The sequence below is a fragment of the Brumicola blandensis genome (genome assembly GCF_031846165.1).
In the GTDB taxonomy this organism is placed as follows: Bacteria; Pseudomonadota; Gammaproteobacteria; order Enterobacterales; family Alteromonadaceae; genus Glaciecola; species Glaciecola blandensis.
Window position 1 is genome coordinate 692,058 of record NZ_JAVRIE010000001.1, and the last position, 115,343, is coordinate 807,400.

A 115,343-nucleotide genomic window follows, 5' to 3' on the forward strand; every position below is an offset into this window, starting at 1 on the left:
TGCGTTTGGCTCAGTGAAAGATGCATTGATAATCTTTACAGGTGTGCCTTTAGCATTAACAGGTGGCGTTTTTGCGCTATGGGTGAGAGAAATGCCCTTGTCTATATCAGCAGGCGTTGGCTTTATAGCGCTATCTGGCATTGCTGTGCTTAACGGTTTGGTTATGTTGTCGTTTATTCGTCAAAGGCTGGAAGAGACAGGAGAGTTAATTAATTCTATTGTTGATGGTGCATTAACGCGTTTACGACCAGTACTGATGACGGCGTTAGTGGCAAGCCTTGGTTTTGTGCCGATGGCGCTGAATGTAGGGACGGGAGCAGAAGTACAGCGTCCATTGGCGACGGTTGTAATAGGCGGGATAATATCTTCTACCTTGCTAACATTGATAGTATTGCCTGTGTTATATCGACTTGTGCACAGCAGGAGGAATTAGCCACATTTGGGGCATTAGCAGTTGTTAGTTAATGCCCCAATTTCACTTATTACACTTAAAGGTTATCGATATGTGTTGACCCTATATTAAGTATAGACTTTACAATCAGATCTCTAGGATTGAGAAGAAGGATAGACATGATTTCGCTGGTTGTGATAAGTGCTTTTATACTACTTGCAGTAATCGTTAGAAGTTTTGTGCAATATAAAAGAAATGGTGATTTTGGCATTAGAGCAGCCTCGCTGAGCGCTCCGATGATAGAGATTTTGCCCGGCACTTTGTTTGTGATTACATTTTGCCTAGCGTTTGGTGTAATCGTCATGGGTTATTTAGGCAAAGTACCCCTTTTGTTTATTGCTTCACTGCCATTTCAGGTTTTAGGTCTTGCGGTTGGGACTTGTGGAATACTCGTCACGATCTTATCTCAAATTCAAATGGGCGATTCATGGCGAATTGGTGTCGACCAGAAAGAAACGACGACGCTCATTACGCATGGTATTTATGCAAGGTCTCGAAATCCGATTTACTTCGGCATTCTTTTATTTTGGGTGGGGTTATGTCTCACATTCCCACATCTACTTCTATGGGCTTGCGCCTTAATATGCTGGATTTGCATTGAACTTATTGTTAGAAAAATTGAAGAACCATATCTAATAAAAGTGCATGGCGACACTTTTGATAAATATGTATCTGAAACTAACAGATATATACCCAAAATTTAAAATTCGGCAAAGGGCATTAACTTGCCTGATATGAAAATCAATTATAGAAGCAAAGTTTGCTTAAGACTACTTATAAGCTATATCTGGTTTCTGCCACATAACAGACAGTGAGGGCCTCAATGGTTTTATTAAATGCGATAGGGAAATTTACTCAACTTTAGAGTTCGCCACCGAGAATAGGGTTTATTTAAGCTCGATGGACAAGATGGACGCTTTGACTAACAAGACATAAAAAAAGCCAGCATATGCTGGCTTTTATATGGTTCTGCAATTCCGATAATTAGCGCTTATCTGGCTTAAGATGCGATATCATCGTCTATATAATTTATTTTATTAGGCATAAAAACTCCGAAATCTAGTTTTCTTGCGATAAGTATGGCATCTCCAACAAATTTAAGCAACGTTACGTAAATCCGTTATTCTGAGGACCACAAAGACCATATTCTAAGACATTTTCACATTAGATAATGAACCATTTCAGGTCAAACCTTGTTTTAAGTCACTATTTAGACTAGAAAACGAACCGTTTCAAGCTGAAATGGTTCATTATTTATTTCGAGAGTGATGTAGATTGCTTTTAAAAAGCGATCCTTTCCGCTTCTCAACGACATAATTTCATGCATCTTCAGCCTTTTAAGGTAGATAACCATTTTTTATTGATATTTTATGGTCACTTTTCACTTTTTGGAAACCAAAGACTCGCACTCGCGGTGCTTTGGTTTCCAAAAGGGCACCAAATAGTGCGGTGTTTCCGTTTTATATCATTGAAAGCAGACTGCGTTGTTTTCGACAACCATCAGGCTGCATACTATAATACTGTGAAGGTATCTTTAACTAAGGCACGCGATGGGAATGACAATTCACAATCAGACACAGGCTTTAATTTCTGAATTGGGGATCAGTGAATCGCATTTTCGAGCGGCAACAGGCTTGTCACCTCAACCTATAAATGGCGATGAAAAAGGTTTCGAAAAAGAACGTTTTGACGCCATTCTCTCATTATTCGCGATGTTAGAAACTTGGTTTGACTCCCCCAAAGATGCATGGGAGTGGTATACTGAACAGCCACTTATTGGCTTCGGAAATCTAACCTCATCTGAGGTAGTCATCCAAAACCAAGACAAAGGAGCTTTCGCTGTCATCGAATATATCAAGTCTAAAAACATAGGCAGCTTTGAATAATACTAGGGCGCAAACTCATCACTGTAGTACTGATTTCAGTTTAATGCTGCTTATCTCCGAATCCGTTATTCGAATAACAGACAATGCTAGATAGCTTCCAGAGAACAAATATAGTCCAACTAAAATCTCATCATCAGCATGTTCGGGACTGCAAACAACATTGCTATTCCATTTTAACGGCGGTAAACACAATTGGCTTACTCTTGGTAATCGTTAGCTGTTGCGTATCAAATGTTTACTGCTAGTAATCAAAATCTGTTTACCGCTGTGTCGAATTATTCTAGTAACTCCGTTCAGTCCTGCTTGTATTCTTTCCTTTCGATTTCCCACAAATAAGACATTGATATGCATGGTCTTAATAGGTCATTTTCACCAATATCTAATTTAGAGCATATGACTCATTATTATTAATCAGCCCCTACGCAAAAGAAGTAAATGAAGTGTACCAGCATGCGCAGAAAGAACTCAGACGCGCTAAAGACGGCGGTAATGAAAAAGCGATAAACGTTGCCGACAATAGCGTTGTTGAAACAAAAAAAGAAAGAGACCGTTTAGAGGTTTTTAGAAAAGACTTAATGGGATTCTGCCGTTTTTATGAGTTCAGCTCTCAAATTGTTAATTTTGAAGATGAGGAGCTTGAAAAACTAACCTTATATGCAAAAGAGCTTTACCCATTACTGCGTATTGAGGTTATAAATGAAGAAATCCCTCTAGAAGATGTGGTAATGACTCATTACAAATTGCATCAACTCCGCGAACAAGACCTACGATTAGTCGCTGAGAAAGAAAAATCATACGTAAGCCCGGTTAAAGAAGGGGCAGGGGCGACACCTCGCGAAAAGAAAAGCGAGTTTTTACGGGAGATCATAGAGCGCTTTAATGATTTATTTGCAGGCGATGATTTTACCGACGGTGACATACTTAGCTACGCGAATACTATTCGGTCCAAGGTTGAAGAAAATGAAGATGCCATGGAACAGGTAAACAACAATACAAAACAGCAAGCATTACTCGGAGCATTTCCTGAAGCTATTAACAAAGCTGTTATCGATAGTATGGGTATCCATAGCGATATGGCAATGAAAGTACTGGCCAGTAAAGATGCATCTAAGCGTTTTGCTGAGTTGATGTTTGATATTTTGGTTAGACAAACGGATTAATATAAAAAATTAAGGATAGATAGTATGAAAAAAATTACTTTTAAACTTACATATCATCATGGAGATGCAAATGATGGGCGTCTAGATTTATATGATGCATCTCAATCATTTCAAGGATTTGCAAAAGCATTAACTATTGGCTGAACTACCGTTTAGGTCACTAATTTATGATGTTTCCGCATAACTTTATGAAATTTATGGATTAATTATTCGATTTTATTACAAAACTACATTCCTCATTTGTTTGAGTGTCGATTTAAATTGGCTGCTAGCAACAGGGTTAAACTCATAAATCCCCATAAAATTTATATGCGCCCATGAAATGACTGAACCTGTCGAGATTGACTTTACAACGCTATCTCTTTCTTCGAAAGTGTCGAGTGATAAACAGTAGTCAGACAAAAACAGGTAGTTCCAAAGGATAATCATATTTCTAATTAACGTGTTACTTGCCATCACAAGCTGTATTTCATCATGCAGACCAACTTGTAGTTTTCCATTTCTTCCGAATAGCACTTTGTCAGCTAGTTTTTGACCTAGTTCTACTCTGTTGAGTTGTTTTTGAATTTTCTGTCTTAATTCTTCATCATCGATGTAGTTCAGTATGAAGTGCGTTTTTAGGAGTCTGCCGAACTCTTTGAAGGCTCGGTATACTGTATTGTCGCGTTCGCTGCTTGAGAGCATCTTCAGCATCTGGGAAGCGCTGCAACGTTTTAATTTCATTGAAGCCATTAGGCGCAAGATATCATCCCAATTGTCTAATATTAATTTTTTATTGATTTGTGTTTTTGGGGCTATGGGTGAATCAAAATGCTTACTTGTAGATTGCGATCCATAGGCATAAAGTGTTTGTTCGTGAACATTTTTTATCCGAGGCGCGAAAGAAACGTCCATTAAGTGGAGGCCGGCAAATACTGCTTCTGTGTATCCGTGAGTATCTGTGCTGTGATAGTGCTCAATAATTTCATCCTCTGTAATTGTTGCTTTAGAGCTTACAAGTCCTTCAAGAACATAGGGGGCCTCCCTATCTGAAGAGGTTAAAACGTTAACATGAAAAAAGGATTGTTTTTCGTCAAGAAAACTATTAACGCTTATACCTTGTTCTTTTCCATAGTATTTGTATGAGTAATTGGCCAACAGAGAATTGACGTTTACCACCACTTTTTTGCCGTCACTGCTCGAGTGAAGTCTCCCATCGCTTTCGTTGTATATTGTCGGTAATGCTAATGATTGGATTGTTTTCACGAGACAATCATTGGCTCTTTGTAAATTGGCAATCGATACCCAACTATTTTCAGTATCCTTAAGTGCTTTTTCTGAAAACAACTTGCTTGCTCGGGCTAACTCAGTATGCCCAAGGTTTGTGCCCAGACTTAAAATAGTTGCAAATAGCAACCGTATATCAACTTCAGTATTGCCAGAACGAGGGAGTCGATTTCGAAAGCAATTCGAAAACTCGGTATGTCGCTCAATTTCAAACATGACATCCTGAATGGTGACTGAGCGCGAAGCACCCAATATTGTCGGAATGAATTTAGCGATGGAGAATTCTGGATCTGGATAACGTATACGCCAACTGCCATCTTCTTTAACGGTAAAATGATGATTATCGTCTTTCTTTATGCGCGCTGAAACGTTATTAAAACGGTGAGTGACGCTTTCACCGATACGTTTTAAAACAGCGTAGCCGTCTGCAAATTTTTCTAGAGAAGCGGCTGCAAGTAGACGTTGACGATGATTAGCCCATTCTTTGGTGCTTATCATGTAGCTTGGTGTTTGCAGGTAACGATAGGAATGTAAAAGCGTTAATGATTTATCTTTTAATCCTTTTGCGATAGACATAAAGAGGAAAGCCCGATATTTATTTAACGGGTTGATGTCGTCTTCTGCATCAAGATGTAATAATTCTGCTTTGCTTAAAAAAGCGCGAGGCGCATCATCGTCAATAGTCTTAGGTTTAGACAAGTAATAATTAAGGGCGTCAATCAACGGTTGATTTTTACTTTTTTTGTCAAAGCTCATTGATGTAACCAACGCACCTAGCATCCTTTGAAGCTTGATACTATTTTCAAACAATGCGCGATAGTAATCAGCATGTGTTGTTTGTTTGACAATACTGTTGCCGACACGTTCTAAATGCTTATCAAAGTCTGGATTTTCCGCACTAAAGAATGCAGTTATTAACTGATGTGCTCTCTCATTGCGCTCCTCAAAAGACAAGGCTTTATCTTTAGTAATAGATAACACAAGTTCAAGTACTCGTTTTGCATCTTTTGCACTGTTGAGAATTGTTTTATTTGCTTCTAGAGTAGTGACTCTCTGCTCATCTCGCTTTGCTCGCTCATTACCAGAGGCTCTATTAGTAAACTGCTTCACAACTTTTATTATGGCATCTGCTGCAAAGTCTTGCCGTTTGTAAAACTGATCGTAAATAAACGATAGATAGAACAATGATTGTTTATTGTCATTTTTCAGGCGTCTAATTTCGTCATTATTTCCTAAATATATAGCATCGGCGAAATGATGAATGGCCGCATCTGTCAATTCAATTTTTTTGTAAGTAGGCAGTAGAGCGTAAAATTGTTCACCAAATAGCTGTAAAATTTGTGCGTTTTGATTAAGGCTACGCTGTCCTAAGCCTTGGTCAATTCTTTTTAGCTCTCTGACACTATATAGGTGTGAGTGCAAATTAAAAAAAGATAGCAACGCCTTTTTCTTTTTACTCGGCAGTGACTCGTTTACTCTGCCAAGCATGCGTACCTCATATGCTTGAAATGCAGTTGAAATGATGTCGACCAGTTGATTGTAGGAGGGGATCTCAATACGACGTATCCAGCAAGAAGAAACCAGAGTAAACAAAATATCTTCTTTGTTCATTCTTATGTCAACGAGACTATTTGCATGCAGAGCGAGAATTGACAGTGTATCAGATGTTAACGCTTGCCAGTTATGTTGCGCTAGTATTTGTTTTTTATGTCTCGACGCTTTATCCGGTGTGTATAAAGTGAAATCAATGGCTTGCTTGCGTCCTAGCGCTTTCGTCGCTCTTTTGATATCCGCTTCAAGAAAACGACTGGATTCAAAAAACCGACCCTTAGCTTGAAAATATGCTTTTGACACTAAATACCCGACCTTCGCTACGTCGGATTGCATTTTATTCAATATTCTCTTAGTCTCAATATCTAGGGTAAAATAACCAATAGTTGCTTCTTTTGTTAACTTTGGTACGCTATCAAACGCTCTCTTTCTAGCCGAAGAGAGCACTTTCATTTTGGCCATTATTCATTCCTTTTCGTTATTAAAACCTCACTATTAATTACGTTATCGCGAAAAATATGCATTGTACACTACATAAAATGAGTGTTTTTGTAATAAAAACTCTTTTTGGTATAACTCTATCGCCTAACAAGTCCCCTTTAAATGGTGTAGTGTACACTGTATATTTGTAATTTGAGTGAACACTTTTTGGTATCAATGTCTCCTACAAACGAGCTTTACGCACCGCTTATTGACGCTTACAATCATTTCAATCAATCATTATTTGATGATCAATTGCCGCAGGTCGTATTTACATTGCAACGAAAGAAAAATGTGATGGGCTTTTTTGCGGCAAAACGCTGGGGCAATATAAACGGTGAATTGCGTAGCGAGATAAGTATTAACCCAACTTATTTTGCGTCTTCCAGAATAATAGAAGTATTGCAAACACTGGTGCACGAAATGGTACATGCATGGCAGTTCCATTTTGGTCATCCCAGTGATGGTCATTACCACAATAAAGAGTGGGCGCAAAAAATGATGGAAGTGGGGTTGATGCCATCTACAACCGGCGAGCCTGGCGGCGCAGTGGTGGGCAGGCAGATGAGTGACTTTATTATGAAACAAGGACGTTTTATGCAGGCAGCAGAAGTGCTGCTAAAAGATGAATCGTTCAGGCTGAATTGGGTTGACCGACTGGCGCTTCCGAAGCTTTATGAGCCTGTAATTATTGATGGTCCTATGCCGAAGTCATCTGATAGAGTAGAGCAGTTCGCTAGTGCCGATGAAGTATTAAATGCAAGCATATTGTCGATAGAGCAAGGATTAAATAGCAGTTCTACGGCGTATAATGAAGATAACTATACATCAATGCCATCGACATTTTTTATTCAAGAAGTCGCCAGGAAGCAAACTCGATCAAAATATGTATGCCCCAAATGCGATACCAAAATATATGGTAAAGCATCCTTAAATGTCATTTGTGGGGACTGTGATAGCCCTTTTATCAAAGGCTAGCCCAGTGTCAGAATTAAAAGGATCTAAAGGGTCTACAAATTGATGATTATAGATCCTGACATAGTATTAAAGCTTGGTAATATCAAAAAAAACAAGAGAAGAATCGAATATGACATTACCAACAACCTCACCAACTGCATTTTGTAAAGCGTACATTCAGCGAGAACTTGAATCATATCAACAAGACAAAATCTGGATGTCTTCGTGGCCGACAATGCAACTTATTATTGAGCGTGCAGAAGAACTCAAAAAACCATTCGAAGAACTTATTAATAAATACGGCTATTTAGATAAAAAGCACCATAGTCAGAACAGACATCATGTATTTCTCATACTTGAACACATTTGGTCTAGCCACGAATTCGCAATGGATACCATCCAAGAATTGAAAGACCAATCGGCGAAGTTAGATGCGGTAACTAAAAAAATTGTCACGCTATGTGGCGAACTTGCGAAATGTTACGAGATACAGACCTCGTTATTGAATGAAGCTGGATACCAAAGAGGAAGTTATCAAGACGCCTTAAGCGCGCTGCAAGATGCTGGTGAGAATATCCCCTTGTTTGGGAAATATATCGCGCCTGAACTATCAAAATTAGCAGGGCGATTTGATGGTAAATATTGGCCTTCTAAAATTCACCTTCTTAAGGCGTTTGAAGCGTATGAAGAAGATGATGGTGAATTTTCACATTATTATTTTCCCAGTAAAGTGCTTTCGTCTAGGACAAGTGTCGTGAAAAATTTTGTCGCGTGTTTTGATGCTCGTTTTGAAGACCACAGCAGACAGTTACCCAATGATTTCAGATTCAGTAATGCTGCGCTTGCCGATATACTGAATGTAGTGTTGGACATTGAAGTAGATAATCTTTATTCGGATGAGGCGATTAAAAATGCTAGGCGTAAAATAAAGAACGAAACTAGGATGTAAAATATAGAATTCTCAGAGTGCTAACATTTTAAGACAAAGTCATCCAAACTTCTGTTTAGGTTCGCGCACGATATTTGGATTGCCATTAGCCATCAGCTTTTTTAAAGTGATGTTAACAGTCTAAAAATAATCAATTAATTAGTAAGCTTTTCTCATAATAACAAGCGCTATTGATGCGGTCTTTTGTCAAAGAGCATGGGAGCAAATATATTGCCCCCACTTAAGAATACACCTCATCAATGAATTTTGAATACTATCCTAATGCATCAATCCTAGCTTGAATTGGAGGATGACTAGAAAAAAGTTTGCTTACTTTTCCTGCATTAATCGCAAAGGCCGCCATATCATCTGGGATCTTGGGCGAAGATGACATTTGCAAACGCTCTAATGCGGCGCGCATGTTGCGTTTGCCAACAAGTTGCGCGGCTAGTTTGTCTGCACGAAACTCTCTATATCTTGAAAACCACATAGTGATCATCATCGCTAGTACACCAAGGATCAGTTCAGCAACAATCGATACTATCCAGAATGCTGGACCGTGTCCTCGCTCTACTTTAAATATGACCCGGTCAACTATAAAACCAATAACCCGAGATAAAAAGATAACAAAGGTGTTCACAACGCCTTGTACTAGAGTCATTGTTACCATATCTCCATTCGCGACATGCGCAACCTCATGCGCCAACACAGCCTCTACCTCGTTGTCGGTCATAACATCTAGCAGTCCGGTGCTTACAGCAATAAGAGAGCTGTTTTTACTCGCGCCTGTTGCAAACGCATTGGGCGAGGGGTTTTGAAATATACCTACCTCAGGCATAGGTATGTTGCTTTTTTCTGCAAGGTTTTTAACAGTATTTAACAACCATCTTTCGGTGTTTGTTCGTGGCTGCGTTATAACCATAACTCCCATCGCTCGCTTAGCCATCCACTTAGAGATGAAAAGTGAGATAAATGAACCAGCAAAGCCAATCACTGCCGCGTAAACCAGCAGTGCTTGAAGGTCGAGGTCAACACCGTTATTTTTTAATAAGCCTTCAAAACCAAGTAGACTAAATGTCACGCTTAACAATGCAATTATCGCTATGTTTGTACCTAAAAATAGCGCAATTCTTAGCATATCCAATTTCCTGTAAAAATATGTTTAATTATGTTGTCGTTTGTTTGTCAAAGCGGGTCGCGACTACGATATCGCTTGTTTCGACATAGTGGTAGACGATATGTTTACTGGCCAAGTCACAAGTGAATTAAAAAAGTGTGAGGCTTTGCAAAAGAACCACAATTATTACCACACAAATGATCATCGTAAGCAAAGTAAACCCTAAACCAACTAAAACCCATAGTCCGTCCTTTTCTAATAATCCTATTGATAGTATGGTGATGCAAACAATAGGTAGGAAGTTAGTAAAGGGAATAGGCAGGGTAATGAATATCGCTAATGCGGCTATTGCTATGCCAAGGACACTTAATAAAAACGGCTTGAAGATATAGGTTAATCTAGGTTTTGCGTGCCGTTCAGTTTTTTCTAATACACGGGATATAACCTTAAACGCTTGTTCTAGGGTTTCTTTTTGCACCGTGCGTTTACGCAAAGAGCTGAAAATGTATGGTGCAGGATATTGAAGCGCCATCTGTATTCCCACTACCACTATCATCAAACCGGTTATCGTGTTGATTGCAGGGATGATACTGACGACCGCCAATAATAAAAATACGCCACCAAAAGAACGTTTTTGTAATTCGAGCAACAAGCTATTGATAGTAATATCGTCCCCTTCAATCGAGTGGATAATACGTGTAAACTTTTGCGAGATGGTTTCTACAGGTGTGATAATAGGTTGCATCTATCTTTGAGCCCGACGATTGTTTTGTATGAGTTTAATAAAAAACCGACCATTTCAGCTACACCTATTTTGACTGTGAACGAGTCCTTGATGTGAGCATTTTGATGAAATGGTCGGCAAACTCGGCAGTGTCTTTGCACTGCCTTCTCCCTAACTAAAAGCTCTTTCATCAATAATAGACGCTGTTAATTCTGCTCAAGTCACACTTTATTTAGATTTTGTGTTCAAAATTAAAAGCGATAATCCATCCAAAATCGAACAGTGTCGTTAGTTGTTGCACTCGTGATGCCCTTTAAATACCCAATTTGCAGGTTAACTGCATTGACCCTCATGGAGTACATAAAGCCAGCCGAGTGGCGCTGCTGATTGAAACTTCCCATATTGGTCAATTTCCCCATGTCACTGAAAGTTTGTAGGGCAATCGCACCGCCATTGGCGAGTTTCGCTTGAAGAGCCAATCGAACTTCTACTAATGTACCTGTTTTGGCGGTATCTCCTATTTGCCAGTTGCCAATCATTGCACCGGTAAATGAATAATTTTCTGCAAATCGCCATCTATTCGTCCAGACTAAGGCGAGTTGTTCAGGTCTGCTGCCGCGCCTTGTTCTTGCATCAATACGAAATGCACTTTCTCTTGTTTGCCCTTGTGATTTATCAATCAACCAAAGGTATTGCACTCTTAGCTCATCATATTGCGTTGTGTTGTTTATATCTCTCACCTGAGCAATGAGTCGCCATCGACTCTTTTCGTCAAAGGATTGCTGATACTGAAAACGATGCAGACCTACTTGAGAAAAGTCTTCATTATTCGGCGAAAAAGCAAAACGATAACCTATTCCTTTTTCAAAAGGTGTCATTGACGGAGCTGGCACGCCTCCGGTATTTGATGCGTTTGCGCCAAATGACGTTATTACTAATATTAAACATATGCGCATACTTAGGCTTATGAAGTCCACGGATATTAACCTTTATAGAAAATTGTAAGAAAGTTCAGTGCCCCAGGAGGGCACGTTCACTAGTGAGTAAAACGGCGGCCAAAAAACCGATGCAGTGGATGTGTTAGTAAAATACCGGCTGCTGCACCGGCTGCAAACACTAAACAGATTAAGGCGCCTAGTGGCAAGTGTAATGTCCAGTCAAGGAAAGCAACTGTCGCAGAATCACCGTTCTTAAGCGCACTGTATAAAAAAATACCAATCAATAACATTGATATTAAGAAAGATAGTCTTCTCATTTTTTGGTCTCTTAAATGATTGCAAATCACAAATCATGCATTGGTTGTGCGTAAAGACGACAGGTTTGCTATATAAGTCACAAACTAAAATTGTTTATTGTGAATTTGTGTTCGCATTTTTCGTCAGTCATTGAAATTGAGCACATGCAAATCATGTCGGTAACCAAAAAAATGGAATAATCTTGAAGCTTAAAATCATCAGCATGCTTGTTTATAAACTAAATGGCTTGCATATTGGTTGTGACTTATAGGTTATAGCATGCGTCTATCTTTATTATTACACGCAACAACTCAACCTATAGAAGGCTTAACATGAAAATCGCCATTTTATCACGCAACAAAAAACTATATTCTACTCGTAGACTTCAAGAAGCAGGCCAAGCCCGCGGGCATGAAGTAGATATTATAAACACCATGCATTGCTATATGGATATTACCAGTAGTCGTCCTGTTGTCCGTTTCAAAGGTAAAGAATTACCGCAGTATGATGCTGTGATCCCCCGCATTGGTGCTTCTGTGTCTTTTTACGGTACCGCTGTTGTCAGACAATTTGAAATGACAGGGAGTTTTTGTGTGAATGAATCGGTCGCGATAAGCCGCTCACGAGATAAATTGCGTTCTATGCAACTGTTGTCAAGAAAGGGCGTAGGCTTACCAAGGACTGGTTTTGCGCATAGCCCTGATAACATAAAAGACCTTATTAAAAACGTGGGTGGGGCACCTGTTGTCATTAAATTGCTAGAGGGTACACAAGGGATTGGCGTTGTACTAGCAGAAACCTCAAAGGCCGCAGAATCTGTTGTAGAGGCATTTATGGGGTTAAAGGCAAACATCCTTGTTCAAGAGTTTATAAAAGAAGCAGGGGGAGCAGACATAAGGTGTTTTGTGGTAGGTGGCAAAGTGGTTGCAGCCATGAAACGCCAAGGAGCAGAAGGTGAGTTTCGTTCTAACTTGCATCGTGGTGGAAGTGCTGTATTGGTGAAACTAACACCTGAAGAGAGGGCGACCGCGGTACAAGCAGCAGGAATAATGGGCTTGAATGTGTGTGGTGTAGATTTGCTAAGATCATCTCGAGGACCTGTTGTAATGGAAGTCAATTCATCTCCTGGTCTGGAGGGCATTGAGACTGCGACTAAAAAAGATGTTGCAGGTTTAATCTATAGCTTTATTGAAAAGCGAGCAAAACCCAACAGTAATAAAACGGTGGGTAAAGGTTAGGAAACACTCATTACCATTAAGTGATAAGGCTAAACCGGCTACTTAGAAGAGGGTAAGCGTATGTATGTTGAAATAATTGCTGTGTTGCTGGGACTTGTTTTATTAGTTTATAGTGCAGAGAGATTTGTCGAAGGCGCTGCGGTAAGTGCAAAATATGCAGGCGCTTCTCCGCTACTCATCGGTATGCTCGTTGTAGGCTTTGGTACCTCTGCGCCAGAGATGATGGTATCGGTATTTGCTGCTTATGAGGGAAATCCAAATATCGCTTTGGGCAATGCATATGGCTCCAACATAATTAACATTGCATTCGTGCTAGGACTAACGGCAATTCTTTATCCAATTACTGTCAGTTCAAAAATTGTGAGAAAAGAGCTCCCATTATTGTTGGCGATAGTACTTTTTTCGGGGTGGCTGATCTTCGACAATATATTATCGCTTATTGACATTATTTTACTGTTGGCAGGGTTTGTAGCATTAATCGTATGGTCGGTGTTAACCGCCAAACAACACCGTAGCGACGAGTTAGCTAGCGATGTATCTACTGAGTTGGCATCGACATTGATGAGTAGAGGTCGCGCAACGTTTTGGTTAATCATTGGTTTATTACTCTTATTGTTAAGCGCCAAAATACTCGTTTGGGGCGCTCAATCTATTGCCGTTAAAATGGGGATTAGCGATCTAATTATTGGGCTGACGATTATTGCGTTGGGTACTTCTTTACCTGAATTAGCGGCGACAATAGCAGCCGCTAAAAAAGGTGAGCATGATATTGCCATAGGTAACATTATTGGCTCAAACATGTTCAATATGCTGGCAGTGGTTGGGTTTTCTGGTATTTTTGGCGCAATCCCCGTGGATGATGCGCTAGTTTACCGTGATTGGCCTGTTATGCTGGCAACGAGCTTGATGCTATTGGTTATGGCATATGGATACAAAAAACTGGGTGCAATCAGTCGAAAAGAGGGCGGAATCCTAGTACTTAGCTTTATTGTTTACAACACTTTCTTGCTTTACTCGATAAATAATTAGACCTCATAAAAGCGCTAAAACCCTCAACATCAAGTTTTCGCGCTTTTTGAAATCATGATGTTTTATTTTCACTTTGGATACTACTGACACTAATTTCTGGCTTTTTAGACGTGACACCTTTTAACAAACGCCCAAGAATATCGGCACCTGTAATGATGCGCGGATGTTCACCCCACACCAAAACCACATCAACATCAATCGTACCGTCATGATGTACATCTAACGATTCCTGCGATTTTAAATGCCAAATGACATCACTTAGCGTTAAGGTTTCGTCTTTAACAATAAGCGGCCTGTGGCAATAATCGTAAATATCGAAAGAGCCATCAGGGTTAAATAATGCAGCCCTTAACGCACCATCAGCATCTAAGATTAAGTAGGGTTCATTTTCCTCATCTGCTAACACTACCCATTTATGGCCACTGGCATTGATTTGTTGTAACAAGGGGTCAGAGCTTTCACGAACATAGCTGGGCAAAATAGGAAAATCCACTTTTGTGGGAAGCTTAATAATTGAACTTGGTTCAAGTAGTTCGCCTTCTTGCGATACTTTTACATCGTCAATTGCTAAAAAGTTAAGTGCTCCAATGCCTTCGATATGGTCAACTTCCGCTTCATCTGCATCGACATGTTGTTTAATAACGCGCCGCAGATCGCGATCTCGCATATATTCAACACCTTCTTTGCCTAACCAGCCGTCTAATATAAGCGCTGATGGTTTGGCAACGGGATACAATACAAATTGATAAAAACGCAGACCGGGTGACATCAAAGAGGCCATCCTCATTGCATTTCGAGAAAAATATGCCTGTGGCAATATCTCACCAAATATGGTGATAAAGCCTGTTGAAAATGCAAACGCACTCATGCCAACTAACACAGAGTCCGACAACAGAGTAAGTAATACATTTATACCCACGTTGCCCCACAAAATCGTGGTTAACAGAAAATTGGAATCTTCTCGTAATTTAAGTATTTTAGCGGCGGCTTTATTGCCATGACTCACTTCCATTTCTAACTGTAATCGGCTTAGCGAAAAGAACGCCAAGTTGAGCCCCGAAAACATAGCTGACTGACTTATACAAAACATGATGCCGATCCAAATGAGTACATCTTGCTCCAAACCAAATACATCCACGTTATTTATTCCTTCTGTTTTAAAGTAATAGCCACGTTCCGAGGCCTAAAAATGCAACAAACCCAACGATATCAGTCACAGTGGTTAAGATCACAGATCCTGATAGCGCAGGATCAATATTCAATTTATCCAATATAATGGGAATACATACACCCGCAAGCGCAGCGGCAATGATATTTAGCAGTATCGCACACGCAATGACAACGCCAATTAGGGGCATGTTAAACCAAAGGGCGGCTATCACTCCGATGACGAGCGCCCAGATAATGCCATTTAATCCACCCACTTTCAGTTCTTTTATCAGCAATGCCATCGCATTGCCTGAAGTGACTTGTTTTAAAGCCAAACCTCGAATAATCAAAGTGAGTGTTTGACTACCAGCGATACCCCCCATACTTGCCACAATTGGCATTAACACCGCCAGCGCGACAACTTGTTGAAGTGTAGCTTCAAACACTCCAATAAACGCACTGGCTAAAAAAGCTGTCAATAAGTTGATACCTAGCCATACTGCTCGCCCTTTCGCGCTTTTTCTAACAGGTGAAAATAAATCTTCATCTTCATCCATACCGGCACCTGCCATCAATTGTCTTTCATAATATTCGAACGCCAGTTCACTAGCGGTTTTTGAATCAATACGGCCAAGCAATTTGTTATCCGCACTGACAACCGGCAATGCGCTATAGTTAGATAGCAACACTTGTTTTGCAGCAACATGACAAGCTTCATTTGCATGTATTGTTGGATAGTCCTCAAGCGCTATATCGACTAAATGGATATGCTCTGGTGAACTAAATATCTTGGTGATAGGCACCGCATAAGAAAAACCGCCCGCACGATTAATCAGATAAATCGCATCTGTGTGCGCGGGTAAGTCTCGTCTTAATAATCGGACACCGTCTCTCACTTTTGCATTGAGCGGTAACACCAAGAAATTGTGATTGATCCAATGACCAACCTCCTGTGCAGCGTATTCTATGGCAGAAGAAAAATAGAGTTTCTGCAACCTATCCATCGCAGAGTAAGCGATGGACAGTACTTCTTTGGGCAACGAGTCGACTAGTTCAAGCACAACTTCTGCTTCAACATCTATAAATAATGCTTCCCATTCTTCTAGCTCAGTGGCTTCTATCAACGCTATACGAGCGTCGTCGCGCATCGCAACAAGTACATCGACCTTTTTGTGGTTGGCAAGCGCTTCCCATAGCAAAACACGCTCATCTATTGGCACTGATTCCAACAACAATGCCGTGTCATTTGTATCAGTTTGAGACAGTTTTACTTTCAGCTCGGAGGATGTCTCTTCATCCTTTGATAGATGTAGTGCATCATTAATTAATCCTGACAAATGTTCAGACATCACATTCTCTATTTATTTAGGCTCTGAGTCCCTAGACGATATACCTGCGCGCAAAGTCACAAAAAGTTTTTTAAATTGTTGTGACTTATTCAATTTTAGTCTCGTCTCTACTAGCAAACGTCAATATCGGCGAAGCTTTGTGAAGGAAATACACAAATGAAACGAACAATAATCAGTATCAGTCTTGCGGTAGCATTATTAGGAGGCTGCGCGTCTTCTCCCTCAATCAATGAAAAAGATATTTTTCAGCAAAACCCAATTATCAGTGAAGCCAATATGCTGTTGCAAAAAGCCACTGCCGATAATTTGGCATTTTTTGCGCCAGAGCAGATGAAAGAAGCGCAGCGAGTATATGAGTCTGCATTAAAAGATGCTAAAGCAGGTAAAACTAATGCCACTGGTCTTGCCAAAGAAGCTGTTGCACGAGCCAAAGCGGCCAGGGTTCAATCAGACAAGGCGAAGTACACTTTTGAAGAGGTATTACTCGCTCGCGAAAAAGCCTTAAGTGTAAATGCGGCCACAGCCTCACCAGAAGCGTTTAAAGAAGCTGAGCAAGCATTTGCCAAAGCCATCGCTCAACTTGAGTTAGGTCAAGACGCACGTGCGGTTCGCGATATTGAAGCGATTAAGAATCAATATTTAGCCATTGAGCTGTCAGCCTTGAAAAAAAATATGTTGAGCTTTGCACAAGATGCCGTTAAAAAAGCAGAAAAAAATGATTTAGATGATGTCGCGCCTCGCACAATTGCCAAAGCTAAAGATGAATTAAAATTAGCCATCGACACTTTGGAAGTAAATAGAACTGATACTGCCAAAGCAAACGTTCACTCCAACCGTGCTATTTGGTTAATAAAACAGGCTGAAGGGATTGCCGATATCAATTCAATTTTTGAAAACGCGGATTTTGACGAAGAGCAAAAAATTCTGTGGTATCAAGATCAACTTAGCACAATAATGTCGCCCATTAATTCGTCTGTGCAGTTCAACAATACGAATAAAGAGGTAGTGGCTAGTCTACGAGAGCAAGTTGCCTCGCTGGCAACTAAAAATGAGATGATCACGACGAAACTAAGTCAGACAGAAGCTAAACTTGCATCGCTCACCACTGAATCAAAAAACAGAGAGAGTCAATTAGCGAAAGATAAAGCCGAAGCGTTAATGCAAGCTCAACTGCTGCGTGAAAAAGAAATTGCGGCGAAAAAAGCAGACGATGCTCGATTTAGCGCAGTGCAATCAATGTTTACTGAGCAAGAAGCAACTGTTTATCGTCAGCGTGATAATGTGCTTATCCGAGCCCACGGTTTCTCCTTTAAATCAGGTGGTAGCGAAATTGAATCGTCTAATTTTGTGATGCTTAATAAAATTACAGACGCCATCAAACGTTTCCCCAATGCCGATGTTGTTGTGTCTGGGCACACTGATGCAACAGGTAGTGCTGAATTGAATTTGGCGTTATCTAAAGCGCGTGCAGAAGTCGTGGCTAACTTTATTACTCAAGTCAGTGAAATTGAAAACAGCCGCGTGACGTTTACTGGATTTGGGAAAGATAAACCAGTAGCATCTAATGAAACGCCTGAGGGGCGCGCTGAAAATAGACGTGTTGAAATATTGATAGTGAATAAATAATACGCAAGTGGGGCGGCTTATAATATAAGACCGCCTTATTTTTTGGAGTTGAGCATGAGTAGCGAAGAAGACAGGCTAAAAGCACTATGGGCAGATGATCCAGAGCCCAAGAACGAAGATATCGCGCTTGAAAAAGTCTTGAATAAAACGAAAAAAACGACTGCGGCCAAGGATGTCATGAGTATCTTTGTTGGGTGGGTGTGGGTCCTATTTTTAGGGTTTGGTGCCTCAGCATACTCAGCCAAAAGAAGATTGGCTTTGCATAAACAAAAAGCCAGCAAAAGTACTAGAACAGTAACAAAAAAAACCAATTCAAAGAAATCAACCAATAGGAACAATAATGAACATTGACGCGTGGACTCAATCTTTTAGTGATGCACTTTCTAAATTTTGGACAGAAATAGCTGGCTTTATGCCCAACCTAATTGCAACTATTATTGTTGTAGTCATTGGGCTATACCTTTCGAAATTGGTGACGAAGTGGGTAGCAAAGCTGGTCGAAAAAGTCGGCTTTAACAAATTGTGTAACAAGCTAGGCATTGAAAAAGGCCTCAAAACCCTCGGTTTTAAGTCTACACCCTCACAGTTAGTGGGTGGTATCTTACATATCTTTTTTGTGCTCGTTATTTTGGTGGCAGCGGCAGACACTCTAGGTTTAGATAGGTTCTCAGCGATATTAGACGACTTTGTGTTGTACTTGCCTAAAATATTCGGTGCCCTTGTCATCGCGTTAATCGGTCTATTCATTGCCTCTAAAGGAAAATCACAAGTGGAGACGTCCTTAAGCAACTTGGGCGTCGAATATGGCTCGTCGGTAGGCCGTGTTCTTCAGATCCTAGTGTTATTTATTACATTTTCATTAGTTGTCGGTCAGCTAGAGCTTGAGACAGAATTACTTAACACCATTTTTACTGTTCTTATCGCTAGTCTGGGGATTGCGCTTGCCCTTGCATTAGGTCTTGGCAGTAAAGAAGTTGCCAATAGTATTGTGTCTGGTATTTACGCAAGAGAGCAGTTATTACCAGGAGACGAAGTCAAGATAGATGGCTTTGTCGGCAATGTTGTCATGGTGAGTACTGTCAACACACTGATCGAAAACAAGGACGGTGAGCAGCTTAGTATCCCTAATCAAGAATTACTCAACAAGCAATTCACCATAATCAGGTTAAGTGATAAAAAATAAAGGGAAGACTAATGAAAGCTACAGAGCACGAGCACAATCGTGTCTCTGATCGGTTGTCACAAATGGACGATAGTGAGTTAGTGCGAATAGCTAAGCTTCAATTGCCCTATGTGACAGCAGCCTATGAGGTGCTTTTTCATCGATATCATAAGCCTTTGGTAAAAATATGTTATCGCTATTTACGCTCTATGGAAGAAGCAGAGGAAACGGTTAGTGACGCCATGTTCAATGTTTTTAATAACATTGCGCAATTTGAGCAGCGCGCCAGTTTTAAAACCTGGGTGTATAAAATTGCCCATAATTTAGCGCTATCTAAGCTTCGAAAGAAACAACTGGATTTAGTCGATATGGATGAGGCCGCTCACGTTGCTGCTGAGCAAGAGAATGATGACACTAACGATAATAAAAAACACATTGATAAATGGTTAGACACGCTCAGCATTGAAGACCGCTCAATTATAGTGTTTAGAGTGGTTGGTGGTCTCGAATTTGCTGACATTGCACACATTGTCGATCAAAAACTAAGTACAGTGAAAATGCGCTACAAACGAGCGCTAGACAAAGTAGAAGAAACAAATAATAAACGAGGCTCAGATTAATGATGCAGTTATGAAAATCTGAGCCCTCACATTTACAAAGGCAAACAACAATGAATGAGTGGCTAACTTTTCTCAATACTGAGCTTTTCACCGCCATGGGCTACAAGTTTACGCTCATGGTGGTGTTGATAATACCTCTAGTTGTCTTTGGCGGCATATGGCTGCTTAAACAACTTGCTAAATTTATCCCCTATATCTTAATTAAAAGAGGCATGGCGCCCGATGCTGTGCATCTTGTTAACAGGGTTGTTCAGGTCATATTTTTAGTGGTCTTGTTTGTCACAACACTTGATCTTATGAATATCCCATTGACGGCTTTTGCATTTGTTTCAGGCGCAATTGCCATAGGCGTTGGTTTTGGTGCGCAAAATATTATCAATAACTTTATTAGTGGCTGGATATTGATGTGGGAGCGGCCAATTCGCATTGGCGATACGCTGGAAGTTGACTCAGCCAGAGGTACTGTAGAGGCGATTAATACCCGCTCCACTAGGATTCGAAGGGTTGATGGCGTACATATGTTAGTCCCCAACAGTTTTTTACTCGAGAACACGGTGACTAATTGGACGCTCATAGACACCCTGACACGCACTTCTGTAAGGGTCGGTGTTGCGTATGGCTCGCCTGTCACCACAGTCAGAGATTTAATTTTGGAGGCAACAAATACTTTGAATTGCGTACTAAAAGTCCCCGCGCCCGCCGTATTTTTTGATGATTTCGGGGATAACGCTCTTATGTTTGAAGTGTATTTTTGGATGGACGCATCGGCTGAAAGCGAGCGGCGATATGCTAGAAGTGAAGTACGGTATGCCATATGTAAATTGTTTGAAACTCACCAAATTACCATCGCTTATCCGCAGCGAGATTTGCATCTTGACGGTAGTTTGTCGCTCAACATAAACAAGTGAACTAGATTATGAATATTGAAGCTTTACAAACCGAGTTTGATGCGCTTATACAAACGCTGATGTTGTCATTAAGTAGCGGGCTGACCTACGTTCAACTTTTGGTCATTTTTATCATTTATGCAACCGCATATGGTCTTTCTTTCAAGTTGAGGCACAGCATTGGTGTTACTCACAATATCCCGATAGAAACAGCACATCCAAGCCAAAAGTTACTTTATCGTTTAGGTGATATGATATTCCCAATATTAGCCATCACGCTGTTGAAAATCTCGACACACGTTGGTGAAAGTTTGCAATACTCACCGTGGCTTATACAAACCGCATTTACGGTTGCTATTTTAATTTTTGTCAATTCGCTCATCACTGCATTCGTGACAAAACGTCATCTTGGACTCGCGTTTCGCTGGGTTTTACTCCCCATTTTATTTTTACATTTAATCGATGTTTTGCCTTTTATTGTTGCGGTGCTCCGAAACATGTCCATTGAGCTTGGCAATTTAAGTATTTCAGCATACGGCGTGGCAAGAGTGCTCATTTTTGGCGGTTTTCTATTTTGGTTGGGTAGAGAATCTAGCACCTTTGGTAAAGCGGTCATTAAAAACCAAAAAAGCTTAGATGTACCCACTAAAGAAGTCTTCACTAAATTATTCGAAGTCAGTTTGTTTTGTATTGTTGTGTTATTACTGATGAACATTATGGGTATAAACCTGACAACGTTGGCTGTGTTTGGTGGTGCTTTAGGTGTGGGTATTGGTCTAGGCCTTCAATCTATCGCCTCAAACTTTATCTCGGGTATTATAATTCTACTCGATAAATCACTTACGGTGGGTGACTTTGTTGAGTTAGATGATGGACAGAAAGGCTTTGTACGTGAATTTAAAATGCGCTATGCCGTATTGGAAACGTATGATGGTAAGGACATTTTGGTACCGAACGAAAAATTCATATCTTCACTGTTGATCAACTGGACACATAAAGATCCAAAACAACGTTACCGAGTTGATTTTTCTGTGCCATATGCGACCGACATTCGCAAAATGGTAGAATTTATTAAAACAGCGGTAGCCGAGCATCCGCAAGTGATAAGTGGAGAGGATGTGCCATTTGAAGAGAGACCCGATTGTGAAATTGATAGTTTCGGCGATTCAGGTGTAAACATGTTTGTGGAGTTTTGGATGCTCGGCATTGATGACGGTAAAAATCGTGTGGGGGGAGATTTGATGCTGATCATCTTTGAAACACTCAGAGCAAACGGCATTGAAATTCCATTCCCGCAAAGGGAAGTAAGGATATTAAACGATGGAAGTCAGCCCAACCATGCTATTAAAGGTGCTGGCAAATGAAGCCTATAACTGTGTTTTGCGCTTATTTTTTACTGTTGTCTCCCATGAACGCTCTGGCACAGACTGAAATAAGTGTTGGGATTGACAGTAAATATGTGACAGAGGGACGAGACAACTTGCCTCAAGGTGGCATTATCTGGACAGGGTTCAATCATGCGATGAATGAGCATTGGTCGATTCATGCACTTTACGGCGTCGCCGCCAATGATAAGGTGAGCTACGACGAGCTAAACGTGACGATTGCCTATCAAAATACGATCAATCAGGTCGACTATGTGATTGGTATCACTCAGCTAGCCTTTTTCAAGGATAAAATCAGTGATACAGAGGTTTCTGTCGATATGGTCGCATTTCAAGAAGGTGTTATATCGCCATATGTAAACTTACTATATAGCATAGAACAAGCAGGACTATTTTCTGAAGTGGGTATTCAGAAAGGGGTTGCGCTTCACGAGCTATGGTTTGTGACACCTTACATTGGCGCAGCATTTGACAACGGGTATACCGGCTCACTGCAATCAGGCTTTAATAATTTTAGAGTGGGTACACAGCAAGCATTCAATGTGTCTGCTGATATAGCCGTTAACGCCATATTTGAACAATCATTTGGTGGCGCTGTTATTAAAAATGAAGCTGAAAATCGACAGAATATCTTCTGGTTCGGGATGCATGTTGTTATGACGTTTTAAAACTTAAGCCTTAGTAGCTTCATGCTGGTCGCTTATAGAGGAAGTCATTGGCTGTCTCTTCTTTTAGAGCGCAGAGTTCAGATAAAGCAAGAAAATGTCACCAAATCCCCATACCAGCGTACCGCCAATCAACAGGGAAGCTTCTAAAGCTCCCACAGATAGACGAAGATGCTCAAGTTGGGCGGCCAATTCTTTATCATGCAGCTCGTTTATTTCGGCCGCCTCGTCATGGCTCAACGCTTCGTGATGTTTGGCTTTCAAAAATTTATATTTAGATTTATTCAGTGCTTGATTGCGTTTCCAGTTCATGCGTTGAATGAGCAGTTTTTCTTTAAACACAACGCCAAAACTTGCCCACCCGCCTAATATGACAATCAAACAGCCTGAGCGAGAGAACCATTCGATATTCATGTAATTGATTTGTGAGAGAGTATAGCCGGTATATAAAAAGAGCAGGGCTATCAGCCAATACACGGTATTGCTTATTCTTGTTTTCATTAATTTATGCGTTCCTTTTTAACACTTCAGAGCGATTGTAGTGGATTTATTGTTTGAATGACGGCGATAAATTTTAAAATTTTGTATTTTTGTTGATAAATCAATAATTGTATAGGGCAGGGGTCACGGAACTAATCATATAGAGAGAAAAAACCAACTAGCCCAATTTATCGCTTGTGTGTCTGTTGTTGCACGCAAGCACATATTGTTAGTTCGAACTAGTTGGTAAAGAAAGCGGCGGTGTTTTAAAAAGTTGATAAAGGGAAGTTCATTTAAGGACGAATGAGCCAAACACATTTTTGCGTTTGTTTGTCACAAAGGGCGGATTCACCGTTATAGCGATGTTCAACTATCATTTCGTTGCCGGTGATTAAAACGGCAATGTCTTTGACGAAGTATGTACCTGTGCTAGTCACAATCCGTGTTTGTTTCGCACCCAATGGTTTTTTTACTACCTCTGCACTGATAGCAACACCCGCAGTTTCAAATGACTTAACAGAATTTCGCTTAATTGATTGATACACAAGTTGCCCAATTATCATCGCAAACATGAAAAAAAATACAGCCGAAATACCAATGATTTCTTTGGTTGAAAAATTACTTTTTATTTTGTCTTTAATTTCCGTTTTCATCTGATTTTTTTCCTTAAATCTAAAGCATTTCAAGGCTTCTAGATAAATGGCGGGCAAACTTAATTTGCCCGCACGTTCAGATAGTTTAGTTTACGAGACAACCTTGCGTATTCTTAGTACAGTGGCCAAGAAAGCTGCAAACCCGCCTAAGAACAAGATTGAGTACCAACTACTGGCCGTTTGAGGTAACACAGCAGGCAACACTTCCTCTACTGGCGCTTCTCTTCGTTCTGTTAGTGTCATTTCCGTTTCTGGTACACGTATCTTCGCGATAGTGATGCGCTCTGTTTTGGGTGACATAGTGATCAACATTACGTCGCCTTTGCGAATATCACGCAATCGCGCTTTTTTGCCTTTGATGGTGATTTCAGCACCCTCTGGTACAAAAAACTCACGAATATCACCTTTATTGGCACCACGGACAACTACTACTCTGTCGGCCCGTTTGACACGCATGACTTCTGCCTCAAAAAACTCTTGTGTGGTAATATAACTGTCTTCCAAGATTGAATCTTGTGCTTTCACGTCTGAAAATGGTGACATCAAACACACACCTAAAACACATATTGTTAATAATTTTTTCATTTTTCGTTTCCTTTTAAGTAAGTTAGTGCACGTTTGGTGCAATTTTTGTTGCAAATACAATGAATCGTTGTGGTGCGCTGCCCACATAATTAAATGGGAAGCACGTTATTAAAGTTAATGTCGTTTGCTCTGTGTCCATCAAGATTGATGTGTTTGTTGGCTCAACTACTTTGTAACCCGTCACTACATAATGGCTTACGGTGCTGCCGTGCTTGACTTCAATTTCATCGCCTACCTTTACGTGTTGCAGGTTGCGAAAAAAAGTGTCTCTGTGCCCCGCAAGGGCCACATTACCTGGCAAACCAAAATAAGAAGTGCCCCTTACGCGTCCTATGCCTTTATCAAGTGCCGCGTCCTGCGTCCCGTTTGTAATAGCGGCTTCTATGTCAAGTGACGCCATACTGAAAAATCCAATGGTCTCATCCTCGACTTCTGTCTTACTGTCTATAACTTCCTCATTTAGTGGACCTTTTATCTCGCTATAACTCTCTTTAACCGCTTGCGTTTGTGCGTGTGCGTAAAAGTGATTTCCAATGAAACTTCCCACACATAGCAGCGCAAATATCCATAACGAGAGTTCAATCACGCTGCTTATTTTCACTTTGTGTGAATTGGACGTTGAAAACATAGACATGGCTAATCTTTACCTAATATTTTCTTTAACGGGAATAATGCCCAGAACAGTACGCCCAGCAAAAACGACACAATCAATACCATCGCTCGTGGTAACTCTAACTCCCAAAAAAAGAACTTAATGCCAACCATGCTTGCGTTTTGAATAATAAAAATTGCGAATAAACACAATACGATGCTGTAAATAAATAATTTAATTCGCATAAGGCTTCCTTATAACCATGTAACAACAATATTTAATTGATAACTGAAGCGATAGACGATGCATAAATCCGTGGAGTCACAATTATTTTTAAAATGTGGCAAAAAAATAATTAAGGGCAAAAAAGAAATGGTTTCTCGAAAAAAACAAAAAAAAATGTGACTTGTTTGATAAAGTCGTCGTCTACCCGCCTACAACCTAATAAAGTTTCGAGCTTTTACTCGTGACGCACAAACGGAGAATGAACATGAAAACACTATTAATATTATTGACGACTTTGACAATCCTTTCAGGCTGCGCAAGCTCACCTAAAATGGAGGAATTTGCCAACGATCCAGAAGGTATGTGGGAACAAGGTAAAAAATACGCTGAAAAAGGTGAAAAATTAATCATTGACGGTGAAAAAGCATTAGAGGCATCGCGCAAGCAACTACGAGAAGGTGAAGCGATGATCCAATCTGGTAGCGACGCGATCATTAAGGCAAGGCAGGATTACCAATTAGAGGTAACACGTATTGGTGGCTCTTCGAGTCCGAAAGAAATCGAGTACGAAGCTGAACGTTTACAAGCGATTGGTGAACGCTGGGAAGATGCGATAGAAAGTGTGAAAAAAGGCAATGCACTGGTAGCAAAATCTAAAGCAAACCAAACGAAAGCGCAGCAAAAAATAAAAGAAGGCCGTGAAATCGCTGAAATTGGCGCGAATTTTATTCGTAATAGTCAGCGAATGAAACTTAATTTGCCTCTTTTAGATGCCCCTGAGAGTATGACTCGATAGCTAACGAAAAACGGTTGTGGACACAGTTAGTCTGCAACCGCCCAACTAACAATAGCCCTTGCACACCCTAAAGATTGTAGAGCGCCCTTTCCACTCTAAAGTCTCTATGCATGTAAATATTCATGTAGGAGTTTTTAGCACCGCCTAAAGTGGCAACCAGCGTCGGTCATGTCATGGCTTATTATCAACAATTGATATGGGTATGGGTTTGGTCGCTTCTCCAGAATATAAACTAACGTGTGGAAATGGTATTTCAACACCTTCTTGGTCAAATGCTTGCTTTATTTCTTGATAAAAGGAATTTTTGAGCGTCAAAAAGCTTTCTCGCTTAGCCCAGACTGAAAACTGGATGTCAATCGACGAGTTCCCAAAGCCAAGTATAATAAAAAGTGGGGCCGGCTCTTCTAGACACAAGGGGTTGGCATCAGCTAAGTTAGTGAGTATGTTTTTGACTTTTTCGATATCTTCCTTATAGGCAACGCCTACTTTAATATCAGCACGCCGTATAGGAAACTTAGTCAAAGTAGTGACTTCGGTTTTAATCATAGATTCGTTTGGGAGTCTCACAAACAGATTGTCGAAGGTTCTCACTTTGACGGATAACAAATCAATAGAAATAACTTCTCCGATGGTATCACCCACTTTGATATTGTCGCCCACCGAAAACGGTCGCTCCATCATTAAAAATAAACCGCTGATCAGGTTTGATGCTGAGGTTTGTGAAGCAAAACCAATTGCTACGGTGAGTATGCCTGCGGCACCAAGCACAACACTTAAGTCAAATCCCAACTCTCGCATAACTGACACGCCGGTCAATATAAGCACGCCATAAAAAACTAAGCGTTTAACTAAAATCAGTCCGTGCGGTGTCAAGTCTAATACATGTAATCTTCCAATTGCGTTTCTAGCTAAGCGAGCAAGTAAAAACCCAATAATGAGTATAAGTATCGCCTTGCCGATTGAGAACAATTGGACTTGGCTGAAAAGACCAAAGATAGCGTCATCGTTATTCATTTCAAATCTCGTGTTGTGTTATTTTTCATGCAATAAGACTTTTCAGTGAACTTATAAAAACGTTGTTTCCACCTGTCTCACGCGCCCGACTCAATATGGTATACTTATGGTCATCCACATCCATTTTTAATATCTTAAATGATGGTTTGTTGTCATCTTCATTGTGAGTCAAGCAAATACTGTCTGTCCAAAACTGACCATCATTATCGACGTATAAATTAAGTAAAGGCATAGGTATTTTGATGCGTTGAATAACTAAAGGCTCGTTGTGCTCATTGATAATTTGAATACTCGTAAATACTCGATGTTGTCTTTTTTTCAAGTCGGTCAATTCAATATTTGCCTCAGAGTATTTGGCATAGCACAATTCTCCGACCATGTTCGACACACCAAACCAGGAATCTGATGGTGCCCATAAAGGTATTTCATATAGCGGCGCTTGAGCGTCTTTTATTGAAAAGCTTACCCATAACTGGGTACTGACATATAAATTTATTTCTTCGTCTGGAAGTACGGTTATAGCGGTCCCAGGACGGATAACCATCGATCTATCAGCCAATCTTGGGAACACCTCAAGATGTGATGGTGTATCACGCATTAATAATCGCTGGCTAGGTTGTATAGAGGAGAGTTGTGATATAGTGAGGGATTCACGTACCAACACATCCGATGTTTCTTCTTTGGTCTCTATATTCCAGAACTTCCACTCTTTTTGTTTCCTCTGAACAGCTATAAACCTATCACCAATTGACCAACGCTGGCATTCGTCAACTGCAAATTCTGCCTTTCCCCACCATGTATTCATGTTGCGTTTACTGCCAAAAAAATTAGATTCCTTGTAGGTAATATACCATTGAAAGTGAGTATTGAACTAGTGCTGTATAAATCGCTAGTAAGCAAGTTGTCGGTTCTCTAGTATTACAACGCAATCAGCTTTCAAACAGAGTGAAAAACCAATAAGTCGAATTGTTTGTGACTTATCAAGTATTGCCGTTGTCTACACACCTGAGTTGATAAAAATAACGTTTGAATGTGCAGACAAACATAGTACTTAGGAGGTTTTATGGCGTTTCATTCTTTAGAAAACGATCCCGAATATGTTAATTTACAAACCGAAATGGTATGGATGCAACAACATCTGCACTCTCAGCGAGAGCGCCTAGCGATACTGTTTGAAGGGCGGGATACCGCAGGTAAAGGCGGTGCTATCATGCGTTTTGTCCGATTTATTAATCCTCGACATTATCGAGTCATTGCCTTATCAAAACCGTCTGAACTAGAGCTGGGACAATGGTATTTTCAGCGCTACATCAATCATTTGCCCGACCCTGGGCGCATCGCCTTTTTTGACCGTAGCTGGTATAACCGTGCGGTAGTAGAGCCTGTGATGGGGTTTTGTAGTGCTCAGCAATATGAGATGTTTTTACGACAAGTGGTTACATTCGAAAATATGTTGCTTGAAGATGGTGTCAACATTATAAAGTTTTGGTTCTCTATTAATTTGCAGGAGCAGAAAAAGCGCCTCGAAGAGCGTGTTACTAATCCGCTTAAACAATGGAAACTGAGCACGGTAGATGCCCAAGCGCAAGCTAAATGGGATGAGTTTACTCAGTATAAAAACGCAATGTTTGCAGCCACCGCAACGCCACAATGCCCATGGGTAGTGGTACAAGGAAATGATCGGGACCGCGGGCGAATGGAAGCTATGCGGTATGTGCTTAGCCAAATGGACTATGAGAAAAAAGGGGATACAGGTGAGCGTCTGATCCACGATCCTGAGGTGGTACAGGTTTCCAGCGGAAACTAATACTAAGAACGGGCGGCTATGCCTAGCTGAATGCTTGGCTAGTCCGCCCAAGATAAGGCCCCGTTATTGTTTATGGTTAGTTAACTTTTCTGCTCGTTCACGTATCAAACGCACCACCAGCGACGTCCATCCTGTTTGATGAGATGCTCCAAGCCCTTCACCCGTTTCGGCATGAAAATACTCATGAAAATGCAGTAGCCCCTGCCACGATTCTCTATCTGCATATCGATAACCGTGACCTTGGCCAAAACAGGGGCGATATCCCTTTTCATCTTTTTGGAAAAGGGATATTAAACGACCACTTATTAAGTCTGCTATTTGGTCTAAGGCGATTAAATTTCCCGAACCCTTGGGAGCCTCAATTTGTAAATCGTTTCCATAAAAGTGATGGTATCGCTCCAGCGCCTCAACAATTAGGTAGTTAACGGGAAACCATATTGGACCGCGCCAATTAGAGTTTCCTCCAAACATCCAGCTATCACTTTCCCCCGGCACGTAGTTAACTTCGTTATGTTCACCATCGTGCCAAAATTGAAAAGGTTGTTTTTCGTGAACTTTACTCAGTGACCTCACGCCAAAATTGCTTAAAAATTCTTCTTCACTTACCAAATATTGCAAACAACTTGTTAAACGTTCTTTAGATGGCACCGATAACAAACGAAGGCCTGAGTTTTTGCCTGTCCCCGCTTTATATTCAGTAACATATTTAGTTAATTCGGGGCGGTTTTCCAAAAACCAATTCATGCGTTTTTTAAAACCGGGTAATAAATCAATCTCACTTTGCTCCAGAACGGTCACTGCAATCATGGGCAATAAGCCCACTAAAGAACGCACTTTAAGCGGAATAGGGGCTTCATTTTTAAAATTCAGTTGGTCATAATAAAAACCATCTTCGCTATCCCATAAGCCACTGCCGCCTAGAGAATTTATAGCGTCGGTAATATTCACAAAATGCTCAAAAAATTTTGAGGCAATATCTTCATAAGCGGATCGATGCTTGGCCAGTTCTATCGCCATTGAGAGCATGAGCAGGCAATATGAGGCCATCCATGCTGTGCCATCGGCCTGATTTAAATAGCCACCGCCCGGTAGGGGTCGTGAGCGATCAAATACACCAATATTGTCAAGACCTAAAAAGCCACCACCAAAAACATGTTTACCATCTACGTCTTTGCGGTTTATCCACCACGTAAAGTTGATCAATAATTTTTGAAATGCTCTTTCCAAAAAATCCAGATCACGATTTCCTTTAGGATCAGCCATTTTATATACTCGCCAAACAGCCCATGCATGCACTGGTGGATTAACGTCTGAGAAGTTCCATTCGTAAGCTGGCATTTGGCCGTTGGGGTGCATGTACCATTCACGTAAAAGTAGCAAAAGCTGGCTTTTTGCAAAATCGGGGTCAATTTTTACAAAGGGCAGCATATGAAATGCAGTATCCCAAGCCGCAAACCATGGGTATTCCCATTTGTCGGGCATAGAGAGTACATCTCGAGCATGAAAGTGTGGCCAGTCATGATTACGTCCATTCTGACGAGCGAGTGATGGGTTAGGCGTTTCAGAATCGCCATGGATCCAGTCTTTTACGATAAATTCATAAAACTGTTTGGTCCACAACAATCCAGCGTAGCCTTGGCGGCTTATTAAGGTATCTTCTTGCGTTAATCCTTTAGGCAGCACATCCTGATAAAATTCCTCACATTCTTGTCTTCGCTGGCTGAAGAGTTTGTCAAATTCATCAAGTCCTGCTACCGAGTTATCTTCATTTACAAGATGAAGTCTACATTTCACCTCTATCGTTTGACCCGGTTCAATATTGAACTGATAGTGCGCGGCACTTTTGGTTCCTGACTGATTGGGGTTAACCGCCTCTTTTTGATTATTTATTATATAACGATGGAAAGCGTCTTTGGTGTAAGGCGTGTCATTTTTGAGATTGAACACTTTTTCTTTGTTGGTTTCGTTCTCGGTAAATAGCCATTGTGGTGAGGTAGCGCTAGACTCACAATAGAATAACAGGTCACCGAGCTCATCATGAGTGATTCGTAAGCACTGTTTATCTGCATCAAAGGTTATGCTGGGTTTGCTAGTGACTTTACTTTCAGGATGTTGCCAGCGCCACATGTTTCTAAACCATACTGAGGCAAGCACGTGTAAAGGTGAGGTTTGTTGACCATGATTAGTTACGTTGATGCGCCATAGCAAGTCATTTGGGCTGCGCTTAGCCACCTCTTGTAGAACATCAAAATATGCATCATTGTCGAACAAGCCCAAATCAGCAAGCTCCACTTCGCCGAGTGTTTTATCTCTTCCTTGGTTTTGCGTTAATAGCTCGTTGTAGGGGTAGCGGTTTTGAGGATACTTATACAGAGCCTTTGTATAAGAATGAGTAGGCGTGGCGTCAAGATAATAATAGGATTCTTTAACATCTTCACCGTTACTGCCTTCTTTTCCCGTCAAACCAAATAGACGCTCTTTTAAAATTGCATCTTGTCCGTTCCAAAGGGCAGGCGCAAAACAGAGGCGGCATTGCCGGTCAGTCCAGCCCATTAGCCCATCTTCGCCCCATCGTTACACTCGGCTACGAGATTGATCGTGCGTAAAATAATCCCAACTGTCTTGTACATCGGAATAGTCTTCTCTGACGGTACCCCATTGACGCTCAGGTAAATAGCTTCCCCACCTTTTCCAGCTCGCTTCTTTATTTTTGTCTTGTAACAGTCGGAGTCTTTCAGCTTGTGGCATGTGGGGTTATCCCAAAATGAGTGATAAACAAAGGCACTTTATAAAAAATACCTAAAGAGCATTTACTGAGGAGCTATTTCTAAGGAGCATTTGGGTAATAGTTGCGTCAACTTGCCCATTGTCACAATAGTAAGAAGTATCCGCGACAATACTGCCAATCAATAAAAACCAATCCTCTTGTGTGAATATACTACATCCTCGTCTTTAGGTGTATTGGCCAAAACATGCCCAAATCAAAATAAGTCCAAAAAAAGACACGAGAACCATAAATTAAAGCAAAATCATTTGTGACTTATCAATAATCGCCGTTGTCAATACCCTTAAAGCATTAATGAGTAACTTGCAAATGTGCGGCAATAGGCTTCATATAAATAGGGTTTGCGCTTTTCATTTATAAAAAAGCTCCCCGATATACTAATTTGCAAGCCACGCGATTCGGACACGACTTAAATACACTCACATTGAGTACAGATAACATTAACTAAGCACGAGAAGGATATAAAAATGAATTGCCCAAAATGTGACAGTCAATTACTTACACATACTCACAGCAATGTTGAGTTTGAGCGTTGTGAAGGTTGCAATGGCTTATGGTTTGATTTGCTTGAAAAAGAAGACTTACAAGCCATCGAAGGGTCTGAGTTTATCGACATTGGTGATGAAAATGTAGGAAAAAAGCATGACGCTAATCGAAATATAAAATGCCCAAAGTGTGAAATTGCCATGATGCAAATGATAGACAAAAACCAGTTTCACATTCATTACGAGTATTGTTCGCGTTGTCACGGTACGTTTTTTGACGCGGGTGAGTTTAGAGACTTAAAGGAATTCACCGTTATTGAGCGATTTACACAAATGCTGGCGACTTTACGCGCCAATATTAACTAGCACTGTAGACATAAGCTTCATTACCCTTATTTTTGAAAGGCCTCATACAAATGTCCAAGTCAGGTAATCAACAATCATTGCCCTTTGGTGCGCCGCTTGGTGTCGCAAGCGGCGGCGTTATCTCATACTCGTCAGATTATAAAACCGTAAATGAGGATACATATCCTGATCGTAGCGCTTTTCGTAGCTATTACGAAGGGGTGTATATGGGATATAAATGGCAATGTGTTGAGTATGCTAGGCGTTGGTTATATGTAAACAAGGGATTGATATTTAACGATGTCTCTATGGCTTATGAAATTTTCAGGCTTTCTTCAATTCGCGACATAAAGAACAACACAGAACTGCCGCTCTGCTCGTTTGCCAATGGCTCTCAACAACCACCACGCGTAGGTGATTTACTTATTTGGGAGGAGGGCGGAGAGTTTGAAGAAACAGGCCATGTCGCCATTGTTAGCGAGGTTTTTGATGACAAAATTCATATTGTCGAACAAAACATGAGTTTTGAAGCATGGCCTGATGGCCGCAACTACTCAAGAGAAATAAAGGCAAAAATTGGCAAAAAAGGTGATTTTTGGCTGCAATGTAGCTTTGATGATTCCGTTATTTTGGGCTGGGTATCACAAACTGAAGACCGCACGCATGCAGTAGAGTTTGAAGAGTTACCCAGAGGCCTATCGAATATTAAGATACAAACTGTTAATGCACCTGCCAGCAAATTGAATGGCGCTTGGTTGAATATCGCTAACGAAGATGAGTCAGCTTATGTCGACATGATGGATGGACATTTACTATCGTCATCTGTTGATGACTTCTATCAGTATTTTGCCATATCAGAAACCGCAGAAAAAGCTTTGGACTCAGCAACTGATGAGTTGCATGGGTTATTTATGCATGCCACTGATTACGTTTTACAACATCCCGATTTACTGAGTAAATTCTCATTGCCAGCGTCAATATTACCCAAGTTAAGACAGTCATGGGATAATCGCCTAAATCAATTGATCACAAGCCGTTTCGATTTTGCAATGTCTGAGAGAGGTCTAAAGGTTTACGAATACAACTGCGATTCGGCTTCTTGTTATATGGAGGCGGGTAAAGTGCAGGGTAAATGGGCTAAACATTTGGGCGTAAAACAAGGCATGGATAATGGTGAAAAACTGTTTAAACGATTAGTTAGAGCATGGAAGAAAAGTGATGCCACAGGGCTAGTGCATGTACTTCAGGATAATGACAAAGAAGAAGACTATCATGCCTTATTCATGCAATCGGCCATTGAGGCCGCTGGCTTTGAGTGTGAGCGTATTATTGGATTAAATGGACTGCGCTGGGGCCCAAACAATAATATTGTTGACCAACATGGAAACATCATTAAATGGGTCTGGAAAACGTGGGCGTGGGAAACTGCGATTGATCAATTACGCGCCGATGAGGCTGCTAATAGCCAACAACTTCCCCTTACGCATAATATGGACAAGCCTGTGCAATTATCGGATGTGCTGATTAACGACAACATTATGATCTACGAGCCTATGTGGACGTTAATACCCAGTAATAAGGCTATTTTACCTGTCCTATGGTCACTTTTTCCGAATCATCCATTGTTGCTAAATACCAGTTTTGAGCTCACTAATGAGCTTAAAGAAAGTGGTTATGTTGTAAAACCAATTGTGGGGCGGTGCGGCGAAAACATACGCTTAATCGATGAAAATAGCGAATTAATCGCTGATAAAGCCGGTCAGTTTTCGGAACAAGAGCAAGTGTTTCAGCAATTATTTGCGCTCCCAAAAATTGGAAAATACTATGTGCAAGTCAGCACTTTCACCGCTGCGGGACATTATGCGGGCAGCGGCGTGAGAGTAAGCGAGTCGATGATAATTGGCAAAGAGAGTGATTGTATGGCGTTAAGAACCGTAGATGATATCAGCTTTCAATCTTTACGTTAAGTCGTTAGCAAAGGATGCTTACTTGCACTTAGGGTGTATGAAGAAATGGCCTAAGCCCCCATATTTAAAATCAAATCTATATAATGTTCTTGATCACTTCTGACGTTATCAACGGCCTTTGGATTGACAATATGGATAGAACAATCTAATTTTGAGCAGTGTTTAAAGTGATCTTTGTTTGTAACGTGGAGTCTGTAATTGGGACAAGAATTAATGTACGACAAAAATAGTTTTATTATTGCCCTGTTGTTGTTCATGGCTTTACTTTTAGTGAATCAAATTGCGTTTGCGCTTGGCAAACGTAACCACAGCGTTGATAACCCTGAGATGAAAACTCAGTCCACGGCTATTCAGACAGGTATCATAGGCCTATTAGCATTATTGTTAGGGTTTACATTCAATATGTCATTGCAACGCTATGATGCACGCAGCAATGCGGTTATTGAAGAATCAGGGGCGATTAATCGGGTTGCAATGCATGTTTCTCTTTTGGGCAGCCCTAATAAAGCTGAAATTTTTGAGGAGCTTGACCAATACTTGGCGCTTCGTATAAAGCTGAGTCAAGTAGACCAATCTGATACCAAAACAAGGCAAGCTATTAATAAAGACGTATCTGCATCTCAATTAAGGTTACTCGCTTTTGCCGAAAAAGAACTCGATAACCCTACTAAAACGAGTGCAGCTAACAGCTTTTATCAAGCCTTAACGCAACTTATTTTAGTCGAAAACAAACGAACGTCTATGCTACGCTTGCATGTTCCCGAGCCTGTTTTATTCCTTTTATTTATTGTATTCTTAACTGCCGGAGGGATGCTTGGGTATACAAGTGGGCTAGGAAACAAGCGACCCGCTTTTCCGACAGTTGTAATGTTTACTTTAATCGTGTTTGTGGTATTTATTATTATCGATCTAGATCGTCCCAAAAGAGGAGTAATAAAGGTAAATCAAGAGTCATTAATAGATACTAGTCTTCAATTACAAGAATACAAACTTTCAATATGACTTGAAAATTGTTTTGGTGAAAAGCAAAATTTCTTCATAGCCTGAAAAAGGTATAGCTTGTCGATTAACCTAATCAATCAAACTGTCAACGTTGTTCGAGTTTAGCCAAATTGTCCAATTTCTTCTGATGAGAATTCGGTAATCTTTCGTGTAATGAGGGCCTACTAATGCGATCCTAATTCTAGGCTGCTTTTTAATTTCAGTTATATTAATTAACAACCAATGTGTTTCTCGCATCATCTCTTTTGGAAAATCAGTTGCTAATTCAATATTGCGCATCAAATACGCTATTTCGCAAGAACGCTCTATCACCACTTTTTTGATGCGCTACTAAAGAATGGGAAAGATCAGCGCGGTACATTAACAATGGGTTTATCATGTATAATAACAGTTTGGTAACATAGCAAACGGTACTATAACCTCCTTATTAGCAAGTTGAGAAAAGATTAATGTTGAAAAAGTATGATGATATTGATGATGTTTGGTCAACATGGCCTGAACACCTGTCTAAAGTAAAAGAATACATCAAGCAAAATGACAAATTACAAGATAAAAAAGGCTGGTGTTTTGAAGAAGCGCAAGTGCTTGAAAACACGCGCGACAAGCAGATGTTACTTATTATTTTTACCGGATTTGATACGGAAGAGGGTATAGCCCTGCGTCTTTACGTTGTGGCTGAATCGCAAGGAGACGACATCAAAATTGTATCTTGTAAGCGAAGCAATTTATTGTATTGAGACGATCTAGCCAAGATCGTTGCATCCAGATAACAGCTGATAACCACCATCAACACCGAATACTACATCAAAACTCGTGCTGACAGATTGAGACTCGCTCGCGCCAATTGTAAATAACTGAGTAAGCATCTCAATATGGGGTTCTAGGGATTTTCCCCTCTAAAGTAACATAAATCGCCACAACCCTCGCAGTTAATGGCTTGTGGAGCTGGGTTACCTTTCATTTTAGACTTCATTTTCAACAATAGGCCTAGTTATTTCCTGTAAATCAGGTAGTTTGCGGTTACTAGCGAACTGATAAGTGCCGCTCAGATTAATGTTCTGCCATGCAACGGGTGATACTTGTCGAGTTATTGCTGCTTTTTCCTCGTCACCAACTTCTTCAAAGTGCAGTAATAGATGACTTAGGATCATCGAGTTAAAGTAGATAATAGCATTTGCCGTCAAACGGGCACACTCGTTCCAGACGACTATTTCTGATTCGTTTTTTCCACGGAACTGGTCACGATTGACCGATGCAATAGCTCGCCTGAGGAAATGCCAGGCTTCGCCTCGGTTCAGTGCTCGTTGAACATATTGGCGCAGACTTGCATCATCAATATAATCAAGTAAATATTGGGCTTTGATGAGCCTATTATATTCCGTTAATGCTTGTAATATAGGGTGTCTAGATGGATAACCAGATAATTTGCGTACTAGCAATGCCTGTGTTGTGCGTTTTTCTTGAAGGGATAACACAATACGCTGAATATCCTGCCAGCCTTCTTCAATCACATTCATTTTTATCGGCTTTTTCAGCGCCAGATGCGTGTTTCCGTCGTCGCTTTCAGTTACGTTAAATAGGTCATTGATCACACTGGTGAACTGAGCATACCTAGGCGCAAAACTATAACCGCATAAATCCAATAAGGCATAATTAACATGATTAACACCATGGGTGTCGGTTGAGAGGACATCTGGCTTAAGATCACTAGTATTAGATTGTAGTAAGTCGTAAATATAATGGGACTCATGCTCATTAGATCCTATGATACGGGCATTTAACGCACTATGATTGGCAACTAACGTCATGGCCGTAATACCTTTGTTGGTGCCGAAGTATTTCGAGGAGTAGCGAGTTTTAAAAGTCTCAAGGTGAGTTTCAAATTTTTGCCCATCGGTACTGGCGTGCAGGACGTCTTCTTGGATGTGATAGTGGCGGAAAATAGGGAGTGCCGCTACTGCGTTATTGATGATATCACTAGCCTCTTGCAAGGTTTCAGGCCTAATATAATTAGCTTGTATAGTGCTTAGATGCTCATAACTGCGATCAGATATTTGTGCCATCCCATATACGCCGCGATGTGTCGCATTCGCAATTAGAATAGCCAATAAATCATCCTGATTGGCGCCTACTTGTTTTTGTATTGGCAGCACGTGTGCGAAGCATTGCATAAAGTTGGTTTCTTGTTCAACATAACGCAACACATCAGCAATACTGACGGGGATCATTTGTTTAAAGAAAGGGTTGTTGACAAGTGATTGGGAGCCTTTAACTGGCAGTCGCCATCGTGTGCCACTTCGGCTCTTCATGATCACATTGCGGTTATCACCATTATCAATGTGACGAGCAACATCTTCTAGGGATGTTGTTAAGCGTATTTGTTTTACTTGCAGTAGCTTCTGAATCGGCTGCTTTAGCTTTTCCAATGTTGATGATGCCAATAGATCAGGCTGTATTGACGATGCAATTAAGTCGTCTTCTAGCGCACGATATTTAGTGACGTTTGATAAGTAAATTCGACCATTAAGCCGAGAAGCCAGTTGACGGTAAAGCAACCATTCGTATCGCTGTGGATGAACAACATCCTTGTTAATTAACCATGGACGATGTTTTTGTTGGATAAGTGTACTATCCATTGTTTGCAATGTATTACCTGCTAATAGTTCTGTTTTTGTGGTTTTGAGCTGGGTCACTAATGCTTCTGAGCCTTTACCTGCTTGGCATTCAAGACATAGAAACACGGGCCTTAATAACTGCTCAATTAACCCGTTTTGATCATCATAATATTGCCATTGATATTCTTCTACCGTGCGTTTTTGCTTTTTTAAGTACAGGCATAGCGTTTCTATATCTTGGTTATTCATTACACTTAATGCTTGTTGCCTAACCGTTGCAAATGGTTGATTATCGTCGATACTGTCATCAACAAACAGATGCAGTAATTCTGCGGCTTTGGTGACATTGTCTGCAGCTGACCTCCATGAGTCAAACACTGCCTGTTGGGCAAACGCATGCGCAGCTTCTTGTTGTTTCCGGATATGATGAATAAAACCATCAGTCAATCGCTCTAGGCTTTGCCGTATGCGTTGAGTCAGAAAACACAGCAACCATAGGTGTTGCTGTGGACGCTTAAAGCGTTTTAGTTTACTGCCATAATAATCCACCATTTCACCGAAGTGTTGTTGGTTTTTAGACGATAAGGCTAACTCCTTAACAGCATCATCAATCTGTCTTGTATAAGGCTGTAACTGATGATACATCGTCAGTTCTTTTCTTAGCTCTGTCACCATAACGCTTTTTGCACCTGCTCGAAGCTGGCTTAAGGAGAGCCCATCTTTGTCATCGATGATAGTATTTAGAAATCCGTGTAGTTCAGATGAAACATGAATACGAAGCTTATTATTTAACGCCTTCTTTACCTGTTGGATAACACGACTGATAAGCTTTTGTAAGACAGTATATTTAGGGATGGCAATTCTATGCGTTGCTAGATATTCAGCGGCTGCATCGAATAGATAACGAGGCTCAAGCCAAGCTTTGCCGACCATAACAAGATGTTCGTACAGCGGCGCAAAGTGCAGACTTTCGTCCCATTTCTGATAGTTTAATAACCTCAGTATTCTTTGATATATACGGTCACGCTGCATCTTATTAATGCTGAAAGGCCTGATCCCTTTGCCTCCTTGAACTTGCGTTGAAATAAACTGCATATCGTCAAAGATGAGGTTAAAGCTAGGTGAAAGAATCACAGGCTTAGACTTAAAATACCCTAATAACGCAATGAAATAGCATCGGTGGTTCCTTAGGCGAATACTTTTCAACTCTGTTAACTCGATCTCGTTTGGCGTAAAATACAATCGTTGTTGTTCAAGTGATAATAGCGGCGGAGAATATAGATCAAGCTGCTCAGCTTTGGTAAGAATTGATAGTTCGTTTTTTATAGCCATAGGAATTAAATTAAGTTTAAGGGGTTGTTAACCTCATAATTTGCCATACTTTGGAGAAGTAACCCACCTTTGTATGCCTTTAAATATGGTGAGTATGGCGATTTATGTTACTTTAGAGGGGAAAATCCCTAGAACCCCACTAACCCGCTAACAAAACTGATCCACCAAGGTAGATACGACAAAACGGTGAATAGTGGTGGCTCTTTTTTACTCAAGATTATTCAACCTTTTGGGAATGATAGATTGCAATGTATGTATTGTTGAATTTCTGCAATTTGCAAACAAGAGAGTAATTAATTAATGCGTATTAAACCTGATATTTAAGTGACTTGTTCGCTATCTTGAAAATGCACTTTTGGTAACTCTTACCCTTTACATTCAGCTGTATATTTTTGGTATAGCAATGTATCAAAAGATATTTTGCTATTAATAGTAAAGCGTGATCAACCGGTCGCTTTTTTAAACAATTCAGTTTTTATGTAAATTATTGCTATGTATTTGTTTTTATTATAAAAAGAATGAGGCAGGACTATGGGTTGGGTCAGTAATTTCGATTTCCTCAAAAAACATCAAGAGTGGTTGTTTAACTTGCAGAAAGTGCAGAACAGAACTTCAGTGTGTTTCCAAATACTACCATAGTCAACATGCGTCAACTTGGTGAAGTCATTGATCAAAATATTGCTACTCGCATTGGTGTCGAGTCTGGTAAAAATTTAAAGCAGATAGATCTGCTCAGAGCGCTTGATTACCACTTAAAACTCGATAACAACATACAAAAGCAACACCATACCGCAAAAGCTCGACTAAACAAAAAAGGAGAATTAATGGCTCGAGAGAAAAAGTTAATCGTTGGAACAATTAACGTTACGATAAAAAATCATACGCCAGAAAGATACGTAGAGCTTTTCAATGATGTATACAAGCTGAAACGTACTACCAAGATAGCCGGTGATCAATATGGCTTGTTAGCTAAATTGTCTGAGTTGCACAAAAATAAAAATTAAAACAAAAATGAGATCGGATCAATAACATGAGACATATTCCGATATACCAACATTGGCCAAAATGCACAACGGTTCAACATATCAACAAATGACTTTGCCAGTGAAGATGAAATTGTCGAGGCTAGCAGTCCCAAAAATTTAAAGTCAAATTCTGCAAGATTCTCTTATATATTTTTTCCTAAACAGTATTTGTTTTTTTACGAAGGTTATTACAACGGCAATTCATTTGGTCCGAGGAACAAAGGCAGACTTTGTTCGCTTCAGCGCGTGTTTATATGTATAGAAAAGGAAGTATTTTATGGCTAAAGAAGTCAAAGATTTAAAAGAGCAAGTATTCGAGGTTTGTGAGCACTTAGAGGAGCAAGGTGAGAACTGTACAGTGAGAAAAGTACTAGACAGAATTGAGGACTATAGCTCTGTCAGTACTACTCACCCATTCGTAAAGGCTTGGCAAGAAATGCGCTTAGCCGAGCGCGAAAAGTTACGCCAAAGCTTCCAGTTGTCTCCAGCCTTTTTAGATAGTCTAGTAACTGAGGCTGAAAAAATTAATAAAGCAGCGTTAAGGTTAGAACAAGAGAAGGTTGAAAATTATAAGTCACTTTCGCAAGAAGTTAGCGCCGAATTGACAAAATTGGCCCAGCAGCTTGTAGCTAGTATGCAAGAAGCAGAGAAACTGCAAAACGATAAGCGGGCACTTATTAATCAGGTAAATGTATTGCATCAAACGCAGGAGTCGAACAATACGGCTTTAAATGCAAAAGCTGAAAAGTTGGTCAGTTTGCACAAACAGGAGGTAGACATCAGCGTGGGGAGTGGTGTGCGAGCGACCCTATTTGAATGTACGGACTCAACCCTGACCTTGTCTTATTGTCAGAAATAACCTTTCAGCCCTCGAATAACGACCATCCCGGTATTTCAATCACACAATTAAGCGCTTTGTATTATTGATTTAGACGATTAGTGTTATAAATAAAGATTATTGAGCGTTGTTGGTTTTTATATTTGCATCATACTTATCCCATCGAAGCAACTTAATATATAAGACAAACAACGGAGGGTCACTATGACTAACATCGAAATATACAGCAAAGGCTATTGCCCATTTTGTAAAAGAACGAAAGCAACCTTGAGTAATTTAGGTTTAGAGTTCACAGAATATGACATTACAGACAATGACACATTGCGCGCCGAAATGATTGAGCGAAGCAATCGTAAAACGGTACCTCAAGTCTTTATTGAAGGCCATCATATTGGTGGGAGCGATGATTTTCATCAAGCGCTTAGCAACGATTTGTTAGCGCAATTTAGAAACAGAAAAACCTCAGAACATGCTTTATAAGCTTTATATAAAACAAGATTTAAACATTAATTAATTGGAGAAATTTATGACTATTACCGCTACTCAAACTCAACAAGCAACACCCGTAACTGGCAACAACTCAATTGATAGCCAAGCACAATTAGCAAAAAGCATAAGTACTTATGGCGATACGGCTTTACGCTTTTCTATTGCACTTATTCTTGTTTGGATTGGTGCTATGAAGTTTACAGGATACGAAGCAGGCGCAATTCAAGGTTTAGTCGCGTCGAGTCCTTTAACGTCGTGGCTGTATAGCGTGTTTAGTGTACAAGGTGCATCTAACTTAATTGGTGGATTAGAAATTGCGACTGCGATTGCTATTTTAGCAACGCCTCTAAATCGAGTTGTTGGTATTGTGGGTAGTCTTGGTGCGATTGCAACCTTTGCGGTCACTTCTAGCCTACTGCTCACAGCGCCTGTTTGGGAAGCATCACTTGGCGGTTTCCCTGCGCTAAATGTTGTACCGGGTCAATTCTTGGTAAAAGACCTAGTATTGCTTGCCGCTTCGGTTGTGCTATTAGGTAAAGCCTTAGCAATGAAAAAGTAATCTCTAGAGATTCGTAGGGCGCTTACAAAACTAAGCGCCCTTTTTTGTTTTGCTCGGCCTACTCTTGACGACACCAAATATTTCTAAGCATTTTTGTAGCTTTAGTAAAGTAAGCTACTTACTCTTCCTAAACTGTTTTGGCGTCATGCCTACATACTTGTTAAACGTTTTAGTGAATGCCCGCTCAGATTCATAGCCCACTGCAAGCGCAATATCATCGATAAATGCTGAGGTAGTTGTGATCATTTCTTTTGCCTTTTGGATGCGTAAATTCGACAAATAAGCAAATACGGTTTGTCCTACAAGATCAGTAAATTTTTTGGCAAAGGCGGCTCGCGACATCCCAATGCTTGTTGCTAGCGCTTCTATTGTCCAAGGGTTTTCTGGTGAACTGTGAATAAGATCTAAGGCTTTTTTAATACGTTTGTCTTTAAGTGCTCGTAAAAAACTATGTTCTTCTTGTCGTCCAAAGTTAATCCTTATTAGCTCGACCAGCACCACTTCTGTGAGTTTGTTCACGATAATTTCGTTGCCCGGGTTTTGTGCCATATATTCAGAACTTAGTTGGTCGAAAGTACTTTTAAGCCACGGATGCTTATTTAATTCATCTTCACGAACAATAGTGACTTGATGGAATATCTCGTTCAGAGGCGAGAGCTTATCGCTTTCGAACGAGCAATTGCCGCACAACAGAAGTGTTGAATCGCCGCTAATTTGCATCTTGCCTGGGGGCGGGATGCTCGTGAGTATATGATCAACACCAGGACCTAAAAATATCAAGTCTCCTGCATAGAGTTGGTCTATTTGATCACCAATTTTCACCCAACAAGCGCCGCGTCTGACTAAATGAAATCCTGCGGTAGTTTTGTTAAGGAACTCTTTTGTCCAAGGCGGTTCAACATGGCTGCAAAAATAGACGCTGCCGCTCACACGTAAAGCATTCAAAATGTCGCTTAAAATTTCCATCAAGCATCCTTAAAAGTAAATGTGTTTTTAATATAGACGATTGATGCATAAAGTAAAGACATATAGACATTGTTGTAACTTTATTATCGACGATAATACTAATATTGAATACAGACAATGATTTAGGAACTCGAAATGAAAAGCAAACGTCCCCTTATACTATTAACACTATTATTCGTCATATTTTCTAGTTTAAGCTTACCTACACTAGCTAAAGATACCGCCTACTCAAGTGCCGTAGCGGTAGATGTATTAATTGGCTCAGACGATATAACGGGCCTTAGACTTGCTTATCGTCCCCATTCTTACGAACTAAGGGATGTACCTTACTTTGATTCGCTAGATATCTATTGGGAAGTCAGCGTAAATTTTTGGGAATACGGTGAAAACAATGAACATGAAACCAACGTGGTTATTGCGTTATCGCCTGTTGTTGGTAAAACATTTTATTATATAAATGATAAATATCCACTTAAATGGGAGTTTGGTATTGGTGTGTCTCTTGTTAATGATACTCGCTTTGCTGGTAAAGACATTGGTTCACATTATCAGTTTGAAGACCGTCTTGGCTTGAGTATGGATTTTGGTGAAAACCTAGAACAAAATGTATCTGTGCGTTATATGCACTATAGCAATGGCGGCTTGAACACGAAAAATCCGGGAGTCGACTTTTTGAATTTCTCATACGCTTTTACGTTTTAGGAAAGCACCACCATGTTACTTTTCATCACGTTTATTGGTGTGTTGTTAATTGGCTATTTAGCGCAAACAGCAGGTTTGTGCATGTACCGTGGTGTTAATTTGTGGATGCGTGGAAAACGAGAGTTTTTAATCGCAATTTTGTTAAGTGGTGTGTTTGCTTGGGTGGCTGCTTTTTATGCTTATTTTGCACATTTACCAACTGCTTTTATTACACTAAATGTAAGCCCATGGTTAGTACTCGGTGGACTATTGTTTGGACTTGGAACTGCATTTAATAAAGGTTGTGGGGTGTCTACCTTGGGTAAATTGACTCGCGGAGATCTTACCATGCTAGCTACCATCAGTGGATGGTTGCTTGGTTGGTATATACAGACTAAATGGGGAGGGCAAATTGATACAAAGCAAAGTGTAGCAACCAGCCTCTCTAGTTATATTTTATTGATGATTTTTTCTTTCGCCATATTGGTTTGGGTATTAATAGGTAACAAGCAACGCATACGATTATGGTTGCAGTTGATGACCATTGGTTTAGTCGCTGGTTTTCTTTTTTTAATTGAACCTAAATGGCCGCCAAGTGGATTGTTAAACCATATAGCTGTTGCATTAACCAGCAACCTGCCTCAGCAATGGCCATCTTTAAACCAATACCTTTTGTTCGCCGGATTATTGATGGGTATGTTTGTTTCGGTATTTAGAGCCAAACGATTTGGGCTATTGTTACCTTCATTTAAACAAATAGTTGTGCACTTAACTGCGGGCACCTTAATGGGAATTGGAGCATCGCTTGCTGCCGGTGGCAATGACGCTCAACTGCTGCTTGCTATGCCTACTTTATCGTTATCAAGTTTTATTACTGTAGCGAGCATGTTGTTTGGAATATGGTGCGGTATTCGCATAAAAATCAAATTTACTTCTTAACTTTAGACTGTTTCAAGTATTGAAAATATAGACGAATAGTGTTGAAAATGAATACGTTCAAACATTGTTTAAATAACTTATTAGCACAGAATAGCGATATAGACAGTAAACGTTAGAACAACGGTGCCCAAGACATGCCTAACATTGAAATTTACACTAAAGGCCACTGCCCATTTTCTAAGGAAGCAAAAGAAACACTAAACAATCACCATATAGGTGACGGCGCAGATTTTCACGAAGCAAAGTGGTTCGTTAGATGAGCTTTTGTCAGCATAAACAAGATGAAATAAGGAATTAATATGAAACCAGCATTAAAAAACAAGCATGTAGATATTGCGATTATTGGTACAGGAACCTCTGGCATGGGCGCATATAGAGAAGCGCGCAAGTATACTGACAGCATTGCTCTTATTGAAGGTGGTGAATATGGCACTACATGCGCACGCGTTGGCTGTATGCCATCAAAACTGCTTATTGCGCCTGCTGAATTGAGACACAATACCGAAAAGTTTACAGACTTTGGCTTGCAAGGTGAAGTGCCAAAAGTTGATGGTAAAGCCGTGATGAATAGGGTGAAATTTGAGCGCGATCGCTTTGTTGGCTTTGTTAATGAAGACGTTGAAAGTTTTGATCAAAAACATCTAGTTAAGGCTTATGCCAGTTTCATAGATGATCACCAATTAAAGCTTAGCAATGGTGAAACAATTAGCGCAGATAAAATAATTATAGCAACGGGCTCACGCCCTAATATCCCAAGCTTTTTTGAGCAAGCCGGCGATAGGCTAATTACCAACGATGACGTATTTTCTTGGGATGATTTACCCAAGTCGATTGCGGTATTTGGTGCAGGTGTTATTGGTTTGGAACTAGGGCAGGCTCTGCATCGATTGGGCGTTAAAACACATTTGTTTGGAGTAGGCGATGCGGTTGGTCCGCTAAGCGATCCGGACGTAATCGCAAGCGCGCTGAATATTTTTAAAGACGAATTCCCGTTCCATAGCAATGGTCAGGTGAAAAGCATAGTGCGAACTGACCAAGGCGTGCAAATTACCTTTAAACCATCACCTGATGACGATGAAATAACAGAGACTTTTGATTATTTGTTAGCCGCGACCGGTAGAAAAGCAAACATCGACAGAATAGACATAGAAAATACCACACTTGCCCTCGATGAGCGTGGTGTTCCTTTGTACGATCCTATGTCGATGCAATGCGGCAACAGTCATATTTTTATTGCTGGCGATGTAAATGGCGATGTGCCCTTATTGCATGAAGCTGCTGATGAAGGTCGCTTAGCCGGTGAGAACGCTGCTCGTTTTCCCAACGTGTTCAAGCGCAGCCGAAAAACAGTATTGGGTGTGGTTTTTTCTGACCCGCAAATTGCAACTGTAGGGGCTTCTTTTAGTTCACTTAACGCTAAGCATGGCTGTGATTTTGCTGTCGGCAGCGTGAGCTTTGAAGGACAAGGCCGATCAAGAGTTATGTTGGTTAACAAAGGTTTATTGCGAGTGTATGGCGATAAAGAAACCGGTGTACTATTGGGCGCTGAAATGATTGGACCTCATAATGAGCATTTAGCACATTTACTCGCTTGGGTAGTACAAATGCGCATGACCGTAAGCGAAGTGCTGCAATTGCCATTTTATCATCCAGTTATTGAAGAAGGCTTGCGAACAGCTTTACGTGATCTATTGTTTAATTTAGGAATGGGCTCACATCCACCGCTTAATTGCATTGATTGCGGACCAGGCTCCTAAAATCTAAGTGTTTAATTTGTAGGTGCCCAAGCGGAGCGGCTTAAACATGGCGGAGCGGCTTAAACATGGCGGGGCGCCTCAAACAATCCGGAGTTGTCTAAAATGTGACTATACTCATGGAAATAAAACCCCTTTACTCACTACAAAACTAGGAAGCATTTATGCGTCAAAAAGTAGAGTTTACAAGCAATGGTAATACGCTGAGCGGCTTACTAGAAACACCCGAAACAAACGTTCGCTTTTATGCCTTATTTGCACATTGTTTTACCTGTGGAAAAGATGTTGCTGCTGCGTCACGTATAAGTAGAGCATTAACTGCAAAAGGTATTGCGGTATTGCGCTTTGATTTTACTGGTCTGGGCAATAGCGATGGAGATTTCGCAAATACAAACTTTTCATCAAATATACAAGATTTAGTCGCTGCTGCTGATTTTTTGCGAGATAACTTTGATGCACCTAAGCTACTTGTTGGACATAGTTTAGGCGGTGCAGCCGTTCTTGGTGTAGCCAGTAAGGTGGCAGAATCTGCGGCCGTTGTGACTATTGGATCGCCGCTTAATGCTGCGCATGTTGCGCATAACTTTGCCGCGCAAATAGACGATATTCAAACAAGCGGTAGGGCTGAAGTAAATCTTGGAGGGCGTGTTTTTACTATTCAAAAGCAATTCTTAGAAGACATCAATACGCATGACACCGGTCACATTCGCAAGCTTAACAAAGCCCTGCTAGTGATGCATTCACCAGTAGACGATGTTGTTAACATCAAAGAGGCAGAGAAGATTTATCAAGCGGCTTTACACCCAAAAAGTTTTGTAAGCCTAGACAACGCCGATCATTTACTTAAAAACAAAAATGATTCTGAATATGTGGCTGAAGTAATTGCTGCATGGGCGACTCGATATGTGTCAATTGACCGTAATACCGACTTAGCCAACATAAACAAGCATGAAGTAAGTCAAGGCAATGTGCTGGTTGAAGAGAAAGATCATAAGTTTGCCCAACATGTCAGTACTGCTAGTCATTACTGGTTAGCAGATGAGCCTGTAAAAGTTGGAGGTAGTAATAGTGGTCCCGATCCATACGAGCATTTGCTTGCTGGCTTAGGTGCATGTACGTCAATGACTTTAAGAATGTATGCTCAGCGCAAGAAGCTACCAATTACCCATATTAAGGTAGAGCTTTCGCATACGCGAAACTATCAAGATGATTGTAACAACTGTGAACAACTAAATGGGCTTGAAGCTATAGTTCGTAACATTACTTACACCGGTAATTTAGATGAGCAACAGCAAAAACGCTTTTTAGAAATTGCAGATAAATGCCCGGTACATAAAACCTTGCATAATAATGTCGCAGTGGTGAGCAAGTTGGTAAGTTAGCTTAGTGTCATTTCTCGTTGGTATAGCCATTAGCTTGATGTTCACGCAGTTCACTTGGATGCGCAGGGTAGCCGAACTTTTGTCAGTATTGGGGGTTAGCACACGCAGTCCATTGCACTTCGCGCAGTTTTAATGCTCTTATAATTGAATCGGCTAAATGACCTATCCTATTAGCCACGTAAAAGCCTTCTTCAATCATAGCAACCTTTCGATCTAGAAAGGTAGCTTCAACCGATATATCGGGGTATATGTCTAAAGGATATTGACGCGCTAGGGGATTTGAGCAAAGTCATGGCTCAAGCTAGTAATGATGATGTTTCTGAGCATCGTATTCAGTGTTTCTGCGCGCTGCAAGAGGTATTATCAAAAATAGCGCTTCGAAACACCCATTGTGAATCGCTTATTGAGGCATATGATAGAAGGTAATAAAGCTACTCACCAAATTAAAACCAAACATAAAGATGCGATGGATGGCTTAAAAGTAGCAAGAATCGCATTTCCTATACATAAATAACTACATCTGTATAGAAAATGAGATAATCTAGCCTTGCTTATTGAGTAGCGGCCTAGACCCTAACAAACTCAACGAGTTATCGAAAATAAACCGATCAAAAATGCCTGTTTGCCCACCAAACTGCCCACCACTTGTCTCTGGCTTTTATTAAATATTAGGGCTTAGCAATGGAAAAACAGTGCCGTTCTTATGCTGCTGTTAGGGTCTAAAAAATAGCAGTTTTGAAAAGCTTTATCGAATGATTTTTCAACACCTCAAGCAGAAATAGACACAATAATATCCACTTTCTGTTTTATTTCGCTATAATGGATATAACTGTATCCATTTGGTCTTTGCGGATGAATTTTACCTTACTTGATGATACCGATGTAAGCCAAGCCTATGCGGCTTATTTGCGTGAGTTACGAAAGCAGGCAAAGCTGTCACGCGCGGTACTTGCTGAGCGAAGCTGTGTACCTGCGGCCACCATTAAGAAATTTGAGCTGACCGGGCAAATTTCATTTCGCCAATTGCTGTTGCTATGGCAGACCCTCGACTCTTTGGATAGGCTTTATCAACTGACACAGCCGAGTAAAGAACACACTGCTATACCCACTAGCATTGATGAGGTACTAAAAGATGAGTTTTAAACCGATTCAAAAACTCATGGTAACTCGTAAGTTAAGCTCAGGTGAACAGGTTGCTGTAGGGATCTTGGCTCAGAATCGGCAAGGCGTTTTTTTCCAATATGCAGACGGCTATTTGCAACAGTTTGGCAATTTATCACCATTTACTTTGCAGTCGAACGTGCAAGTTCAAGCCGCACCTAAAGCGCCGCATCAAGGTGTACATGGCGTATTCGCCGATTGTTTGCCCGATGGTTGGGGCATGCTGTTACAAGATCGTATTTTCCGGCAAAAGGGCATCCTACCTAATCAATTAACAGCGATGGATAGGTTAGCCTTTGTTGGTGATAAAGGTATGGGTGCGCTGTCTTTTTCTCCGGTGTCTGAGTTTTCAGCCACGGCGCCTGCGGATATTGATTTAGCGACGTTAGGCTTAGAAGCACAAACGCTGTTCGATGCTTCAATGTCAGATTATATGGATGATAATCACGATGAGTTAGATGAGCACACGCAACAGGTGTTGGCCGCATTAGTCGCGGGTGGTAGTTCGGGTGGGGCAAGGCCCAAGGCACAGATTTATATGCCTACAGGGGAAACTCAGCAATGCCGAACCTTTGCTCAGCATGGAGATAAGGCTTGGCTGATTAAATTTACCTCAAAGAATCTAGCGCTCGGGCATGAAGAAGGTTTGTGTGAGGCGGCTTATTTGCAAATGGCTGAGCAAGCTAAGTGCCAACCACCAGTCTGGCAACTCATTGAAGCACCGCCTAAAAGCGGTGCGCCTGCGTGGTTAGCGCTTGAGCGTTTTGATTATGTCACTGAACAGGCCGACTTAGGCAGCAAGTGCAGTGCAGGTCGATTGCATATGCACAGCGCTTGCGGGCTATTGGATGCAGACTTTAGAACGCCAAGTTTAGATTATATTGACCTGATAAAAGCCAGCCGTCAGTTGTGTAAATCACCCGCCGTTGGGCAACTGCAATTTCGCCGCGCCATTTTTAACCTGCTTTCGTCTAACCAAGACGACCACAGTAAAAACTGGGCGTTTTTGCAAGCGGATGACGGTCAATGGGCTCCTGCCCCTTTTTACGATGTTACCTACAGCCCACATCCATTTAACGAACACGCCACTGCGTTCGGAGGTTATGGCAAAGCGCCATCGCTTAAAGTGATGCAAAAACTTGCTACCAGTGCTGGCTTTGCGAATTGGAATGATGCAAGGCAAGTCATTGAAGAAGTCGCAGAAGCCATCAGCCAATTTACTTATCTTGCCAAGCAACAAGGGATCAGTAAAACAAAAGTGTTTGCGATTGCTAAGACATTGGAGCAGCGCAAACATGAAAATGCGGCGCTTTTTCTATAACAATAAGAAGGGAGAGTAATGAAGCTCGGTCGAAACGATCCTTGCCATTGTGGCAGTGGTAAAAAATTTAAACGTTGTTGTATGAGCAGCGTTTCTAACCAACATGCCCAAGTTTCCGATGATGTAGAAGCTATGCTGGCAATGAACCCAAATTTGAGCCTTGATGAACTCAACGCTGCTTTACAACACAAAGTTCAGGATCGCAATAATCAACCTCATCCCGATTTTAGTGGTGTGACGCCAACGCAAATGGCCAATTGGCTTTATGCGCCTTTTGAACAATTACAGTGGGTGACAATTAGCACTCCCGACTCTCTCTGTCAGCCCAGTGATGCGCTATTTAGCCCTCATTATTGATGAGGCCATGGCCCAAGAAGGCTCCTTCAAAGCTACCAGTAAAGGTAACTTACCGGCTAAATTAGTCAAACAGGCCAGTGAATTATTGCCTGAGTTTGCCGTTGCTCATTGAATCACGGTTTATTGAGCGATTTTTGCAGTTTTGGGGTTTGTGACCATTGATCCAAGACGTAATTTCAACACGGAACCTGTTGGTAGAGCGGTACAGGTACTGCCTTTAGTAAAGCAAACTTTTCAATTCACAATAAATACATAGCAAGGTCACCGTGAGCGAATATCAATACTTTATGACGACGATTATCCAGAGTCGGTTAAGCTGGCTATATTTAAAGCGATCGAAGCCGCTAAAGATTACTAACCATTTCGTGGATCATCCAATAAGGCTAGCCCTGTTTGCGGACGCAAAAGTATAGGCCTTCACCTTCTGAATATTTTTTTGGGTCGGCTTTGCTGTAAGCAATAACCTGTTCTGCTGTGAGTTTTCCCGTGTTTACTACATAGTTGCTGAAATAATGGACGGGAAAAATAAAAAGCCCTGTATTTACAAGGAAATAGCAGGGCTTCTAAGACATTCTTGGATGGGTAACTTTCTACTTAGGGGTTCTAGGGATTTTCCCCTCTAAAGTAACATAATTCCCTATAGCCCCTACTAGCATTGCCTTTTCGAGGTGTATTACTTTTCAACTTTTTACAATAAGTGAGTTAACTTATATAAATGTAGTAACTTTTTGTTGCTGGTGAAGTTGTGCAAGTGCCATTTAAGTTAATATTCTTAAATGCCAAAGGTAATACTTATCAAGTTATTGTCTCTTTTCTTAGTAACCGGCCTCTTCAAGTTGTTTAAGTGATAATTTCGGCGAATAATAGAGAACCTTTGGCTCAGCTTTGGTGAGAATTGACAGTTCGTTTTTATTGCCATAGGGGATAATTTAAGTTTAAGAGCGTATTAAACCCATGATTTGCCATTCTTTAGGGAAGTAACCCACCTTTGTATGTCTTTAAATATAGCGAGTATGGCGGTTTATGTTACTTTAGAGGGGAAAATCCCTAGAACCCCACCTAGAAAGCCACCTCAATGACTTTCCAAAAGAAAGACATGATGAGATCCTAGGCAGTTACACCGAGTCCTTATATCTGAACCAACAAAAATATCCTGCAATTCACAGACAATCGATATTGATAACGCTTTTCAGTTTTCTGGAAAATCAATTGAATGAACTGTGCAACAAACTAGCTGTAAGTATAGATAGTTTGATTAAGCTGCGTGATGTAAATGGAAAAGGCGTCACTAGAGCTCTCATGTATATGAAAAAAGTGGCTCAACTCGATTTGCAGAAGGCTTCAGATGAAAAGTATTATATCGCCATGCTAAATAAAATTCGTAATGCTATCGTCCATACGGGAGGTATTCTTCATACCGAACCTTCATCAGATATTTATAGGTTCATCAATAATGAAATATTCATTTCAATTTCTGCTGATGGTGCACTAATTATACATGACGATTTTATAGACCGATTTATAGGCATACTTATTGGTTTTTTTGACAAACTAGATTCAGAAATCCAAATGTTTATTGAGCGTTATGACGCTCAGCCTAACAGCTAAGCAATACCAATTATCTGGTCACTTAATATAAAGCAAAGTTAAACAATGACTAACGAATATTTTCCTATAAGTCCTTTTAATATCAATGCCTTATAAGGAAATATCATAATTCAGTGACTTAAACGGTAGTTCAGCCACTATTACGGTACACGCGTTACTCAACGATGGTGAAGTGCGAAAGCAAGGAAACAAAATTAACGGAGCTAAGCTTTTTATAAATCCATCTCGAAAAGGAAGCTTTGAGGAACTGCTCACAATAATAATAGAAAATAATGCCTTAGTTGGAATTGGAGCAAGCGTTGTCGGCGCTGCATTTTACGATTTGTTGAAATTGACATGGTCTAAAACCTTTAATCAGGACTATGAGCCAACAACGCCAACAGTAAAAAGATTAATAGATAGAAAAGAACCTTTTATAGGTGAAATGGAGGAGGCGTTAGAAATACCGTTGGAACAAGCACATCGCCCGATAAGGCAACATCGAGATATGTCTATTATTATTACTAGACCGAGAGATCCTTATCAAATAATTAAACTCGATAACGACACTTTGCAATCAGTCTCGATTCGAACAGAAAACGAAGTCGTTCAGGTTGTTGGGAATGTAACAAGATACAACATAATTTCAGGTATTGGACGTTTTTATGACGACGACGAAGAGAAAACAATATCATTTAAAATTCCTGATGATGCAGGTTCATCGCAAAGAAGAAGGATAACTTGGTCGCTTCATAACGCTCAAACCGATGGTGAAGGAAAAATAAGACTTGAAGTCAAAAAGATCGTTTCTGCAAGAGGAGTAACTAGGCGCTATCTAGTTCAAAAAGTACATCGCATATAATATAAAAGAACCATCTTAACTATGATTATCGGTTGAAACCGAATTCCCACATCAGTGTATCCGATTTAAATAAGTCGGAATTAAGACCTCGCCTTAAAATAAATTCCAGCTTCACTAGAAGGGCATTCCAGTTCTGGAATGGAAATAACAACTCACACGCTGTGGATAACAATGTTCACAATATTTAATTTAACATAATATACATTATACGCTATTGTATAAATATGTGAATATTATGTGTAAGTTTATCAATAGCTTAAACGCATGCCTGTTATGGTGCGTCTACGTGAACGAAACGGCTAACCATAGCCAAAACTTAATTTCATTCACGTAGCGCACGATTTCAATTATTCCTTAATTAAGGCTTTTACCGTGGCGTGCTTTCTGCCAAAGAAAATATATTGCAGGTAAAACTATGAGAGACAAGAATAATGCGCTTATCATTCCGCCCACTAGTGGCGCAGCAATTCGGCTCATCAGTTCTGAACCTGTTCCGCTTCCATACATCACTGGTAACAATCCAAGTATGATAGATAATGACGTCATCATTACCGGGCGGATTCGCGCTTCTGAACCGTCGATAATTGCTTGTTTGAGTTCTCTCAGATCAACATCATCAGCTATGTCAGCGAATCTATTATCGAGGTATGTCAGCATGATGATACCTATCTCAACTGCAACACCTGCTAATGCAATAAAACCTACTGCAACAGCTACCGAAAAACTAAAACCTGCAAAATACAGAAGCCAAAACCCGCCAATAAGAGCAAAAGGTAAAGTGCCAATGATCATCGCAACCTGAGGAAAACTACGAAAGTTTGCATACAAAAGAATAATGATGATTAAGATGGTCAGTGGTATCACAAACTTCAGCTTTTCTTCAGCGCGTTGCATGTACTCAAACTGTCCACTCCAAGTCAGAGAGTAGCCACTCGGCAAATCCACTATCTCACTGACACGTTGTTTCGCTCTGGTAACATAGTCACTAATATTCACGTCCTTAATATCAATGTAAACCCATCCATTTGGCCTAGCATTCTCACTTTTGATACTTGGAGGGCCATCTTCTATCGTTATGTCAGCCACTTCGCCCAAGGTAATATAAGCTCCAGATGGACTCAAAATTGGTAGTCTTTTAAGTGCATCTGGCGAGTTACGGTAAGATTCTGGAAAACGAATTTGGACTGGATAACGCTCTAAACCTTCAACGCTTTTAGTCAACTCTTGGCCGCCGACAGCACTCGAAATAAAGGACTGAATATCAGCGATATTTAAGCCAAAACGAGCAGCCTTTCGACGCTTTAGGTCGACGTTTATGTACCGGCCTCCAACCACACGTTCTGCATAAACAGAAGCGGTGCCATCAAGGTCTGCAAGTGACTCCTCTATCTGTTTGCCTATGTCCTGAATAAGCGATAAATCAGGACCACCAATCTTTATACCAATCGGTGTTTTTATCCCCGTAGCAAGCATGTCGATACGGGTTTTGATAGGCATTACCCAAGCATTAGTTAAACCCGGGAACGTAACGACTTCATCTAATTCCTGAATCAGGCTTTCTGTTTGTATGCCATCGCGCCATTGAGACTTTGGCTTCAACTGAATAAAGCTTTCTATCATTGTAAGTGGTGCTGGATCGGTCGCGGTATCTGCCCTACCCACTTTACCAAAAACAGTATCTACTTCAGGAATTGTTTTTATTAACTTGTTAGTTTGTTGAAGAATATCTCTCGCTTCACCGATTGAAACGCCAGCGTAAGTGCTAGGCATATACATTAGGTCTCCCTCATCGAGCGTTGGCATAAATTCACTTCCTATTTTACTTAGCGGCCATAGGACACTACTCAATGCGAGAAGAGAAAGAGCAATCGTTGTTTTTGGAAACCTTAGCGTGCACCTAAGCAAAGGGCGATAGATTTGAAGTAAACTGCCGTTAATTGGGTTCTTTGCTTCCGGTTTTATATTTCCTCTAACAAAGTAGCCCATCAACACAGGCACTAATGTAATTGCCAAAATTGCGGCAGCAGCCATGGCATATGTTTTAGTGTAGGCCAATGGAGAAAACATCTTGCCTTCTTGAGCCTCCAATGTAAAAACAGGTACAAAACTCACGGTTATAATCGCTAGGCTGAAGAATAAAGCTGGTCCAACTTCTGTTGCCGATTTTGCAACTATGTCCCATCGATTCTGCTGGTTTATTGGCGTTTTCTCTATCTGTTTATGCATGTTTTCAACCATCACAATTGCACCATCTATCATTGCCCCAATAGCGATCGCAATTCCCCCCAAAGACATAATGTTTGCATTTATTCCCTGTATATACATGACAATAAATGCCAGCAAAATACCGATAGGTAAACTAATCATCGCCACCAATGACGAGCGAAAATGAAAAAGAAACAGCATACAAATAAGAACAACAACAGCCATTTCGGCTGCAAGTTTGCTAGTCAGATTGTCGATGGAACGGTCGATTAGACTGGAGCGATCGTAGACTGTCGTGATCTCGACACCGTCTGGTAAACTGTTTTTTAGTGAATCAAGCTTTGCTCTTACTCTTTGAATGGTGGTTTGTGCATTTTCGCCGAATCGCATCACAACAATGCCGCCTACAGTTTCACCTTCACCATTTAGATCAGCTAGACCACGACGCATTTGTGGTCCTAATCTAATCTCTGCAATATTTTTAATGAGAAGCGGAGTGCCGTCCAACGGTGATTTAAGACCTATCGGAATGTTCTCAATGTCGCTTTTATTTTCAATATAACCCGTAGTGCGGATCATATATTCAGCTTCAGCCATTTCCAGCACAGAAGCTCCTGTTTCTTGGTTTCCTCGTTGAATAGCCATTTGTACATGAGACAGAGGGATATTGAGAGCCTGAAGCTTTAGTGGATCGACGATCACCTGGTATTGTTTAACCATCCCGCCAACACTCGCGACTTCAGATACACCTTGAACCGTTTGTAACTCATATTTTAAAAACCAGTCTTGTATACTTCTTAATTCACTAATGTCATGTTTGCCACTTGAATCGCTAAGTGCATACATAAAGATCCAGCCAACACCCGTGGCATCAGGACCAAGTTGTGGCTTTGCCGAAGGAGGTAAGCTGGGTGAAACCTGAGAGAGGTATTCAAGTACCCTACTTCGTGCCCAATATAGGTCTGTATCATCATCAAAAATAATATAAATGTAGGAATCGCCAAAAAATGAAAACCCTCTGACCGTTTTTGCGCCTGGAACAGACAACATCGCGCTAGTGAGAGGATAAGTTACTTGGTCTTCTACCACTTGCGGAGCTTGGCCAGGATAAGATGTTTTTACTATTACTTGTACGTCAGAAAGATCGGGAATTGCATCGACTGGCGTGTTCTTAAGCGCAAATACACCCACGCCGATTACAATGAGTGTGGCCAATAGCACGAAGAAACGGTTGCGAATCGACCAATGGATAATGAGAGAAATCATTGTATTTTCCCTTCATCATTGGTCTCGTCCATTGCTGGCATGTTGTGCTGTTCGTCCATAAAATGCACCGTTTTGACTTGATACATTCCCGTTGAGGATTTCACAATCTCCACATGCACTTCCTGGTCTACTTGAAATTGACTAATATCGATATCGTCAGCAACAGTAAAGTTCATGGTCATTCCCATCATCTCAAATTCAAGCAGTGGACCATGAGATAGGTTTACAATGCGCTCAGATACTAGAATCTCATTGACTGTTGCTTGGGTCCAGGAACTCACATTCATATCATCTGGCGAAGAAACTTGAGCTTCGCTAGAGGTCTTTTCCATACGCTTTAGGTCGGAACTAATGCTGCTTTCTGAATCCAATAAGAACTGTGCAGAAGTAACGATAAGATCTCCTTCATCTAATCCTGCGAGCACCTCGTAATCATTGTCATAAACTCTCCCAAGTTTTATTTCGACTGATTTAAAACGTCCCTCGCCCAACGAAAGCACAACACGGTCATTCAGACCTGTGCGTATCACAGCAGGCTTTGGTATCGTCAATATGTTTTCATTAGTGTGATTTGTATTGACCACAACATCCAAGTACATTCCGGGTTTTAGGATATGTTCCGGATTGTCGAGTTTGATACGTGCTTTTTGTGTTCGAGTGTCTGTTGAAATACTTGGATAAATATACTCAATATTGGATGTGAAATGTAAACCGTTTGCGAATGGGCTTTCGATACGGACTTCACTGCCAAGTGTTACTTTGTTGATATCATTAGCGAATATATCAACGAGTACCCAAATAGAATCCATATTAGCTATCGCTAGCATGGTTGTGCTAGGTGTAACGTAAAACCCTTCTTGGATATTAAGTTCACTCAAATACCCGCTTTGTGGGGCAAAATAGGTAATCGCTCGTTTGATTTTTCTATCTTTATTTATTTTTTCAATTAAAGATTCAGGTGCATTCAATGAGATTAATCTTGATCTGGCGGCTTGCGTTAAAGCCTTATTGCCTTGTTTTAGCCCAAGTAAATACTCTTCTTGAGCATTTACTAAGCTAGGTGAATACAACGAATATAATGCTTCACCTTTCTCAATATAGTCTCCTTTTGAGCGAACAGTGAGTTTTTCAACCCAACCTGCTACACGAGGATGTATGTGGACTATATTATCGTTAGCATAATCAACTTCGCCAAACAGCCTCAGCGTATCTGAGGGAACCTTTTTTACGACAGTTGCCGTTTTAACACCTAAGTTTTGCACTGTGACAGGTGATACTTTTATGAGCCCGGGTGACGTTTGCTCATTGGCATATACAGGCACTAAATCCATCCCCATTGGTGACTTTCCTGGCTCATCACGTTGGAAGTTTGGATCCATTGGTGCAACCCAATAAAGTATTTCATTTGTTTGTGAACCTGCGGTATCAACTTCGTGAGATGCCATTGAAGTTAATAGAAAATAAATAATAGTCGCGCCAAGAAGCCCACCCAGTAGAATGCCGATCATCAGTATGTTTAGATTGTTTTTATTCATTAGTGCTCTCCATTCGACTACCTTTTTTTGGCAGAAAATAATTCATTTTTGCTAACGCTCTGCGTTTATTCACTTCTATATTGAGTAAGGTAATCTTCGCATCGAGTTCGGCTATTTTTGCTCTGACCACCTCTGCAAAGTCGCCAGTATCATTTGTATATGCATTAATTGCCGCATCTGCTTGCTGTGCCATTTGAGGTAAAATTTGTTTCTTGTAAATTTCCGCTCGCTCATAAGCCCCATAATAACTTTCAGAAGCCTGATATAGCTTTGCTATGAGTTCTTTCGCAAGTAAACGCTTTTCTGTCCGAATTGATTCAGTTCTCAACCTCGAATTTTGTACATCGGCGTCTATTTTTCCGCTAGAAAACAGAGGAACACTAACACTAAGGCCGACTGAGAATAAATCCGCCCTCCCCAAGCCTGCTGGATCATCTGCGCGGTACGCGTAACTGGCATTGAGACTGTATTGTGGTTTATACCCTTGTTGAGCTAATTCAATATCAAGTGATGCGCTCGAAATACGTTTGTCCATCGTTGCTAGTAACGGATGATGTGAAATCCTAGGATAAATTGACTCGATAGAGCTCTGTTTAAGGCTTCGAACAAACTCAAGGTCGCTTTTTTCTATCTCTGGTAATTCATTCGGTAACATCAAATGTGTTATGTCAGGAGTATCAGTGTAGTAAGCTTCAGCCGGTATAAGGTATTTGATTAAATCTGCTAAAGCAGTACGTTCACGAGTTTTTAATTGAACTAAACGGTCCTGTAGTCTCATCAGTTCAAGTTCTGCTCTAATAATATCTTGTTGCTTAGCATTCCCTGCTGACGCAGCATAGCTAGCACTGACGATGTCACCTAATTTGGAAAAGAGAGGTCTTGTTTCTTCAACTAAACGGTAACTCGCGGTCGCTAAATAGGCATCAAGCCATATATGAGCAGTTTGCAAAGCTACCACGCGTAAACGGTCTTCACGCAAATAAGGTTGCTCTGAAGCAATAGCCTTATATTTTTTTGCGTTCAGTTCTCGTGTATTACCTCTTGGTAGTTGTTGTGAGCCCCCTACTTTCAACTGTGTAATGGGTTCTTGATTAATATTAAAACTGTCACTTGGCAAATTAAGGACTCCAAAACTAATGCTAGGGTCTGGAAGCGCCTTGGCTCCCTGGCTTAGTGCCTCAAAACGTTGTTCAGTTTGTCTGCTCTTTAACAGCGTTTCATCTCGCTCTTGCGCCATTTTTATTGCATTTTGAAGACTTATTAGTTCGGGAAGTTTATTCGTCTGCTTGGCAATCGCTATCGGCTGTGTAAAACCACTCAACGTCAAACATAAGATTAGGGCAAGTCTAAGTGAAGTGACTCCATAAAGTTGCCCAGTAAAATAGAGGCTTTTCTCTTCCTTAACTGGAGAGCTAAGGGAGAATAGAAACATAAAAGAACGCATACATGCCATCCGACAATGAAAATAATGAAAAAATATAGAATAAACAGAACAGCAAATTACTGCCGTTCAATGTCAGTACTGAATAACTGAATTTACCAACGATTTACGTTGATTTGAGGAAGATTACGCTATTGGAGGTGGTGTTACTTTATGTAGATACAGAGATGTATAATAAAAATGATAAGCTAGGTGCTTACCGTCGTGGGATTTATAAAGGTGCTGAATAAGACTGTTTTCAATAACAGTCTGAGAGGTGAGCAGTTTCGCACAATGACAATCATCATCGCAGCATGAAGTGCCTTTGGGTAGGTCACAACAATCCATTTCACCGCTATCAGACATACCATCTTCAGAGCTTTCACCTGACATCATCATGGAATGTTCAGGCATATCCATAGAACAATCCATTGGCATTAGCGTTGCACTGAACGCATTACTGAGCTGGGCGCTTAGCAGCAAGAATATTAAAAAACAGGACTGTAAAAGTGATAACGTCTTCATAAGCCAAGTATAATGCAGTTTCTAGTGAATAACATCTACAAAGAGCAAAAAACAGCCCATTGCAAACATGATCGCATTCTCTGAGAATGAAACAAAGGCTAAAGGCACATTATTATTGCCACCGACGCAAGCACATTTCAGTTCTCGCTTATCGACGTACACCGCTTTTACAACTGATATTCCCCCAATTCCGCCGATGAATATCATTATAGGTATAGAGATAAAAGAGAATATTCCGCTAACCATTAGTATACCGGCGAGCACTTCAGCAAAAGGATAGACAAAAGCGTATGGAACATAACGCTTAGCCAATAAATCATAAGCAAGAAATCCGTTAACGAAACTGCCTAGGTCTTGTAATTTTAGTAAGCCCAACAGCGCCATAGACAGACCAACAAACAAAGTAGTAAATTCACGCATGTTTATTTCTTGCTCTAAATGATAAAGCAAACCAGCACTTAGTAGGGCCGCGATTGAGAACAAAGCAATAACTGGAAAGTAACGAAAAAGATTATTCGAATAGATTTTCTTACCTAAATATTTTTGCAGCTCTTCGAAGCCGCCGACTCGCTCATCATTTATGACTACTTGTGGTGTCGTTTTTACACCTAAATTTTGTTTAAGGTTTTCGCTTTCTTCCTTTGTGCTTAACACACGATCATCAAGGTCGTATCCATGACGTAAAAGTAAATCTTTTGCTCTTAAGCCAAACGGACATATATGCTCACTGGTTTCCATTCGATAAAGAATCGCAGACTTTTTCATGTATTACCTCTAGTTTGCTAGAAAGTAGAGCAAGCAAATCATCTTTTTAGGTAAATAGTCAAGCCTCAAAAGCGTGTATTTTTGGGTAAACGGTAGAAGACTAATTAGCAATCTTGATGACATTGCCTTGACCATCTTGGTCTTGAAGCAAGGTTTTGAAGTGTTCCCAAGAAATTGGTTTTGATAGCAAGTAGCCTTGAATCGAATCACAGCCCATCTCTTTTAGGAGTTTAAATTGTTCGTCTTTCTCGATCCCTTCCGCAACGGTTTGAAGCTTATAGGACTTGGCAATCGCCAGAATAGACTTTACTAATGTTTTCTTTACTTCATTCTCCGAATGTAAATCATCAATAAAGCTCTTATCTATTTTCAAACAATCTATTGGATATTTAATAATTTGCGAAAATGCGGTGTAACCAGTACCGAAATCGTCTAGGGCTAGACTGATACCTGTTTCTCGAATCTCATTAAGAATCGTTATGCTCTGTTCGTCTATTTCTACAAGGCTCGTTTCAGTGATCTCAAGTTGAACATTCTGTGGATTGATTCGATAGTCTTTAATAAGCCCTTTGAGCGCCGATGCAAACTTTACATTATTCAATTCTTTCGCAGAGATATTGATACATACGACAAGGTCAGATTTATTAAAGACTTTTTGGTGTCGATACATGTGCCTAAATGTTGTCTCTATCACGAGTAAATCAATGTTTTGAATAACACCAAATTCCTCCGCGATTGGAATAAACTCATCAGGGCCTATACCTTCGAGCGCAGCAGAATGACACCGCAATAAGACTTCTACTTTGTGAATATATAGGTCTGAAGAGCGGAATATTGGCATGTAAGCCATTGAGAATTGCCCATTTTCCGAAGCTACTCGAATGTTTTCAGCTATTTGTTTTCGTCTATAAATAACATCTCTGACATGTTCATCGAATAAACGGTACCGATTTTTTCCATCTTGTTTGGCGCAATACATCGCCGAGTCCGCTTGAGACAAGGTCTCTTCAAAAGTGTCTATCAATGGTTCAAATGAGGCTAAGCCCATACTCAGCCCCACTCTTATCAAGCGGTTATTTATTTGGATTGGCGCACTAAGCGAGTTAACGATATTGTCAGCGATACGTTCTGCCTGTTCTTTTTCAAGCCTGTTAAAAAGTATAACAAACTCATCTCCAGCAAGTCGGGCGAACGCAAAGTTACTTTCTTTGGGGTCATTCTCAAGCAAGATAGCCGTTACTATCTTACCTAATTCACACAGTAATTCATCACCAATTGAGTGACCATGAGTATCATTAACTTTTTTAAATCCATCAATGTCAAAGTAAAATAAATACCCTTTACGACGATTCGCAAAACTTGCACCATTTCGCTCTGCCCACGCCGTAATTCCTCGACGGTTAAGCAGTTGAGTCAGCGCATCGGTATTTGAAATATGTTTAAGTTTCTTGGTTTGTCTCGACACGAGAATAATGATGAAGACTAACCAACAAATGAGAATGATTTGAAACAAACCTAACTCATCTATCAATTCACCATGAAACAAGACTTGTTTTACTACGAACGAATACACACCTTCTTGACTCATATCGTCCGGCATGATTTCAATGAAGACGACATTATCAATATCAAATTGCGCATTCTCAAAGGAGATGTTTTTTTCTTTGATCCACCAATCTTCAACTCGGAACGAATCAAAAGGCACGGTTACGGTTGTTTGTTCGAGCTTGGGATCAAAAATGACGGAATTGAATTTTAGTGAGACGAAATCTTTTGGCTGGGAGTACTCGGTATTGTAGTTTCTTAAGGAAAATCGTAAACGCGATTCGTTATTTGGTGATTGATATTCAATTTCGAGTTCAACATTGTCATAAATACTCAAGTCTATGCCGGACTGAATATTGAACTCAGTATTTTCAGCCATTTGAGGATTAAGTCCGATACTGATCCCACACATGCTAAAAGTATTAGAATCGACTTTCTTACAACTAGACTCTATTTGTTGATTACTCTGGTTTAACTCACCTTCTAATACACCACCTTCCAACATATGTGTCACAAATGTCGGATTCTCATCATCAAGTATACTGAGACTAATATTCATCAAGCCGAGCTTGTGACTCGCTAGTGCGAGACAAGTCATCAATATCATGGCAAGAATTGCTTTTACATTAGTATCTGAAAACACTTGCACCCTTAATAAATACGGAGAGAAAACATTAGGCGTATCAGCCTTAGAACGCTTCTTTATATATCGCCTATTATATCGAGAAACTTCGTCCTAATTGTCGTAATAGTGAGTACAAAAATATCCTTAGGTATGAATTTATTAGCGTAGCTTTTCGTATGAGTCAGCAAGCATACACACAAAGTGCCTTCAATGTTGTGCAGGTGACACGCGAAATATTACACGCTATGAATTTCGTTCTCGGACTTAGGATATTATTACTCATTACATCAATGGTTTAAATAAGCCATTCGCTTTTATAATCAACATAACTGGTGGTACTATGCGAGGCATACAACTTCCGGATTATCATGTATTTATTGATATGAAAAATCGTCAAACGGAAAGCAATACGCAACTTAACAAGGAACTCTATAATGACTCAAAAAATAGCATTTATCGGTTTAGGTGCCATGGGCTTCCCGATGGCAGGGCATCTTCTGCGCTCTGGTTACGAGCTAAAAGTTTATAATCGAACAACTAGCACTGCTGAAAAATGGTTAAAACAATACGCGACTGATGGAGCGGTTTCCGCATCCATGGCTAAAACACCTCACGAAGCCGCAATAGATGCAGACGTCGTTTTACTGTGTGTTGGTAATGATGACGATGTGCGGTCCGTGGTATATGGACAAGACGGTGTTCTTTCAGCGATGAAACATGGTTCAACGTTAATCGATCACACAACGACATCTGCTGAACTTGCGCGCGAACTTCATAAAGTCGCAAAAGACTATGGTGTTGACGTGCTTGATGGGCCGGTCTCTGGGGGCCAAGCTGGCGCTGAAAATGGTGCTCTAACAGTGATGCTAGGTGGTGACTCAGATGTCTACAACTCCGTCCACGAGATACTAAATTGCTACTCGCAAAAACATCAATTAATGGGCGAGATTGGCAAAGGGCAATTAACTAAGATGGTAAATCAAATTTGTATCGCGGGCGTTGTTCAAGGTTTATCAGAAGCACTACACTTTGCTCAAAAAGCGGAGTTAGATAGCCAGGCTGTTGTTGATGTAATATCGAAAGGTGCAGCAGCTTCGTGGCAAATGGTGAATCGTTCTGAAACCATGGTAAAAGGACAGTTTGATTTTGGTTTCGCCGTGGATTGGATGAGAAAAGACTTAGATATCGTGCTTAACGAAGCAAAAAGAAATGGCTCTAGCCTGCCGATTACGGCACTAGTAGATCAATTCTATGGTCAAGTCCAAGCCAATGGTGGTGGTCGTTGGGATACCTCAAGTCTAATATCGCTATTGGATAAATAAGGCCTGTTTCGCGCTAAATAAAAAAGAGAGCTTGAATACACACGCTCTCTTTTTATTTAACAATGTAGTCTCTAGCTGGATTAACTTGAGTAAGTTAATCCATGAGTTGCTCGGCTAAATAGGTATATTCTAGTGCAAGGCGTTTTGCCGTTTCTTTCAAGTTTGCCGATGCTGAATGGCCACCATCCGTATTTTCATAGTATTCAAAGTCATGACCATACTGTTCAAGTAAATAGGCCATTTTTCTCGCGTGGCCAGGGTGTACCCGATCATCCTTTGTAGAGGTTACGAAAAAGATTGAAGGATAGTCTGACTCTTTTTCTACATTATGAAGTGGAGAGATTGTTTCTAAGAATGCGCGCTCTTCAGCAATATCTGGACTCCCATATTCGCCAACCCATGAAGCACCGGCTAGCAACAAATGATAGCGCAACATATCTAAAAGTGGCACTTGGCACACGACGGCATTCCACAGGTCAGGTCGCTGATTATACATCACACCCATTAGTAAACCGCCATTGCTTCCGCCCATAATACCTAATCGACGAGGTGAGGTTATTTTTTTAGCGATAACCGATTCCGCTACCGCTATCATGTCATTGAATATCACCTGCCGATTAGTTTTTAATCCTGCTTGGTGCCATTTAGGACCGAACTCGCCTCCGCCGCGAATATTCGCTAAAATGTAGACGCCGCCCTTTTCTAACCAAAGCTTCCCTCGAATCCCTGAATAACTAGGCGTCATTGAAACATTAAAACCGCCATAGGCATAAAGCAAGCTTGGGTTTGAGCCGTCATATGCCATATCTTTATTGCGCACGACGAAATATGGGATTTTCACCCCATCTTTTGAGGTCGCTTCAAACTGTTCAACAACCAAGTTACTAGCATCGAATCGTGCCGGCGACTGCTTCGCTACCGCTATTTCACTCGTGTTGGCATTGACTCGGTATAAAGTGTCAGGAGATATAAAGCTTTCTTGATTAACAAACACAAGGTCATGGTCAGAATTGGAAGACGTGACTCGTACTGTGCCATTCTCAGGTAAGGCGATAGCGGATGAACGCCATGTTGAATCATAGTCAAATGACATCACGCGTCCTACAACATTCTCACTTACCGTAATTAACACTTTGGATTTAGTGATATTGACACCCGCGGTAGTTGAACGCGAATTAGGTTCAAATACCAATTGTGCATTAGTCACTTTTTGACTTTCCATCCATGATTTTAAGTCGAAAGAAACCACGCTACCATTAGAAAAGGTTTTGTCGGTAGTGGCCTGCCAGTTGTCTTGCAAACTAACTAACAATTGCCCTTTGAAAACCCCTAACGGACTGCTCTTTTCTGGTATCGGCAATTTTGGTTTGGTTCCATCATCTTTCAACCAATAGTATTCGCTAGTAAAAAAAGAGGTTGCACGGTATGCCATCATTATTTTTTGATCTTCAGCGATTTCTACCATATACACGCCAGCAGCAACATCTGTTACTTCACCTCTAAAAATCTCTTTTGCATCGCTTAAGGCTTGTCCACGACTTAAGATCTTAGTGATAAAGGGATAACCACTTTCGGTTAAGCTCTGTTCTCCCCAATCAGTGCCAACAAGAAGAGTATTCTCATCCTTCCAAGCAACGCTGCTTTTCGCTTCAGGTAGGACGAAACCATTTTCAACAAATGATTTAGTCGCATGGCTCCATTCTCTCACCTCGACGGCGTCTTTCCCGCCATCAGATAGCAAAAGAAGGCACATATCATAGTTTTCGTCGTAACAGTTCGTGCCTTTATATACCCAATTCTTGTTGTTATCCGCTGCTAGCTTATCCATATCAATCATGGTTTCCCATTCGGTTGAATCAGACGAATATGAATCAAGACTGGTACGACGTAAAACCCCTCTTACTTGCTCTGCATTTTGCCAAAAATTATAAACATATCCTCCATAATAATTGCCATATGGAATACGGTCAGTTGCATTAACGACATCTAAAGCGTCACTCTGAAACTGAGAAAAGCGCGGATCTGCAGTTAACTTATCTAGAGTCGATTTATTCCAGGATTGCACTTTTTCAAGGGCTTTTTCACCTTCAACCTCTTCTAGCCAAAGCGGCGCAAGCTCTGATTCGCTCACCTCAACGTCGAGCGTGATATCTTCCACTGCGGCTTCCTTTTCATTACTACATGCTGTGACAAAGAGCGCAGCAACGCTCAATCCAATTAGTCTTTTATTCATTTTATTTTCCATTATGTAGAGTATTAACTAAGTATTGCGTAACAAACGCTCGCGATCAAACAAGATATTATAAAACTGAGTGCCGCCCCTTCTCTTACCATGGTCCTAATTTCTATCTCGCCCGTTCCGTAAGCAATTGCATTTGGCGCAGTTGCGACAGGTAACATAAATGCAGAACTCGCGGCCATTGCCGCAGGTATCATAAGCACTGCAGGATCGACTCCGTAAGACACGGCAACAAGGTAGAGTATAGGCATTAGTAATGTCGCGGTTGCTGTATTACTGGTAATTTCTGTTAGATAGGTGACACAAAGACACATTACAATTAGCATCAAAAATAACGGCATTTCTGTTAACTGCTGAATCCCCTCACCTAGCATTAAACTTAAACCAGAAGCTGTAAATCCTTTAGCAAGCGCAATACCGCCCGCAAATAACAATAACATTCCCCAAGGAATACTAACGGCAGTATCCCAGTCGAGTAATCGTCCGCCTTTACCATTTGGCACCATGAACATAATCACCACAGCAGCTAAAGCAACTGTACTGTCCCCTGCTTGGCTCACCCCTAGGATATCACTCCAGCCACCAAACGGTGCATTTCTCGTTACCCACGCGAGCGCAGTCAATCCAAATACCAATAAGGTGCGCTTTTCTTCAACTCTCCAATCACTAAGAACGGGTAGCTTGACGTCTGGTAAGCCTTTAATATTTCGAGTTAACCACAGGGCCATAATAGGAACAGCTATTAAAACGATTGGAATGCCGATCTTCATCCAATCCACAAAGCTATATTCTTGTCCAGTTTGTGTTTCATAAATACCAGCAAAGATCACATTTGGCGGGGTTCCGATTAATGTACCTAGCCCACCTACACTCGCGGCATAGGCTATCCCCAAGATTAGGGCAACTTTAAGATGTTTATCTTCCACTTTCTTTAATACAGCTAAAGCAATGGGCAGCATTATAAGAATAGTCGCTGTATTTGATATCCACATTGATAATAGTGCTGATGCCAACATAAAACCAAAAACCAATCGCTTTCCACTTGTTAAACCCACCACTTTAACCATCATGATGGCTAGACGCTCATGTACGCCCGACTTTTCCAGTGACTTAGACAGCATAAATGCGCCCATTAGCAACAGTATAACGTGGCTACCGAGCGCAGCTGATACATCTTTATGGTTAAGCACATTAAACATTGGTAGCAATGCAAAGGGAACGATTGATGCTACCGGGATTGGGACTGCTTCGGTGACCCACCAAGTAATGGTGAGTATTGCTACAGCTGCGGTAACACTTGGCTCGTAATCCAGCTCGATAAAACGTAACAGTGCGTATGTCACTAGAGCTAATATCGGCCCTATTATTATGAAAATGTTTTTTGTCATGTTGTACACTTCATCATTATTATTTTATGTGTAAGCTACTGGCAACGTGTTTTTGTCAGGAGTAAATGTAATCATACGTAGTATTGGACAGATTGCGAATTCAGACAATCATTTGTTTTTTGGTCTATGTAATTGTTTGCATGTGACACTTGCAAACAATATAGTTTGCTTTATAGTGATGTGGTTCTTTTTAATAACAGGCAAAAATTGTGAACATTGTTGCAGTATTGACCACTGATATCGTTCATTCGACAAAGTTAAGTACTTTAGAATATAACTCGATAATAACTACGTTAAAAACATACTTAGACCGCGAAATAGATGGAAAGGATGCGTCGTATGAAATCTATCGCGGGGACAGTTTTCAAATTTATTTTCAGGATGTTCAACAAGCGATGAGAGCCAGTATGGCATTGCGTTTTTACTTTCGCTCTGGCATTGACTGTCCAAGTATCGAGCTTACTCAATCTTTGGCTTTGGGCGAGTATGAGCAACTATCGGATAAACCTGGGACATCAGTTGGACAAGCATTTATTTTATCGGGTCGCGCTCTCGATAAAGCTCAGCGTGGAGAGTTTGTCTTCAACATGTGTGACGGCTTACCGTCAGTAGACCTCAGCCTGTCTACTCGCTTTCTCAACCATTTACTCGCCGGTCTCACTGAGAAACAAAGTGGCGTTTTATTCTATTATGTTTCGCTGAATGGACCAGAACAAAAAGTCATTGCAGAATTGTTAGATATGACACGACAGAATGTCGCGACCCATCTAAAACGAGGTGGTGCTGACTTAATTAGAGCTTACATAGAAACTTATGAAGCACTTATCTCTGATTCCCTGAGTTCCACAATTAATCAAAGGACAAGGTAATGAAGCTACTTCTTTTACTTTTATTGGCTCACTACGTAGCGGATTTTTACCTACAAAAGCACGATTGGATAATGTGTAAAGTAAAGAATAAGCACCGTTCCTTCGGTTTATTCAAACATATCCTTGTTCACTTTCTTCTTACGTTTATTGCTTTATTTTTTGCTGGCATTGGCTTTGGACTGCCATTTTTCTCAGCATTATTTATTATCATTGTATCTCACTATTTGATTGATATATGGAAGACCTATCAATCTTTCGAACTTCGCTTTTTTCTTGCGGATCAATTGGCTCATTTGGTTGTCATTGTCGCCATTAGTTTGTGGCTCAACGAGCTTACTCTTGATTCAATATTACAAAGCATCGATGGGTTTATGAGCACGAAGGTGCTCATGATTGTTTGTGCATTTGTTATTGTGTGTAAACCGGCATCATTGGTCATTAGTTTAGCGCTGAAAAAATATACTGCACAATTTGATGAATCTGAAAAAGCGAATGATGGCTTGGCGACTGCTGGTGAACTCATTGGGTATTTCGAACGAGGGTTAATACTTAGCTTTATCCTGATTGGCCAATTTGCTGGAGTTGGTTTTTTGTTAGCAGCAAAAAGCGTATTTCGCTTTGGTGATATGCGACGTCAAACGGATAGAAAACTTACTGAATACATAATGCTAGGCACTCTATTTAGTTTCTCTTTCGCAATTGCCATTGGCAAATTAGCAGAACAGCTGTGGAAAGTGCTTAGCTAAACTACCTGTTAAGCTAGTGCATGTTATCTTTTACAAAGTCGTCCAAAATAATGGGGCGACCGAGTAAAAAGCCTTGGTACTTATTCACGCCAACCTTGCTCAAGAGTTCAAATTGCCTTTCTGTCTCGATGCCTTCAACGACCGTGTCCGTTCTCAGTGCTTTACACATATCCATAATCGCAACAAAAAGATTATAAGCGCGTTCACTGTTTTCTAAATCCAATATAAAACTACGATCAATTTTCACGACGTCAAACTGAAACTGTCGCAGATAACTAAGGGAACTATAACCCGTTCCGAAATCATCTAACGATATCCTAAAACCGGCTTTTTGAATTTCCAGCAGCCTTGCTGTAGGGCTTTCGTCCTCTAACATGAACACCGACTCCGTAATTTCTAATTCAATGAGTTCATGTGCCGCATCGTATTCAGAACATATACTGATAATTTGAGGTAGGAACTCAGGGTCTAAAATTTGTGGGGAAGAAATGTTTACTGAAATAGGTATTTTAACACCATAGTTTGCTAAGACGTTTCCAAAAACGGCAGCTTGCTTGACTGCTAATAAACCTAAAGCTGATTCTAAACCGTGTTGTTCTATCATTGGAATGAAAACACCAGGAGACACATGACCAAAACTTGGCGAATGCCACCTACAAAGTAATTCAGCACCGATTAATTGTCTTTGCTCATTATACTTACCTTGCAGAACAAAGTTCAAAGACTCAGATTTTACTGCTTCCCGAAGCTCATTCAGCATATTCAGTTTTTTCATTGCTTCGTCAGTAATACCTTGATAAAAAATTTGAACTTCATTTTTGCCACGTGATTTAGCGTTGAACATCGCGGAGTCAGCTGCGCGAATTATTTCATCAAAATACTTTCCATTATCTGGATAAACAGCGATCCCGACAGAACACGAAATCGGTATCTTTTGGCCTTCGACTTCAAAGTCCATTTTATTAACACACCGAATTATTTCATCCCCGTTTTCTAGCAAGAGACTTTCTTGTGTGTGAGGAAGAATATATACAAACTCTTCGCTTCCCCATCTGCAAAGGTGCGCACCTTCTCCCAAAAGAGCTGAGAATGCATCTGCTTGATGAGTGATAAGTAAATCACATGCCTCATGCCCCCAACGATCGTTAACTTCATTGAAGCCTTCAAGCTCAACAAAAACAACCGAGAATTTAATCTGTTCACAACTGTTCACAAGCCTGTCAAACTGTAACTTTAACGATGTTCTATTGAGCAAATTGGTAAGCGGGTCAAAATGTGCAAGTTGATACAGCTTGCGCTCAGACTTTTTCTTGTCTGTTAGATCTCTAAGTGCGACAACATAATAATCAGAAGCGGATTCGTTTGACTTAAATTCACTTATTTTGAGGTCAACATCGATGACATTCTGATCACTTAAGTGTAAGTTTGTTTCAATACTAAGTGATTCGTCTTTTCTCAATTCCTCAAGCTCCAATCGACTAAACTTGATAAACTTCGACAGACTGTAGCGACCTATTGTCTTACCAGACAAATTGGAGATTTTACAAAACGCCTGATTAGCCTCAAGCAAGCGAAGTGATTTGTTTATGATCAACATAGGTTCTGTTGAACGTGAAAAAGCATAGGACATTAATTTTGAAGAAGCTTCCGCTTCGACGAGGTCTGTGACGTCTTTCAGTGTGCCGACGATTGATTGCGCCGCATCATCATCAAAGGCCACAATTCGTCCTTTGAAGCGCAACCACGCATAGTCTTTGCCTTGTTTAATGCGGTAAGCGCCATCGACAATAGTAGAGAAGCCCATTTTATGTAAAGACCAATTTAGGGTCAGATTATCTAAATCGTCCGGGTGTACTGATTTTGCAAAGTCGTCGTAGCTAACTACTCGTTCTTCTACTTGCGTAGCGTGGTTTTCATACTGTCTAAAATGAAAAGAATCATTCGATTTTTGCCAACTCCAAATCGATTCACCACTTGCCCAAAGCGCCATTTCGAGCAAGCGCTTTGACTCTTCGGTTTCCACACTTTTCTCGTAAAGTTCCTGACTTTTCGCCGATAGAATATCTTCCGCTTCCGCTCTAGCGTTTTTTTCGCGGAGTAAACGGCGTTGTAGTCTTTCAATCTGTTTGTCTTGATCATTCATGACTGACAGGCGCTTCATTATGGTTGTGAGATAAGTCCACTAACTGTGAACACGGCTACGTTGGATTCTTCCAATCAAATAGAATCACCACACATCGCGAGTATACCATCACATACCAAATGCGCAAGCTTTAGACTATTAATCGCCCTCTTTTTAAATATAAATCAATGATAACAATAGGTTATCACTTATACCTAAAGTACTACTTTGTGCGCTCGTTAGAACACCGTTTAGAACAATATTTAACCGATGGCCAGTCCCTTTCCCACTTTTTACGCCACGTGAATGGACGATGGCAAACAGGGCAAATCTTACTAGGAAGTTCAGACTTCTTCATTATTGTCTAGTTTCTGTAGAAAGATATCACCATCTTCAAGAATACGAGTGACTTTTGCGTCATCCATTTTTCCGAATGTTCGATAAATCATAGCCATGCGAGGATTATTTTCAAATTTACTTTTATTGCGGTGCAAAAAGTGCCAATACATATAGTTGAATGGACAAGCCTTCTCGCCCGTTTTTTCTTTTACGCTGTAGTGACAGTTTTTACAGTAGTTAGACATTTTGTTTATATAGGCACCGCTCGACCCATATGGCTTACTCGCTAAGTTTCCACCGTCCGCGAACAAAACCATCGCGCTTACGTTTGGCAGTTCCACCCATTCATAAGCGTCAGCATAAACTAATAAGAACCATTCATTTAGTTCGTCAGGTTGGATACCAGCAAGTAAAGCAAAATTACCTAATACCATCAATCTTTGGATGTGATGCGCATATGCATGTTCCTGAGTATCAGAGACACATTGCGATAAGCAGTTCATTTTAGTGTTTGCAGTCCAGTAAAAGTTTGGTAACTTGCGCGCTGCATTCAAATAGTTATCGGTCTTCAAATTAGGCATAAAGTGCCAATAGAAACCGCGTACATATTCACGCCACCCAAGTACCTGCCTTATAAACCCTTCGACTGAATTAAGCGGTGCTTTCTGATCAAAATATGCTTGTTCTGCAGCTTGAATGACTTCCATCGGCATCAAAAGGCCTGTGTTTAAATACAAGCCAATGTGCGAATGATACAGCCATGGATCCCCTTCCAGCATAGCGTCTTGATATTGCCCGAAATCACAAAGTCGCTCTTCAATAAAAGTGTGCAGCACTCGCAGAGCACCTTCTCTATCTACAGCAAAATGAAAGCCTTTGAGCGTACCGAAATGAGAAGCAAACTCTTCATCTACTAAATCAATGACTTCTTGAGTAATGTTATCGATAGAGAAACTAGACGGAGCCGGTATTGTCGGTACACTTTTAAACGAATCACGATTATCAGCATCGTAATTCCATTTACCACCAATCGGCTGTTTCCCTTCCATCAATATACTGGTTTGTTTTCTGAGCTCTCTATAAAAGAATTCCATACGAAACTGCTTTTTACCCTCAGCCCACTGGGAGAAGAAACTTTGCGCTGCGATAAAACGATTATCATCACATATTTGTACATTGATATTAAAACGCTCAGACCATCCGCTAATTTCTTCCAATAGACGATATTCACCAGGATGGCAAACGACAAGACTGTTTGGTTGGTATTGTTTAATTGCATGCTCAACATGAGCACCGAGTGAGCCGCAATTATCACTAGCGTCGTAGCGATAATAATCAATAGGCCAACCTTTATCTTTAACAGCTAGGGCAAAGTGCCGCATTGCGCTGAACACAAACGCGAGCTTCTTTTTATGATGTTTTACATAAGTGGCCTCAGCTTTGACTTCTGCCATTAACACTTTGTCGGTTTTAGAGTCGAAACCTTGCAGACTCGACATGTCAAAGTTTAGCTGATCACCCAATATAAGTACGAGTTTATCCATTATTCAGCCTGCTCATTTCTTTCTTTCATTTCTGAAAATGCATCTAATGCTCTTTGTCGAGAGGCTTTCAGATCAACAATAGGTTTAGGATAATCTTTCCCAAGTTCAATACCGCAGGCTTTTAAGACATTCTTTTCAGCTGCCCAAGGTTGATGAATGAGTTTACTGGGTAGTTTTGCTAATTCAGGACAATACGTTTTGACATACTCACCTTCTTTGTCAAATTTTTCACCTTGCAACAGCGGATTAAACACCCGGAAGTAAGGCGACGCATCCGCTCCAGAGCCCGCTACCCACTGCCAACCGGCAGAATTGCTTGCCATATCTGCGTCGAGTAAACAGTCCCAAAACCAACGTTCCCCTTCACGCCAATCGATCAGTAAGTTCTTGACTAGAAAGGAGCCGACGATCATCCGCACTCTATTATGCATGTAGCCAGTTTTATATAGCTCACGCATTCCGGCATCAACAATAGGGATACCCGTTTGACCTTTTTGCCAAGCCTCAAGGTCCTTGCGACTGCTACGCCACGGGAAGTGATTAAATTTTGCATTAAAGTTAACTTCGTTAATATTATCGAAGTGATACAACAAATAATAACTAAATTCTCGCCAACCTAGCTCTGATAGATAGACATCTAAGTCTTTATGATCAAAGGCATTATCAAAGGCCCCTAGTATCGCAAACCATGCTTGATTGGGTGATATTTCACCAAAATGTAGATGAGGAGATAACAAGGAAGTACCTTTTACCGCAGGCAGGTTTCTATCATTTTGATATGATTGTGCCGCTTCTTCAATAAACCTACTTAAGCGACTTGCTGCGCCCTCCTCTCCTGGCTCCCACATCTTTTCCATGTCTTTGTACCATGGGATTGACGGCGTAAGCTTTAGCTGTTCGATGCCCGTCTCGCCAGCGCCTTTCGCCTCACACAATGTTAAATTTTCAGGTTTACTTACCGGAAAACGAGGTGGGTCTTTTTGTAAGCAGCCCTTTCGATAATAGGGTGTAAATACTTTATAGGGAGTTTCATCCTTTTTCAGGACCTGCATTGGTTCCCATAACAAACTACCATTAAAACTCCGCGCAGGAATATCATTTTTGTTGAGTTCTGATTTTATTGAAGCGTCACGCTCTCTTTGCCATTCCTCATAGCATCGGTTCCAAACAACTGAGCTCGCGCTATATTCTTCGCATAGTTGAGGAATGAGTTTTTTTGGATCACCACTCAGCACAAGCAAGTGATTGTCTAAACTTTTATTCAATGACTTTAGCGAATTGTGCAACCACCATTGACTGGCGCCGCCCAGCTTTGCGTTTTTTGGTGCGGTATTATCGAATATAAATACAGGGAGCACATTGCCTTGTTCTGCGGCAAAGGAAAAGGCTGGATTGTCCAATAACCTGAGATCTTGACGAAACCACATGATGCACACGTTATTTTGAGAATTATTTGCCGTCATTTCTTACCTTTTTATTTGGACATAACATAATAGATTACAAGTAACTTTTACTCTCTTGCTAATTAATTAGATCGAAAAAACCTTATATTCTGTAAGTACTTTATTCGCTCAAAACAAAAGGTCGACTCTATGTCTCGAATTGGTATCCATTGGTTTAGAAAAGACTTACGCTTACAGGACAATGAATCCCTGCAAGCACTTGCTAAATCAGTCGATCACGTCATCTGCGTTTATATTCACTCAAGTCAAAACCTTTCTCCTGATATTGAATATTCGTTATGCAAGCACGAGGTAAAAGGTAATCATCGAAAACGCTTTTTGCGTGAATCACTAGATGACTTAAACAAATCACTAGAAGCATTAGGCCAAACGCTAATCGAACTAGATGAACAACACTCAGTTGTGGCTGCTTTAGTTGAAATGGTCAAAGCCAATAATATCAGTGCAATCTCATGCGAGTGGCATTGCGGCCTCAATGAAAGAACCCAATGGGAAGTCTTAAAAGAATCTCTACCTGACTTAGAGTTTATTCAGTGTAATAGTAGTAATTTGTATGATCAGAGTGGACTCCCGTTTCCCTTAGATGAATTGCCAGATACATTTACGCCGTTTAGGAAAAAAGTAGAAAAAAGATCAACACGTCGCCCTATTTGTCTTCATGTAGATTCCTTACCTCCTCCCTACTCTATGAAGGAAACTTCAAGCCGAGCAAAGAAAGAAAATAAAGAAAGTCAGCCACACTACCCACTACTCGTTGGTGGAGAAAGTGCGGCCAAAAGGCAACTAGACTACTATCTTTGGGATACTGATTTACTTTCTAACTATAAGCAAACTCGCAACGGCCTGGATGGTTGGGATTTTTCCAGTAAACTATCTGCTTGGCTCGCGCATGGTTGTATTAGCCCCACAACGGTGGCTGACGCTATTACAGAGTATGAGCATCAGCGAACAAAAAATGACTCAACATATTGGTTGTTTTTTGAATTGTTGTGGAGAGAATTTTTTCATTGGCAGCACGTCAAGAATGGGGTTTCCAGTTTTGATAAGGCGGGCCCAAAACAGCTTGAAATTACCTCTCACTTTGACCAAAGTAAATATGACGATTGGTGCAACGGAACGACAGGCTACGACATAGTTGACGCGTGCATGAAACAACTGAATCAAACCGGCTTTATGTCTAACCGAGGTCGTCAACTTGTCGCCAGTTGCTTCGTACATGAATTAAATTTGGATTGGCGTTATGGCGCAACCTATTTTGAATATCAACTCATCGATTTTGATGTGGCAAGCAATTATGGTAACTGGCAATACTTGGCGGGGGTTGGTGCAGATCCTCGCGGCCACCGTCAATTTAATCTCGTTAAGCAAACTGAGTTCTATGATCCCTCCAGACAGTTTATACAACAGTGGCTTGTAAAGTAGGTAAAGCAGCAGAATGGCTTTGAAACAAGAGATTTCAGTCGTGTGGTTTAAGCGTGATTTAAGGCTAAGAGATAATCCGTGCTTAGAGGCAGCAATTAAAAGTGGATTGCCTTTTTTATTGCTTTACATAGTTGAACCAGAGCAAGAGGCTGACCCGCACTTTGATATCCGTCATTGGCGTTTTATCTATCAATCTATTGTCGATCTAAATGAGCAACTAGATGAGTCGAGGCATAGCATCCATATTGTTAAAGGCTCAGCAATAGAAGTGCTTCAAGCGATACAAAGCTCGCATGTCTTAAAACACCTTTTTAGTCATGAAGAAGTCGGCCTGGCGCATACCTTTGAACGAGATAAAGCCGTAAAGCAACATTGTGAAAACACTCAAGTTCACTGGCATGAGTGTGAAAATGGTGCGGTATATCGCAGACTCACCAATAGAGCATCATGGGCAACGCTCTGGAATAAACGAATTTTGGCTCCGCTATCAACATATTCGATTGAAGACGCGACAGCACTGTCATTGAAAGACTGTCCGTCATTAACACCGTATATTTTTAATCCACCAACAGCGTGGCAACAAGCCAATGACCTAATGCAATTAGGTGGAGAAAAAAGAGCATGGTTTACCTTGAAGCACTTTTTTAAAGTGCGGGGTAAATCATATTATGGGAACATTGGTAATCCCACGGTGGCCAGAGAAACCTGCTCTCGACTATCCCCTTATTTGGCTTGGGGAAATATATCCTTAAAGCAAGTCTATCAATACACGCTTAAACAGGAAAAACGTCCCGGATGGGCGCGCTCTATTTCGGCCTTACAATCAAGATTGCACTGGCACTGTCACTTCATTCAAAAATTTGAAAGCGAATGTGAAATGCAATTTCGAGCAGTTAACAAGGCATATGAAGCTTTCCCATACTGTGACGGCGACGATCAGGAAAGTCGTCTAAACGCCTGGAAACAAGCGAAAACTGGCGTACCGATAGTTGATGCATGTATGAAAGCCGTGTGTGCCACAGGCTATTTAAATTTTCGAATGAGAGCAATGTTAGTGAGTTTCTTGTGTCACCACCTAAACGTAGATTGGCGTTTAGGTGCAACTTATTTAGGGGCACAGTTTCTTGACTTTGAACCCGGCATTCATTATCCCCAGTTTCAAATGCAAGCAGGCGTGACCGGGGTAAACACCCTCAGAATTTATAACCCGGTAAAGCAATCGATTGATAAAGACCCAGATGCGATATTTATAAAGAAATGGCTACCTGAACTGAACAACTTGCCCGCACCAATAATCCATCAGCCGTGGGAATTATCTCCCATGGAATTTGGGATGTATGATTTTGATTTGATGCGTGATTACTGCCCACCAATTGTAGACATTGAACAAGCAGCTCGTGAAGCGAGAGACAGAATGTGGGCGTTTAAATCAAAAGTTGAGGTGAAAAAAGAGGCTAGCAGGATACTCAGTAAACATACTGTATAAGCTTATTTTTATTGGCTTACTGTGCGCTATCACCCTTGCTGTTACCATTTTTGACCTCAGATTGTGTTTCTTCGATTTGTGACGGCACTGACTGTGGTGAAGCAGATGCAGCTTGTTTTTTCTTTTTTAAATCTTGCTCTTTCAACCACTGATTCAACAAACGAATTTGACCATTTTTATAGGCTGCATAGGTTATGCGTAATGAATTAGACAGCATATCACTGTCAGTCCAGCCCGTCTTCTCTGCCAATTCTTTATAATTTTCCATGGCAGCAGGCGTAACATAGCCACGTATCAGTTTTTTACCTAAGGCTTTTTGTTTCTCTCGAAAGCGACGCTGTTTTTCAGCATTGGCACTTTTTTTCGGGTTCTTCATGATTAACTTTTGTACTTATTGCATATTTTTTAATAGTGTACTGCAAAAATTGCTTTTTTTTTAGAAAAATTCACTGTTCAGAGTTGTTTAGCGTACAAGTGTTCGCTAAATTACAGGTTCTTGTATAACAATAGAATTAAACATGACAAATAGACAATCAACATTTAATAAAGAAGACCTTCTAAAATGTAGCTCCGGCGAAATGTTTGGCCCTGGCAATAGCCAACTGCCTGCGCCAAATATGCTTATGATGGATCGCATAGTAACCATTACGGAAGAAGGTGGCGAGTTTGGAAAAGGTCATATCATCGCTGAACTAGATATCACTCCTGACTTGTGGTTCTTCGATTGTCACTTTCCTGGCGACCCTGTCATGCCAGGTTGTTTAGGACTGGATGCAATGTGGCAATTAGTCGGATTTTTCTTGGGTTGGTCTGGCGGACCAGGTAAGGGTCGAGCCCTTGGCGTCGGCGAGGTGAAATTCACAGGCCAAATTCTACCAACCGCAAAGAAAGTGACCTATGAAATCGACTTAAAACGAGTGGTGAAGCGTCGCTTGTTTATGGGCCTAGCTGATGGAACTGTTTCTGTTGATGGGAAACAAATCTACGCAGCCAAAGACCTGAAAGTGGGTTTATTTCAGGATACGAGCGCATTCTAATGTGGTAACTAAATTCTTAGAAGCAGGTTGTAATAATCAGCAAGAAACAAAAAGCCCGATTAACTCGGGCTTTTTTGTATTAAATTAGGTTTTTATCTGGCGATTAAGCCTGCTTGTCTGTCGGTGAGTGCCTCTCTCCACCCTCCTAACCATTCAGACCTTGCTACTGTTGCTTGAAATGGACAATTTTCTTTCGAACGACCTGAGATCCCTGCTTGATAACCCTTTGCGTGTGCACGTGTAAGTTTGTCTCGTTTTTGTCTTTTCATTGATTCACCTCATTTGGTTAAAATAAGTAGCTAGAAAAAGCTGAGATGTCTATTTTCTTATGTGTGTTTTTTCACAGCTAGACAGGTACATACATGTTTTTTCAAGCCACACTATATAGATAGCGCTTGCTCTAAAAAGTTTCAATGATTTTATTTTAACACTATTCTTGAATCTCAATAAGAGTCTGATATTTATTGAAATGTTTTGATGGGTTATTTGTTTATAAAAACTATATTTTTAGAGTGGGAAGTTATTAAAAACATGAAAGCCCCTTATATAGGGGCTTTCTAAGTTGATTTTAATTACGCTGGCTTATTTTCGACGGCGGAAAATACTGGCAACGAACAACATTGCAAACATCAAGACGCCCGTACTGGCACCCTGCCTCTCTAAAGTATCTTCGTCAGCGGAACAATCAGAGGGCTCAGCACCAGTAGGATTGAGCATTACTGCAACTACAGTATCGGTAAGTACTTCGTTCCCATCATCGTCTGTCAGGATCTCACCACGCACATTTCTAACGGGACGCTTGGTTGATGCTGAAGCCATAATCACGTTACTGTCATTGATATCTAATGCTTCAATGATGTTGTAATCAGTACCGCAAGGCAATAAATCGTTTAGATTGGTGAAAGTTTGCGATCCAATATCATACATAAAACCTGCCGTTGGGCGTTGAGTAGTTCCTGTCACCACATCAACATCAGCGGAACCAACAATGATATTTTCATTATTCATCGCTCGCGGCAGAGTGCTAGAACTCACAAAGAATCCGTCTACAAAATCGATGTCATCGGTACTTAAGTTATATACGTACATACGACTTCTGGACACATTATTGATACGTTCACTTCTTACGCCAGTGACAAAATTATTGTCATTAATGTGTAATGCCGAGTTAGGAAGTAAATCATCATCTTCTATCATGCGCGTAACAACGCCGTTTTGGAATATTGCTGCAGCGGTAGAGAAAAGTTGATCTTCGCCAATCTTCAGCGATGCAACACCGACAGCTACGCCATTAACGTTAACGTCCAATGCTTGACTCGTTCCGGCATTTGCAATCTCTTCTTCATCAGTAACTAATGTTCCATAAACCGTTGTATCGATAATATTGCCTTCGACATCTAATGACCAAAGTGTTGCTCTCTCTGTCCACAGACCACTGCGTCGACTGACAGCACCCGTGCTACTTGTAGATGTGCGTAATCGAGCCTGACAGACTTCTACTGGTTGATCACCACGGGTTTCTTCATCAAGACAATTTGCATTAGCTAATACCAATGCATCACTTGGTGCAACTGAACCCACACCCGCCACTACATAGTTTTGATTAATAGAGTTTACCAGGCTGCTGCCGCCAAGCGTGGTATCTGCAGGTACAAGTCCTACTGTGGTGTCGCCAACCTGAACAAAGCCACGTCGGTCAAAATCAAATACATTGTATGTCAGCACATCACCATTTTCGTTAGTGTATTCAATAATACGGTTTGGCCCTTCGGTGTTTCCGATTATATGAGTACCGTTGGTGGAATCTCGAAGTGTGGTTTCCATAGAAAAACTAAAACCACCGAGTTCGTCACTCTCTTCATCAAACGCTTTTATATATTCGAAAGAATCATTTACATACTTATAACCTAAGAATTGTCCCAGTTGCTGAGTCAATACGCTGAAGTTACTTGAACCTGTGCGAACATAATTAGTTAAAAAATTATAATCGCTTAAATTAGGATCGCCATTCCGAACAGCATCAATGTCGGTCAGTGCAGCAGCAAAAAAGTCACTGTCTAAGTCAATTAAACGGAGATCGATTGGTGGATTATAGTTATTCTGAAAAGTGGTCAGTACTAAGCCGGTATTATCGATAGAAGAAGCATATTGATTCTCACTGAGCTCTCTAGCTGGTAATTCTGTTACTGTGTAAGACGCGGCTAAAATAGGTAAAGAAGTAGTCGCTAAAACTACAGCTGACGCCAATCGAGTAAATTTCATTAATATTCCTGTTACTGCTCGTTATTTTGTAAACTTTCTAATTCATCCCACCGCTCATAGGCATGCGAGAGTTTTTCTTCGAGTTCTGAGAGTTTTTGCAACTCTGCCTGAACATATTCTTGGTCTTTTTGGAAAAATTCAGCTGAATTGACGTCTTGTTGAAAGGCCTCAAGCTTTTCTTCCATATTTTCTATTTCTTTGGGTAAACTTTCCAGCTCCCTTTTGTCTTTGTATGATAACTTGTTAACCGGCTTATTAACAGAAGGCTTGTTAGCTTCTGATGGGCTCTGCTTCTGTTCGACTTTAGGTCGCTCATCGGCTTGAGCCTTACTTTCTGCTTCTTTTTCATCATACCAACGTTTCATATCCGAATAACCACCTACAAACTGATTTATTCGGCCATTACCTTCAAATACCAGACTTGAGGTAACAACGTTATCGACAAACTCTCGATCGTGGCTAACTAATAAGACGGTACCTTCGTATTCAACCAACAAAGATTCAAGCAACTCGAGCGTTTCGACATCGAGATCATTCGTTGGTTCATCGAGGACCAATAAATTGCTTGGTTTTAACATCAGTTTGGCAAGCATCAGTCGATTTTTCTCGCCCCCTGACAATGTAGATACTGGTGCGTTCACCCTATCGGCTGAAAATAAGTAATCTTGCAAGTAGCCAATCACGTGTCGAGTGCTGCCGTTGAAACTCACTTCTCTTTTACCATCAGCAATAACATCTATCACTGGTTTGTCGAGTTCAAGCGTTGAGCGATGTTGATCAAAATATGCTACCTCCAGGTTTGTACCTCGGAAAATATCACCGCTATTCGCTTCAAGCTCGCCGAGTAACAATTTTATCAATGTACTCTTGCCACAACCATTACCGCCGATAAGAGCAAGTTTTTCGCCTCGAGTAATTAATAAATCAAGGTCTTTCACCAATAATTTATCAGCAATACTAAAGCTCAGATGCTCAGTTTCAAAAATCCGTTTGCCCGATTGTCCACCAGTATTGCGTTGTATAGTGGCATTACCTGTTACATTGCGACGAGATTTGTACTCATCTCTTAGCTTCTTCAGCGCTCGCACTCGACCTTCATTTCTCGTTCGACGTGCTTTGATACCCTGCCTAATCCAAACCTCTTCTTTAGCTAGTTTTTTATCAAACTCTTTGTTCTGTGTTTCTTCGACGTCTAGGTCATGCGCTTTTTGGGCTAAATAGGTTTCGTAATCGCCGGGATAGCTTTTTACTTGCCCTCGATCAATATCAATGATGCGCGTGGCTAGTTTCCTAATAAACGCCCTATCATGGCTAATGAAAACGATAGCACCTTCATAATTAAGCAAGGCTTTCTCTAACCAAAGCACCATTTCAATATCAAGGTGGTTGGTGGGTTCATCCAGAAGAAGTAAATCAGGTTGTGACACCAACGCGCGTGCTAATGCCGCTTTTCTTCGCCAGCCCCCTGATAATTCCGATAGTTTTTGCTCTGCGGGAAGTTGGAGTTGTGTAAGCACATTATTAATTCGCTGCTCAAATTGCCAAGCATTGCGCGCATCCAACTGTTCCTGTAGTTGTTGCATTTTGCTGAGGTTTTTTTCACTCGGATCGTCACCAATAATCGACGTAATATGGTGATACTCTTTCAGTATTTGAGCCACATCGTCAAGACCTTCCGCAACGTAATCAAAAATATCACCACTCACATCTTGCGGTGGATCTTGTGGTAAGCGAGAAATAAGCACATCACTGGGCGCAATGCGTTGCCCTTCATCGAGCTTAATCTCATTAGCGATCACTTTAAGCAATGTAGATTTGCCGCTACCATTTCGGCCGACGACGCAAACTCTCTCACCACTTTGAATATTAACTTCAGCTCTATCAAGCAAAGGAGGTTGCCCAAATAGAATAGACGCGTTTTTTAACTGCATTAAGTTCATTTTACAAATTGGACCAAGTTATCTAATTCAAAAGGCCAAGCCAGTTCAGCTTGGCTGTCACTGCGTTTCAATACGGGAATTCTGGCACCGTATAAATGAAACAAATCATGTGAATCTCTGATATTCACTTTGTTAAGTGTTATCTCAGGAAAGCCTTGTGCATTGTGTTCTTCTACAAGTTTTACTGCCATTTCGCAGAGCGAACACTGCGGTCCGGTATAGAGAGTAAGTATCACAGTGACAATATCCAACATTGATGTATTTTTGGACTACGTTTAAAGTCCTCAGGGATACTCGAAGCACTAATATTCTCAACATTGAAGCCTAATGCTTCAATATCAGACTTAGCCAAGGTGAATTGACGTAGGTTATTGCTGAAGAATATTTTTCCATTTTCTTTTAAACATTGCTTCGCATTCGCTAGTAGCTCGACATGGTCACGCTGGACATCCCAGGTATTATCCATTCTTTTCGAGTTTGAAAAGGAAGGCGGATCAATAAACATTAAATCATATTTCCCATGTTCTCTTGCCAACCATTTAGTGCAATCAGCTTGCACGAACTGAAACGCCCCATTGAGTTTATTTAAAGCAAAATTATCCTTTGCCCAATCTAGGTAGGTGTTGGACATATCAACCGTGGTGACAGAGTTGGCTCCCGCTTGAGCAGCGTGTACTGAAACGCTGCCAGTGTAAGCAAAAAGGTTAAGTACATCTTTTGCACGACATAACTGTTTGAACCTTAAACGAGTATCTCTATGGTCTAAGAACAAACCAACGTCCAAGTAATCGTTTGGATTAATATAAAACTGAGCTTGATTTTCATGCACAACGACACGTTTGCCCTTCGATGAGACTTTTTCGTATTGTTCTTTCCCTTTATTTTGACGACGTGTTTTTACTGCCATGTTACTTGGACTAATGCCCAATACTTTTGGTACATGAATCAACACTTCTTGGAGACGTTGGCGCGCTTTTTCTTCTGGCACTTCTTTCGGTGCTGCATATTCTTGCACGATTGCCCAATTGTCATAGATATCGACTGCCACATTATAATGTGGAAGATCAGCGTCATAGATTCTATAGGCATTCGTATCTGTGCGTTTTAACCAAGGTTTTAAGCGCTTGAGATTCTTTCTCAAGCGGTTTGCAAACTCATGATTATCATCAGTTTGCTGCTCAAATACTTCTAGGTTTTGTCCCTTCAACACATAATTAACCAAATTACATTCGAGCTTACCATTCATCATTTTATATTGACGGGTATAACGTAATTTAAGTGCTTTTAGCAGGTCGGGGTTTGAGCTCAGCAGTGATAAGTGCCAATGTGCGAAGTGTGACTTAAAATGATTTCCAAGCTTATCAAATAGCGGTAGCAAAGCTTGATACTCACCCAAGCGCTCACCATACGGGGGGTTGGATACAATATATCCAGCAAATCCATCCTCTTCCAGTGCGTCACTTGCTTGTGGCAGAGTTACTGAGCTGTCTAGCACATCGCATTGTTTGAATTCAATGAACTGCGACACGCCTGCTGCTTCTGCATTTTTACGCGCTAAATCAACCAAACTCGTGCTTAAATCGTAAGCATAAATCGTTTGTTTAGGCTCTGTGATTGCCCCTTTTGCCTGTGCTACTGCAGCTTCAAACAATGCTGGCTCATGTCCTAACCAGTGACTAAAGCCCCATGTTTCTCTTTCCAGGTTTGGCGGAATGTTTGCCGCAATCATAGCAGCTTCAATCGCGATGGTGCCAGAACCACACATAGGATCAAGTAGCACATTGTTACTATTATTCGCCCAACCACTACGCATGAGTACACCGGCCGCCACATGCTCTTTCAAAGGCGCTTCACCCGCATCGAGACGGTAGCCGCGACGGTGTAAACTGCCGCCAGAGAGGTCAATGCACAAGTGCAATGTCTCTCTTCTTAGTCGTGCTTGAATCACAATACCTGGATTGGTTTTATCTACCGAGGGTCGCTCTTCGCCAGACTCTTGAAATTGGTCCACTATGCCATCTTTTGCTTTTAGTGCACCAAACTGACTATTATTAATGGCATTGTTTGTGCCATTGAATTGGATCATGAAAGGAACATATGAGTCAAAGTGCGATTGCCAATTGACCTGCTTTACCACGTCATACAACTCTTCCGCACTATTCACTTTGCCACTACCAACAACCCATAGCACACGGTTTGCTAACCTAGAATGTAGACATAAATTGTAGGCATCTTCTAAGCTGGCTTCAAACGAAACTTGCCCGGGCTTTAATTGAATAGCGGGTTCGTCACTTCCTGCATTTCTGGTTTTTGATAGGATGTCTTGAACTTCTGTTTTTAAAAGTTCATCGAGCCCTTTTGAGCTGGTTACAATGATTTCAGGCATTTACCAATTCCTTAATAAGTGGTGGACCTTGATAAATAAATGACGAATATACCTGTAAAAGTGTCGCCCCAGCATCGAGCCTGGCTTTAGCATCTTCTGCATTAGAAATTCCACCGACGCCAATAATCGGTAGCTTACCTTCTAGCGCATCTGCTAGTATTTTTGTGAGTTCAAGACTTTTGTGTGTCAGCACTGCGCCGCTTAAACCGCCAGCTTCCGCTGCATGTTCATGGCCTTCAACAGGCGCTCTATCTAGAGTCGTATTGGTTGCGATTACACCATCCATTTTCGCTTTGATGAGTGAACTAGCAATTGAAATAACTTCTTCTTTGCTAAGGTCTGGCGCGATTTTTATCAGAATAGGAACATATTTACCATAGGTCAATTCTAGGCTCAGTTGACGCGCTTTTAAGCCAGCTAATAGCTTATCGAGCGCTTCACCATATTGCAGGTTACGTAAGCCAGGCGTATTTGGAGATGAAATGTTGACCGTAATATACGAAGCATATGCATAGACCTTGTCCAAGCAAATAAGATAGTCCTCTAATGCATTCTCTTCAGGTGTGTTTTTATTTTTACCAATATTAATGCCTAAAATGCCTTTGTAGTTAGACTGCTTTACTTGTTCAACAAGATAGTCGACACCTTTGTTATTAAAACCCATTCTATTAATGATGGCTTGATGCTCAGACAATCTAAATAGACGCGGCTTGTCATTCCCGGCTTGAGGCTTAGGTGTGACTGTACCAACTTCTACAAAACCAAAACCCATGGCAGCGAATGCATCAATACATTCCCCATTCTTATCTAAACCGGCCGCTAGACCAATTGGGTTTTTAAAGCTCATCCCCAAGCACTCCACAGGCTTTGCTGGAACTGACTGTGAGTAAAGCTTATTTAAGACGTTACCTTGAGAACGCTTTAAAAAACCAATAGTAAAATCATGACTCCATTCGGGGTCACGGTTTAAAAGAAAATTTTGAACTAATGAATACACAAAACATAACCTATAAAAAAGCCCTGCTTTTGCAGGGCTGTTTGCAAACATGTGTATTCTAATGGTTTGCTTTCACGCTTAACAGCATCAATTCTCTTAAAGCGACAGAAAATTTAGCAAATTCGTGATTATCTGAGGTTTTGAACTCCGTCATCATATGATACCAGCGTTCTAAGGCCTCTTTATTATCTTCACACCAAGAATTGAGTATCTTGTCGGCATCCTTTGCTTTCGGTTCAATATTCAACAGTACCGAAGTTAGTGCACGTTGCTGCCAATCCAACTCCTCTCGATAAGATGCACGAGCAAGAGCCTGCCAATGATTAGTTACTGACTGCTGATTAATTTGATCTAAGAACCAATGCAACTCAAAACGAGAACCTAGCTGATAATACAATCTAGCCACAACCTCGATTGGACGCTTCTCCAACTCTGCAATTTGTGCAAGATCCATTGAAGAGAACATATTGCTCAGACAAGCGACACGGTAGGCAATATCCTTCGGTACTTGCAAGGATATTAAACGTTGAGTTTCATCATGAACGGCTTTGCATTCACTCTCTACCAAGAAGTCACTTAGGTTATCTGACACAGCTTTGAAAGCAGGTTGATAACGTTTAATAGCGCTTTCGATATCCTTCGTTTTACCACCATGACGAATGTACCAACGAGATGTGCGACGCAGAATACGACGCATAGCATCCAGCATCTCAAGCTGAAGTTGCGCATCGATTTTATTATCTAAATCTTCGACTTGTTCCCATAAGCTGCCCATACCAAACACGCCTTTAACAACTGTGTAAGCTTCCGCAACTTGTTCAATTGACGCCCCTGTTTCTTCCTGTAAACGATAGACAAAATTCAAGCCCATATCATTAACCATCTCATTGGTTAATTTAGTGGCGATTATTTCGCTACGCAAAGGATGCTCTTGCATTTGTGCTTGATACTTCTCTCGCAAAACTGGCGGGAAAGCATTAACAAGTAAGCGATCGTAGTAAGGGTTATCCGTGATAGCTGGAATATTAAATTGGTCTTTCAAAACCATTTTTCCATAGGCAATCAATACCGATAGTTCCGGTCTAGTGAGACCTTGCCCAGTGACTACACGTTCTGATATTTCATCATCAGAAGGAATAAATTCAAGCTCTCTATTTAGGAAACCATCACGCTCTAAACCATGGATAAAGCGGAGTTGTTCTTTTAATTGTTTAACACCCGCTAGGTTTGTTATCGAAATTGATTGTGTTTGACGATAACAATCCTGTATCACAATATCAGACACGTCATCAGTCATCGCATACAACAATTCATTTCGTTGTTTAACCGTTAAGTCACCGGCATTCACCAAGGTATTCAACAATATTTTAATGTTGACCTCATTGTCCGAACAATCAACACCGCCAACATTATCGATAAAGTCTGTGTTCACTAAGCCGCCATTTGCAGCGTACTCAATTCTACCCAGTTGGGTTAAACCTAAGTTACCCCCCTCACCTACAATTTTGGCTTTAACGTCTTTACCGTTAACACGAGTCGTATCATTTGCACGATCCCCAACCTCAGCATGTGACTCCTTCGAACTTTTCACATAAGTGCCTATACCGCCATTCCAAATAAGGTCGACAGGCATTTTTAAAGCATTGTGAATTAAATCGTTTGGTGTCATTGTGGCTTGACGCGTGCCCAACCATTTCTTCATTTCAGGTGATAAAGGAATGGCTTTCTCTGAGCGCTTAAATATACCACCACCTTTCGAAATCAACTTGCGATCATAGTCATCCCAACTTAGTGATGGATCTTCAAACAAACGCTGTCGTTCAGCGTAACTGCTCTTCTCATCCGGAGAAGGATCGAAAAAGATGTGCAGATGGTTAAACGCACAGATAATGCGTGTTTGTTCTGATAGCAACATGCCATTGCCGAAAACATCACCGGCCATGTCGCCCACACCGACAGCAGTAAATGGCGTCGTTTGACAATCGATGCCAATCTCTCTGAAGTGACGTTTAACAGACTCCCAAGCACCACGAGCGGTAATACCCATTTTCTTATGGTCATAACCGACGCTGCCGCCCGATGCGAATGCATCTCCTAACCAGAAGTTAAACTCTTCTGATATTCCATTGGCAATATCGGAAAATGTTGCTGTTCCTTTGTCTGCAGCAACAACTAAATAAGGGTCATCTTCATCTAAACGGATAACATCTCGTGGTGGTACTATTTCACCATTCACAATGTTGTCTGTAATGTCGAGTAGACTGCGGATGAAAATTTTGTAGCACGCCTGACCTTCAGCTTGAATCGCAGCACGGCCGCCATTCTCTGGCATTGCTTTACAGACAAAGCCGCCTTTCGCCCCGACAGGCACTATTACGGTGTTCTTCACTTGCTGTGCTTTGACTAGGCCAAGGATCTCAGTTCTGAAATCCTCTTGTCTATCAGACCAACGTAAACCACCACGAGCAACTTTACCACCTCGAAGGTGGACGCCCTCGACTCTTGGAGAATATACGAAGATTTCGAACTTAGGCATAGGCAAAGGCATATCACTTATTTCACTGGGTAACAGTTTGAATGATATGTATGACTTTTCGTGACCTTCCTCGTCAGATTGATAAAAGTTCGTACGCAGAGTGGCATTTAATAACTCAAGGTAACGCCTGATAATTCTGTCATCATCTAGGTTCGATACTTTATCCAACTTAGATAGAACTTGTTCTTTCAAGTTTTCAATTTTCTTAGGCATTCTTTTCGTTTTAGGACAAAACATTAACCTAAATAAACTGATAACGTCTGTAGCGATATCCGGGTAATTAGCGAGCGTGTTGGCCATGTAGTCGATACTAAACGACGTACCAATTTGGCGCATATACTTGGCATAAGCGCGTAAAATCGTCACATTACGGCCAGTAATCTCTGCACTTAGAATTAGACGGTTGAAACCATCATCTTCAAGGGTTCGGTTCCACACTTTCGAAAATGCATCTTGGAATAACTCCTGAGCCTTTTCCATGTTGAAATCTTTACCGTTTTTATGCAGCATCGAAAAGTCCATTACCCAACTTACTTCACCATCATCATTGGTCACTTTATATGGACTTTCGTCGATGACTCGTAATCCAAAGTTTTCCAGCATGGGTAAAACATCACTTAAGTGAATAGGTACATCTCGATGATATAGTTTTAATTTAACGTTCTGGCTTTCAACACTCTCTTCTTGCGGACGATAGAATAAAATATCGAGCTTTTTGTCATCATTCAGTAGCTCAATTCGATCGATATCCACTAAAGCAGCACCAGGTAGGTTTTGCTCTGAATAACTTCTACTGAAGGCGTTACCGTATTTCTTCTGGAGTGCCTTACCTTTAGCTTGGCCATGCGCAGATGTGATTTTAGCGGCTAACTTATCTTGCCAAGACTTGGTTAGCTCAATTAAATTATCTTCAATCTCGTTCACATCAAACTCCATATTATTATTTTTCACGCGGGCGATGTAATGCGTTCTCGCATAGACCGATTCTGAAAAGTAGGTATTAAACTCAACTGCTTCGTCTGATTTGAACGAACGTTTGAGAAGTGCTTGTGTTTCTCGACGCAATTGGGTGTTGTAACGCTCTCTTGGGACGTAAACTAGGCAAGAGTAAAATCGACCAAAAACATCCTTCCTAACGAACAGACGAGAGATGCCTCGCTCTTGCATTTGGAAAATACCGAGCACAATTTGAGCTAGCTCTTCATCAGAAGTCTGTAATAACTCATCTCGTGGGTAGGTTTCAACAATATTAACGAACGCTTTGTAAGCATGAGTGCCTTTGTCAAACCCGGATATCGCACACATTCTATCAATCTTCTCTTTTAACATCGGAAGATCGGTGGCACTACTATTGTAGAAAGAGGCTGAATATAAGCCAAGGAAACGGTGTTCGCCAATAACGTTGCCGTTGGAATCAAACTCCTTTATTCCAACATAATCCATGTACGCAGGACGGTGCACTCTTGCCCGGCTATTTGTTTTAGTTAAAATTAAAGGATTATCGCCTAACGCTTCGTCTCTCGCGCTGGCAGGCAAATTAGAAATAAGTCGTTGACGATCGTTTATCGAGTTTTTCATCAAGCCTAAACTTGATTCATTATCTGGGATCCAACGGTGGTCGCCTTCAATCGCTTTTACTTGATAATGGCGATAGCCCATCAAAGTAAAATTGTGATCATTTAACCAATTCAGAAAGGTCTTACCTTGGGATTTAACTGCCTGTATTGCATTTGAGTTAGACTTATCAAACCCTTTTGTAATACTGGCCAACTTTTCTCTCATCGGCTGCCAATCAGCAACGGATAGTGACACTTCATCCACAACTGAGTGGAGCTCTGCTTTCAGTTTATCAATGTCAGAACGCTTTGTTTGACGATCAATTTCAATCAAGAAAACAGTCTCAGCCGAAACTCCTTTCTCTTTTGACTGACTGTCGACAAATGCGCTAACTTTTTTGTCTTTCCCACGGGTTAAATACATTGGAGAATGCAATAGCAAGTGCGCTGAAATCCCAAATCTGTTGATCGCCATGCGCACGGAATCTACCAGAAATGGCATATCCTTAACGATAATCTCGATGATAGTATGACTAGATTGCCAGCCATGTTTGGCAATTTCAGGATTGAATACTTTAATACAAGGTTCTGATGCCTTTCGATTTTGCATCTGTTGCCACAAACTCAATGTTGCGCCATATAAATCACTATCACTTCTGCCCTTAATATCTTCAAAGGACATATTCTTATATAACAAGCGGCCGAATTGTTGAATCAACGGCGCATCACCGTTTTCGACTTTTTCATTAATAAGGGAAAATACACGTTCAAGTAAAACAGAATGTTGATGGTTGGTTACCGACATTTAATTTCTCTATTTGTTGTGTTGAGAGTGGGATTTTTTGCTATCCCTTTATTTATCGGTATTTTCTCGAAAATATTAATTATTTGAAAGCACTATTTAACCTTTAATTTACAAATTGCATAAGGATGTTATTTTTATGCATAAAAAAAGGCCTTTCGGCCTTTTTTCAAATAATTAAGCAAAATTATTTTTCTACCGACTTCCACCACAATAGTCTAGCTATAGCAGGAAGTACAATTATTGCCCCTAACATATTCACAATAAACATGAACGTTAACAAAATTCCCATATCCATTTGGAACTTAAGCGTCGAGAAAACCCAAGTGCTAACACCAATGGCTAGAGTAATTCCGGTAAACAAGACCGCACTTCCTCGTTCCTTTAATGCTGCTAAATAAGATTGCTGGACTGAGTAGCCTTCCCTTAACTTGATCGTCATAGTAGATAAAATGTAGATACCGTAGTCAACGCCAATACCGACGCCAAGCGCGATAACTGGCAAGGTAGATACCGTAAGCCCGATTTCGAGGTAAGTCATTAATGCTTGAGCGAGCACGCTCACCACATACAGAGGAATAACTACCGCTAACGTTGCGCGTAGCGATCTAAAACTGAGTAAACACAAGATAATGACAGCACCAAATACGTAATAGAGCATCGGGTCTTGCGATTCTTTTACAGCTTCATTCGTCGCCGCCATAACGCCAACTGGACCTGAAGCTAACTTAAACTTCATGTCCTCTGTTTCATATTCACTTGCTACTTCTTTAACTGCCTGTACAACAGTTTCAATCGTTTCTGCCTTGTGATCTTCCATGAACAAAATGATTGGCATGACTGAACAATTTCTATTCAATAAACCTGTCGACGTAGGTACGCGCGATATTGCTTGAACCATTGTTGATTGATTTCGCGGAAGGACTTCCCATTTAGGATTTCCTTCGTTGTAACCTGCATTGACTCGTTTGGCCACTGAAGGTAACGATATTGCAGATTGAACTCCAGGGACGTTTTCCATTTTCCACTGGAACTCGTCCATCGCAGACATGGTGTCGAACTCTGTGCACGACTCCGCTTTTGTTTCGACTATGACCGAAATATAGTCAACGGTAATCTCGTATTTATCCGTAATCAAAAACGTATCTTGATTGTAACGAGACTCTTCGTGCAGTGCGGGTGCACCTGCATGTAAATCACCAATTTTCAATTGCTGAGCCTGCATAAAGCCTAGGGTAAACAGAATCGCTGTCGCTACCACAATACCAATAGCGACTTTAGGGCTCGCACATTTGGCAACATGATCCCACGCGTCACTGCTTGCTGCGTTTGCCTTCGCAAATTTTTGCTTATATTTGTCAGACAACTTCACGTACGACATCAATACTGGCAACAATAACAAGTTAGTTAGGATGATTACCGCAACCCCCATACTTGCTGTAATCGCTAGTTCTCTGATAATACCGATATCAATAACCAACAGCGTCATGAAGCCGACAGTATCGGAAAGAAGCGCTACGCCACCGGGAATAAGGAGTGAACGGAAAGCATGCTGAGAAGCAACTTTAACGTCTATGCCAGTTGATGCTTTCTTACCGACCGCATTAATCATTTGGACGCCGTGACTAACCCCAATAGCGAAGACTAAAAATGGGACCAAAATTGACATTGGGTCGAGACCGAAGCCAAATAACGTCAGTAAACCTAGTTGCCAAACCACCGCAATGATAGAACAAAGCAAGGGTAAAACGGTGAGCATAATTGACTTTGAGAAGAAGAAAACCATGATAGCTGTGATGGCAATAGCAATACCGAAAAACATCAGTACGTCTTTCGCGCCCTCAGCTACGTCACCAATCATTTTGGCAAAGCCGATAATATGAATCGATGTATTTTCGTTTTCATATTGACCACGTAACTGGTCTTCCAACTCTTTTGCTAGGGCAAGGGTATCTAGTTCCAATCCGGTCTCAGGATCGATATCTAGCAACTGGGCCGTCACCATAGCACACGTAAAATCGCTCGACACTTGACGCCCAACGATGCCCGCTTTTTCGATGTTCTTTTTCACCAGCTCTAGTGCAGCAGGATTAGTTGAATCAAAATCTGCAGGAATTACGGGGCCGCCAGAGAATCCCCCTTCTACAATTTCTGTAAAACGAGTGGCGGGTGAAAATAATGAGGTCACCAATGAACGGTTAACACCATTAATGAAAAATACTTGGTCATGAACATTCTTTAATGTGTCGAAGAAATTCGTATTAAAAATTTCTCCATTTTTGTCACACACCGATACTAATACGTTATTCGCACCACCAAAATCCTGACGATGCTTCATATACGTTTGCATGTACTCGTGATTCAATGGAATGTTTTTTTCGAAGCCTGCATCGAGTTTAAGTTGTGACGCGTTGTACAACAAAAAAGCAGTAATGACCGCAAAGAATGCGATGACAATCGCTCGATGACGAAAAACAGTCTTCTCAATCTGATTAATTAAATATGTCATTGTATTTAGTTTATCTCTACTTTCTTAATGCCAGAGGCGGTAACTGCTAATATAGCGTCATTGATAAAACGACCATTAAGAATAGCGTCATTTAACTCATTCTTTATGCGCTTCATTGATGTGTGCATCGCACAGCCTTCTTCATTTTCGGCCTGAACCTCATCTAGCATGACTTTTTGGTTATCGATGGCTAGCACGACTCCATTATTACCGGTAACAAATGTTGATTGTTCATTACCCAAAATAATTGAGTTGAGAGATGTGGTAACACACGTCTCTAGACGTTCCCACTGTTCAGACTCAACTTGCTTTACAAAGGCATTACCACGTAGACCAACAGCCAAAATGTGTCCATTACCTAAACTAGACACATCAAAGAAGGAGCCCATATAGTCAATATCAAATCGTTTCCAAGAACGTCCCTTGTCTTCGCTGACAGCCAGCATACCAGCCTCACCAGCCATATAAACTAGGCCACCCTTGACAGAAAGTCGATTGAAATGAGGCAGAATAAATGACAATTCTTCTTCGTAGAATTGCTGATCATCCTTAATACTTTCTAAGTAATCAATGTCGTCTTGTGGTAATACGGATGCATGCAGTTCCTTTTCCCAAGTAACACCGCCATCTTCTGTTCGATAAAAAAGACCGTAGGCGCCAACAGCAATACCTTCTTGCTCATTGAAAAAAACAAGATCTAAGAATGGGCGATCAAGTTCTGGCATACTCAATTGAACAAGCCATGTGTTACCTTTATCGGAAGAGTGCAGGATACTCGCATCATGCCCAACAGCCCACACTTTGTCATTTACCTGGGTGACAGCGGTTAAGGTTGTTTTGGTAGGCACACTAACTTGTTTAAAATCAGCATCATTTAAAGCACCGCCCTCAGCACTTTGGCCAAGTAAAATATGGCCTCTTTCACCGACGATAACAGTTGGATTGCTACCATCAATATCGAGCAAAAGGGAATCTTTAACGTGAGGTGCGAGATAAGCTGTTTCAGCGTAGGCTGAACTCAAAAGTGCGTTGGCACCGAAGATAAAAGCACCCGTTAGGAAAAGTTTATTAAGTTTGAATGTCATTTATACACCGTAGTTAAAAAAAACGGCTGGCTCAGCCAACCGTTCATCTTTATCTTATCGCTTGCCTGCGCGTCGTAACGCTTGAGGCGTAAATTCTCGGTCATCTGGCTCGATAGTGAAGTCATACATTTGCTCTTCATTATCCAAACCAATCGCCAAGTAACGACGAGAGTTTAGGTCATGGTATACATCCAATGTAGACCACTGTGTTGGAACGTCGTAATAGTTTACACCATGTGCGATTGCGACACGATATAATTCGCCACGATTATCGTACATATCTGCCACTTGGATCTGCCAGCTATCTTCGTCGATGTAGAAAACACGCTTCTGATAAACATGACGGAACTCTTCTTTCAGAGTCGCTTCAACAACCCAAACACGGTGTTTCTCAAAACGTGTTAGTTCTGGGTTAACATGATTTGGCTTCAAAATGTCCTCATAACTTACTTTGTCGCTATGCAAAGCGTAGTTATTATAGGCAACGTACAATTCTTTTTTACCCAATAATTTCCAATCGTAACGGTTAGGTGAACCGTTATACATATCGAAATCATCGGTTGTACGAAGACCATCAGCTGCCGTTCCCGGAGCATCATAAGCAATGTTTGGTGCTCTACGAACACGACGTTGTCCGGTATTATATGTCCACGCTTGACGAGGCTCTTTCACTTGGTCAACCGTTTCGTGAACCAGAAGTGCAGTACCTGCTAAACGCGCTGGGCTGGTAACACTTTGCTTAAACTTAAATAAGATGTTGTCCGCAGCCAAAGACTCAGGAGTAGCATCGTCCTCAGCGTATTTAATCATTAGTTGCTCATCAAAACCGATAACGTTAAACGCACCGCTTGCTGTTACTGCAGCTTGGCCGCCATTACGTTGTACTGCTTCGCCACGGAAACGTAAAGTATGATTCCAAATAGCCTCTAAACCATTTGCTGGAATTGGGAATGGAATCCCTTTTGCAGCGCCTTTAATACCATTACCGCCATCTAATAACTCAGCGCGCGTTGCGTTGGCTTTAGTTGCGTCATATATACTTTGTGGATTTGATGCAGAGCGACGTGTCTGATATACCGGCATCTTGTAGGTGTCCGGATATGTTTCAAACATTTTTTGTTGACCATCACTCAAGAACTCAGCGTACTCTTTGTAGTTACTCGCTGTAATGGTAAATAACACTTTATCGTCAGCAAAAGGGTCGATGTGGAAATCGCCTGGCTTGTAACCTGCTGGTAATTCAGTAATTCCGCCTGTCCATGCTGGGATTGAACCATCAGCATTACCTGCTTTCTCTCCGCCAAGTGGTGTCAATTCGTTACCCAACTTAGCTGCCTCGGCTTCAGAAACCTTAGCAAAAGTTTGTCCAGCCAAAGCAATTGAAAGCCCTGCTGCGATTAAACCTAGTTTTTTAATCATTACTACGTCCTTAAATTGCGTATTTAATATTGAAAGATACAAAGTCTCTATCAGCTAATGCGTTTGTGGTTCCAATACCACCCCAAAAAGCGTTGTATGAAGCGGTAGCTGACCATTTGCTTAAGTAATCGAAAGTAAATGATAAATTAGCTGACTTTCTGTCTTCCAAGAATAAGAATAATGGATCCGGCGTTGTGCCATTTACGTCATGAGCAAAAGTAGCTCTAGTACGCAAGTTGATTCCTGCAAATACGTTATTGAAATCGGCAACTGCCAATAAACGGTAACCCCACGCTCCCGATGTCGCGAATGGGTTTGTTTCTGGACCATCAGATAAGCCAACATGTAAACCAGCTCTATCACTGATGATGTTGCCACTAGAATCTCTAACCGGCTCTAGTGATGGTGTTCTTGCAGTACCAGGCGCATTCAAACGAATCACTTCAGGGTCTGGGAAGTCGGTGACTTTCACGTAACCTGCTTCACCCAATAAAATAAAGTTATCTGTACCAAACTTTGGACCAAACACGTGTGACGCTGTCATCTGTGCTTGCCATGTATCCGATGTCAGAAAACCTTCTGCAGTTTGACCTGGACCAACGTTACGACCAATGTTGTTTAGTTGAGATATACCCGCTAAATCTGGACGTAAACCTGCGTTAGCAAGTTGCTCCGGCATCCCCGTATACAACAATTCGACATCGTCTATTTGTAATGGTTCATCTACACGGTAAGCAAACTCACCAGCAAACGCTGTTTCACCGATATTAGTGTTAAAACTAAATCCGTATAATTTAATGTCTTCAGGGTAATCGAACTCTGACTTCGTGAACGCACGCAAATCAGCTAAATTGTCGCGATTAACGCCTTGCACTAGTAAAGCTAAATCAGCTTGTATTGCTTCTGGACTAAAGTCTGAAGTAATACCTGCTACTAATGGACGCTGGCTGTGGTAATTAATATGGTAGAAACTAAATTCAGTTTCGTTCAACTCTTGAGCGTACCATGACAGCTTAATACCATACTGACCTTGGTCATCGGCGTCATTATGTGCTTCATCACTTTGTGCTCTTACTGCAACCTTTGTTGGGTAAGCTAGATAAGCTTGGCCAATCGTCGCTGGATCAGCACCAGCAGCTAGCGCTGCACCAAGGCCATTTAATTGCGTAATCAAGGTTGCCGAATCAATATCAGGGTTTCCAGTAAAACCAAGTTGAATATTGTTATACGAACCACCCTCGCCTGCAAAATCGTTACCAGCAAAGTACGAACCTGCCACAGGCAATCTTGAGCGTTCCCACTCATATTGATAATAAGCTGATAAGCTAATCGTATCTGTTAGACCCACAGAACCAAATAGCATTCCTACTGGAATGAATACTTCTTTCAATTCTGCACCTGGTGCGCGAGCACGAGTAACGTCAACTGGATTGGTTGTATTGATACCGTGTTGGATAAAGGTGCTTTCACCCCAGCTGACGACTTGGTCACCTAGACGCAAAGAAACAGGCATGTCACCCACATAAAAATCGGCATAAACGAAAGCATCCAATAGACGGAAATCGCTACATAGCTCTTCAGACGCTCTATCGTCACGACACACGTCATAAACATCGCCATTAATTGGATTAGCATAAGCACGGTCGTTGTCCGAGTTTTCAAAGTCGTAGAAATAGAATCCACGAGCAAAGAAACCGAAGTCGCCATAAGCTATTTCTAGTTCGTGTAAACCAACGAACTGGGTTGAAAAGGCATCACCCTTGTCGTAGTTAAGGTTACCCAAATCGCCGTTTGCCGAATATGCACCGTCTGTTAACGCCCAAACGTCAGCAGATGGATAAATTACGTTAGTGGCAGCGTTGTAGCCAGTCCAATCCAAACCGGGTTGATTACTGTGCCCAATAAGACCGAAATCACGATCTTCAGTTCGAATGCTTGTTGCTAGTGTGAAGTTTGAGTCAAAGGTAACGGAAACGTCACCGAAATCCCAATCAGCTGCTAATGCGCTTTGTGAAGACGCCGCCAACAACGCAGCGATACCTGCTGCTAATGTAGACTTTTTGAATGCGCGAGGCTTATTTGTCATGTTCCTACTTTCTCCCGAACTATCGTTGTTAACGATATTTTTCTAGTAATACGTAAACTATTAACAAAATGATTACATCATTTTACATCAATCGCAAGAACAAATCGTACCAGTTCAGCAATATTCATGTAATAAAGCGGAACTGGGACTAAAAAAGGCCGACAAATGGCTTTTTTTCAATCAATTGCCCTTTCAAAGGAGTGAATTTTATTCTCTTTATTCACCATTAAGCAGAATTTCCCGCTTATGCCAGTTGGTTCAACAAAGCGGCGCAGTCTCGTGCTTGGGATTTGAACCCTTTCGCCTGTGATTGCGGTGACCACTATTGATTGAATTGAGCTCTCGTATAAATTTTCACATTCTCGATAACTCAATTTAATATTAAAGATATACTGTTTCATTCATGCAATCTTGCGTGTTTTATTAGTCAGCGTCTGATAACAAGCTTTTACTGACCTTTTCAAATAAATCGTTACTTAAGGTCTTATTTGCCATTATTCTTTCCAACTGCTTCTTCATTAAATCATTACAATGTTGATTATAGCCATTGCGCTGAATTAATGGCGTCACCAGTCGTGCGGCTACTTGCGGATTAATCGCATCTAAATTAATGAGGTAGTCGGCAAGGAACCGATAGCCAGAACCGTCTTTGGCATGAAACCCAGCCGTATTGTAAAAAGCGAAGCTACCTACTAAAGAACGAACCTTATTCGGGTTTTTCATATTAAACTGACGATGGCTTGCCAATAAGGTCAAGCGCTCCAGAATATCTGAATAACTCGTTGTTGCGTGCAAAGAGAACCATTTGTCCATCACAACAGCGTTATCTTGGTAGCTTTCTTCAAATTTTTGCATCAAGTCTTCAAACAAAGAAAGTGATGACTGCTGCGCTGCCTTGAGTGCCCCAAGCAAATCGGTCATATTATCCGCTCGCCGATACCGGTCTTGTATCATGGCCTGCACTTCTTCTGTGTCATTACTCGCCAGTAAATACAACATGGCATTACTCAATCGGCGATGGTTAGCTGACTCTTTGTTGTAAACATAGTCTTTGTCTAATTTAGTTAAGGCCTGATAACGAGTAATTAAATAGGAACTCAGCGCTCTTGAGAGCTCACCAATAACGTTCTTTTTAGCGGCCACCAGTAATAAAGGATCGACATCACTGAGACCTTGCATTAAAGACTCAGTGCTGGGAACAGTTAACAACTCGCTAAGTAACTCTGGCTCATGTTCTAATTCAACAAAGACCTTTTGCAAGATTTCTATCACATCATTATCGATTCTGCTCGCTTGAACAACGTCTTTATTCTTTTGAGATGTCATCGATTCGTAATGCTGCGTGATCAAGCGTTGATATATAGACTGAGAGGCGTCCCAACGAGAGTAGTCGCTTTGCGCATGCTGTAAAATAAGTAAGAGCTCTTCTAATGAATAGTCGTAATGCACTTTGACTGGAGCAGAAAAGTCACTGAGTAAAACGGGCACACAATCATTGGCATGTACATCCAAGCTTGCGGTTTCTGTATCTAAAACGAACGTGCCTTGTTGTAGGTCCAATGCCACACTGGACCCATTATACTCAATACATTCAAGCTTAATCGGTAGATACAAGGCCTGTTTGTTAACTTGGTCACTTGTCGGTGAGGTCGTTTGTGAAAATTGTAAGCGCATTGGTTCATGTTCAGTTTTCGGTATTTTCTCTACCGTCACCTCCGGCGTTCCAGATTGGGAATACCACAATTTAAAATGATTTAAATCGGCATCATTGGCATCTTGCATCGCATTAACGAAATCATCGCAAGTGACGGCTTGTCCGTCATGCCGCTCAAAATACAAATCCATACCAGCCCTGAATCCTGATTCACCTAGCAGAGTGTGCAGCATACGAATAACCTCTGCACCCTTGTCGTAAACCGTTACCGTATAGAAGTTATTCATTTCAATTACTTCGTCAGGACGGATTGGGTGGCTCATAGGGCCTGCATCTTCAGCAAATTGATGCTCTCGCATTACTTTCACTTGATTGATTCTTGTAGCGAGCTCACTAAACATGTCAGCAGAGAATTTTTGATCACGAAATACGGTTAAGCCCTCTTTAAGACTCAATTGAAACCAATCTCGGCAAGTCACTCTATTTCCTGTCCAGTTATGGAAATATTCATGACCGATAATAGATTCAATGTTAAAGAAGTCGTCGTCGGTGGCTGTGTTCGCATCGGCTAGCACGTATTTGCTGTTGAAAACGTTTAGTCCTTTGTTTTCCATTGCCCCCATATTGAAAAAGTCGACTGCCACAACCATATAAATATCTAGGTCATATTCTAGGCCGAAGGTCTCTTCGTCCCACTTCATCGCTTTCTTTAATGAGGATAAAGCATGATGACCTTGTTCACGTTTTCCTTTATCAACGAATAATTCGAGTGCCACTTCTCTACCAGAGCTCGTAGTAAAAGAATCACTTAATTTGTCAAAGTCACCAGCAACTAACGCAAAGAGATAACACGGCTTTGGAAAAGGGTCATGCCAAGTAACACAGCGAAGGCCCCTTTCATTCGTAGTATCTTCAATTAAGTTACCGTTACTAAGGACATGAGGAAATTGTTGTTTATCAGCCTCAATTTTGACCGTGTAGACTGACAAAACGTCTGGACGATCCAAGAAGTAAGTGATCTTTCGAAAGCCTTCCGCTTCACACTGGGTGCAGTAGGCATTGTTTGAAAGATATAAGCCTTCTAAAGAACCGTTATCCTGAGGGTTTATCGTATTTGATATACTCAAGGTGAATTCTTTTAAATCTTTAATAGATTCGTAAGGAATGATCAACTGATTTTGGTTTTGAACATAGGAATCTACACGTTCACCATTTAATAACACAGCCTTAAGCTGTAAGTCTTGGCCATCTAAACACAAATCCGCGTCATGGCGCTCTACGGAAGTGTTCAAGCGGATGTTAAGTTCCGATACAACGCTAGTTTCAGTAGGGTGTAAGCGAACGAAAAGATTGATGGTGTCGATAAGGTATTCTGGCGCACGATAATCACTGCGCTTTTTGCTAATGCTCTGAGTCATAAAGTCCTAGCTTAAATAAAATGAATATACAAACTAAGCCCATATTGGGCCTAGTTCAATTACTTAGCCTCTGCAACTGCAGCCTACTTTATGCTTTACCGTCTACAATTTCTACTTTCGGGGGCGTCAAGCGTAAAATTTTAATGCCCAAGAATGCGTAGATAACAGCTAACACAGGGTTTATTAAGTTAAAGAATGCGTAAACAAAATAGTCGTAAACCGATACCCCTAAAACACCTGACATGTAAGCACCACATGTATTCCAAGGAATCAAAGGTGACGTTAAGGTACCGCCATCTTCCAAACTACGAGATAAATTCAATTGATCCAGCCCACGTTTTTCAAACTCTTCTTTGTACATACGACCTGGCATTACGATACTGATATACTGATCTGCAGTAATAATATTGGTGCCAATACACGTTAGGATAGTACGCGTAATCATATCACCAGCACTCTTCGCGCCTTTCAAAAAGGTGGCAACGACGGCTTTTAACAGCCCTACTTTTTCTAAGACAGCACCAAAACTCATGGCGCAAATAATTAACCAGACAGTATTAAGCATGCTTGACATGCCACCTCGGCTAAGCAGTGTATCTAAATTAGCATCGCCGGTTTCGAAAGATACGCCTTCAAACAATGCGCTCCAAACAACCATCAGATTCTGTATAAATGGAGCACGTTCATTACTGAGCATTGAATCGACCAAGTCGCCTTGAAAAATTAAGGCCCAAACACCACCCAACAATGCGCCGATGGCGATTGCAGGAAAGGCTGGTACTTTTCGAATGGCAAGCGTTAATAAAACAACAAGGGGCACCAATAGATACCACCCAAGGACAAATTGTTCGCGCAATGTGCTTTGCATTTTTGCAATACTGTCGGAAACTTCGCTGGTATCTTCGGTAAAACCAATCACGACAAAAATAATGAGGGTGATAGCAAAGCTCGGGATCGTGGTCCAAAGCATGTATTTTATGTGCTCGAATAAATCAGTACCGGCAATCGCAGGTGCTAAGTTTGTGGTCTCTGATAGAGGTGATAATTTGTCACCAAAATAAGCACCAGAAACAACCGCCCCCGCCGTAATTGCGAGTGACATTTCCATACCTGTAGCGACGCCAATCAGCGCTACACCAACGGTTGCCGCGGTTGTCCATGAACTACCAATACTCATAGCCACTACGGCACAGATGAGCGAAGCAGCAGCATAAAAGAAAGTGGGGTTTAACAAACTCAGTCCATAGTATATTAATGTAGGTACTGTGCCAGATAACATCCATGTGCCGATTAGCGAGCCAACCACAAATAATATCATGCAGGCACCTAAAGACATTGAAATGCCTTTCACTAGACCTGCTTCTATCGACTTCCAGTTATGCCCGTTTTTAATACCGATTAGCGCAGCAACACCCATCGCGAGCAATAGTGCTATCTGATTGGGTCCATAAGAAGAGTCTTCGCCATATAAAAATACCGCACTTCCCATAAAAAACACGAGTAATACAATAGGGATCAAAGCGTCTACAAGTGACGGCTCTTTTAATTGAGTGGATGACATTAGATTTCCTTACGCTAATGAACGATAAAACATGAAGGCAATAACAGCTGGACACACAAAACGCACGTACCAAGGCCAAATTCGCCAGAACCAACTACCCTCAATATTATCATTGCCATGCTTCAGCTCGTTGAGGATATCGTTTCTGCGCCATACCCAGCCAGCAAAAATACACAACACAAAACCGAGTAGTGGTTGGCTATACTTAGTTGTTAAAGTAATGACCAAGACAAACAATGCTTCAAAGTTAAATACAATTAGCGCCGACACAAGCATCACACAGAATGTCAGTAAGACTGAAGACTTTTTACGACTAATGCCTTTGCTATCAACCAAATATGCCACAGGAACTTCAAGCATTGAAATAGATGACGTAAGTGCAGCTATGACCATCAGCGCAAAAAACGCGGTCGCTACGACAAAGCCGACTAAATCAATTGTGGCAAACAAAGCAGGTAACACTTGAAAAATAAGGCTATCTTCTGAAATTAGTGCACCCGTTTCAGTAAATATTTGTACACCGTTATTCGCTGCTACGTACATTGCAGGAATTATTAACATCCCTGCAAATACGGCAACGCCGATGTCAACTAAGGCGACAGATGCACCCAGCTTTGGTAAGTTTTCATTACGTTGTATGTAAGACCCGTAAACTAACATAGTCCCGACACCTAAGGACATTGAGAAGAATGCTTGACCCATTGCGTCAATCAATAAGTCTGGATCTAGCACGCGATTAAAATCAGGCACTAAATAAGCCTTCCAGCCCTCTAAAGCTCCGTCCTGAAAACTCACGTAAATAATTAGAATAATAATGATTGCAAACAAAGTGGGCATTAAACGAACTGACCATTTCTCAATACCATTACTAATACCACCGCTGACTACGTAGCCAGTCAAGCATAGGAATAAAATCATGAAACTTAGGTTTCGAGGGATAGAGAACTCAGTTAACCAAGGGATATTGAGTGAGAACATATTAGTCGCAGCGTCGATGAAAAAAGCGATCATCCATCCGGCAACAATACTGTAAAACGCAAGGATGAAAACAACCGTCAACAAGCCCAGAGAACCGGTCATAACGCCAGCTACTTTGCTCGCTTTGTTACTGGAGATGCCTCTGAGTGCATCGATCATATTGGCGCGTTTAGCTCTACCTATGATCAATTCGGCCATGAGTACGGGATAAGCCAAAAGAAAGGCCATTATCAAATACATGAGCACAAACGCGGCTCCCCCATTCTCAGCAACCTTCGTAGGAAAGCCCCATATATTTCCAAGGCCAACCGCCGAACCTGCCGCCGCCAACACGAATCCTATTCGCGAGGAGAACTCACCGCGTGCACTCATAATTACCCCATCACTGTATTATTGTTTTTATTTTTTGATATTGGTATTGCAAAAGCAACAAAGGCAGCCAAAACGCTGCCTTATTGTTTATTTTATTTTTTTACGACTCTTTTAAGTTTAATGCGTAACTACCAGTACTGATCATATCGAACGTGATATTCGCTGCTTCAGCTAGGAATGGATCGATTTCATCAATCTCGTCTGGTAAATCGTCTTCCAAGGAACCTACTGGTTCAAGCCCCATGCGCTTTAAACGTTCATTCAATCTTGTTAAGGCTTGGTCATCGTTTTCCGCGCGAGTTTCTAAGCGCTCTGACTCAACAAGACTAATATAGTCTTTATCTTTGTTTTTGTTGTACTCTTCGATATCTTCAAAGATATAGCCAAATTCTGGATCCTTCATTGCGCGCGCTGAATGTTTGGCAGCTAATACATCTATCATACCATCGTAGCGACCTAACTGACTGTAGTTTGCTTTACGGATACTGTCATATGGTAACGCATTTTCTTCCTTGCTTTCGCCCCACTCTGCAGGATCAATGGGTGAAGGGTAAAGAATATCAGGAGTAACCCCCTTATATTGGGTACTACCACCGCTAATACGGTAGAACTTTGCAATGGTAAACTGCACTGCGCCCAATGGATTTTCGTCAAGGTCATAGATTCTGCTTAAACCACGGTGTTGCTGAACTGTGCCTTTACCAAACGTTTGCTCACCAACAATAACGGCTCTGCCATAATCTTGCATGGCAGCTGCAAAAATCTCGCTTGCAGAGGCGCTATATCGGTCAACCATGACCGTTAAGGGGCCTGCATAATGCACCACCCCGTCGGTGTCACGGTCAACACTGATTCGTCCATTTTCATATCTGACCTGAACCACCGGGCCTTTTTCAATAAACAAACCACTTAAATAAATAGACTCAGGTAGTGAACCACCGCCGTTACCGCGTAAATCAACGATAACGCCCTTCACTTCTTCTTCCTTTAACTTATCAAGTTCTTTCTTAACGTCCACATGAAGATTGTGGTAGAAGCTTGGGATATTGATTACACCTAATTTCTGCCCTTTATTTGGACCAGACTCAGGAATATAAACTTCAGACTTGGCAGCTCGGTCTTCCAATTTCACTTTGTCACGTGTGATGGTAACTTCAGCTAATTTCTTGCCCTCGCCTTGTCCTTTCAATACTTGCAAAGTAACAACGCTGCCTTTTGGACCTTTGATCAACTGCACCACGTCATCTAAACGCCAACCAACAACGTCAACGAACTCCTCCCCGTCTTGCGCAACTGCAACGATTTTGTCTTCTGGTTTTACCTTTTCAGATTTATCAGCAGGGCCTCCTGGCACTAGGCTAACGATAACAGTGTGATCTTCCTCACTGCGCAGTACGGCGCCAATGCCTTCTAAGGATAAGTTCATTTCCATCTGGAAACGTTCAGTATTACGTGGACTTAAATACGAAGTATGTGCCTCAATGCTACGAGCAAATGAATTCATCACAGTCTGAAAAACATCTTCACTCTTAGTTTGAGACAAACGTTTAATCGCTCGCTCATAGCGTTTTTTCAAGATGTCTTGGGTTTCTTCCCATGTTTTATCAGCCATCTTTAAATTTAAAGCATCATACTTCACACGTTGACGCCACACTTCGTTTAACTCGTCCTCAGTGCTTGCCCATGCCGACTCTTCACGATCATAAAAATACTTATCGTCTTTTCTTTCGAAATCGAACGGAAGGTCCAGTAACGTCAATGCATAGTTAAATCGTTCAGCACGACGCTCTAAGTTTACTTCGTAAATGTCGTAAGCAATGTCGAGATCACCTTTACGAATGGCATCATCAAAGTCGTTTTTTAACTTTTCAAATTTCGCAATATCTTTGGCGTAAAAAAAGCTTTTGTTTAAATCAAGTGAACGCAGGTAGCGGTCAAAGACTTTTTGAGACAAAGCATTGTCAATATCAATTTTCTTGTAGTGAGATCGAGTAAAGTGGTCAGTAATTCGTTTTGCCGATTTACCATGTTGCGACTCTTGCTTAAGCTCAGGAATCACACCTGTGGTTTCTGTGCTGGGCCCGGGTAGGCTGTAACTGAAAAAAGAGATTCCACCAACTAAACACGTGGTGACTGCAACTGAAACAAATCGTTTTTTAAAAGTCTTTACTACATTACTCTGCATTTAATCTACCTTACTAATTTGCCCGACCTTAAACTGTAAGCCTCAACTGGGCTCGTTGCACTTTGACCGTCATGCCGGAATTAAGTTGCACTTGAATGCCATCTTTTGCAATGTCCGTGATGGTAGCTGCCATTGGTGTACTGCCTACCTTGACAGAAACCTGAACACCCACTTTTAGGTCATCATCGTTAAGTTCTCTTACTTTTACTTTCGCTGGTGCTGGTTTAGATCGCTTATCACTTGGCTTTTTATCACCAGCAGCGCCCTTACCTGGAATCTTGGCTCTATTCTTATAGCTTTTTTTGTCATTCGCTTGTTTCTTTTGCTCTTGACGCTTTTCGGCTGCTTTCGCTTTGCTTTCTTGTAACTGTTGCGCAGCGTGTTCAGCATGTTCGCCTTCGACTAAGTCACCGTTTTTACCATCGAGATCTACGCGATGTACACCTTCTTTGATTGACGCCAAATACTTCCAACTACTGGTGTAGTGTCGAAGTGACATTCTCAACAAGCGTTTACTTACTCGAGGGTCACCCTCTAAACGTAAGGCTAGGTCGTGGAAAATCCCAATTTTAAGTGGCTTTGCATCTGCATCCAGTGAAAAGCATTTAGGGTATTCTGCAGCAAGAAAAGCTAATACTTCTTTGCTGTTTGCTAATTTTTGTTGTTCTTCCATTAAATTACTTCGTGTTCTGTCGTCTTTAAGATTCTTCGGAATCATCCCAAGTTGATAGTAGATGATCCACCCAATCAACCAAGTCGTCAACCTCAATCTCTAATAAATAGCGATCTTGGTGCCAATGTTCCCACGTTTTTTCCATTATTCTGTTAATTCTATCGGCATCTTCGTCTTCATCAATAGCGTCGTAGACCATATGCAAAATAGTATTCAGTTTTTCTGAGGCATCATATGCATCATCATGGATGTCTTCCATGTCATCTGGCGTACTCAAAAGCGTGTGTATATCAACAAAATGTTTCATGTTTACTCGCTTATACTCTCATCGAAGGTTGACACAAATTGTGCAACAAGCGCTTCTAATCCAGCTTTGTCATCTTGGTCAAATCTATTGTGTACAGGACTATCAATATCTAGGACACCATATAGCTTGCCGGAAGCCGAAATAATGGGGATTACAATCTCAGAATTAGAAGCAGCATCGCAGGCAATATGGCCGTCAAATTGATGTACATCGTCTACTAGTAAGGTACTTTGTGTTTCTGCGGATGTGCCACAGACGCCCTTTCCCATTGGAATACGTATACATGCTGGTTGACCTTGGAATGGACCTAATACTAATTGCTCTTCTTTGAACAAGTAGAAACCGGCCCAGTTTACCTGAGCTAGTTGATTGTAGAGAACCGCTGAAATATTCGCCATATTCGCAATGCGATCCGGCTCCGAATCAATTAAAGCAGCAACTTGAGCATTAATTAACTGATAGTGTTTTTGTTTATCGTTCATTCATTCTTATATATAGCTGTGGAGATACTACGAAAGCGACATAAAATACTATTTATGTGCCAAGTAAGGCCTCTGCGTTTAGGTTACAGCGGAGTATAGTAGCACTCGCTCTAAATCTTATAGAAGCCTTTTAAAGGACTTATTATTTTTAATTGTATCTATTTGTGTCAACGTTCATGTTTCAAGCAAATCGTCTTTTTTATGACAGTTTTACGCCGTTTATTTATACACCTTTATACCAGCGCTTAACACGAGCCCGTCACATAACTCCTTAACCGAAGAACCAGTAACTCACCATGATGGCCGTAAAAATACCTGCACCATCAGCAGCTAGACAGCAACCAACAGCATATCGACTATGTTTGATGCCGACCGCCCCAAGATAAACCGCGAGCACATAAAATGTGGTTTCAGTTGAGCCTTGCATCACAGATGCAAGTCGCCCAGCAAAAGAGTCGGCACCATGATGTTGCATCGTTTCTATCATCAACGCTCTTGCACCACTGCCGCTCAAGGGCTTCATCAATGCATTAGGAACCGCGTCAACAAATCGCGTATCAAGACCAACAGCAGACACCATATAGGCAATGCCTTGCATAACCATATCGAGCAGGCCGCTTGCTCGCAGCATACCAATGGCAAACAGCATTGCGAGCAAGAATGGAATGATAGTAATCGCGACTTCAAAACCCTGCTTAGCGCCGTCGACAAATAATTCATAGGTGTTTTTCTTCTTGCGCCAGCCTAGGACCAACACTAGAACGATAAATAGCAGTAATAAAAAGTTAGCGACCAAGGATGACTGTGAGGCCAATTGCTCTGCCGCTAAATTTGAAAAATACAAAATAATCGCAGCCAATAGACTAAAGACGCCGACTAAATACCCGAGCACAACTCGATTAAACAGATTTACTTTCTGTACCGCACAAGTGATGAACAAACCAGCTAAGGTAGAAGCGCTTGTGGCGAGAAGAATTGGGATAAAAACATCTGTAGGCTGCGCGGCTCCCTGTTCTGCTCTATAAAGGAAGACGGCAATTGGAAACAAAGTCACTGATGATGTATTTAGTACTAGAAACAAAATTTGAGAATTAGTTAAGGTGTCTTTCACTGGCGCGAGGCTTTGCATATCTTGCATCGCTTTAATACCGAATGGCGTGGCAGCATTATCTAGCCCAAGCACATTAGCTGACATATTCATTGTGATGCTTCCCAAGGCTGGGTGCCCTTTCGGAATATCAGGCATAATGCGGCATAGTAAAGGTTCGAGAACTCTTGAGAATTTAGCGATTAGGCCTGAATGTTCAGCAACTTTAAATATGCCTAACCAAAATGCAAGCAAACCGATCAAACCTATCGCGATATCAACACTCGTTTTTGCCATGGACACAATCGCATTCATGACTTCTTCAAACCCGCCTAAGTCACCTGTAATCGCCACTTTTGCGCACGTGGCAATAAACGCACTTACAATAAAGAATAGCCAGATTTTATGTAACATTTAGTCCCTTGTTTATTTTCGTTATTATTGGGTCTCGGTGCATTAGTATATGTGAACGAAGGTAATTTGGTAGAACAAAATCCATATGATTGTGGAAAAATCTGTGGATAAATTGTTTATTTCCTATGTGTAAACTGTTCACAAATAATTAGCTAAGCTACTGACTTTAAAAGGTTTAGATTTCACAAATATTGTATGCTATGTTTATGTTATTGAAGTTTCATAAATTAATTGCAAAAACCTGTTTATATTTTACTCAGTTTTAGTCTATTATATCTGTCCGATTAATTTTGTAACACGCTTCTCCCTGATATGGACGTTGTACTCAAATACGTAGTATCGGTTAAGCATGATTGGTTTGAAAGACAGTTGTTTACTAATTGTAATTAACCAAGTGTATTAGTAGTAAAAGTTAGCGCACGGCTCAGTAATGGGCCATTCCCCTAAGCCTGGAACTTTTGTTCCGGGCCTTTTTATTTCTGGGCTTGTGTTCTAAGCATTGCGATTCATAAATGTGACTATTCTTGAACAGTCAGGTCGGCTTCGAAACGCTTAGCATTCTCTTGGTAGTGTTCCGAAGACTTTTCCAGCATTACCGCTTGAGCTTCATTTACCTGCTTTACAATTTTGGCTGGCGATCCCATCACTACTGAATAGTCAGGAATTTCCATTCCCTCTGTGACCAGTGCATTGGCGCCAATAACACAATGATGTCCAATTTTAGCGCCGTTCAATACCACCGCATTGATACCGATAAGAGAATAGTCACCAATAGTACAACCATGAAGCATGACTTTATGACCTATTGTCACACCTTTGCCTATTTGCATCGGGTAGCCATAATCGGTGTGCAGCACAGAACCGTCTTGAACGTTGGATCCTTCGCCCACCTCGATGAGATCACAGTCACCTCTTATCACCGCATTAAACCAGACGCTAGCATTGTCTTGTAAAATGACTTTTCCCATCACTTGTGCGCTAGGTGCAACGTAGGTGTTATTGCCCAATCTGACTTTTTCATTGCCTAGTTGATAAATCATGTTTTTACTCCTACTTAATTTGTCTCATTAACCCTTCTTGCATCGTTGTCGCAACCAACACACCGGATTTATCAAACACTTTTCCTTGAACAATTCCTCTACCAGTGCCACTAAAAGGACTTTCCATTTCGTACAACAACCAGTCATCAAAAGAAAAGGGCTTGTGAAACCAAACAGCGTGGTCAATCGTGGCGAGCCGGAGTGATTTGTCATGCACCGCTAAGCCGTGAGGTTGTAGAGACGTACTCAGAAAATGGTAATCCGATGCATAAGCTAAGGACGCTTGATGCACGCTCAGAGGACAATCCATTTTGTCTCTGCCTTTCAGCCAAATACAACGCTTAGGATCTCGCTTTTCGGCAGTATATGAATTTGCCGAATCGACTGTTCGAATATCTACTGGGCGATGGTAGCTTAATGATTCTTTCATGCGCTCGGAAAGGCGTTCGTAATTGTCTTCGTAAAATTTTATATCTTGGGCAACATCATCAGGTTCTGGCACCTGCGGCATGTTAGCAAACTGATGTGATAAGCCCTCTTCCGGTCGCTGGAAGGAACACGTCATGTCAAAAATTGTCCGGCCATTCTGAATCGCTTTCACTCTTCGAGATGAAAAACTACGTCCATCTCTGACGTTTTCAATATCGTAAAGCACCGGTTTTTGCGCGTCACCCGGTAAAAGAAAATAGGAGTGCAAACTGTGGATGACATGATCTGGATCGACCGTATGATAGGCGGCAGCAATAGACTGCCCCAATACTTGTCCGCCAAATAAGGCGCGAAACCCGAGGTCCCAGCTTTGGCCACGAAATAATCCATCTTCAATCTTTTCTAAATCGAATAGGTGTTCAAGTCTTGCTTCTGACAACTTACTTTCTCCGTTTTGGATCTTTAGGGTAATAGTGTTCTTTCGCTACTTCTTGATGTTCGAAGAAACGCGTATCTTTGTAAGGCAGTTTCATAAATCCCGAAATACCAAGGCCATCTATTTGTGGAATAAGGTCGATAATTTCCTTCAATAGACTCCTGAATTCTAGCTCCATATTGTGATCTAGCAAGGTATAATAGTTATGAATTTTAAGATGTTTTGGTAATGCTTCAAAAATAATACAACCGGTGTGATGAATTGCGTTCAAACTCTTAATTTTTGCCATTAATGCTTCTGGCAGTTTTAGTAGTTCATCCGGATCTTCGCCATCTTCAAAATACGAGTGCATTCTGCTCTCATCTTCTGATAATGATACTTTACTCAATTCATATGGAATCTCTAATTGAGCATGGGGTTTAAAGGCCGCTTTATCACTTCGGCGCTCTACATGCAGCGTGTTTTTTGCATTGAACATACAACTTTTAAAAACACCACTTCGAGTGATCGCTCGCGCTAGATTGATGACATTGTCAACGCTTCTGTCGAACGATAATTTAAGGCTTGGATCAAAAAGATTTAAGCTTGAATCAACGAAGATGCCCTCTTCTTCCCAACGAATTGCCAAACCACCCACAACAGGATATTTACCGAGGCGACTCACGGCAGCAATAAATCCTTTTTCTGTTTCACCCATCCCTTGTAAATAATTTTTGTAATAACGTTCAAATTGGGCATCATCTACGTAATTGAGATCATCAAGATTAATGCCGTCTTGTTGGCGTAGATAAGATTTCCTTGAACTGTAAACCACCGTTTCAATATCTTTCACTTCTTGGTGGATCCAGGTAGGAACCATGCAAGGTTTTTCATTAACCTGGTCATCAGCGAATAATAAATGACGAAACCTTGGGTAGTTCACAAGCAAGTAATCTCCTGCTTGCTCTCGCTCTTTTCGCTCGTCACTCATCAGATGTTGTAATACCTTAGCGAATTCTTTCGGTAAGCCCAATGCGCTGGGTGGAATTGCTAAACGACCATAGCGAGAACTTTGACCAGAGGCTAAGGCATAAAGCGTACTCGCTAAACCTTGTTCATCAAATCGCGGGCTGGATAGTTTTCCATTCAATTGGTCATCGCCGATAAAATATACGTCGCCAAGCCGAGCATTGGTTTCTTGAAGGTCAGAAGACATCAAATCCATCACATTGGTTGTAATAGTTTGACCGTTTGTATCAATCTGGGCAAACACACATGACCCCCAGTCAATGAGGCTTACCGCTTCGTTTTCACTATCCCAAACTAAATTTGAAGGCTTAATATCGCCATGTACGATGGGTCTGAGCGCGCCGCCTTGAGTAAACGCTCTTAAAAACGCCAAAATTTCACATAGCTGTATCGCAATTTTTATAATTAAGCGAGGAGGCAAAGGTCCGAATTGAAGTGAGTATTTTTCAAAATCAATCCCCTTTGCTCGCTCCATTACCAAAATTGATTGCTTTTTAATTTGTTGAAACTCTAACAACTTTGGCACGTTTGGGTGAATCACTAAGGCTTGCATGAACGCTTCTTCTTCTAAGCGATCTTGAATGTGTTGCGGGAGCGTAATACGGGAAAACTTAAAGACCAATTGCTCTCCATTTTTAGCCGTGCCAGAGAAGGCAAAACCAAAGGCTCCCTTACCAATCATTTCAATATCAATATACCCAAGCTTTTCCAATTGCGACATACACAGATTGACCCAATTCTTTAGCTTTTTGGCATCTTTATGGGATAGCAAATAGATCGATTGGTCGTCTGGAATGTAGAAATGCTTGATGGGAGCTGACTTAGATTGATCCGGCATGATAATTACTTCTGTGCTTCAGTTTTCAACCAAGATACGCCGCAGTATTCGTTCGCATCACCGGATAAGCATGAACATAGTTGCTGAATCAGTTCTTCTAACTCTTCAGCTAGCTGCCACGGTGGATTGAGTATACACATACCAGAACCATACATACCTGTATTTGGACTTGGCGATGACGGACTAAAATACACGTTTAACACCGACTTTACTGGCAATTCAGCTAAGGACGCTAACATTAATTTGCTCAGTTTTGCTTTGGGGTTTGCAACGATCTCTCCACTTTTATAGTCAACACGTTGTGGGGACAATAGTGGGTACCATATTGCGTAACTGCCTATCGGCCATCGTTTTACAGCGACCTTCATCTGTTCAAGAACTTGAGTGTATTCCTCAGCATTTTCGTAAGGAGGATCGATGAGTACCATACCGCGGTTAGGCGAAGGCGGTAACATCGCCTTTAATGCTTCAAACCCATTTCTATTTTGCGCTTTTATTATCGAATGTTTACTGTTGCTCTGTAGTTCATTAAACGCTTGAGGATGCAACTCACAAGCAAACGCAGTATCGTGGTCTCTCAAAAGCTCATCTGCAATCATAGGAGAGCCTGGATACTGAGAAGATTGTTGATACGGCGCAACCACTGTTAAGTAATCGGCAATCAAGCCTTCAAGATGATTAGCGCTGTCATTCAAGTTTTTAATACCTGTATTGGCTTCCGAATTCTTAAGAGCCTGCTCAGAATTCAAGTGATACACACCAGAGCCCGCGTGGGTATCAAGGTAGAACATCGGTTTCGATTTGACAGTAAGCTTTTTGAGCATGGACATCAAAGTGATGTGTTTAAGCACATCTGCGTGATTACCTGCGTGATATACGTGTTGGTAGCTAAGCAAAGATTAAGCATCCTTCATAAAAAAAGACCCGCTTCGCGCGGGTCCTGATTCGATACGAGTATCCTAATATTACATCTAAGTTCCAGAAATAGCAGTCCTTACTTTAAATGCATCAACATAAGTTGAGGTGATTGTAGATAACTCATCCACAAGTTGTTAAAACGCACCATGGTTGCACCGTCTATCACCCGATGATCACCAGACCAATTGAGCATCATGATACTTTGCGCAAATACCTCACCGGTTTCGTCAAATCGAGGGAGCTTTTGCGTTTTACCCAAAGCTACTATTGCAACTTCCGGCTTATTGATCACAGGTGTTGCTGTCATACCGCCAATCGCGCCAATATTGGAAATGCTGATGGTACCATTTGATAGGTCTGCGTTAGATAGCTTGCCCTCTCTCGCAGAAGCAATAATGCGGTCGCATTCTTTAGCAACTTCAAATAACGATAGGTTTTGTACATTTTTGATGTTCGGGACTAATAATCCGATCTTTGAGTCGACTGCCATGCCTATATTATGAGAACGCAAGTAGTGTAGCTCTGTCTCATCTTTATTCAATCGAGAATTTACTACCGGGAACTCATGTAAAGCCAATGACAGTGCTTTTATGAAAAAAGGCATAAAGCTAAGCTTTACCCCTTCCTTTTCGA

The 115,343-nt window shown here is 41.1% G+C and carries 94 protein-coding genes and 3 pseudogenes (2 of these 97 cut by a window edge); 41 read left to right on the forward strand and 56 right to left on the reverse strand.

Translation table 11 applies throughout. The features are described 5' to 3' along the window. The 4 genes from RM544_RS03045 to RM544_RS03060 all read left to right on the forward strand — a co-directional run. Nucleotides 1–433 carry the 3' end of an efflux RND transporter permease subunit gene (locus tag RM544_RS03045; RefSeq protein ID WP_311360294.1) on the forward strand. The gene continues 2,675 nt to the left of window position 1, outside the view, so the window shows 433 of its 3,108 coding nt (coding positions 2,676–3,108); the start codon falls outside the window, past its left edge; its stop codon occupies nucleotides 431–433. Between the two features lie 137 nt (nucleotides 434–570). Then, nucleotides 571–1,155 (forward strand): methyltransferase family protein, encoded by a 585-nt coding sequence (locus tag RM544_RS03050; RefSeq protein WP_311360295.1) that lies wholly within the window; start codon nucleotides 571–573, stop codon nucleotides 1,153–1,155. A gap of 852 nt (nucleotides 1,156–2,007) precedes the next feature. After that, nucleotides 2,008–2,337 (forward strand): hypothetical protein, encoded by a 330-nt coding sequence (locus tag RM544_RS03055; protein ID WP_311360296.1) that lies wholly within the window; start codon nucleotides 2,008–2,010, stop codon nucleotides 2,335–2,337. A gap of 440 nt (nucleotides 2,338–2,777) precedes the next feature. Beyond that, nucleotides 2,778–3,497: a hypothetical protein gene (locus tag RM544_RS03060; RefSeq protein ID WP_311360297.1), complete on the forward strand. Its 720-nt coding sequence runs from the start codon at nucleotides 2,778–2,780 to the stop codon at nucleotides 3,495–3,497. A 219-nt stretch (nucleotides 3,498–3,716) separates the two neighbouring features. On the opposite strand, the gene RM544_RS03065 is transcribed toward RM544_RS03060, so the two are convergent. Further along, entirely contained in the window at nucleotides 3,717–6,776 is a 3,060-nt protein-coding gene (locus RM544_RS03065; protein ID WP_311360298.1) for a Tn3 family transposase, read from the reverse strand. Nucleotides 6,777–6,971: 195 nt separating this feature from the next. Between RM544_RS03065 and RM544_RS03070 the strand changes: the two genes are divergently transcribed. After that, nucleotides 6,972–7,772 (forward strand): SprT-like domain-containing protein, encoded by an 801-nt coding sequence (locus RM544_RS03070; protein ID WP_311360299.1) that lies wholly within the window; start codon nucleotides 6,972–6,974, stop codon nucleotides 7,770–7,772. 109 nt (nucleotides 7,773–7,881) lie between these two features. Then, nucleotides 7,882–8,700, forward strand: a complete 819-nt coding sequence (locus RM544_RS03075) for a hypothetical protein (RefSeq protein WP_311360300.1) — start codon at nucleotides 7,882–7,884, stop codon at nucleotides 8,698–8,700. Nucleotides 8,701–8,953: 253 nt separating this feature from the next. Here the strand turns inward: RM544_RS03075 and htpX are convergent, their stop codons facing one another. From htpX to RM544_RS03095, 4 genes are all read right to left on the reverse strand, one after another. Further along, nucleotides 8,954–9,817, reverse strand: coding sequence for a protease HtpX (gene htpX / locus RM544_RS03080; protein ID WP_311360301.1), 864 nt, complete (start codon nucleotides 9,815–9,817; stop codon nucleotides 8,954–8,956). Nucleotides 9,818–9,944: 127 nt separating this feature from the next. After that, on the reverse strand, nucleotides 9,945–10,541 hold the full coding sequence (locus tag RM544_RS03085) for an exopolysaccharide biosynthesis protein (protein WP_311360302.1): 597 nt from the start codon (nucleotides 10,539–10,541) through the stop codon (nucleotides 9,945–9,947). A gap of 230 nt (nucleotides 10,542–10,771) precedes the next feature. Then, the gene (locus RM544_RS03090; RefSeq protein ID WP_311360303.1) at nucleotides 10,772–11,497 is read right to left on the reverse strand and encodes a hypothetical protein; all 726 of its coding nucleotides are present in this window, start codon (nucleotides 11,495–11,497) and stop codon (nucleotides 10,772–10,774) included. Nucleotides 11,498–11,556: 59 nt separating this feature from the next. Beyond that, on the reverse strand, nucleotides 11,557–11,775 hold the full coding sequence (locus tag RM544_RS03095; protein ID WP_311360304.1) for a lipopolysaccharide assembly protein LapA domain-containing protein: 219 nt from the start codon (nucleotides 11,773–11,775) through the stop codon (nucleotides 11,557–11,559). A gap of 312 nt (nucleotides 11,776–12,087) precedes the next feature. Here RM544_RS03095 and rimK point away from each other — a divergent pair, with 312 nt between their 5' ends. Both rimK and RM544_RS03105 read left to right on the forward strand, forming a co-directional pair. After that, the gene (rimK, locus tag RM544_RS03100) at nucleotides 12,088–12,993 is read left to right on the forward strand and encodes a 30S ribosomal protein S6--L-glutamate ligase (protein WP_311360305.1); all 906 of its coding nucleotides are present in this window, start codon (nucleotides 12,088–12,090) and stop codon (nucleotides 12,991–12,993) included. 60 nt (nucleotides 12,994–13,053) lie between these two features. Then, complete coding sequence (locus tag RM544_RS03105) at nucleotides 13,054–14,022, forward strand: calcium/sodium antiporter (protein ID WP_311360306.1); 969 nt, start codon at nucleotides 13,054–13,056, stop codon at nucleotides 14,020–14,022. A 52-nt stretch (nucleotides 14,023–14,074) separates the two neighbouring features. Here the strand turns inward: RM544_RS03105 and RM544_RS03110 are convergent, their stop codons facing one another. Further along, nucleotides 14,075–15,145 (reverse strand): DUF21 domain-containing protein, encoded by a 1,071-nt coding sequence (locus RM544_RS03110; protein ID WP_311360717.1) that lies wholly within the window; start codon nucleotides 15,143–15,145, stop codon nucleotides 14,075–14,077. Between the two features lie 34 nt (nucleotides 15,146–15,179). Further along, nucleotides 15,180–16,520 carry a magnesium transporter gene (locus RM544_RS03115; protein ID WP_311360307.1) on the reverse strand — a complete coding sequence of 447 codons (1,341 nt, stop codon included), beginning with the start codon at nucleotides 16,518–16,520 and terminating at the stop codon, nucleotides 15,180–15,182. Nucleotides 16,521–16,676: 156 nt separating this feature from the next. Here RM544_RS03115 and RM544_RS03120 point away from each other — a divergent pair, with 156 nt between their 5' ends. Genes RM544_RS03120 through RM544_RS03150 form a run of 7 tightly spaced genes read left to right on the forward strand, consistent with a single transcriptional unit; the run spans nucleotide 16,677 to nucleotide 22,868 of the window. Then, entirely contained in the window at nucleotides 16,677–18,146 is a 1,470-nt protein-coding gene (locus RM544_RS03120) for an OmpA family protein (RefSeq protein WP_311360308.1), read from the forward strand. Nucleotides 18,147–18,200: 54 nt separating this feature from the next. Beyond that, complete coding sequence (locus tag RM544_RS03125) at nucleotides 18,201–18,497, forward strand: hypothetical protein (protein ID WP_311360309.1); 297 nt, start codon at nucleotides 18,201–18,203, stop codon at nucleotides 18,495–18,497. After that, nucleotides 18,487–19,329, forward strand: a complete 843-nt coding sequence (locus RM544_RS03130) for a mechanosensitive ion channel family protein (RefSeq protein WP_311360310.1) — start codon at nucleotides 18,487–18,489, stop codon at nucleotides 19,327–19,329. The genes RM544_RS03125 and RM544_RS03130 overlap by 11 nt, the downstream gene beginning before the upstream one ends. Nucleotides 19,330–19,340: 11 nt before the next feature. Continuing rightward, nucleotides 19,341–19,928: a sigma-70 family RNA polymerase sigma factor gene (locus tag RM544_RS03135; RefSeq protein ID WP_311360311.1), complete on the forward strand. Its 588-nt coding sequence runs from the start codon at nucleotides 19,341–19,343 to the stop codon at nucleotides 19,926–19,928. Nucleotides 19,929–19,978: 50 nt separating this feature from the next. After that, nucleotides 19,979–20,836, forward strand: a complete 858-nt coding sequence (locus RM544_RS03140) for a mechanosensitive ion channel family protein (protein ID WP_311360312.1) — start codon at nucleotides 19,979–19,981, stop codon at nucleotides 20,834–20,836. Nucleotides 20,837–20,844: 8 nt separating this feature from the next. Further along, nucleotides 20,845–22,179 carry a mechanosensitive ion channel family protein gene (locus RM544_RS03145; RefSeq protein WP_311360313.1) on the forward strand — a complete coding sequence of 445 codons (1,335 nt, stop codon included), beginning with the start codon at nucleotides 20,845–20,847 and terminating at the stop codon, nucleotides 22,177–22,179. Then, the gene (locus RM544_RS03150; protein WP_311360314.1) at nucleotides 22,176–22,868 is read left to right on the forward strand and encodes a hypothetical protein; all 693 of its coding nucleotides are present in this window, start codon (nucleotides 22,176–22,178) and stop codon (nucleotides 22,866–22,868) included. The genes RM544_RS03145 and RM544_RS03150 overlap by 4 nt, the downstream gene beginning before the upstream one ends. Before the next feature lie 63 nt (nucleotides 22,869–22,931). Here RM544_RS03150 and RM544_RS03155 read toward each other — a convergent pair whose 3' ends face one another. The 5 genes from RM544_RS03155 to RM544_RS03175 all read right to left on the reverse strand — a co-directional run bounded on the left by RM544_RS03155 (nucleotide 22,932) and on the right by RM544_RS03175 (nucleotide 25,420). Next, nucleotides 22,932–23,366, reverse strand: coding sequence for a hypothetical protein (locus RM544_RS03155; protein ID WP_311360315.1), 435 nt, complete (start codon nucleotides 23,364–23,366; stop codon nucleotides 22,932–22,934). Between the two features lie 272 nt (nucleotides 23,367–23,638). Next, nucleotides 23,639–23,998 carry a hypothetical protein gene (locus RM544_RS03160; RefSeq protein WP_311360316.1) on the reverse strand — a complete coding sequence of 120 codons (360 nt, stop codon included), beginning with the start codon at nucleotides 23,996–23,998 and terminating at the stop codon, nucleotides 23,639–23,641. A gap of 90 nt (nucleotides 23,999–24,088) precedes the next feature. Further along, the gene (locus tag RM544_RS03165; RefSeq protein ID WP_311360317.1) at nucleotides 24,089–24,583 is read right to left on the reverse strand and encodes a hypothetical protein; all 495 of its coding nucleotides are present in this window, start codon (nucleotides 24,581–24,583) and stop codon (nucleotides 24,089–24,091) included. A gap of 22 nt (nucleotides 24,584–24,605) precedes the next feature. Continuing rightward, the gene (locus RM544_RS03170) at nucleotides 24,606–25,217 is read right to left on the reverse strand and encodes a class D sortase (protein WP_311360318.1); all 612 of its coding nucleotides are present in this window, start codon (nucleotides 25,215–25,217) and stop codon (nucleotides 24,606–24,608) included. A 2-nt stretch (nucleotides 25,218–25,219) separates the two neighbouring features. Further along, nucleotides 25,220–25,420, reverse strand: coding sequence for a LapA family protein (locus tag RM544_RS03175; RefSeq protein ID WP_311360319.1), 201 nt, complete (start codon nucleotides 25,418–25,420; stop codon nucleotides 25,220–25,222). 245 nt (nucleotides 25,421–25,665) lie between these two features. Between RM544_RS03175 and RM544_RS03180 the strand changes: the two genes are divergently transcribed. Beyond that, complete coding sequence (locus tag RM544_RS03180; protein ID WP_311360320.1) at nucleotides 25,666–26,196, forward strand: hypothetical protein; 531 nt, start codon at nucleotides 25,666–25,668, stop codon at nucleotides 26,194–26,196. A 171-nt stretch (nucleotides 26,197–26,367) separates the two neighbouring features. Here RM544_RS03180 and RM544_RS03185 read toward each other — a convergent pair whose 3' ends face one another. Continuing rightward, nucleotides 26,368–27,210, reverse strand: coding sequence for a mechanosensitive ion channel family protein (locus tag RM544_RS03185; protein ID WP_311360321.1), 843 nt, complete (start codon nucleotides 27,208–27,210; stop codon nucleotides 26,368–26,370). 25 nt (nucleotides 27,211–27,235) lie between these two features. Continuing rightward, nucleotides 27,236–28,015: a DUF432 domain-containing protein gene (locus RM544_RS03190; RefSeq protein WP_311360322.1), complete on the reverse strand. Its 780-nt coding sequence runs from the start codon at nucleotides 28,013–28,015 to the stop codon at nucleotides 27,236–27,238. Between the two features lie 258 nt (nucleotides 28,016–28,273). Between RM544_RS03190 and ppk2 the strand changes: the two genes are divergently transcribed. Then, entirely contained in the window at nucleotides 28,274–29,017 is a 744-nt protein-coding gene (gene ppk2, locus RM544_RS03195) for a polyphosphate kinase 2 (protein WP_311360323.1), read from the forward strand. Nucleotides 29,018–29,080: 63 nt separating this feature from the next. Here the strand turns inward: ppk2 and RM544_RS03200 are convergent, their stop codons facing one another. Both RM544_RS03200 and RM544_RS03205 read right to left on the reverse strand, forming a co-directional pair. After that, complete coding sequence (locus RM544_RS03200) at nucleotides 29,081–31,570, reverse strand: MGH1-like glycoside hydrolase domain-containing protein (RefSeq protein WP_311360324.1); 2,490 nt, start codon at nucleotides 31,568–31,570, stop codon at nucleotides 29,081–29,083. 21 nt (nucleotides 31,571–31,591) lie between these two features. Continuing rightward, nucleotides 31,592–31,765, reverse strand: a complete 174-nt coding sequence (locus RM544_RS03205) for a hypothetical protein (RefSeq protein WP_311360325.1) — start codon at nucleotides 31,763–31,765, stop codon at nucleotides 31,592–31,594. Between the two features lie 504 nt (nucleotides 31,766–32,269). On the opposite strand from RM544_RS03205, the gene RM544_RS03210 reads away from it, so the two are divergent. From RM544_RS03210 to RM544_RS03225, 4 genes are all read left to right on the forward strand, one after another. Then, entirely contained in the window at nucleotides 32,270–32,653 is a 384-nt protein-coding gene (locus RM544_RS03210; RefSeq protein ID WP_311360326.1) for a TFIIB-type zinc ribbon-containing protein, read from the forward strand. 50 nt (nucleotides 32,654–32,703) lie between these two features. Beyond that, nucleotides 32,704–34,599, forward strand: a complete 1,896-nt coding sequence (gene gss, locus RM544_RS03215) for a bifunctional glutathionylspermidine amidase/synthase (protein ID WP_311360327.1) — start codon at nucleotides 32,704–32,706, stop codon at nucleotides 34,597–34,599. 198 nt (nucleotides 34,600–34,797) lie between these two features. Further along, complete coding sequence (locus RM544_RS03220) at nucleotides 34,798–35,601, forward strand: bestrophin-like domain (RefSeq protein WP_311360328.1); 804 nt, start codon at nucleotides 34,798–34,800, stop codon at nucleotides 35,599–35,601. Between the two features lie 449 nt (nucleotides 35,602–36,050). Next, complete coding sequence (locus RM544_RS03225) at nucleotides 36,051–36,338, forward strand: hypothetical protein (RefSeq protein WP_311360329.1); 288 nt, start codon at nucleotides 36,051–36,053, stop codon at nucleotides 36,336–36,338. Between the two features lie 225 nt (nucleotides 36,339–36,563). Here the strand turns inward: RM544_RS03225 and RM544_RS03230 are convergent, their stop codons facing one another. Then, nucleotides 36,564–39,548, reverse strand: a complete 2,985-nt coding sequence (locus RM544_RS03230) for a Tn3-like element ISKox2 family transposase (RefSeq protein WP_311360330.1) — start codon at nucleotides 39,546–39,548, stop codon at nucleotides 36,564–36,566. Between the two features lie 644 nt (nucleotides 39,549–40,192). Between RM544_RS03230 and RM544_RS17690 the strand changes: the two are divergent. The 4 genes and pseudogenes from RM544_RS17690 to RM544_RS03250 all read left to right on the forward strand — a co-directional run bounded on the left by RM544_RS17690 (nucleotide 40,193) and on the right by RM544_RS03250 (nucleotide 42,459). Continuing rightward, nucleotides 40,193–40,858 (forward strand): annotated as a pseudogene (locus RM544_RS17690) (DUF4747 family protein). Continuing rightward, nucleotides 40,851–41,432, forward strand: a complete 582-nt coding sequence (locus RM544_RS03240) for a DNA-binding protein (protein ID WP_290295042.1) — start codon at nucleotides 40,851–40,853, stop codon at nucleotides 41,430–41,432. The pseudogene RM544_RS17690 and the gene RM544_RS03240 overlap by 8 nt, the downstream one beginning before the upstream one ends. A gap of 183 nt (nucleotides 41,433–41,615) precedes the next feature. Beyond that, nucleotides 41,616–41,891: a glutaredoxin 3 gene (grxC, locus tag RM544_RS03245; RefSeq protein ID WP_290295044.1), complete on the forward strand. Its 276-nt coding sequence runs from the start codon at nucleotides 41,616–41,618 to the stop codon at nucleotides 41,889–41,891. Between the two features lie 46 nt (nucleotides 41,892–41,937). Next, a complete protein-coding gene (locus tag RM544_RS03250) occupies nucleotides 41,938–42,459 on the forward strand; it encodes a YkgB family protein (protein WP_290295045.1) in 522 nt (173 codons plus the stop codon). Nucleotides 42,460–42,573: 114 nt separating this feature from the next. Here the strand turns inward: RM544_RS03250 and RM544_RS03255 are convergent, their stop codons facing one another. Further along, nucleotides 42,574–43,425, reverse strand: coding sequence for an AraC family transcriptional regulator (locus tag RM544_RS03255; protein WP_290295046.1), 852 nt, complete (start codon nucleotides 43,423–43,425; stop codon nucleotides 42,574–42,576). A gap of 135 nt (nucleotides 43,426–43,560) precedes the next feature. Between RM544_RS03255 and RM544_RS03260 the strand changes: the two genes are divergently transcribed. From RM544_RS03260 to RM544_RS03305, 10 genes and pseudogenes are all read left to right on the forward strand, one after another. Next, complete coding sequence (locus RM544_RS03260; protein WP_290295047.1) at nucleotides 43,561–44,127, forward strand: acyloxyacyl hydrolase; 567 nt, start codon at nucleotides 43,561–43,563, stop codon at nucleotides 44,125–44,127. Nucleotides 44,128–44,139: 12 nt separating this feature from the next. Then, the gene (locus RM544_RS03265; protein ID WP_290295048.1) at nucleotides 44,140–45,045 is read left to right on the forward strand and encodes a YeeE/YedE thiosulfate transporter family protein; all 906 of its coding nucleotides are present in this window, start codon (nucleotides 44,140–44,142) and stop codon (nucleotides 45,043–45,045) included. A gap of 134 nt (nucleotides 45,046–45,179) precedes the next feature. Continuing rightward, nucleotides 45,180–45,305 (forward strand): glutaredoxin domain-containing protein, encoded by a 126-nt coding sequence (locus RM544_RS03270; protein WP_290295050.1) that lies wholly within the window; start codon nucleotides 45,180–45,182, stop codon nucleotides 45,303–45,305. A gap of 39 nt (nucleotides 45,306–45,344) precedes the next feature. Next, on the forward strand, nucleotides 45,345–46,802 hold the full coding sequence (locus RM544_RS03275; RefSeq protein ID WP_290295051.1) for a dihydrolipoyl dehydrogenase: 1,458 nt from the start codon (nucleotides 45,345–45,347) through the stop codon (nucleotides 46,800–46,802). A 161-nt stretch (nucleotides 46,803–46,963) separates the two neighbouring features. Further along, nucleotides 46,964–48,181 carry a bifunctional alpha/beta hydrolase/OsmC family protein gene (locus RM544_RS03280; RefSeq protein WP_290295053.1) on the forward strand — a complete coding sequence of 406 codons (1,218 nt, stop codon included), beginning with the start codon at nucleotides 46,964–46,966 and terminating at the stop codon, nucleotides 48,179–48,181. 852 nt (nucleotides 48,182–49,033) lie between these two features. Continuing rightward, complete coding sequence (locus tag RM544_RS03285; protein ID WP_290295054.1) at nucleotides 49,034–49,324, forward strand: helix-turn-helix domain-containing protein; 291 nt, start codon at nucleotides 49,034–49,036, stop codon at nucleotides 49,322–49,324. Further along, nucleotides 49,314–50,663, forward strand: coding sequence for a type II toxin-antitoxin system HipA family toxin (locus RM544_RS03290; RefSeq protein ID WP_290295055.1), 1,350 nt, complete (start codon nucleotides 49,314–49,316; stop codon nucleotides 50,661–50,663). Before RM544_RS03285 ends, RM544_RS03290 begins: the two co-directional genes overlap by 11 nt. Before the next feature lie 18 nt (nucleotides 50,664–50,681). After that, a pseudogene (locus RM544_RS03295) lies at nucleotides 50,682–51,126 on the forward strand (YecA family protein); the annotation flags it as partial. A 1,103-nt stretch (nucleotides 51,127–52,229) separates the two neighbouring features. Then, complete coding sequence (locus RM544_RS03300) at nucleotides 52,230–52,628, forward strand: hypothetical protein (protein WP_311360333.1); 399 nt, start codon at nucleotides 52,230–52,232, stop codon at nucleotides 52,626–52,628. A 172-nt stretch (nucleotides 52,629–52,800) separates the two neighbouring features. Further along, entirely contained in the window at nucleotides 52,801–53,469 is a 669-nt protein-coding gene (locus RM544_RS03305) for a DUF7947 five-stranded beta-barrel domain-containing protein (RefSeq protein ID WP_311360334.1), read from the forward strand. 354 nt (nucleotides 53,470–53,823) lie between these two features. Here the strand turns inward: RM544_RS03305 and RM544_RS03310 are convergent, their stop codons facing one another. The 6 genes from RM544_RS03310 to RM544_RS03335 form a co-directional block, all read right to left on the reverse strand. Then, nucleotides 53,824–56,940 (reverse strand): efflux RND transporter permease subunit, encoded by a 3,117-nt coding sequence (locus RM544_RS03310; RefSeq protein ID WP_311360335.1) that lies wholly within the window; start codon nucleotides 56,938–56,940, stop codon nucleotides 53,824–53,826. Beyond that, complete coding sequence (locus RM544_RS03315) at nucleotides 56,937–58,475, reverse strand: efflux RND transporter periplasmic adaptor subunit (RefSeq protein ID WP_311360336.1); 1,539 nt, start codon at nucleotides 58,473–58,475, stop codon at nucleotides 56,937–56,939. Before RM544_RS03315 ends, RM544_RS03310 begins: the two co-directional genes overlap by 4 nt. After that, nucleotides 58,468–59,919: a TolC family protein gene (locus RM544_RS03320; protein WP_311360337.1), complete on the reverse strand. Its 1,452-nt coding sequence runs from the start codon at nucleotides 59,917–59,919 to the stop codon at nucleotides 58,468–58,470. The genes RM544_RS03315 and RM544_RS03320 overlap by 8 nt, the downstream gene beginning before the upstream one ends. A gap of 123 nt (nucleotides 59,920–60,042) precedes the next feature. Next, on the reverse strand, nucleotides 60,043–60,315 hold the full coding sequence (locus tag RM544_RS03325) for a hypothetical protein (RefSeq protein WP_311360338.1): 273 nt from the start codon (nucleotides 60,313–60,315) through the stop codon (nucleotides 60,043–60,045). Nucleotides 60,316–60,441: 126 nt separating this feature from the next. Beyond that, nucleotides 60,442–61,185, reverse strand: coding sequence for a MauE/DoxX family redox-associated membrane protein (locus RM544_RS03330; protein WP_311360339.1), 744 nt, complete (start codon nucleotides 61,183–61,185; stop codon nucleotides 60,442–60,444). A gap of 100 nt (nucleotides 61,186–61,285) precedes the next feature. Then, the gene (locus tag RM544_RS03335) at nucleotides 61,286–63,373 is read right to left on the reverse strand and encodes a putative bifunctional diguanylate cyclase/phosphodiesterase (protein WP_311360340.1); all 2,088 of its coding nucleotides are present in this window, start codon (nucleotides 63,371–63,373) and stop codon (nucleotides 61,286–61,288) included. A 416-nt stretch (nucleotides 63,374–63,789) separates the two neighbouring features. On the opposite strand from RM544_RS03335, the gene RM544_RS03340 reads away from it, so the two are divergent. Next, nucleotides 63,790–64,677, forward strand: a complete 888-nt coding sequence (locus RM544_RS03340; RefSeq protein WP_311360341.1) for an NAD(P)-dependent oxidoreductase — start codon at nucleotides 63,790–63,792, stop codon at nucleotides 64,675–64,677. 94 nt (nucleotides 64,678–64,771) lie between these two features. Here the strand turns inward: RM544_RS03340 and RM544_RS03345 are convergent, their stop codons facing one another. Both RM544_RS03345 and RM544_RS03350 read right to left on the reverse strand, forming a co-directional pair. After that, the gene (locus RM544_RS03345; RefSeq protein WP_311360342.1) at nucleotides 64,772–66,910 is read right to left on the reverse strand and encodes a prolyl oligopeptidase family serine peptidase; all 2,139 of its coding nucleotides are present in this window, start codon (nucleotides 66,908–66,910) and stop codon (nucleotides 64,772–64,774) included. Nucleotides 66,911–66,933: 23 nt separating this feature from the next. Next, nucleotides 66,934–68,304: an SLC13 family permease gene (locus tag RM544_RS03350; RefSeq protein ID WP_311360343.1), complete on the reverse strand. Its 1,371-nt coding sequence runs from the start codon at nucleotides 68,302–68,304 to the stop codon at nucleotides 66,934–66,936. A gap of 209 nt (nucleotides 68,305–68,513) precedes the next feature. On the opposite strand from RM544_RS03350, the gene RM544_RS03355 reads away from it, so the two are divergent. Continuing rightward, nucleotides 68,514–69,173 (forward strand): hypothetical protein, encoded by a 660-nt coding sequence (locus tag RM544_RS03355; RefSeq protein WP_311360344.1) that lies wholly within the window; start codon nucleotides 68,514–68,516, stop codon nucleotides 69,171–69,173. Next, nucleotides 69,173–69,919 carry a DUF3307 domain-containing protein gene (locus RM544_RS03360; RefSeq protein ID WP_311360345.1) on the forward strand — a complete coding sequence of 249 codons (747 nt, stop codon included), beginning with the start codon at nucleotides 69,173–69,175 and terminating at the stop codon, nucleotides 69,917–69,919. Before RM544_RS03355 ends, RM544_RS03360 begins: the two co-directional genes overlap by 1 nt. Before the next feature lie 13 nt (nucleotides 69,920–69,932). Here RM544_RS03360 and RM544_RS03365 read toward each other — a convergent pair whose 3' ends face one another. The 4 genes from RM544_RS03365 to RM544_RS03380 all read right to left on the reverse strand — a co-directional run bounded on the left by RM544_RS03365 (nucleotide 69,933) and on the right by RM544_RS03380 (nucleotide 75,387). Next, on the reverse strand, nucleotides 69,933–72,062 hold the full coding sequence (locus RM544_RS03365) for a sensor domain-containing protein (protein WP_311360346.1): 2,130 nt from the start codon (nucleotides 72,060–72,062) through the stop codon (nucleotides 69,933–69,935). Nucleotides 72,063–72,264: 202 nt separating this feature from the next. Then, nucleotides 72,265–72,399: a DUF2256 domain-containing protein gene (locus RM544_RS03370; protein ID WP_311360347.1), complete on the reverse strand. Its 135-nt coding sequence runs from the start codon at nucleotides 72,397–72,399 to the stop codon at nucleotides 72,265–72,267. Further along, nucleotides 72,386–73,924 (reverse strand): cryptochrome/photolyase family protein, encoded by a 1,539-nt coding sequence (locus RM544_RS03375; RefSeq protein WP_311360348.1) that lies wholly within the window; start codon nucleotides 73,922–73,924, stop codon nucleotides 72,386–72,388. The genes RM544_RS03370 and RM544_RS03375 overlap by 14 nt, the downstream gene beginning before the upstream one ends. Next, the gene (locus tag RM544_RS03380) at nucleotides 73,924–75,387 is read right to left on the reverse strand and encodes a cryptochrome/photolyase family protein (RefSeq protein ID WP_311360349.1); all 1,464 of its coding nucleotides are present in this window, start codon (nucleotides 75,385–75,387) and stop codon (nucleotides 73,924–73,926) included. The genes RM544_RS03375 and RM544_RS03380 overlap by 1 nt, the downstream gene beginning before the upstream one ends. 129 nt (nucleotides 75,388–75,516) lie before the next feature. Between RM544_RS03380 and RM544_RS03385 the strand changes: the two genes are divergently transcribed. Together RM544_RS03385 and RM544_RS03390 are read left to right on the forward strand one after the other, a co-directional pair. Then, nucleotides 75,517–76,809 carry a DASH family cryptochrome gene (locus RM544_RS03385; protein ID WP_311360350.1) on the forward strand — a complete coding sequence of 431 codons (1,293 nt, stop codon included), beginning with the start codon at nucleotides 75,517–75,519 and terminating at the stop codon, nucleotides 76,807–76,809. Nucleotides 76,810–76,822: 13 nt separating this feature from the next. Further along, nucleotides 76,823–78,295: a cryptochrome/deoxyribodipyrimidine photo-lyase family protein gene (locus tag RM544_RS03390; RefSeq protein WP_311360351.1), complete on the forward strand. Its 1,473-nt coding sequence runs from the start codon at nucleotides 76,823–76,825 to the stop codon at nucleotides 78,293–78,295. A 130-nt stretch (nucleotides 78,296–78,425) separates the two neighbouring features. On the opposite strand, the pseudogene RM544_RS03395 reads toward RM544_RS03390, so the two are convergent. Further along, nucleotides 78,426–78,671, reverse strand: a pseudogene (locus RM544_RS03395) (RepB family protein); the annotation flags it as partial. A 142-nt stretch (nucleotides 78,672–78,813) separates the two neighbouring features. Here RM544_RS03395 and fabA point away from each other — a divergent pair. Beyond that, the gene (gene fabA / locus RM544_RS03400; protein ID WP_311360353.1) at nucleotides 78,814–79,332 is read left to right on the forward strand and encodes a bifunctional 3-hydroxydecanoyl-ACP dehydratase/trans-2-decenoyl-ACP isomerase; all 519 of its coding nucleotides are present in this window, start codon (nucleotides 78,814–78,816) and stop codon (nucleotides 79,330–79,332) included. A 92-nt stretch (nucleotides 79,333–79,424) separates the two neighbouring features. Here fabA and rmf read toward each other — a convergent pair whose 3' ends face one another. The 25 genes from rmf to RM544_RS03520 form a co-directional block, all read right to left on the reverse strand. Then, complete coding sequence (gene rmf, locus RM544_RS03405; protein WP_311360354.1) at nucleotides 79,425–79,601, reverse strand: ribosome modulation factor; 177 nt, start codon at nucleotides 79,599–79,601, stop codon at nucleotides 79,425–79,427. A 313-nt stretch (nucleotides 79,602–79,914) separates the two neighbouring features. Continuing rightward, nucleotides 79,915–81,594: a DUF3466 family protein gene (locus RM544_RS03410; protein WP_311360355.1), complete on the reverse strand. Its 1,680-nt coding sequence runs from the start codon at nucleotides 81,592–81,594 to the stop codon at nucleotides 79,915–79,917. Nucleotides 81,595–81,605: 11 nt separating this feature from the next. Further along, nucleotides 81,606–83,534 (reverse strand): ATP-binding cassette ATPase Uup, encoded by a 1,929-nt coding sequence (gene uup, locus RM544_RS03415; protein WP_311360356.1) that lies wholly within the window; start codon nucleotides 83,532–83,534, stop codon nucleotides 81,606–81,608. Further along, nucleotides 83,531–83,788, reverse strand: a complete 258-nt coding sequence (locus tag RM544_RS03420; RefSeq protein ID WP_409220038.1) for a glutaredoxin family protein — start codon at nucleotides 83,786–83,788, stop codon at nucleotides 83,531–83,533. The genes uup and RM544_RS03420 overlap by 4 nt, the downstream gene beginning before the upstream one ends. After that, nucleotides 83,767–85,920, reverse strand: coding sequence for a bifunctional 23S rRNA (guanine(2069)-N(7))-methyltransferase RlmK/23S rRNA (guanine(2445)-N(2))-methyltransferase RlmL (rlmKL, locus tag RM544_RS03425; protein ID WP_311360358.1), 2,154 nt, complete (start codon nucleotides 85,918–85,920; stop codon nucleotides 83,767–83,769). The genes RM544_RS03420 and rlmKL overlap by 22 nt, the downstream gene beginning before the upstream one ends. Continuing rightward, nucleotides 85,913–86,917 carry a quinone-dependent dihydroorotate dehydrogenase gene (pyrD, locus tag RM544_RS03430; protein ID WP_311360359.1) on the reverse strand — a complete coding sequence of 335 codons (1,005 nt, stop codon included), beginning with the start codon at nucleotides 86,915–86,917 and terminating at the stop codon, nucleotides 85,913–85,915. The genes rlmKL and pyrD overlap by 8 nt, the downstream gene beginning before the upstream one ends. A gap of 58 nt (nucleotides 86,918–86,975) precedes the next feature. After that, nucleotides 86,976–91,814, reverse strand: coding sequence for an NAD-glutamate dehydrogenase (locus RM544_RS03435; RefSeq protein ID WP_311360360.1), 4,839 nt, complete (start codon nucleotides 91,812–91,814; stop codon nucleotides 86,976–86,978). A gap of 184 nt (nucleotides 91,815–91,998) precedes the next feature. Further along, on the reverse strand, nucleotides 91,999–94,320 hold the full coding sequence (locus RM544_RS03440; protein WP_311360361.1) for an efflux RND transporter permease subunit: 2,322 nt from the start codon (nucleotides 94,318–94,320) through the stop codon (nucleotides 91,999–92,001). 5 nt (nucleotides 94,321–94,325) lie between these two features. Further along, nucleotides 94,326–95,405 carry a WD40/YVTN/BNR-like repeat-containing protein gene (locus RM544_RS03445; RefSeq protein ID WP_311360362.1) on the reverse strand — a complete coding sequence of 360 codons (1,080 nt, stop codon included), beginning with the start codon at nucleotides 95,403–95,405 and terminating at the stop codon, nucleotides 94,326–94,328. 54 nt (nucleotides 95,406–95,459) lie between these two features. After that, nucleotides 95,460–96,824 carry a DUF1329 domain-containing protein gene (locus tag RM544_RS03450; protein WP_311360363.1) on the reverse strand — a complete coding sequence of 455 codons (1,365 nt, stop codon included), beginning with the start codon at nucleotides 96,822–96,824 and terminating at the stop codon, nucleotides 95,460–95,462. A gap of 10 nt (nucleotides 96,825–96,834) precedes the next feature. Continuing rightward, a complete protein-coding gene (locus RM544_RS03455; protein WP_311360364.1) occupies nucleotides 96,835–98,910 on the reverse strand; it encodes a DUF1302 domain-containing protein in 2,076 nt (691 codons plus the stop codon). A 176-nt stretch (nucleotides 98,911–99,086) separates the two neighbouring features. Then, nucleotides 99,087–99,311, reverse strand: coding sequence for a DUF2835 family protein (locus tag RM544_RS17670; RefSeq protein WP_409220039.1), 225 nt, complete (start codon nucleotides 99,309–99,311; stop codon nucleotides 99,087–99,089). 22 nt (nucleotides 99,312–99,333) lie between these two features. Beyond that, a complete protein-coding gene (gene pepN, locus RM544_RS03460) occupies nucleotides 99,334–101,982 on the reverse strand; it encodes an aminopeptidase N (protein ID WP_311360365.1) in 2,649 nt (882 codons plus the stop codon). Between the two features lie 88 nt (nucleotides 101,983–102,070). Beyond that, the gene (gene nhaC, locus RM544_RS03465) at nucleotides 102,071–103,543 is read right to left on the reverse strand and encodes a Na+/H+ antiporter NhaC (protein WP_311360366.1); all 1,473 of its coding nucleotides are present in this window, start codon (nucleotides 103,541–103,543) and stop codon (nucleotides 102,071–102,073) included. Between the two features lie 9 nt (nucleotides 103,544–103,552). Beyond that, nucleotides 103,553–104,893 carry a sodium-dependent transporter gene (locus tag RM544_RS03470; protein WP_311360367.1) on the reverse strand — a complete coding sequence of 447 codons (1,341 nt, stop codon included), beginning with the start codon at nucleotides 104,891–104,893 and terminating at the stop codon, nucleotides 103,553–103,555. A gap of 100 nt (nucleotides 104,894–104,993) precedes the next feature. After that, nucleotides 104,994–107,078, reverse strand: a complete 2,085-nt coding sequence (gene prc, locus RM544_RS03475; RefSeq protein ID WP_311360368.1) for a carboxy terminal-processing peptidase — start codon at nucleotides 107,076–107,078, stop codon at nucleotides 104,994–104,996. Between the two features lie 28 nt (nucleotides 107,079–107,106). Further along, a complete protein-coding gene (gene proQ / locus RM544_RS03480) occupies nucleotides 107,107–107,751 on the reverse strand; it encodes an RNA chaperone ProQ (RefSeq protein WP_311360369.1) in 645 nt (214 codons plus the stop codon). Nucleotides 107,752–107,776: 25 nt separating this feature from the next. Continuing rightward, on the reverse strand, nucleotides 107,777–108,058 hold the full coding sequence (locus RM544_RS03485; protein WP_311360370.1) for a hypothetical protein: 282 nt from the start codon (nucleotides 108,056–108,058) through the stop codon (nucleotides 107,777–107,779). 2 nt (nucleotides 108,059–108,060) lie between these two features. Continuing rightward, the gene (locus RM544_RS03490; RefSeq protein ID WP_311360371.1) at nucleotides 108,061–108,540 is read right to left on the reverse strand and encodes a GAF domain-containing protein; all 480 of its coding nucleotides are present in this window, start codon (nucleotides 108,538–108,540) and stop codon (nucleotides 108,061–108,063) included. Nucleotides 108,541–108,811: 271 nt separating this feature from the next. Beyond that, the gene (locus RM544_RS03495) at nucleotides 108,812–110,041 is read right to left on the reverse strand and encodes a nucleoside recognition domain-containing protein (protein WP_311360372.1); all 1,230 of its coding nucleotides are present in this window, start codon (nucleotides 110,039–110,041) and stop codon (nucleotides 108,812–108,814) included. A 518-nt stretch (nucleotides 110,042–110,559) separates the two neighbouring features. Further along, the gene (locus RM544_RS03500) at nucleotides 110,560–111,081 is read right to left on the reverse strand and encodes a gamma carbonic anhydrase family protein (RefSeq protein WP_311360373.1); all 522 of its coding nucleotides are present in this window, start codon (nucleotides 111,079–111,081) and stop codon (nucleotides 110,560–110,562) included. A 10-nt stretch (nucleotides 111,082–111,091) separates the two neighbouring features. After that, nucleotides 111,092–111,949 carry an acyl-CoA thioesterase II gene (locus RM544_RS03505; RefSeq protein WP_311360374.1) on the reverse strand — a complete coding sequence of 286 codons (858 nt, stop codon included), beginning with the start codon at nucleotides 111,947–111,949 and terminating at the stop codon, nucleotides 111,092–111,094. Nucleotide 111,950: 1 nt separating this feature from the next. Further along, nucleotides 111,951–113,792 (reverse strand): protein kinase domain-containing protein, encoded by a 1,842-nt coding sequence (locus RM544_RS03510; RefSeq protein WP_311360375.1) that lies wholly within the window; start codon nucleotides 113,790–113,792, stop codon nucleotides 111,951–111,953. 5 nt (nucleotides 113,793–113,797) lie between these two features. Further along, nucleotides 113,798–114,688, reverse strand: coding sequence for a 23S rRNA (adenine(2030)-N(6))-methyltransferase RlmJ (locus tag RM544_RS03515; RefSeq protein WP_311360376.1), 891 nt, complete (start codon nucleotides 114,686–114,688; stop codon nucleotides 113,798–113,800). A gap of 98 nt (nucleotides 114,689–114,786) precedes the next feature. Further along, nucleotides 114,787–115,343: the 3' end of a dihydrolipoyllysine-residue acetyltransferase gene (locus RM544_RS03520; protein ID WP_311360377.1), read on the reverse strand. 1,051 nt of this gene lie beyond the right edge of the window; 557 of the gene's 1,608 nt are visible here — the last part of the coding sequence; its start codon lies beyond the right edge, outside the window — the gene reads right to left on this strand; it ends in the stop codon at nucleotides 114,787–114,789.

What these genes read in the sequence shown, in the direction of transcription:
- RM544_RS03310 (WP_311360335.1), bottom strand. Translation starts at nt 56,940, where the DNA reads ATGATTTCTCTCATTATCCATTGGTCGATTCGCAACCGTTTCTTCGTG.
- RM544_RS03070 (WP_311360299.1), top strand. Translation starts at nt 6,972, where the DNA reads ATGTCTCCTACAAACGAGCTTTACGCACCGCTTATTGACGCTTACAAT.
- RM544_RS03140 (WP_311360312.1), top strand. Translation starts at nt 19,979, where the DNA reads ATGAATGAGTGGCTAACTTTTCTCAATACTGAGCTTTTCACCGCCATG.
- RM544_RS03170 (WP_311360318.1), bottom strand. Translation starts at nt 25,217, where the DNA reads ATGTCTATGTTTTCAACGTCCAATTCACACAAAGTGAAAATAAGCAGC.
- RM544_RS17670 (WP_409220039.1), bottom strand. Translation starts at nt 99,311, where the DNA reads ATGAAACAGTATATCTTTAATATTAAATTGAGTTATCGAGAATGTGAA.
- RM544_RS03320 (WP_311360337.1), bottom strand. Translation starts at nt 59,919, where the DNA reads ATGCGTTCTTTTATGTTTCTATTCTCCCTTAGCTCTCCAGTTAAGGAA.
- grxC (WP_290295044.1), top strand. Translation starts at nt 41,616, where the DNA reads ATGACTAACATCGAAATATACAGCAAAGGCTATTGCCCATTTTGTAAA.
- RM544_RS03345 (WP_311360342.1), bottom strand. Translation starts at nt 66,910, where the DNA reads ATGAATAAAAGACTAATTGGATTGAGCGTTGCTGCGCTCTTTGTCACA.
- RM544_RS03120 (WP_311360308.1), top strand. Translation starts at nt 16,677, where the DNA reads ATGAAACGAACAATAATCAGTATCAGTCTTGCGGTAGCATTATTAGGA.
- RM544_RS03175 (WP_311360319.1), bottom strand. Translation starts at nt 25,420, where the DNA reads ATGCGAATTAAATTATTTATTTACAGCATCGTATTGTGTTTATTCGCA.
- pepN (WP_311360365.1), bottom strand. Translation starts at nt 101,982, where the DNA reads ATGACTCAGAGCATTAGCAAAAAGCGCAGTGATTATCGTGCGCCAGAA.
- RM544_RS03125 (WP_311360309.1), top strand. Translation starts at nt 18,201, where the DNA reads ATGAGTAGCGAAGAAGACAGGCTAAAAGCACTATGGGCAGATGATCCA.
- rmf (WP_311360354.1), bottom strand. Translation starts at nt 79,601, where the DNA reads ATGAAAAGACAAAAACGAGACAAACTTACACGTGCACACGCAAAGGGT.
- RM544_RS03445 (WP_311360362.1), bottom strand. Translation starts at nt 95,405, where the DNA reads ATGACATTCAAACTTAATAAACTTTTCCTAACGGGTGCTTTTATCTTC.
- RM544_RS03250 (WP_290295045.1), top strand. Translation starts at nt 41,938, where the DNA reads ATGACTATTACCGCTACTCAAACTCAACAAGCAACACCCGTAACTGGC.
- gss (WP_311360327.1), top strand. Translation starts at nt 32,704, where the DNA reads ATGTCCAAGTCAGGTAATCAACAATCATTGCCCTTTGGTGCGCCGCTT.
- RM544_RS03065 (WP_311360298.1), bottom strand. Translation starts at nt 6,776, where the DNA reads ATGGCCAAAATGAAAGTGCTCTCTTCGGCTAGAAAGAGAGCGTTTGAT.
- RM544_RS03380 (WP_311360349.1), bottom strand. Translation starts at nt 75,387, where the DNA reads ATGACGGCAAATAATTCTCAAAATAACGTGTGCATCATGTGGTTTCGT.
- RM544_RS03255 (WP_290295046.1), bottom strand. Translation starts at nt 43,425, where the DNA reads ATGGAAATTTTAAGCGACATTTTGAATGCTTTACGTGTGAGCGGCAGC.
- prc (WP_311360368.1), bottom strand. Translation starts at nt 107,078, where the DNA reads ATGCAGAGTAATGTAGTAAAGACTTTTAAAAAACGATTTGTTTCAGTT.
- RM544_RS03390 (WP_311360351.1), top strand. Translation starts at nt 76,823, where the DNA reads ATGGCTTTGAAACAAGAGATTTCAGTCGTGTGGTTTAAGCGTGATTTA.
- rlmKL (WP_311360358.1), bottom strand. Translation starts at nt 85,920, where the DNA reads ATGCCTGAAATCATTGTAACCAGCTCAAAAGGGCTCGATGAACTTTTA.
- RM544_RS03360 (WP_311360345.1), top strand. Translation starts at nt 69,173, where the DNA reads ATGAAGCTACTTCTTTTACTTTTATTGGCTCACTACGTAGCGGATTTT.
- RM544_RS03165 (WP_311360317.1), bottom strand. Translation starts at nt 24,583, where the DNA reads ATGAAAAAATTATTAACAATATGTGTTTTAGGTGTGTGTTTGATGTCA.
- RM544_RS03265 (WP_290295048.1), top strand. Translation starts at nt 44,140, where the DNA reads ATGTTACTTTTCATCACGTTTATTGGTGTGTTGTTAATTGGCTATTTA.
- ppk2 (WP_311360323.1), top strand. Translation starts at nt 28,274, where the DNA reads ATGGCGTTTCATTCTTTAGAAAACGATCCCGAATATGTTAATTTACAA.
- RM544_RS03325 (WP_311360338.1), bottom strand. Translation starts at nt 60,315, where the DNA reads ATGGATATGCCTGAACATTCCATGATGATGTCAGGTGAAAGCTCTGAA.
- RM544_RS03510 (WP_311360375.1), bottom strand. Translation starts at nt 113,792, where the DNA reads ATGCCGGATCAATCTAAGTCAGCTCCCATCAAGCATTTCTACATTCCA.
- nhaC (WP_311360366.1), bottom strand. Translation starts at nt 103,543, where the DNA reads ATGTCATCCACTCAATTAAAAGAGCCGTCACTTGTAGACGCTTTGATC.
- RM544_RS03485 (WP_311360370.1), bottom strand. Translation starts at nt 108,058, where the DNA reads ATGAAACATTTTGTTGATATACACACGCTTTTGAGTACGCCAGATGAC.
- RM544_RS03270 (WP_290295050.1), top strand. Translation starts at nt 45,180, where the DNA reads ATGCCTAACATTGAAATTTACACTAAAGGCCACTGCCCATTTTCTAAG.
- RM544_RS03470 (WP_311360367.1), bottom strand. Translation starts at nt 104,893, where the DNA reads ATGAGTGCACGCGGTGAGTTCTCCTCGCGAATAGGATTCGTGTTGGCG.
- RM544_RS03385 (WP_311360350.1), top strand. Translation starts at nt 75,517, where the DNA reads ATGTCTCGAATTGGTATCCATTGGTTTAGAAAAGACTTACGCTTACAG.
- rimK (WP_311360305.1), top strand. Translation starts at nt 12,088, where the DNA reads ATGAAAATCGCCATTTTATCACGCAACAAAAAACTATATTCTACTCGT.
- RM544_RS03450 (WP_311360363.1), bottom strand. Translation starts at nt 96,824, where the DNA reads ATGATTAAAAAACTAGGTTTAATCGCAGCAGGGCTTTCAATTGCTTTG.
- RM544_RS03095 (WP_311360304.1), bottom strand. Translation starts at nt 11,775, where the DNA reads ATGAGAAGACTATCTTTCTTAATATCAATGTTATTGATTGGTATTTTT.
- RM544_RS03435 (WP_311360360.1), bottom strand. Translation starts at nt 91,814, where the DNA reads ATGTCGGTAACCAACCATCAACATTCTGTTTTACTTGAACGTGTATTT.
- RM544_RS03055 (WP_311360296.1), top strand. Translation starts at nt 2,008, where the DNA reads ATGACAATTCACAATCAGACACAGGCTTTAATTTCTGAATTGGGGATC.
- RM544_RS03375 (WP_311360348.1), bottom strand. Translation starts at nt 73,924, where the DNA reads ATGGATAAACTCGTACTTATATTGGGTGATCAGCTAAACTTTGACATG.
- RM544_RS03190 (WP_311360322.1), bottom strand. Translation starts at nt 28,015, where the DNA reads ATGAATACATGGTGGGGAAAGGCAGAATTTGCAGTTGACGAATGCCAG.
- RM544_RS03350 (WP_311360343.1), bottom strand. Translation starts at nt 68,304, where the DNA reads ATGACAAAAAACATTTTCATAATAATAGGGCCGATATTAGCTCTAGTG.
- RM544_RS03180 (WP_311360320.1), top strand. Translation starts at nt 25,666, where the DNA reads ATGAAAACACTATTAATATTATTGACGACTTTGACAATCCTTTCAGGC.
- RM544_RS03155 (WP_311360315.1), bottom strand. Translation starts at nt 23,366, where the DNA reads ATGAAAACAAGAATAAGCAATACCGTGTATTGGCTGATAGCCCTGCTC.
- RM544_RS03200 (WP_311360324.1), bottom strand. Translation starts at nt 31,570, where the DNA reads ATGGGCTGGACTGACCGGCAATGCCGCCTCTGTTTTGCGCCTGCCCTT.
- RM544_RS03185 (WP_311360321.1), bottom strand. Translation starts at nt 27,210, where the DNA reads ATGAATAACGATGACGCTATCTTTGGTCTTTTCAGCCAAGTCCAATTG.
- RM544_RS03410 (WP_311360355.1), bottom strand. Translation starts at nt 81,594, where the DNA reads ATGAAATTTACTCGATTGGCGTCAGCTGTAGTTTTAGCGACTACTTCT.
- fabA (WP_311360353.1), top strand. Translation starts at nt 78,814, where the DNA reads ATGACAAATAGACAATCAACATTTAATAAAGAAGACCTTCTAAAATGT.
- htpX (WP_311360301.1), bottom strand. Translation starts at nt 9,817, where the DNA reads ATGCTAAGAATTGCGCTATTTTTAGGTACAAACATAGCGATAATTGCA.
- RM544_RS03290 (WP_290295055.1), top strand. Translation starts at nt 49,314, where the DNA reads ATGAGTTTTAAACCGATTCAAAAACTCATGGTAACTCGTAAGTTAAGC.
- RM544_RS03330 (WP_311360339.1), bottom strand. Translation starts at nt 61,185, where the DNA reads ATGAAAAAGTCTGCGATTCTTTATCGAATGGAAACCAGTGAGCATATA.
- RM544_RS03205 (WP_311360325.1), bottom strand. Translation starts at nt 31,765, where the DNA reads ATGCCACAAGCTGAAAGACTCCGACTGTTACAAGACAAAAATAAAGAA.
- RM544_RS03280 (WP_290295053.1), top strand. Translation starts at nt 46,964, where the DNA reads ATGCGTCAAAAAGTAGAGTTTACAAGCAATGGTAATACGCTGAGCGGC.
- RM544_RS03315 (WP_311360336.1), bottom strand. Translation starts at nt 58,475, where the DNA reads ATGAATAAAAACAATCTAAACATACTGATGATCGGCATTCTACTGGGT.
- RM544_RS03340 (WP_311360341.1), top strand. Translation starts at nt 63,790, where the DNA reads ATGACTCAAAAAATAGCATTTATCGGTTTAGGTGCCATGGGCTTCCCG.
- RM544_RS03285 (WP_290295054.1), top strand. Translation starts at nt 49,034, where the DNA reads ATGAATTTTACCTTACTTGATGATACCGATGTAAGCCAAGCCTATGCG.
- RM544_RS03105 (WP_311360306.1), top strand. Translation starts at nt 13,054, where the DNA reads ATGTATGTTGAAATAATTGCTGTGTTGCTGGGACTTGTTTTATTAGTT.
- RM544_RS03225 (WP_311360329.1), top strand. Translation starts at nt 36,051, where the DNA reads ATGTTGAAAAAGTATGATGATATTGATGATGTTTGGTCAACATGGCCT.
- RM544_RS03115 (WP_311360307.1), bottom strand. Translation starts at nt 16,520, where the DNA reads ATGTCTGAACATTTGTCAGGATTAATTAATGATGCACTACATCTATCA.
- RM544_RS03135 (WP_311360311.1), top strand. Translation starts at nt 19,341, where the DNA reads ATGAAAGCTACAGAGCACGAGCACAATCGTGTCTCTGATCGGTTGTCA.
- proQ (WP_311360369.1), bottom strand. Translation starts at nt 107,751, where the DNA reads ATGGAAGAACAACAAAAATTAGCAAACAGCAAAGAAGTATTAGCTTTT.
- RM544_RS03075 (WP_311360300.1), top strand. Translation starts at nt 7,882, where the DNA reads ATGACATTACCAACAACCTCACCAACTGCATTTTGTAAAGCGTACATT.
- RM544_RS03495 (WP_311360372.1), bottom strand. Translation starts at nt 110,041, where the DNA reads ATGTTACATAAAATCTGGCTATTCTTTATTGTAAGTGCGTTTATTGCC.
- RM544_RS03145 (WP_311360313.1), top strand. Translation starts at nt 20,845, where the DNA reads ATGAATATTGAAGCTTTACAAACCGAGTTTGATGCGCTTATACAAACG.
- RM544_RS03500 (WP_311360373.1), bottom strand. Translation starts at nt 111,081, where the DNA reads ATGATTTATCAACTAGGCAATGAAAAAGTCAGATTGGGCAATAACACC.
- RM544_RS03050 (WP_311360295.1), top strand. Translation starts at nt 571, where the DNA reads ATGATTTCGCTGGTTGTGATAAGTGCTTTTATACTACTTGCAGTAATC.
- RM544_RS03275 (WP_290295051.1), top strand. Translation starts at nt 45,345, where the DNA reads ATGAAACCAGCATTAAAAAACAAGCATGTAGATATTGCGATTATTGGT.
- RM544_RS03160 (WP_311360316.1), bottom strand. Translation starts at nt 23,998, where the DNA reads ATGAAAACGGAAATTAAAGACAAAATAAAAAGTAATTTTTCAACCAAA.
- RM544_RS03455 (WP_311360364.1), bottom strand. Translation starts at nt 98,910, where the DNA reads ATGACAAATAAGCCTCGCGCATTCAAAAAGTCTACATTAGCAGCAGGT.
- RM544_RS03085 (WP_311360302.1), bottom strand. Translation starts at nt 10,541, where the DNA reads ATGCAACCTATTATCACACCTGTAGAAACCATCTCGCAAAAGTTTACA.
- RM544_RS03240 (WP_290295042.1), top strand. Translation starts at nt 40,851, where the DNA reads ATGGCTAAAGAAGTCAAAGATTTAAAAGAGCAAGTATTCGAGGTTTGT.
- RM544_RS03230 (WP_311360330.1), bottom strand. Translation starts at nt 39,548, where the DNA reads ATGGCTATAAAAAACGAACTATCAATTCTTACCAAAGCTGAGCAGCTT.
- RM544_RS03210 (WP_311360326.1), top strand. Translation starts at nt 32,270, where the DNA reads ATGAATTGCCCAAAATGTGACAGTCAATTACTTACACATACTCACAGC.
- RM544_RS03440 (WP_311360361.1), bottom strand. Translation starts at nt 94,320, where the DNA reads ATGACATATTTAATTAATCAGATTGAGAAGACTGTTTTTCGTCATCGA.
- uup (WP_311360356.1), bottom strand. Translation starts at nt 83,534, where the DNA reads ATGAACTTAATGCAGTTAAAAAACGCGTCTATTCTATTTGGGCAACCT.
- RM544_RS03150 (WP_311360314.1), top strand. Translation starts at nt 22,176, where the DNA reads ATGAAGCCTATAACTGTGTTTTGCGCTTATTTTTTACTGTTGTCTCCC.
- RM544_RS03420 (WP_409220038.1), bottom strand. Translation starts at nt 83,788, where the DNA reads ATGTTGGATATTGTCACTGTGATACTTACTCTCTATACCGGACCGCAG.
- RM544_RS03365 (WP_311360346.1), bottom strand. Translation starts at nt 72,062, where the DNA reads ATGAATGATCAAGACAAACAGATTGAAAGACTACAACGCCGTTTACTC.
- RM544_RS03370 (WP_311360347.1), bottom strand. Translation starts at nt 72,399, where the DNA reads ATGAAGAAGTCTGAACTTCCTAGTAAGATTTGCCCTGTTTGCCATCGT.
- RM544_RS03130 (WP_311360310.1), top strand. Translation starts at nt 18,487, where the DNA reads ATGAACATTGACGCGTGGACTCAATCTTTTAGTGATGCACTTTCTAAA.
- RM544_RS03260 (WP_290295047.1), top strand. Translation starts at nt 43,561, where the DNA reads ATGAAAAGCAAACGTCCCCTTATACTATTAACACTATTATTCGTCATA.
- RM544_RS03490 (WP_311360371.1), bottom strand. Translation starts at nt 108,540, where the DNA reads ATGAACGATAAACAAAAACACTATCAGTTAATTAATGCTCAAGTTGCT.